Source organism: Natronosalvus rutilus (assembly GCF_024204665.1).
Taxonomy (GTDB): domain Archaea; phylum Halobacteriota; class Halobacteria; order Halobacteriales; family Natrialbaceae; genus Natronosalvus; species Natronosalvus rutilus.
This window is the reverse complement of the sequence record NZ_CP100355.1, coordinates 1,296,922-1,410,457: the sequence shown is the minus strand read 5'-3', so window position 1 is coordinate 1,410,457 and position 113,536 is coordinate 1,296,922. Positions and strand designations below refer to the sequence as shown.

At 60.3% G+C, this 113,536-nt stretch carries 103 protein-coding genes, 2 tRNA genes and 6 pseudogenes (2 of these 111 running past the window's edge); 65 read left to right on the top strand and 46 right to left on the bottom strand.

The annotated features are described in order from the left end of the window. On the bottom strand, window positions 1–221 hold the 5' end (the start) of the coding sequence (locus tag NGM29_RS06795; RefSeq protein ID WP_254159693.1) for a metal ABC transporter ATP-binding protein. The gene continues 565 nt to the left of window position 1, outside the view; the window shows 221 of its 786 coding nt (coding positions 1–221); it begins with the start codon at window positions 219–221; its stop codon lies beyond the left edge, outside the window. A 5-nt stretch (window positions 222–226) separates the two neighbouring features. Beyond that, window positions 227–1,291, bottom strand: a complete 1,065-nt coding sequence (locus NGM29_RS06790) for a metal ABC transporter substrate-binding protein (protein ID WP_254159691.1) — start codon at window positions 1,289–1,291, stop codon at window positions 227–229. Between the two features lie 160 nt (window positions 1,292–1,451). Between NGM29_RS06790 and NGM29_RS06785 the strand changes: the two genes are divergently transcribed. Further along, complete coding sequence (locus NGM29_RS06785) at window positions 1,452–2,273, top strand: lipoate--protein ligase family protein (protein WP_254159689.1); 822 nt, start codon at window positions 1,452–1,454, stop codon at window positions 2,271–2,273. A 206-nt stretch (window positions 2,274–2,479) separates the two neighbouring features. Here the strand turns inward: NGM29_RS06785 and NGM29_RS06780 are convergent, their stop codons facing one another. The 3 genes from NGM29_RS06780 to pcp form a co-directional block, all read right to left on the bottom strand. Beyond that, entirely contained in the window at window positions 2,480–2,773 is a 294-nt protein-coding gene (locus NGM29_RS06780) for a DUF5808 domain-containing protein (protein ID WP_254159688.1), read from the bottom strand. A gap of 136 nt (window positions 2,774–2,909) precedes the next feature. Then, window positions 2,910–4,082, bottom strand: a complete 1,173-nt coding sequence (gene thrC, locus NGM29_RS06775) for a threonine synthase (RefSeq protein ID WP_254159687.1) — start codon at window positions 4,080–4,082, stop codon at window positions 2,910–2,912. Between the two features lie 217 nt (window positions 4,083–4,299). Then, complete coding sequence (pcp, locus tag NGM29_RS06770; RefSeq protein ID WP_254159686.1) at window positions 4,300–4,917, bottom strand: pyroglutamyl-peptidase I; 618 nt, start codon at window positions 4,915–4,917, stop codon at window positions 4,300–4,302. Between pcp and NGM29_RS06765 the strand changes: the two genes are divergently transcribed. The 3 genes from NGM29_RS06765 to NGM29_RS06755 all read left to right on the top strand — a co-directional run bounded on the left by NGM29_RS06765 (window position 4,916) and on the right by NGM29_RS06755 (window position 7,019). Then, window positions 4,916–5,059: a hypothetical protein gene (locus tag NGM29_RS06765; protein WP_254159685.1), complete on the top strand. Its 144-nt coding sequence runs from the start codon at window positions 4,916–4,918 to the stop codon at window positions 5,057–5,059. The genes pcp and NGM29_RS06765 overlap by 2 nt on opposite strands. A 29-nt stretch (window positions 5,060–5,088) precedes the next feature. Continuing rightward, a complete protein-coding gene (locus tag NGM29_RS06760) occupies window positions 5,089–5,616 on the top strand; it encodes a DUF8050 family protein (RefSeq protein ID WP_254159684.1) in 528 nt (175 codons plus the stop codon). Window positions 5,617–5,720: 104 nt separating this feature from the next. Further along, a complete protein-coding gene (locus NGM29_RS06755) occupies window positions 5,721–7,019 on the top strand; it encodes a hypothetical protein (RefSeq protein ID WP_254159683.1) in 1,299 nt (432 codons plus the stop codon). Between the two features lie 70 nt (window positions 7,020–7,089). Here the strand turns inward: NGM29_RS06755 and NGM29_RS06750 are convergent, their stop codons facing one another. Further along, the gene (locus NGM29_RS06750) at window positions 7,090–7,515 is read right to left on the bottom strand and encodes a DUF5789 family protein (protein WP_254159682.1); all 426 of its coding nucleotides are present in this window, start codon (window positions 7,513–7,515) and stop codon (window positions 7,090–7,092) included. Between the two features lie 125 nt (window positions 7,516–7,640). Between NGM29_RS06750 and NGM29_RS06745 the strand changes: the two genes are divergently transcribed. Together NGM29_RS06745 and NGM29_RS06740 are read left to right on the top strand one after the other, a co-directional pair. Beyond that, window positions 7,641–8,306 carry an HAD family hydrolase gene (locus NGM29_RS06745; RefSeq protein WP_254159681.1) on the top strand — a complete coding sequence of 222 codons (666 nt, stop codon included), beginning with the start codon at window positions 7,641–7,643 and terminating at the stop codon, window positions 8,304–8,306. A 162-nt stretch (window positions 8,307–8,468) separates the two neighbouring features. After that, the gene (locus NGM29_RS06740; RefSeq protein ID WP_254159679.1) at window positions 8,469–9,812 is read left to right on the top strand and encodes a PQQ-dependent sugar dehydrogenase; all 1,344 of its coding nucleotides are present in this window, start codon (window positions 8,469–8,471) and stop codon (window positions 9,810–9,812) included. A 155-nt stretch (window positions 9,813–9,967) separates the two neighbouring features. Here the strand turns inward: NGM29_RS06740 and NGM29_RS06735 are convergent. After that, window positions 9,968–10,041 (bottom strand) — tRNA-Tyr (locus NGM29_RS06735). Between the two features lie 124 nt (window positions 10,042–10,165). On the opposite strand from NGM29_RS06735, the gene NGM29_RS06730 reads away from it, so the two are divergent. The 3 genes from NGM29_RS06730 (at window position 10,166) to ftsZ (ending at window position 12,404) form a co-directional block, all read left to right on the top strand. Beyond that, window positions 10,166–10,777: a double zinc ribbon domain-containing protein gene (locus NGM29_RS06730; protein WP_254159678.1), complete on the top strand. Its 612-nt coding sequence runs from the start codon at window positions 10,166–10,168 to the stop codon at window positions 10,775–10,777. Between the two features lie 215 nt (window positions 10,778–10,992). Then, window positions 10,993–11,172: a ribbon-helix-helix domain-containing protein gene (locus tag NGM29_RS06725; RefSeq protein WP_253433115.1), complete on the top strand. Its 180-nt coding sequence runs from the start codon at window positions 10,993–10,995 to the stop codon at window positions 11,170–11,172. Window positions 11,173–11,174: 2 nt separating this feature from the next. Continuing rightward, complete coding sequence (gene ftsZ / locus NGM29_RS06720; RefSeq protein WP_254159676.1) at window positions 11,175–12,404, top strand: cell division protein FtsZ; 1,230 nt, start codon at window positions 11,175–11,177, stop codon at window positions 12,402–12,404. 330 nt (window positions 12,405–12,734) lie between these two features. Here ftsZ and ncsA read toward each other — a convergent pair whose 3' ends face one another. Together ncsA and NGM29_RS06710 are read right to left on the bottom strand one after the other, a co-directional pair. Beyond that, the gene (ncsA, locus tag NGM29_RS06715) at window positions 12,735–13,703 is read right to left on the bottom strand and encodes a tRNA 2-thiolation protein NcsA (RefSeq protein ID WP_254159674.1); all 969 of its coding nucleotides are present in this window, start codon (window positions 13,701–13,703) and stop codon (window positions 12,735–12,737) included. 82 nt (window positions 13,704–13,785) lie between these two features. Further along, window positions 13,786–14,607 carry an alpha/beta fold hydrolase gene (locus NGM29_RS06710; RefSeq protein ID WP_254159673.1) on the bottom strand — a complete coding sequence of 274 codons (822 nt, stop codon included), beginning with the start codon at window positions 14,605–14,607 and terminating at the stop codon, window positions 13,786–13,788. Window positions 14,608–14,738: 131 nt separating this feature from the next. Here NGM29_RS06710 and NGM29_RS06705 point away from each other — a divergent pair, with 131 nt between their 5' ends. Both NGM29_RS06705 and NGM29_RS06700 read left to right on the top strand, forming a co-directional pair. Next, a complete protein-coding gene (locus tag NGM29_RS06705; protein ID WP_254159672.1) occupies window positions 14,739–15,206 on the top strand; it encodes a DUF4442 domain-containing protein in 468 nt (155 codons plus the stop codon). A gap of 89 nt (window positions 15,207–15,295) precedes the next feature. Then, window positions 15,296–15,949: a DUF7095 family protein gene (locus NGM29_RS06700; RefSeq protein ID WP_254159671.1), complete on the top strand. Its 654-nt coding sequence runs from the start codon at window positions 15,296–15,298 to the stop codon at window positions 15,947–15,949. A 76-nt stretch (window positions 15,950–16,025) separates the two neighbouring features. On the opposite strand, the gene NGM29_RS06695 is transcribed toward NGM29_RS06700, so the two are convergent. Next, the gene (locus NGM29_RS06695; protein WP_254159670.1) at window positions 16,026–16,679 is read right to left on the bottom strand and encodes a DUF7979 domain-containing protein; all 654 of its coding nucleotides are present in this window, start codon (window positions 16,677–16,679) and stop codon (window positions 16,026–16,028) included. Window positions 16,680–16,884: 205 nt separating this feature from the next. On the opposite strand from NGM29_RS06695, the gene larE reads away from it, so the two are divergent. After that, window positions 16,885–17,796 carry an ATP-dependent sacrificial sulfur transferase LarE gene (gene larE / locus NGM29_RS06690; RefSeq protein ID WP_254159669.1) on the top strand — a complete coding sequence of 304 codons (912 nt, stop codon included), beginning with the start codon at window positions 16,885–16,887 and terminating at the stop codon, window positions 17,794–17,796. Window positions 17,797–17,946: 150 nt separating this feature from the next. Further along, window positions 17,947–18,390, top strand: coding sequence for a hypothetical protein (locus tag NGM29_RS06685; protein WP_254159668.1), 444 nt, complete (start codon window positions 17,947–17,949; stop codon window positions 18,388–18,390). Window positions 18,391–18,461: 71 nt separating this feature from the next. On the opposite strand, the gene NGM29_RS06680 is transcribed toward NGM29_RS06685, so the two are convergent. Together NGM29_RS06680 and NGM29_RS21435 are read right to left on the bottom strand one after the other, a co-directional pair. After that, window positions 18,462–18,971 (bottom strand): TspO/MBR family protein, encoded by a 510-nt coding sequence (locus tag NGM29_RS06680; RefSeq protein WP_254160488.1) that lies wholly within the window; start codon window positions 18,969–18,971, stop codon window positions 18,462–18,464. Window positions 18,972–19,063: 92 nt separating this feature from the next. Continuing rightward, window positions 19,064–20,378: pseudogene (locus tag NGM29_RS21435) on the bottom strand (RNA-guided endonuclease TnpB family protein). Between the two features lie 19 nt (window positions 20,379–20,397). Between NGM29_RS21435 and tnpA (NGM29_RS06660) the strand changes: the two are divergent. The 6 genes from tnpA (NGM29_RS06660) (at window position 20,398) to NGM29_RS06635 (ending at window position 27,481) form a co-directional block, all read left to right on the top strand. After that, window positions 20,398–20,820 (top strand): IS200/IS605 family transposase, encoded by a 423-nt coding sequence (tnpA, locus tag NGM29_RS06660; protein WP_254159661.1) that lies wholly within the window; start codon window positions 20,398–20,400, stop codon window positions 20,818–20,820. A 234-nt stretch (window positions 20,821–21,054) separates the two neighbouring features. Further along, window positions 21,055–23,586, top strand: a complete 2,532-nt coding sequence (locus NGM29_RS06655) for a DEAD/DEAH box helicase (protein WP_254159660.1) — start codon at window positions 21,055–21,057, stop codon at window positions 23,584–23,586. Window positions 23,587–23,759: 173 nt separating this feature from the next. Then, window positions 23,760–24,719: a DUF368 domain-containing protein gene (locus NGM29_RS06650; RefSeq protein WP_254159659.1), complete on the top strand. Its 960-nt coding sequence runs from the start codon at window positions 23,760–23,762 to the stop codon at window positions 24,717–24,719. An 82-nt stretch (window positions 24,720–24,801) separates the two neighbouring features. After that, on the top strand, window positions 24,802–25,014 hold the full coding sequence (locus tag NGM29_RS06645) for a hypothetical protein (protein ID WP_254159658.1): 213 nt from the start codon (window positions 24,802–24,804) through the stop codon (window positions 25,012–25,014). A 117-nt stretch (window positions 25,015–25,131) separates the two neighbouring features. After that, window positions 25,132–26,034, top strand: a complete 903-nt coding sequence (map, locus tag NGM29_RS06640; RefSeq protein WP_254159657.1) for a type II methionyl aminopeptidase — start codon at window positions 25,132–25,134, stop codon at window positions 26,032–26,034. Between the two features lie 199 nt (window positions 26,035–26,233). Then, window positions 26,234–27,481 carry an RNA-guided endonuclease InsQ/TnpB family protein gene (locus tag NGM29_RS06635; protein WP_254159656.1) on the top strand — a complete coding sequence of 416 codons (1,248 nt, stop codon included), beginning with the start codon at window positions 26,234–26,236 and terminating at the stop codon, window positions 27,479–27,481. Window positions 27,482–27,557: 76 nt separating this feature from the next. On the opposite strand, the gene NGM29_RS06630 is transcribed toward NGM29_RS06635, so the two are convergent. Beyond that, window positions 27,558–27,758, bottom strand: a complete 201-nt coding sequence (locus NGM29_RS06630; protein WP_254159655.1) for a DUF7835 family putative zinc beta-ribbon protein — start codon at window positions 27,756–27,758, stop codon at window positions 27,558–27,560. Window positions 27,759–28,072: 314 nt separating this feature from the next. Here NGM29_RS06630 and NGM29_RS06625 point away from each other — a divergent pair, with 314 nt between their 5' ends. Continuing rightward, window positions 28,073–28,618, top strand: coding sequence for an HIT family protein (locus NGM29_RS06625; RefSeq protein ID WP_254159653.1), 546 nt, complete (start codon window positions 28,073–28,075; stop codon window positions 28,616–28,618). A 28-nt stretch (window positions 28,619–28,646) separates the two neighbouring features. On the opposite strand, the gene NGM29_RS06620 is transcribed toward NGM29_RS06625, so the two are convergent. The 3 genes from NGM29_RS06620 to NGM29_RS06610 all read right to left on the bottom strand — a co-directional run bounded on the left by NGM29_RS06620 (window position 28,647) and on the right by NGM29_RS06610 (window position 32,723). Next, a complete protein-coding gene (locus tag NGM29_RS06620) occupies window positions 28,647–30,251 on the bottom strand; it encodes an acetolactate synthase large subunit (RefSeq protein WP_254159652.1) in 1,605 nt (534 codons plus the stop codon). 5 nt (window positions 30,252–30,256) lie between these two features. Then, window positions 30,257–31,654, bottom strand: coding sequence for an NAD-dependent succinate-semialdehyde dehydrogenase (locus tag NGM29_RS06615; RefSeq protein WP_254159651.1), 1,398 nt, complete (start codon window positions 31,652–31,654; stop codon window positions 30,257–30,259). A gap of 97 nt (window positions 31,655–31,751) precedes the next feature. After that, window positions 31,752–32,723 carry a winged helix-turn-helix domain-containing protein gene (locus NGM29_RS06610; RefSeq protein ID WP_254159650.1) on the bottom strand — a complete coding sequence of 324 codons (972 nt, stop codon included), beginning with the start codon at window positions 32,721–32,723 and terminating at the stop codon, window positions 31,752–31,754. Between the two features lie 234 nt (window positions 32,724–32,957). Between NGM29_RS06610 and NGM29_RS06605 the strand changes: the two genes are divergently transcribed. Next, the gene (locus tag NGM29_RS06605) at window positions 32,958–33,131 is read left to right on the top strand and encodes a DUF1059 domain-containing protein (RefSeq protein ID WP_254159649.1); all 174 of its coding nucleotides are present in this window, start codon (window positions 32,958–32,960) and stop codon (window positions 33,129–33,131) included. 16 nt (window positions 33,132–33,147) lie between these two features. Then, a complete protein-coding gene (locus tag NGM29_RS06600) occupies window positions 33,148–34,230 on the top strand; it encodes a class I SAM-dependent methyltransferase (RefSeq protein ID WP_254159648.1) in 1,083 nt (360 codons plus the stop codon). Window positions 34,231–34,262: 32 nt separating this feature from the next. On the opposite strand, the gene NGM29_RS06595 is transcribed toward NGM29_RS06600, so the two are convergent. Beyond that, window positions 34,263–35,510, bottom strand: a complete 1,248-nt coding sequence (locus NGM29_RS06595) for a tRNA (N(6)-L-threonylcarbamoyladenosine(37)-C(2))-methylthiotransferase (RefSeq protein WP_254159647.1) — start codon at window positions 35,508–35,510, stop codon at window positions 34,263–34,265. 139 nt (window positions 35,511–35,649) lie between these two features. On the opposite strand from NGM29_RS06595, the gene NGM29_RS06590 reads away from it, so the two are divergent. Both NGM29_RS06590 and NGM29_RS06585 read left to right on the top strand, forming a co-directional pair. Then, on the top strand, window positions 35,650–37,587 hold the full coding sequence (locus NGM29_RS06590) for a hypothetical protein (RefSeq protein ID WP_254159646.1): 1,938 nt from the start codon (window positions 35,650–35,652) through the stop codon (window positions 37,585–37,587). Between the two features lie 392 nt (window positions 37,588–37,979). Continuing rightward, complete coding sequence (locus tag NGM29_RS06585) at window positions 37,980–39,272, top strand: outer membrane protein assembly factor BamB family protein (protein ID WP_254159644.1); 1,293 nt, start codon at window positions 37,980–37,982, stop codon at window positions 39,270–39,272. A gap of 270 nt (window positions 39,273–39,542) precedes the next feature. On the opposite strand, the gene NGM29_RS06580 is transcribed toward NGM29_RS06585, so the two are convergent. Beyond that, the gene (locus tag NGM29_RS06580; RefSeq protein WP_254159643.1) at window positions 39,543–40,154 is read right to left on the bottom strand and encodes a translation initiation factor IF-2 subunit beta; all 612 of its coding nucleotides are present in this window, start codon (window positions 40,152–40,154) and stop codon (window positions 39,543–39,545) included. 46 nt (window positions 40,155–40,200) lie between these two features. Continuing rightward, entirely contained in the window at window positions 40,201–40,947 is a 747-nt protein-coding gene (locus tag NGM29_RS06575) for a minichromosome maintenance protein MCM (protein WP_254159642.1), read from the bottom strand. A gap of 295 nt (window positions 40,948–41,242) precedes the next feature. Between NGM29_RS06575 and tnpA (NGM29_RS06570) the strand changes: the two genes are divergently transcribed. The 3 genes from tnpA (NGM29_RS06570) (at window position 41,243) to NGM29_RS06560 (ending at window position 44,256) form a co-directional block, all read left to right on the top strand. Beyond that, window positions 41,243–41,638 carry an IS200/IS605 family transposase gene (gene tnpA, locus NGM29_RS06570; RefSeq protein WP_254159641.1) on the top strand — a complete coding sequence of 132 codons (396 nt, stop codon included), beginning with the start codon at window positions 41,243–41,245 and terminating at the stop codon, window positions 41,636–41,638. Then, window positions 41,635–42,924: an RNA-guided endonuclease InsQ/TnpB family protein gene (locus tag NGM29_RS06565; protein ID WP_254159640.1), complete on the top strand. Its 1,290-nt coding sequence runs from the start codon at window positions 41,635–41,637 to the stop codon at window positions 42,922–42,924. Before tnpA (NGM29_RS06570) ends, NGM29_RS06565 begins: the two co-directional genes overlap by 4 nt. Before the next feature lie 87 nt (window positions 42,925–43,011). Continuing rightward, window positions 43,012–44,256 carry an ornithine cyclodeaminase, nickel-pincer nucleotide-dependent gene (locus tag NGM29_RS06560; RefSeq protein ID WP_254159639.1) on the top strand — a complete coding sequence of 415 codons (1,245 nt, stop codon included), beginning with the start codon at window positions 43,012–43,014 and terminating at the stop codon, window positions 44,254–44,256. A gap of 60 nt (window positions 44,257–44,316) precedes the next feature. Here the strand turns inward: NGM29_RS06560 and NGM29_RS06555 are convergent, their stop codons facing one another. Further along, complete coding sequence (locus NGM29_RS06555; protein WP_254159638.1) at window positions 44,317–45,321, bottom strand: hypothetical protein; 1,005 nt, start codon at window positions 45,319–45,321, stop codon at window positions 44,317–44,319. 136 nt (window positions 45,322–45,457) lie between these two features. On the opposite strand from NGM29_RS06555, the gene NGM29_RS06550 reads away from it, so the two are divergent. Beyond that, entirely contained in the window at window positions 45,458–46,417 is a 960-nt protein-coding gene (locus NGM29_RS06550; RefSeq protein ID WP_254159636.1) for a phytoene/squalene synthase family protein, read from the top strand. Between the two features lie 18 nt (window positions 46,418–46,435). Here the strand turns inward: NGM29_RS06550 and NGM29_RS06545 are convergent, their stop codons facing one another. Beyond that, the gene (locus tag NGM29_RS06545; protein ID WP_254159635.1) at window positions 46,436–46,693 is read right to left on the bottom strand and encodes a hypothetical protein; all 258 of its coding nucleotides are present in this window, start codon (window positions 46,691–46,693) and stop codon (window positions 46,436–46,438) included. A gap of 330 nt (window positions 46,694–47,023) precedes the next feature. Here NGM29_RS06545 and NGM29_RS06540 point away from each other — a divergent pair, with 330 nt between their 5' ends. Continuing rightward, window positions 47,024–47,317: an acylphosphatase gene (locus NGM29_RS06540; protein ID WP_254159634.1), complete on the top strand. Its 294-nt coding sequence runs from the start codon at window positions 47,024–47,026 to the stop codon at window positions 47,315–47,317. 3 nt (window positions 47,318–47,320) lie between these two features. Here NGM29_RS06540 and NGM29_RS06535 read toward each other — a convergent pair whose 3' ends face one another. Then, window positions 47,321–47,827 (bottom strand): hypothetical protein, encoded by a 507-nt coding sequence (locus NGM29_RS06535; RefSeq protein WP_254159633.1) that lies wholly within the window; start codon window positions 47,825–47,827, stop codon window positions 47,321–47,323. Window positions 47,828–48,028: 201 nt separating this feature from the next. Here NGM29_RS06535 and NGM29_RS06530 point away from each other — a divergent pair, with 201 nt between their 5' ends. From NGM29_RS06530 to NGM29_RS06510, 5 genes are all read left to right on the top strand, one after another. Beyond that, on the top strand, window positions 48,029–49,456 hold the full coding sequence (locus NGM29_RS06530; protein ID WP_254159632.1) for an NAD(P)H-hydrate dehydratase: 1,428 nt from the start codon (window positions 48,029–48,031) through the stop codon (window positions 49,454–49,456). Continuing rightward, window positions 49,449–50,066: a cyclic pyranopterin monophosphate synthase MoaC gene (locus tag NGM29_RS06525; protein WP_254159631.1), complete on the top strand. Its 618-nt coding sequence runs from the start codon at window positions 49,449–49,451 to the stop codon at window positions 50,064–50,066. Before NGM29_RS06530 ends, NGM29_RS06525 begins: the two co-directional genes overlap by 8 nt. A 183-nt stretch (window positions 50,067–50,249) precedes the next feature. Beyond that, the gene (locus tag NGM29_RS06520; RefSeq protein ID WP_254159630.1) at window positions 50,250–51,536 is read left to right on the top strand and encodes a polysaccharide deacetylase family protein; all 1,287 of its coding nucleotides are present in this window, start codon (window positions 50,250–50,252) and stop codon (window positions 51,534–51,536) included. A gap of 241 nt (window positions 51,537–51,777) precedes the next feature. Further along, on the top strand, window positions 51,778–53,094 hold the full coding sequence (locus NGM29_RS06515; RefSeq protein ID WP_254159629.1) for an RNA-guided endonuclease InsQ/TnpB family protein: 1,317 nt from the start codon (window positions 51,778–51,780) through the stop codon (window positions 53,092–53,094). 204 nt (window positions 53,095–53,298) lie between these two features. Then, window positions 53,299–54,003, top strand: a complete 705-nt coding sequence (locus NGM29_RS06510) for a DUF7847 domain-containing protein (protein ID WP_254159627.1) — start codon at window positions 53,299–53,301, stop codon at window positions 54,001–54,003. Between the two features lie 147 nt (window positions 54,004–54,150). Here NGM29_RS06510 and NGM29_RS06505 read toward each other — a convergent pair whose 3' ends face one another. From NGM29_RS06505 to NGM29_RS06490, 4 genes are all read right to left on the bottom strand, one after another. Next, window positions 54,151–54,660, bottom strand: a complete 510-nt coding sequence (locus tag NGM29_RS06505) for a PadR family transcriptional regulator (RefSeq protein WP_254159625.1) — start codon at window positions 54,658–54,660, stop codon at window positions 54,151–54,153. A 776-nt stretch (window positions 54,661–55,436) separates the two neighbouring features. Next, a complete protein-coding gene (locus tag NGM29_RS06500) occupies window positions 55,437–57,080 on the bottom strand; it encodes a bifunctional N(6)-L-threonylcarbamoyladenine synthase/serine/threonine protein kinase (protein ID WP_254160486.1) in 1,644 nt (547 codons plus the stop codon). Window positions 57,081–57,246: 166 nt separating this feature from the next. Continuing rightward, window positions 57,247–57,381, bottom strand: a complete 135-nt coding sequence (locus NGM29_RS06495) for a 30S ribosomal protein S27ae (protein ID WP_253433020.1) — start codon at window positions 57,379–57,381, stop codon at window positions 57,247–57,249. A 1-nt stretch (window position 57,382) separates the two neighbouring features. Beyond that, entirely contained in the window at window positions 57,383–57,694 is a 312-nt protein-coding gene (locus NGM29_RS06490) for a 30S ribosomal protein S24e (protein WP_254159623.1), read from the bottom strand. A 382-nt stretch (window positions 57,695–58,076) separates the two neighbouring features. Between NGM29_RS06490 and NGM29_RS06485 the strand changes: the two genes are divergently transcribed. Further along, window positions 58,077–59,465, top strand: coding sequence for an ATP-binding protein (locus NGM29_RS06485; protein WP_254159622.1), 1,389 nt, complete (start codon window positions 58,077–58,079; stop codon window positions 59,463–59,465). Between the two features lie 24 nt (window positions 59,466–59,489). Here NGM29_RS06485 and NGM29_RS21290 read toward each other — a convergent pair whose 3' ends face one another. Beyond that, the gene (locus NGM29_RS21290; protein ID WP_311136846.1) at window positions 59,490–59,663 is read right to left on the bottom strand and encodes a hypothetical protein; all 174 of its coding nucleotides are present in this window, start codon (window positions 59,661–59,663) and stop codon (window positions 59,490–59,492) included. Between the two features lie 480 nt (window positions 59,664–60,143). Further along, window positions 60,144–61,172: a Gfo/Idh/MocA family protein gene (locus NGM29_RS06475; protein ID WP_254159621.1), complete on the bottom strand. Its 1,029-nt coding sequence runs from the start codon at window positions 61,170–61,172 to the stop codon at window positions 60,144–60,146. A gap of 496 nt (window positions 61,173–61,668) precedes the next feature. Between NGM29_RS06475 and NGM29_RS06470 the strand changes: the two genes are divergently transcribed. Beyond that, window positions 61,669–62,025, top strand: a complete 357-nt coding sequence (locus NGM29_RS06470; protein WP_254159620.1) for an SHOCT domain-containing protein — start codon at window positions 61,669–61,671, stop codon at window positions 62,023–62,025. Between the two features lie 42 nt (window positions 62,026–62,067). Here NGM29_RS06470 and NGM29_RS06465 read toward each other — a convergent pair whose 3' ends face one another. Then, window positions 62,068–63,066, bottom strand: a complete 999-nt coding sequence (locus tag NGM29_RS06465; protein WP_254159619.1) for a sialidase family protein — start codon at window positions 63,064–63,066, stop codon at window positions 62,068–62,070. A gap of 53 nt (window positions 63,067–63,119) precedes the next feature. On the opposite strand from NGM29_RS06465, the gene NGM29_RS06460 reads away from it, so the two are divergent. After that, entirely contained in the window at window positions 63,120–63,272 is a 153-nt protein-coding gene (locus tag NGM29_RS06460; protein WP_254159618.1) for a hypothetical protein, read from the top strand. A gap of 20 nt (window positions 63,273–63,292) precedes the next feature. Here NGM29_RS06460 and NGM29_RS06455 read toward each other — a convergent pair. Further along, window positions 63,293–63,433: pseudogene (locus tag NGM29_RS06455) on the bottom strand (IS5/IS1182 family transposase); the annotation flags it as partial. A 106-nt stretch (window positions 63,434–63,539) separates the two neighbouring features. Between NGM29_RS06455 and NGM29_RS06450 the strand changes: the two are divergent. Beyond that, window positions 63,540–64,556 carry an AI-2E family transporter gene (locus NGM29_RS06450; protein ID WP_254159616.1) on the top strand — a complete coding sequence of 339 codons (1,017 nt, stop codon included), beginning with the start codon at window positions 63,540–63,542 and terminating at the stop codon, window positions 64,554–64,556. A 42-nt stretch (window positions 64,557–64,598) separates the two neighbouring features. Here the strand turns inward: NGM29_RS06450 and NGM29_RS06445 are convergent, their stop codons facing one another. From NGM29_RS06445 to NGM29_RS06435, 3 genes and pseudogenes are all read right to left on the bottom strand, one after another. Further along, window positions 64,599–65,855 carry an RNA-guided endonuclease InsQ/TnpB family protein gene (locus NGM29_RS06445; RefSeq protein WP_254159615.1) on the bottom strand — a complete coding sequence of 419 codons (1,257 nt, stop codon included), beginning with the start codon at window positions 65,853–65,855 and terminating at the stop codon, window positions 64,599–64,601. Window positions 65,856–66,052: 197 nt separating this feature from the next. Beyond that, a complete protein-coding gene (locus NGM29_RS06440) occupies window positions 66,053–66,922 on the bottom strand; it encodes a universal stress protein (RefSeq protein WP_254159614.1) in 870 nt (289 codons plus the stop codon). 55 nt (window positions 66,923–66,977) lie between these two features. Beyond that, window positions 66,978–67,124 (bottom strand): annotated as a pseudogene (locus NGM29_RS06435) (RNA-guided endonuclease TnpB family protein); the annotation flags it as partial. A gap of 339 nt (window positions 67,125–67,463) precedes the next feature. Here NGM29_RS06435 and NGM29_RS06430 point away from each other — a divergent pair. The 10 genes and pseudogenes from NGM29_RS06430 (at window position 67,464) to NGM29_RS06395 (ending at window position 77,366) form a co-directional block, all read left to right on the top strand. Further along, on the top strand, window positions 67,464–68,297 hold the full coding sequence (locus NGM29_RS06430) for an SDR family NAD(P)-dependent oxidoreductase (protein WP_254159613.1): 834 nt from the start codon (window positions 67,464–67,466) through the stop codon (window positions 68,295–68,297). 78 nt (window positions 68,298–68,375) lie between these two features. Further along, window positions 68,376–69,230 carry an undecaprenyl-diphosphate phosphatase gene (locus NGM29_RS06425; protein ID WP_254159612.1) on the top strand — a complete coding sequence of 285 codons (855 nt, stop codon included), beginning with the start codon at window positions 68,376–68,378 and terminating at the stop codon, window positions 69,228–69,230. Window positions 69,231–69,318: 88 nt separating this feature from the next. After that, the gene (locus NGM29_RS06420) at window positions 69,319–71,301 is read left to right on the top strand and encodes a hypothetical protein (RefSeq protein ID WP_254159611.1); all 1,983 of its coding nucleotides are present in this window, start codon (window positions 69,319–69,321) and stop codon (window positions 71,299–71,301) included. A gap of 209 nt (window positions 71,302–71,510) precedes the next feature. Next, window positions 71,511–71,813 carry a ribbon-helix-helix domain-containing protein gene (locus tag NGM29_RS06415; protein ID WP_254159610.1) on the top strand — a complete coding sequence of 101 codons (303 nt, stop codon included), beginning with the start codon at window positions 71,511–71,513 and terminating at the stop codon, window positions 71,811–71,813. Window positions 71,814–71,894: 81 nt separating this feature from the next. Next, window positions 71,895–72,221, top strand: coding sequence for a TRAM domain-containing protein (locus NGM29_RS06410; RefSeq protein WP_253432978.1), 327 nt, complete (start codon window positions 71,895–71,897; stop codon window positions 72,219–72,221). Between the two features lie 148 nt (window positions 72,222–72,369). After that, window positions 72,370–73,899 carry a DUF7289 family protein gene (locus NGM29_RS06405; RefSeq protein ID WP_254159609.1) on the top strand — a complete coding sequence of 510 codons (1,530 nt, stop codon included), beginning with the start codon at window positions 72,370–72,372 and terminating at the stop codon, window positions 73,897–73,899. A 45-nt stretch (window positions 73,900–73,944) separates the two neighbouring features. Then, window positions 73,945–74,016, top strand: a pseudogene (locus NGM29_RS21430) (PGF-CTERM sorting domain-containing protein); the annotation flags it as partial. 696 nt (window positions 74,017–74,712) lie between these two features. Then, window positions 74,713–76,176: a sugar transferase gene (locus NGM29_RS06400; RefSeq protein ID WP_254159607.1), complete on the top strand. Its 1,464-nt coding sequence runs from the start codon at window positions 74,713–74,715 to the stop codon at window positions 76,174–76,176. A 169-nt stretch (window positions 76,177–76,345) separates the two neighbouring features. Beyond that, window positions 76,346–76,435 (top strand): annotated as a pseudogene (locus NGM29_RS21425) (IS6 family transposase); the annotation flags it as partial. Between the two features lie 106 nt (window positions 76,436–76,541). Further along, entirely contained in the window at window positions 76,542–77,366 is an 825-nt protein-coding gene (locus NGM29_RS06395; RefSeq protein ID WP_254159604.1) for a glycosyltransferase, read from the top strand. A gap of 371 nt (window positions 77,367–77,737) precedes the next feature. Here NGM29_RS06395 and NGM29_RS06390 read toward each other — a convergent pair whose 3' ends face one another. After that, the gene (locus NGM29_RS06390) at window positions 77,738–79,252 is read right to left on the bottom strand and encodes a flippase (protein WP_254159602.1); all 1,515 of its coding nucleotides are present in this window, start codon (window positions 79,250–79,252) and stop codon (window positions 77,738–77,740) included. Then, a complete protein-coding gene (locus NGM29_RS06385; RefSeq protein WP_254159601.1) occupies window positions 79,252–80,319 on the bottom strand; it encodes a glycosyltransferase family 4 protein in 1,068 nt (355 codons plus the stop codon). Before NGM29_RS06385 ends, NGM29_RS06390 begins: the two co-directional genes overlap by 1 nt. A gap of 205 nt (window positions 80,320–80,524) precedes the next feature. Between NGM29_RS06385 and NGM29_RS06380 the strand changes: the two genes are divergently transcribed. Next, the gene (locus NGM29_RS06380) at window positions 80,525–82,246 is read left to right on the top strand and encodes an O-antigen ligase family protein (protein ID WP_254159600.1); all 1,722 of its coding nucleotides are present in this window, start codon (window positions 80,525–80,527) and stop codon (window positions 82,244–82,246) included. A gap of 74 nt (window positions 82,247–82,320) precedes the next feature. Then, a pseudogene (locus tag NGM29_RS06375) lies at window positions 82,321–82,832 on the top strand (IS6 family transposase); the annotation flags it as partial. Between the two features lie 129 nt (window positions 82,833–82,961). On the opposite strand, the gene NGM29_RS06370 reads toward NGM29_RS06375, so the two are convergent. After that, complete coding sequence (locus NGM29_RS06370; RefSeq protein ID WP_254159599.1) at window positions 82,962–85,379, bottom strand: MFS transporter; 2,418 nt, start codon at window positions 85,377–85,379, stop codon at window positions 82,962–82,964. A gap of 1,162 nt (window positions 85,380–86,541) precedes the next feature. On the opposite strand from NGM29_RS06370, the gene NGM29_RS06365 reads away from it, so the two are divergent. Then, window positions 86,542–86,874 carry a DUF5789 family protein gene (locus NGM29_RS06365; protein WP_254159598.1) on the top strand — a complete coding sequence of 111 codons (333 nt, stop codon included), beginning with the start codon at window positions 86,542–86,544 and terminating at the stop codon, window positions 86,872–86,874. A 304-nt stretch (window positions 86,875–87,178) separates the two neighbouring features. On the opposite strand, the gene NGM29_RS06360 is transcribed toward NGM29_RS06365, so the two are convergent. Then, window positions 87,179–88,480 (bottom strand): hypothetical protein, encoded by a 1,302-nt coding sequence (locus NGM29_RS06360; RefSeq protein ID WP_254159597.1) that lies wholly within the window; start codon window positions 88,478–88,480, stop codon window positions 87,179–87,181. A 394-nt stretch (window positions 88,481–88,874) separates the two neighbouring features. Between NGM29_RS06360 and NGM29_RS06355 the strand changes: the two genes are divergently transcribed. Then, the gene (locus tag NGM29_RS06355; RefSeq protein WP_254159596.1) at window positions 88,875–89,393 is read left to right on the top strand and encodes a DUF21 domain-containing protein; all 519 of its coding nucleotides are present in this window, start codon (window positions 88,875–88,877) and stop codon (window positions 89,391–89,393) included. 105 nt (window positions 89,394–89,498) lie between these two features. On the opposite strand, the gene NGM29_RS06350 is transcribed toward NGM29_RS06355, so the two are convergent. The 4 genes from NGM29_RS06350 to NGM29_RS06335 form a co-directional block, all read right to left on the bottom strand. After that, a complete protein-coding gene (locus tag NGM29_RS06350) occupies window positions 89,499–91,502 on the bottom strand; it encodes an RNA-guided endonuclease TnpB family protein (RefSeq protein ID WP_254159595.1) in 2,004 nt (667 codons plus the stop codon). 116 nt (window positions 91,503–91,618) lie between these two features. Then, complete coding sequence (locus NGM29_RS06345; protein WP_425499252.1) at window positions 91,619–92,287, bottom strand: metal-dependent transcriptional regulator; 669 nt, start codon at window positions 92,285–92,287, stop codon at window positions 91,619–91,621. A gap of 168 nt (window positions 92,288–92,455) precedes the next feature. Beyond that, on the bottom strand, window positions 92,456–95,734 hold the full coding sequence (locus NGM29_RS06340) for an ATP-binding protein (protein ID WP_254159592.1): 3,279 nt from the start codon (window positions 95,732–95,734) through the stop codon (window positions 92,456–92,458). Between the two features lie 920 nt (window positions 95,735–96,654). After that, window positions 96,655–96,819: a hypothetical protein gene (locus NGM29_RS06335; protein ID WP_254159591.1), complete on the bottom strand. Its 165-nt coding sequence runs from the start codon at window positions 96,817–96,819 to the stop codon at window positions 96,655–96,657. 323 nt (window positions 96,820–97,142) lie between these two features. Between NGM29_RS06335 and NGM29_RS06330 the strand changes: the two genes are divergently transcribed. The 4 genes from NGM29_RS06330 (at window position 97,143) to NGM29_RS06315 (ending at window position 99,727) form a co-directional block, all read left to right on the top strand. Next, window positions 97,143–97,508, top strand: a complete 366-nt coding sequence (locus NGM29_RS06330) for an HNH endonuclease signature motif containing protein (RefSeq protein WP_254159590.1) — start codon at window positions 97,143–97,145, stop codon at window positions 97,506–97,508. Between the two features lie 261 nt (window positions 97,509–97,769). Then, the gene (locus NGM29_RS06325) at window positions 97,770–98,051 is read left to right on the top strand and encodes a PadR family transcriptional regulator (RefSeq protein WP_254159589.1); all 282 of its coding nucleotides are present in this window, start codon (window positions 97,770–97,772) and stop codon (window positions 98,049–98,051) included. Between the two features lie 267 nt (window positions 98,052–98,318). Then, a complete protein-coding gene (locus NGM29_RS06320; protein WP_484549578.1) occupies window positions 98,319–98,711 on the top strand; it encodes a DUF8162 family protein in 393 nt (130 codons plus the stop codon). 176 nt (window positions 98,712–98,887) lie between these two features. Then, on the top strand, window positions 98,888–99,727 hold the full coding sequence (locus NGM29_RS06315) for an ABC transporter permease subunit (protein WP_256548188.1): 840 nt from the start codon (window positions 98,888–98,890) through the stop codon (window positions 99,725–99,727). Between the two features lie 105 nt (window positions 99,728–99,832). On the opposite strand, the gene NGM29_RS06310 is transcribed toward NGM29_RS06315, so the two are convergent. Next, window positions 99,833–100,681 carry an ABC transporter permease subunit gene (locus NGM29_RS06310; RefSeq protein WP_254159586.1) on the bottom strand — a complete coding sequence of 283 codons (849 nt, stop codon included), beginning with the start codon at window positions 100,679–100,681 and terminating at the stop codon, window positions 99,833–99,835. Then, entirely contained in the window at window positions 100,678–101,628 is a 951-nt protein-coding gene (locus NGM29_RS06305) for an ABC transporter ATP-binding protein (protein WP_254159585.1), read from the bottom strand. Before NGM29_RS06305 ends, NGM29_RS06310 begins: the two co-directional genes overlap by 4 nt. Window positions 101,629–101,901: 273 nt before the next feature. Here NGM29_RS06305 and NGM29_RS06300 point away from each other — a divergent pair. Next, window positions 101,902–101,991 (top strand) — tRNA-OTHER (locus NGM29_RS06300). Between the two features lie 305 nt (window positions 101,992–102,296). On the opposite strand, the gene NGM29_RS06295 is transcribed toward NGM29_RS06300, so the two are convergent. Then, entirely contained in the window at window positions 102,297–103,331 is a 1,035-nt protein-coding gene (locus NGM29_RS06295) for a GNAT family N-acetyltransferase (protein ID WP_254159584.1), read from the bottom strand. A 399-nt stretch (window positions 103,332–103,730) separates the two neighbouring features. Between NGM29_RS06295 and NGM29_RS06290 the strand changes: the two genes are divergently transcribed. The 5 genes from NGM29_RS06290 (at window position 103,731) to gvpA (ending at window position 108,473) form a co-directional block, all read left to right on the top strand. Beyond that, entirely contained in the window at window positions 103,731–104,561 is an 831-nt protein-coding gene (locus NGM29_RS06290) for an IS5 family transposase (RefSeq protein ID WP_254160484.1), read from the top strand. A 186-nt stretch (window positions 104,562–104,747) separates the two neighbouring features. Beyond that, window positions 104,748–105,473, top strand: coding sequence for a hypothetical protein (locus NGM29_RS06285; RefSeq protein ID WP_254159583.1), 726 nt, complete (start codon window positions 104,748–104,750; stop codon window positions 105,471–105,473). Between the two features lie 123 nt (window positions 105,474–105,596). Continuing rightward, window positions 105,597–106,316 (top strand): DUF2270 domain-containing protein, encoded by a 720-nt coding sequence (locus NGM29_RS06280; protein WP_254159582.1) that lies wholly within the window; start codon window positions 105,597–105,599, stop codon window positions 106,314–106,316. A 115-nt stretch (window positions 106,317–106,431) separates the two neighbouring features. Beyond that, window positions 106,432–107,763, top strand: coding sequence for a hemolysin family protein (locus NGM29_RS06275; RefSeq protein WP_254160482.1), 1,332 nt, complete (start codon window positions 106,432–106,434; stop codon window positions 107,761–107,763). Between the two features lie 431 nt (window positions 107,764–108,194). After that, window positions 108,195–108,473: a gas vesicle protein GvpA gene (gvpA, locus tag NGM29_RS06270; protein WP_254160480.1), complete on the top strand. Its 279-nt coding sequence runs from the start codon at window positions 108,195–108,197 to the stop codon at window positions 108,471–108,473. A gap of 265 nt (window positions 108,474–108,738) precedes the next feature. Here the strand turns inward: gvpA and NGM29_RS06265 are convergent, their stop codons facing one another. Beyond that, entirely contained in the window at window positions 108,739–109,599 is an 861-nt protein-coding gene (locus NGM29_RS06265) for an IS5 family transposase (RefSeq protein WP_425499238.1), read from the bottom strand. 564 nt (window positions 109,600–110,163) lie between these two features. Here NGM29_RS06265 and NGM29_RS06260 point away from each other — a divergent pair. Then, on the top strand, window positions 110,164–110,766 hold the full coding sequence (locus tag NGM29_RS06260; protein ID WP_254159580.1) for a TetR/AcrR family transcriptional regulator: 603 nt from the start codon (window positions 110,164–110,166) through the stop codon (window positions 110,764–110,766). Next, window positions 110,763–112,037, top strand: a complete 1,275-nt coding sequence (locus NGM29_RS06255) for an MFS transporter (RefSeq protein WP_425499237.1) — start codon at window positions 110,763–110,765, stop codon at window positions 112,035–112,037. The genes NGM29_RS06260 and NGM29_RS06255 overlap by 4 nt, the downstream gene beginning before the upstream one ends. A 458-nt stretch (window positions 112,038–112,495) precedes the next feature. Here NGM29_RS06255 and NGM29_RS06250 read toward each other — a convergent pair whose 3' ends face one another. After that, a complete protein-coding gene (locus tag NGM29_RS06250) occupies window positions 112,496–113,017 on the bottom strand; it encodes a GNAT family N-acetyltransferase (RefSeq protein WP_254159578.1) in 522 nt (173 codons plus the stop codon). Window positions 113,018–113,520: 503 nt separating this feature from the next. On the opposite strand from NGM29_RS06250, the gene NGM29_RS06245 reads away from it, so the two are divergent. Next, window positions 113,521–113,536 carry the beginning of a helix-turn-helix transcriptional regulator gene (locus NGM29_RS06245; RefSeq protein WP_254159577.1) on the top strand. The gene runs 794 nt beyond the window's last position, so only the first 16 of its 810 coding nucleotides appear in the window; its start codon is at window positions 113,521–113,523; its stop codon lies off the right edge, out of view.

The following is a 113,536-nucleotide window of genomic DNA, read 5'->3' as shown; positions in this document are numbered from 1 at the left end:
CGGTCCGGTCGGAGCAAGCCGAGTGCGAGTCGCATGAGCGTCGACTTTCCGGAGCCGTTCGGGCCGACGACGGCGACGTACTCGCCGGGGTCGACACGAAGCGAGACGTCCTCGACGACCGGGGTGGACGTGTACCCGAAGTCGACCTCGGACAGTTCGATGACGGGCGTACTTGGGTCGGCGGAGTTCGTCTGCGCCTCCTGATTAGCTGTAGTTCGCATGTGTCTCACTCGAAGTTTCGCCATTCGTCAGCCCAGCCGTCCGGTCCGGCCTCGTCCGGCGATTCGTTGCCGAGGACGACGCTGAACGTGGGCATGTTGATGTTGTACGCGATCTCCTCGTAGCCCCAGCCCGCATCGACCCACTCCTCGTAGACGCCGGCGTACGGCGTCACGGGGAAGTAGGCCTCGACGGGCGTCTCTGCGAGCAACTGTTCGGCCGGCTTGCGCGTCTCGAAGACCGCGGCGCCGATGTACTCGATGTCGTTCTCCTCGATGGTCTCCTTGGCCGCGACGATGTCGCTCGGCGCCACGTTCCCGCTCGCGGCGAGGTTCGTGACCAGCGGGCGCATCTCGACGCCGTAGCGAACGCCGACGTACTGAAAGGCGTTGTGAGCCGCGAGCTGGACCACGTCCTGCGAGGCCGTCTCGAAGATTCGTTCGTAATCCGCGTCGATCCGGTCCAGGACGTCCGCCTTGTACGCCTCGGCGTTCTCGCGAAGAGTCTCTTCGTGGTCGGGCGCGACCTCGATCAGGCCGTTGGCGATGTTGTCGACGGAGCGCTTCGCACGCTGTGGATCGAGCCAGAAGTGTGGATCTTTACCTCGTCCGTCGCCGACGCCCTCCTCTTCCGGGTCCAGGCTGGCCGCCAGCGAGACCAGTTCGACGCCCTCGCGGGCGTTGATCAAGGCCGTGTCGACCCCGTCGTCCTCAAGGGTCTGAATCGCCCGGTCGGCCCAGGGCTGGAAGTTGGCGCCGACGTGGATGAACGCGTCCGCTTCGATGATGTCGCGCGTGATGCTCGCATCGGGCTCCCAGCCGTGACCGTGGAGGCCCGTCGGAACCAGGTTTGTCAGCTGGACAGGCGTGTTCTCGGCTACCTTGCGTCCGAAATCGTAGAAGCTGAAAAACGACGCCGCGACGACCGGCGATCCGTCCTCGCTCCCCGACGGACTTCCTCTGACGCCCGCGAGACAGCCCGCGCTTCCGGCGACGAGGACGCCAGCGCCGCTCGCGAGTGCCTGACGGCGGGATATCGAGCGTCCGTCTGTCGACCGTGATCGCTCGCTCATTGTCGTGACGTAGCACCCACGAACTATAAAGTAGTTACTACTGAACCCTATTTTTAGACGAGTCTAAATCAGATGCTTGTGTGAGGATTCGTCGATGGTCGACCGTCGACGGTGCCCGCACGTCGGAATCCATTTCTCGGTGGCCGACGAGCACACGGGTATGACCGACCTCGCCGACCGCGAGTGGCGCCTGATCAAGGACGACCCCAGGGACGGAGCGACCCAGATGTCCCTCGAGGAAATCGCCGCGCAGACGGCGCTCGAGGACGACCTGCGCACCGTTCGGGTCTACGACTGGGAGCCCAGCACGCTCTCGCTGGGCTACCAGCAAGAACCCGACACCGTCGACTGGGACTTTTGCGAAGAGCACGGGGTTGACGTCACCCGACGCCAGACCGGCGGTGGCGGCATCTACCACGATTCCGTCGCGGACATCTCCTACACCATCGTCGCCCCGGCCGCGGAAGTCCCCGGCGACCTGATGGACTGTTACGCCATGTTCTGTGAACCCATCCTGGAGGCGTTCTCGCGGATGGGCGTCGACGCCGACTTCGCGGGGGCGAAACAGGAGGCCATCTACCGCCCCTCGTGTTACCTCCGGGACATTCACCCTGCTCACGACGTAGTGGCCCCTGCGAGCGAGTCCGAGACGAAGAAGATCAGTGGCAACGCCCAGTACCGCCAGCGCGACGTCGTCATCCAGCATGGCTCGCTGAGCTTCGACCTCGAGCCCGAAACTCACGTCGGCGTCTTTGCCGCGGACATCGAGCCGCAAACGTTTACAGACCGCGTCACGAGCATCCGCGAGCAGGCGGGAATCGACCGCGAGGAGGCCGTCGACTGTCTCGCCAGCGCGCTCGGAGAGTGGTGTGACGCCGAAGAGGGCGAGTGGCGGGACGGGGAACTCGAGGCCGCGGCCGACCTGGCCGAGCGGAAGTTCGGTGCCGAGGGCTGGGTTTGCGACCGCGCGCTCGAGGCCTGAGTCGACGCGCGCCGGGGAAGAGAAAGGAGAGAACAGGCGCACGAGGTCGTCGAATTCGAATTCGAAATCCGGGGAGAGAGACTTAAGGTTCCAAGCGCGCGGTTCGAGGGTTGAGGTCCGAGGGTCGAGGTTCGAGCGTCATGGCTGATGCTCGAACCCGCAACTCAGGCGAACGGAAACGGTCGAAAAGTGCTACTGGAGACCGCTCAGTCGTCGCTCTCGTCGTCGACGATCACTTCGACCGGATCGATCGCCGAGTCCGAATCAGAGTCCGAGTCCGACGACGGCGACTGTTCCTGCCAGAGCAACGCGCCCGTGATGAGGACGACGATCCAGGACCGCCAGTTGGCCAGGTTGAGCGTGTAGCCGACGCCGAAGGGCTTCTCGACGAGCATTCCTTTACCGGGTTGCCAGTACGACGAGAGCATTCGGCCGAAACTCGGTCGCTCGAAGTTGTACGGGACTCCGAAAATTTCACCGGAGGTCGGTTTGTCTGCCATACCCGGGCGTACACCGTCCGGTAATAAGAGTATTATGTACGCTCTCTTACGGCGGCCCTCCGTAGCGCCGTTACCCGCTCGGGACCGTCGTCGACAGGACCTCACTCGAGGTCGAGTACCGATTCGAGACCGAGCGTCACGCGGACTCGAGTGTCGACTCGAGGTCCTCGCGGTCGACGACCGGCGCTGACGGAACGTCGCCCCTACCGCCGTAGCCGCGCCCGGTCAGCACGCAGGCGACCGTCTCGTCAGCGTCGATTTCCTCGCGTTCGGTCAGTTGCCGAAGCCCCGCGAGCGTAGTCGCAGAGGCGGGTTCGACGCGCACGCCAGCGTCGCGAGCCAGGCGATCCTGGGCCTCGAGAATCGCGTCGTCGTCGACCGAGAGGACGGCGCCGCCGGTGTCGCGAACGGCCGCGAGCGCGCGGGTGCCGCTCGGCGGGTCGGCGTTGGCGATGGAGTAGGCGACGGTCTCTCTCACGTCCGCATCGGGGTCGACGCGCTCTCGACTCGACTGGAACGCCGCGGCGATCGGATCGCAGGCCGCCGCCTGAGTCAGGTACAGTCGCGGCAGCGACTCGAGCAATCCGCCGGCGCGCAACTCCAGCAGTCCCTTCCAGACCGCGCTCGCGTTGCCGCCGCTGCTGACCGGAAGGACGATGGCATCGAGGTCCGGGATACGCTCGAGGAGGTCGAACGCGAGCGTCTTCTGGCCCGCGACCCGGAGGGGAACGTCGGAGTTGAGGAACTGGATTCCATGCCTCCGGCCGAGTTCGAGGGCGTCGTAATACAGTCGGCCGTAGTCACCGCGAACGCGGACGATTTTCGGGTCGAACCGGGCGATGGCCCGGACCCGCTCCTCGGCGATGTCCGCAGGGACCAGGACGGTGCAGTCGATCCCAACGGCCGCCGCGTGCGCCGCCACGCTTCTCGCCATGTTGCCGTGAGAAACGGTCCCGACGCGATCGATTTCGGCCTCGAGGGTGGCCGCGACGCCGACGGCGCTTCCCCGATCCTTGAAGCTCCCCGTCGGGTTTCGCCCCTCGTCGGCGAGCCAGACGTGCGTGCCGGCGTAGCCTTCGAGAGAGTGGCTTCTCCAGACTGCAGCGCCGCCAGCCTCTAGGTCACCCGCCGGCTGGCTCGCCGGGAGCACGGCGTCGTATCGCCAGATCGACCGCCCACTCGAGCCAGCACCCGAGGGCCAGCGGTCGAGCGGTTCGATCGGCCGCCACAGCGGTTCGCCGCAGTCACACCGGGCTCGAGAGGGCTCGAACGTTCGTTCGCAGGCGTAGCACGCGCGAATTGTGGGCATTATCGGCCGTTCGGGCCGGAGGACGAAGACTTCCCGGGGCGGCGCCATCGGCAGTCGGTCGAAATCAGCGCCTGTCGTCCTCGTCCGATGTCTTCATTCGTCGCCTAACTCGCCGTCTGAGCGTCCACGAGTGCCTCGAGAGGCGAACCGGCGAGCGGGAGATAGAGCGTTGATATACGCGCAGCCGCTATATCAAATGTCCCGCAACTGGCGCGGTTCACTCCTCGAGCGCGGTTTCGATACCGACCTCGAGCCCGCGTCGCATCGTCTCGAGCGCCATGCTCGGCTGCGTGGTCTCGCGAGTGGCCGCCTGCTCGTGGCTCAGCGGGACGTGGACGAAACCCGACCGAATCTCGAGGTCGTTCGTCTCGACGTACTGGCGTGTCGCGTAGAGGATATCGTTACAGAGGTGGGTGCCCGCCGACGTCGACAACGTCGTCGGAACGCCCGCCTCGAGCATGGTCGTTTGCATCTCGCGAACCGGAAGCGTCGAGAAGTACGCGTCCGGCCCCTCGACGTCGACCGGATCGTCCAGGACCGAGTGGTCGTCGTTGTCCGGCGTCCCCGCGGTGTCGCGGAGGTTGATCCCCACGTGCTCGAGCGAGAGCGCGGGTCGACCGGCGGCCAGGCCGAGCGAGACGACCAGCGTCGGGTCGTGGCGCTCGAGGTGTTCGACGAGCGCGGGACGTGCCCGGTCGAAGGCTACCGGAAGTTCGCGACCGACGACGGTCGCCCCTGCCACTCGCGTGCCGTCGAGCGCTGTGGCCAGTTGGCTTGCCGGATTCGTTTCGAACTCGCCGAACGGTTCGTAGCCCGTCACGATAATCGTCGACATGCGCCACTCGTTCGGGCACGCGATGATGAGTCCACCGGTCGCGGGCGGTCGCCACGCTTTTTTCGCCGCGCCACGGACGCTCGAGCGTGCCTGGACGTACGATCACGAGCGGCGGGAAACGGCGGGCGCACGGCCGTTCTGAATGTGCGGGTGGCCGAGGTGGCCGGTAACGTGGCGTCCGTCGACGAGTCGAACGAGCCTGACGAATCGAACAAATCGGACGACGTGGGCGACAACACGAGTCCGAAATCGCAGACGGATGGTCGAAAACGCCGCGACCGAATTGTCCGCTGGCTCGCCCTGCTGTCCCTCGGCGTCGTTCCCTGGGTCGTCATCCGAACCAGCGGGACGACGTTGCTCTTTCCCTGGGGGACGATCGTCCTCGAGACCGAGCACGTCACGCTCCTGCCGACGTTTCTCGATCAACCGGGGCCGACGCCCTCGTTCCTCCGCTACTGGCCGCTCGGGAGTCTCGCCTACGCGCTCGCACTCTGTTGGGCCGGCGCTCGAGCCGTCGGTCTCCCCGCAGACCGGCGAGTCACGGCCGGTCTGCTCGCGCTCGTCGGCGTCGCCGCTATCGGCCTGTCCGCCGGGTTCGGAGTCGACCCCAATCGAACCGCCTACCCGCTCGCGACAATCCACGCCCCCCTGGTCGCCGGCTGGCTGTGGCTCTCGGGGGCGCCGCGAGCGGATGAGTAGACGACGCGTCCGGAGACGGTGGCCATCGGTTCGACGCGGCGCAGCGGGCGTCGACGGGTAGAAACGACGGCATAACTATCCCGACATCTCGAGACCGCGACAGTATGAGGGCGAACGCGTCCGATCGGGACGCAGCGTCGCCGGCCGAGGGATCGACGGCCGGCACGAGCGACGACGTGCTCGATCGGTTACGGATCCTGCTCGACCCGCTCGACGGCGGGTGGTGGTCGACGACGTCTCGGCTCGAGCGGCCAGCGGGGGCCGCCTTCGAAACGGCGCTCGTCGACGCCGTCGACGCGCTGTTTCGACCGGTCGACGACGGCGGGTTCTGGGACACGGAGAACGAGCGCTTCATCCAGGGTTATCGTGGCGTCGAGCGAGAGCGCAGCGAGGGATTGACCTGGCTTCCCCGGCGCGGCGTCGAGTACCGACACGGTCCGCTCGCGACGATGGCCGCCCTCCAGTGGCGGACCTCGCCGTTCGGGACCGACGCGTACGACGACAGGCTCCGCGGGCAACTCGAGCACTGCCAGCGGCTCGCGACGACGCAGAATCACCGCGGCGAACTCGCGCCGGGCGTCCTCGGAGCCCTCGTGGACGCGTTTACGCGTGCGAGCACCGTCTTGGACCCGGCCTGGATCGAGGTCGCGACGGTGCTCTTCGAGCGCACTCGAGGCCGGACGTTCGATCACGCGGAGGATGGCCTCCTGCTGGCTGGATGGGCCGCCCTGTCCGACGTCACCGACGACCGGGACGTCCGCGCGGCCGTAACCGAGGGAGTCGCCAACTTCGAATCGCGCCAGCAAGCCGATGGGTGGCCCGGATCCGACGACGCGACGCGACAATTCGACTATCGGTCGTACGCAATTTGGGGCCTCGCTCGAGCCGCCGCGAGCATCGATCGACCGGCCGCACTCTCCGTCGTGGAAACTCACCTCGAACGAACGCTCGTCGACCAGGTGCGCGCCGATGGCGGGGTGCTCTCGGCACCCGTTCCGGCTGGCTCGCGCCTCGGTCAGATACTCCGCGGCGTGACCCGAAAACAGCCGGCCTCCTGGCAGGTGGTCCGGCCGCGAAATCAGGCGCTGTTGGCGACCACCGTCGCGGCCTACGTCGCCGCTGGTGGCTCCTGCCGATACGATCGGGCGGCAGAGGCCGCCCTCGGATGGGTCCTGGATAGATCGAGAACCCGTCTCTCGACGCTCGACGACGTCGTCACCGATCTCCCTCTGGCCCCTATGACGATCGACAGGAAGGTCGCACCGCCCGGATACCGGCGGGTAACGGTCGGGGACCTAGGTGCGCTGATTCGGGCGTTCGTTGCCGGCGCGACCGACGTCGAGGGTGAACGACGACGCGTCCTGGTTCGGGAGCCGCGAGGCTCGTCGACTCGGAACGGATGACGGTGGACGGTGGCGCTGCCGCGATATTCGGTGGACGAAACGGTGTAAACGCAGGGAAAAACCTGGTCGATCAGAGACCACTGCCACCGCTCTCGCTCGGCGACCCCTGTTCCGCCTCGTCCAGCGATTCGAGGTCGCGCTCCGGATTCGCCTCGGTTCGCCCGCCCGCCTCGCCGGTCAGCTGGCCGAAGATTGCCTCGCGGGCCTCCTCCGGCGTGTCGTAGGTCTCGCCGGCCAGCCGGTCGAAGACGCTTCCCAGCGTCTCGGTCTCGTTGGGCAGGTCGATCGGTTCACTTCCGTACTCGGCGGCGATTTCTTCGCTCGAGACGGGATACTCGAGGTCGCCGAGGTGCGTTTCGACGGTCTCGAGGATGTCCTCGGTCGACTCCGCCCGGGACGACTGGCGCTCTCGCGCGTTTTCCTGGACACGCTCGGAATCGGGGTCTTGCTGGTTAGAACCCGCACTCGAGTCGGCGTCTGGTGGCTGGTCGCTCATGGTCGTCGCTACCACGAGCGCCGGAAAAAGAGATTGGCTGGCGACTGCGGGGTGGCCGTTTGGCGCCGAATCGCACGTCTCGGGAGACCGAAACGATCACGTGATCACGGCGAACACGTTCGCGAGTGACAGCCTACGACGCGGTTATCTTCGACAGCGACGGCGTGCTCGTGCGCCCGCCGACCGACGACGTCCAGGCAGAGGCGACGGCGACCGCGTTCGAAGCGATGGGCGTCGAGACCGTCGACCGGGCGGTCGTCGACGAACTTTGTGACGGCGTCCCCGCCGAGCGAGTCCGGGAACTCTGTCGCCGGTACGACCTCGAGCCGGAGCCGTTCTGGACGGCCTGGGAGGATCACGACGAACGATCCCAGTTTCTCCGGTTCAGGGACGGAACGCGCGGGCCGTACGACGACCTCGAGGCAGTCGAGACACTCGAGCAACCCTGTGGGATCGTCAGCAACAACCATCACACCACGATCGAGTTCGTCCTCGAGTACTTCGACCTCGAGCACCTGTTCGAGACGTATTACGGTCGGGAGAAGTCCCTCGAGAGCCTGGCGTTGCAGAAGCCGAACGGACACTACCTCAAACGGGCGCTGGCCGACCTCGACGTCGAGGCCGGTCGTGCGCTGTACGTGGGGGATAGCGAGAGCGACGTGCTCGCCGCCCACCGGACGGGAATGGACTCGGCGTTTGTCAGGCGAGACCACTGTCGAGACGTCGAACTTTCCGAGGCCCCGACCTACGAGGTGGCTGGACTGGACGCGATTCCGCAGATCGTGCGGTAGGCGGTCGGGTTCAGGAGTTCGCCGTGCGACCCGGCGCGTCCGCTCGCAGTCACCTCGGGACTCGTCCTCGAGGTCGTGACATCCTCACCCTTACCCTCGTCCTCGTCACCTTCGCCCTCGTTCTCACCGGAGCTATTTATCTCGAGAGCGAACGGTCACGAAATGCCTACCCGGCCAAATCGACTCTCCCGTCGCCGTCTGCTCGCTGCGACTGCGGCCGCTAGCCCCGCGCTCGCCGGTTGTTCGATGCCCGACAACGCCACCGAGTCACAACCGGATGGAGATGGCGGTGGGGAGCGAGAGAGTGATGGCGACGAACCCGCCGAAAACACACCCTCGAACGATTCCGGCGACGAATCACCCGAATCGCCGCTCGAGGCCGACCTCGACCCCACGCCGCTGCTCGTCGGCCTCGAGGTCCCCTGGGAGATCGCGTTTACGCCCACCGACGAGGTCTTCGTCTCCGAACGCGCGGGACGATTGCTGCGCCTGGACGCGGAGGCGCTGCTCGAGGCAGCCGACGATCCGATTCGTGCGACCGACGTCCCGGACGAACGGCGACAGGAGTGGCCGGGCGAGTCGATTCAGGGGATCGCCATCCACCCGTCCTACCCGGATCCCGCGTACGTGTACCTGTATTACAACGTGGGCGGAGCGAACCGCGTCGGTCGATTCGACGCCGAGGCGAGCAATCCGGAGGCGACCCACGAGGTGCTCCTCGAGGGCATCGTCGGGGACCACACGATCGGCGGTGAGATCATGTTCGGTCCCGACGGAGCGCTCTGGGTCACGGCCGGGACCGCCGAGAAGACGCCCGCACAGGACCCCGGGAGCCTCGGCGGGGCGGTTCTCAGGCTGACACCGGACGGCGCCCCCTCGCCGGACAATCCCGACATTGACGGCGCCGACCCCCGTGTGTTCTCCTACGGTCACCGCAACCCGCAGGGAATCGCCTGGCTCGCCGACGACACGCCCATTTGCGTCGACCACGGGCCGGACGGCCGCGACGAGGTGACCGTCCTCCGACCCGGCGCGAACTACGGCTGGCCGGACGTCCAGGGCGGTCCCGACGACCCCGAGTACGAATCCTACGGTGCCCACGAGGACGTCACGCCCCCGCTCGTCAACACCGGGCCGGACGACACGTGGGCTCCCAGCGCGTGCATCCGTTACACCGGCGACGCCATTCCCGCGTGGCGCGACCGCCTCCTGGTCGGGACGCTACAGCGACAGTCCCTCGCGGTCCTCTTGCTCTGGTCGTCCGACGCGGATGCTGGGGATTCGCCCCAAAGCGACGCCGCACAGAGGTTCGACGCGCCCTGGCTGGACAACGCCTACACCGTGACCGCCCACCACCTCCTCGAGGACGAGTTCGGACGAATTCGGACCGTCACGCAGGCTCCAGACGGGAGCGTCCTCCTCGGAACCTCGAACCACGACGGAATGGCCCACGAACCGTTCCCACTCGAGCGCGACGACGCGATTGTGCAGCTTCGCCCCTCCTGATCGCCCGTAAACGTCCATCTAAAAAGCGTAGCATCTGGACACGTGGGAGAGCACTCGAGCAGGCACTTTCGGGATCGACGACTCGCCGTGGATACGACGTAGTATCGAAATCGCTGCTGTCGGTCGAACGTGATTCGCTCGGCGAAGAAAACGAGTCCGCTCTCCCCGATTTGAACGGGGGGCAAGTCGATCTACAGTCGACTGCTCTACCAGGCTGAGCTAAGAGCGGTCACTCATACGTAGCAGACGAAGGCGGTATAAGGGTTATTATTCGCGCCGTGTGAGACACGCGTCGGACGCGTGGGAAGTTTCATATAGGATGAGTTATAATATGGTCGGTAACTGAATCGACCATGGGAAAGATCACGTTCCGCGCAGATGACGACCTCGTCGCCGAACTCGAGGCCTTCGACGCCTCGAAGAGCGAGGTCATGCGCGAGGCACTCCGAGCGTACCTGGACGAGCAGCCGACAGACGGCGTCGACGCCCGTCCGACCGACGACGCTCGTGCTGACGCTCCGGACGACAGCCTCGACGCCTTGCTCGAGGAACGGATCGACTCCCTGCTCGAACGACGGCTGTCCGCTCGTCATTCGTCGAGCGGCCAGGACGTCAACGTCTCCATCGCGCTCGAGGGTGTCGAGGCGACGCGCGCACGCGAGACCGAATCCACTACTCCGGCTGTGGAAACGCACGCGGTCGACCACTCGAGCGCCTCGAACGGCTCGACTCGAGACCAACCGGCGCGTTCGATGGAGGACCGTCCCGCTCGAGGCGCAAGCGCATGTGGCCAGTGTGGGACAGGACTCGAGTCCGAACACGTCTTCTGCCCCAACTGCGGGGAGAAGGCGACCCACCGCGTCTTCTGTGACTGCGGGGACGAGGTGCGATCGGACTGGGCGTTCTGTCCGAGCTGTGGGCGTCGAACGCCCGCCGCGGACGTACTCGAGTCGAATCAGTCGTGACTGTCATACAAACGATTCCGTCGTAAGACACGGACGGTCACCAACGCCGATAGTTTTAATACCTACCAGCCTGTTGGCTACAGTCGCGTAAGACGGTTGTCTTACAGCGGGTGGGAATCACCCGAAAATCGTCCGACTGCGGGCGATTCGACGTGTAAGACACGCCGCGTCTGACAGGGGCGCGCACCGTCTTACCCAATACGGGGAATACAATAATGGAGCGTGTGACACTGCGAATACCGAAACAGCAGATCGAAGAAGTCGAACAGCTGGTCGAGACGGGGGAGTTTCCAAACCGGAGCGAAGCTATCCGTTCGGCCGTGCGAGAAATGATCAACGACCAGTACGAGGGTCGCCACGAACAGCCGGGTAAACGCGGCTGGGCGAAGGTGTAACGATGCAGGACATCGTGCAAGACGCCCTCGAGAATGCCGAAGAAGAGGCCAAGAACATGGACGGCTCCCTCGACGACGACGAGTTCGGGGAGCCCCGAATCGTCATCATCGGATGCGGTGGAGCCGGCAACAACACGATCAACCGGCTGTACAACATCGGTGTCGAAGGCGCGGAGACGATCGCGATCAACACCGACAAGCAGCACCTGAAGATGATCGAGGCCGACACCAAGATCCTTGTGGGCAAGTCGCTCACGAACGGACTGGGCGCCGGCGGCGACCCCTCGATGGGCGAGCGTGCCACCGAGATGGCCCAGGGCACGATCAAGGAGGTCCTCGGGGACGCGGACCTCGTCTTCGTCACGGCCGGCATGGGTGGCGGTACCGGCACCGGTGCCGCTCCCGTCGCCTCGAAGATCGCCAAAGAACAGGGCGCCATCGTCGTCGGGATGGTCTCGACGCCGTTCAACGTCGAACGCGCCCGCACGGTCAAAGCCGAGGAAGGCCTCGAGAAGCTGCGCGAGCAGGCCGACTCGATCATCGTACTGGACAACAACCGGCTGCTCGACTACGTCCCGAATCTGCCGATCGGCAAGGCGTTCTCGGTGATGGACCAGATCATCGCCGAGACCGTCAAAGGCATCTCCGAGACGATCACCCAGCCGAGCCTGATCAACCTGGACTACGCGGACATGTCCACGATCATGAACCAGGGCGGCGTCGCGGTGATGCTCGTGGGGGAGACCCAGGACAAGAACAAGACCGAGGAGGTCGTCCGCGACGCGATGAACCATCCGCTGTTGGACGTCGACTATCGCGGCGCCTCCGGCGGACTGGTCCACATCACTGGCGGCCCCGACCTCACGCTGAAGGAGGCCGAGGGAATCGCCGACAACATCACCGAGCGCCTCGAGGCCTCGGCGAACGTGATCTGGGGCGCCCGGATCCAGGAGAGCTACAAGGGCAAGGTGCGGGTCATGGCGATCATGACCGGCGTCCAGAGTGCGCAGGTGCTCGGCCCGAGTACCCAGAAACAGGCCGACAAGTCCCGCGCCAGCCTGGAGGGCGTGACCGAAGCGGACTTCGATGCGAGCCAGAACGTTCGCTCCCAGCAGACACAGGAGCGAGGATCAGGCGGGCGTCGCTCGAGTTCGAGTTCGAGCTTCGGTGCCCAGAGCGACGGCGGGCGCGACCAGCTCGAGCGCAATAACGGCGTCGACGTCATCCGCTAACGCGGGGCTAACCGTTCAGACGTTCGATCGTTCGAGTCGAAACGACACACCAATCGCGACTGACACACCAACGCAATCGCGATCACCGATCACGACACACCATCGGTCGGCCGCCTGCGGCGGCCCTGACACACCGCCGCCGTAGGACACCACACCAGACACACCACTTTGGCCGACCGACGCTTTCACGCCCTCGAGTGGCGACGCCCGGCGTGCTGCAATCCACACGTGGGTTCCGCGAGCACCGCCGGCCGTTCTCGAGACGTCACGGACGAGAGTGAATCTCCCGGGTACGACGACGTAATACACCGAGAAATTCCTCGAGAAAACTCAAACTGCGTGGATCGACTCGAGCAACGAGCACTTCCGACAGACCGCCCGCGTCGTCGTCGAACCGCACTCGGTACACGCCTGGAGGTCGGCGTCGTCGCCGTCTTCGTCGTAGCGATCGGCGATGATGCCGGCGAGTTCCTCGTAGCCCGAGATGATGGAGTGGCGCGTCCCGGGGTGATTTTCCTCGAGGCCGTAGAGGAGCTGCTGGATCTCGCCGCGGTAGGCCTCGCTCGAGTGGGGGCACTCGGTGATGTGTGCGGGCAGGTCCCGGAGGTGAGCGTAGAGGGCGACCTCCTTCTCGGGGATGTCCCGGAGGGGTTTGGCCCGGGGAACGAAGTTGTCCTGGTCCCGGCGTTCGTCGAGCGGGCCGAGGCTCGCGTCGAAGTGTTTGGCGATCTGGGAGACGTCGCCCTCGAGGAAGTTCATCAGGGCCGTCTGGGCCTCGTCATCGAGGTTGTGGCCGGTGAGCATCAGGTCAGCGCCGAAGCAGTCGGCGTACTTCTCGAGGAGGTCGCGCCGGAAGACGCCGCAGTAGGCGCAAGCGGCCATGTTTTCGGGGTCGTCCTCGACGACGTGGTCCATGCGGACGTCGAACTCGTCCTCGTAACTCACCACCTCGTGACGAATGTCGAGATCCTCGGTCAGCTCGAGACAGGCCGCCAGGCTCTCGTCGCGGTAGCCCTCGATCCCCTCGTGGATCGTGAGACAGACGAGTTCGATCCGGGGGTCCTCGGCAAACGTCTCCGAGAGAATCTGTGTCAGGACGACGCTGTCCTTCCCGCCCGAGAGGCCGATTACCCACGTCTGGGGGTTTTCTGGAGTCGCGTCTCGCGGGACCAGGTCGTCGCGGCGAATCCGACGCCGAACCCGCTTGTCGACGGACTCGAGGAAGTGGTCTTCACAGAGGTGCGCCCCCGAGTAGGCGGCGTGCATCACCGCCTCGCCGTCGCACCGGTTGCAGTTCATCGACTCGAGGTAGCGGGTTCGGGGGGAAACGCGTTTCGCTCCTCGTCGGCTGTAAGCGGTCGTTCCTGGATGGCTGCAACGTCTAGTTGCTCACGTCGACGGCGTCGGCTTCGTCTCCCGCGTCGGTGTCGGCGTCAGCACCAGCGTCGGCATCGACAGCGTCGCCACGGTCCTCTGACGCCTCGAGCGTGTAGATCCCGTGGGCCGCTTCGATCGCGTGGGCCCCACCCTCGAGCGCGGTCAACAGGAGGCCGACGTACTGGTCGCGCACGCTCGAGGAGAACAGTTCGTGACCGCCGTCGTAGAGGACCACGTGCTGGGGCGGCACCCGCTCGCCGATGGACTGGTGGTCGATGATGGGGTCTTTGAGCGAGCAGAAGACGACGGCGTCGTGGTCGATCGCCAGGAGGTCGCCCTGGGCGCGGCGCGTCTCCCGGACGAACGACGGCGAGACCCACTTCGGGCTGGTCGCGAGCTGGTGGTCCGTCGCGAGGTCGCCGATGGCCGACTTGTCGGTCTCGCCCCGCGGGAGAAACGGCGCGCTCGTCGGAATCTGGGAGAGGAGGTCGAGGACTGGGTCGGGAACCCGCTCGTTGTACCCCCACCACGGACTCAGGTAGACGTGGTTGTCCGCGCCGTCGAGCGCCTGGGCGACGAGCGAGCCCGCGCTGTGGGCGAGGAGCTGGTACTCCTCGAGGTCGACGACGTACTCGGCAACGGGCTCGAGCCAGTCGGCTTTGAAGTCATCGATGTTGGTGGGCAGCTCGAACGTGTGGACGCGGTAGCCAGCGTTGGCGAGCGTCCCGACGAGCCAGCTGACGTTCTCGTGAGTCCAGCGATTCCCGAAGCCCATGACGAAGACGAGGTCCTCCTCGCCCTCGTCGTTGAAGGTTCGATGGCGCATCTCGGCTGTCCATTCGTCGGGAAGTGACAAAAGCATACGCTGTCAGTCGCTAGAATCGGGGTGGAAGCCAACAATCCACACGCCAGGATCGAAGCCGCTACGTTTCCCCCTTGAGACGATACACGCACGCAATGCCCGAATCCCTCCGGACGAAACTCGCGCGCCATCGCTTCAATCTCTTTCCGGCCTACCGACTCGCCGGCGGCCGGGTGCGGTACATCGCGAGCGACTGGCAAGAGGTTCGCGTCTCGATCCCGCGTAGCTGGCGGACGAAGAACGTCTTCGGGACGACCTTCGGGGGAAGCATCTACGCCGCAATCGATCCGATTTACGCGATGATGCTCGTCCAGGCACTCGAGAACTCCTACGTCGTCTGGGACAAGGGCGCGACGATCGAGTTCGAGAAGCCGGCCAAAGAGACGCTGTACGCCAGGTTTCGGCTCTCGGACGCGGAACTCGAGGAGATCGAGTCGATCCTCGAGACTGAGTCCTCGACCACCCGGACCTACGCGGTCAACATCGTTGCTGCGGACGGCACCCGTCACGCGAGAGCCGAGAAGGAGGTGTACGTCGGGACCGACGAGTCCAAGCGGGCGTAAACTGGCGTTTGCAGAGGCAATCGAGCGAGTTCGTTGATCGGCACAGGTCGAGGAAAACCGTTTTGCCCGACTCGCCCCAATCTCGGGCCATGAGCGGATTCAGCCGGGACGACGCCGTCGACAGGGTGGAGGCGATCCTCGAGACCGTCGACTCGGAACCACTGCCAGTTCCCGTCCGTGAGGTGTGGATCTACGGCGACCTCGCGCTCGGGCTCGACCCCGTCGACCGTCTGGACGTCTACCTGACGAAGGACATCCTGATGCGCGACGAACCCAAGGCGGAAGCCGAGTTCGAGGAGAGCCACGGCGTCAAGGGTGTCGGTAAGTCAGTTCGGGCCGAGTGGGCCCGCGCCCACCCCGAACACCTCCGAGCCAACGCGAACGGCCACGCCGCCCCCGAGAAGTGCCTCGCCGCGCAGTTGCTCGCCGACGACGAACCGGTCCACCTCGAGGTCTGCAACGCTCGGTTCGAGGACAACGTGACCCAGCGCCTGCGCGGCGCGCGTTTGCGCGAGGACTACACGCAGTTGCTCGACCCACGGGGCGTCTGTCTCTGGTCCGACGGGGTTCGCAGCGACGACGCCCTCGAGAAGGTGCGAAACAGCGAACTGGCATTTCCCACGCTGTCGGGCGCGCTCGAGATGCTCGGGATGGACGACGCGGAGGCCCAGGAGGCCGCGGAGGCGGTCCACGCCTGGCGGGGCGAGCAGGCGGGAGCGACGGTTCGCGGGGACGTCCTGTGACCGTTTTTCACGATGGTCGTCAGAACAACGCGGTTAGATCCCACCTGGATTCTGTGAACCGTGGCCGCTCACGAAACTACCCGGTCCGGTGTTTCCACGCGATTCGTCCCCGAATAACGACGTACGTGCCGATCATCAGCAACACGCTGCTCCCGAGATCGCCGCGAGACAACCCGGCTGGAAGCGTTCCGCCGGTGAGCTCGAACAGAGTGGACCGGACGACGAGGTAGCCGAGGCCGACGAGTATTGCCGTCGGGAAGACGGGACGAGACGTTCCCACTCCGACTGCACCGAGTGAGATGAATATCGTACTGGTCAGGAGAACGAACGGAATGGCGAAGACGAGGCCGTGTCCACCGGTGTCGGTACTCTGTACGCCCAAATTATAATAGGTGTCGCCGTATCGAATGCGATGATCACCGGAGTGCATTTCCTGTGGCGGGTGAAAATCCGGCGCAAACTCCCCCCGATCGCCGGTTTCGACGTGCGTGCCATCGTCCGAATCGAGCGTCTTTCGGAACGTCTCTTTTCCCCCCGGGGAGAGTTCGGAATAGTTGTAAGTCGGGGTCATGCTGTCCGTGTCTGGCCCGTAGTTGGCGACGGAGCCGACTTCCTCGATGGAGTACGTCCGCTCTGCCGATGGCTCCGAAAGGACGGCGTACCCCAAACCGACCAGCAATCCGACCCCGACCACCAGAAGAACGATAGCGGGGATGTGGTATCGATTCATTTGAATTAAATCAGTAGTCCAAGTGGTCAATCCGCGTATAAGTGTTTTCTCCACGCAGGTTACGACGCACATCCTCAAAGACGCCATCCGGTTTCGAGACCCTACTCGAGATCGGCCCAGCACGGTAGACCGATTCGAACGACGACTCGAGCCAAGTCCACACCGGTGACAACGCGTTTTTGCCCCTCGAGGCCAAACGGTGGCTATGACCCTCGACCTCGAGGCAAAACGCGCGGCCGCCGTCGACGACCTCCGCACCCACGACGGCGTCCTGGTCGCCTTCTCAGGCGGCGTCGACTCGAGCACGGTCGCGGCCCTCGCCCACGAAGCCCTCGGTGAGGACGCGGTCGCCTGTACGGCAAAGAGCGAGACCCTCCCCGAATCGGAACTTGAGGACGCGAAACGCGTCGCCAGAGAAATCGGCATCCGCCACGAGGTCGTCGAGTTCTCCGAACTCGACAGCGACGCCTTCGTCGCGAACGACGAGGAGCGGTGTTACCACTGTCGAACGATGCGTCTGGGGAAGATGCTCGAGAAGGCCCGCGAACTCGGCATCGAGACGGTCTGTGACGGGACCAACGCGGACGACCCTGGCGCCGGCCACCGCCCAGGCCTGCGCGCCGTCGAGGAACTCGAGGTTCACTCGCCGTTGCTCGCGCACGACCTCTCGAAGTCGGCGGTCAGGGAACTGGCCGATGACTACGGCCTCTCCGTGGCCGACAAGCCGTCAATGGCCTGTCTCTCCTCGCGAATCCCGACGGGGCTGTCGGTCACCGAGGACCGCCTCTCGCGCATCGAGCGCGCCGAGGCGCTGGTCCGCCAGTGGGGATTCGAGGGCTTTCGCGTCCGTGACCACGACGGCCTCGCCCGCATCGAAATCGATCCAGACGAACTCGAGGACGCCCTCGACTCAGCCTTCGTCGAGGCGATCCGCGACCCGCTGCTCGAGCTCGGGTTCGATCACGTTACCCTCGACCTCCACGGCTACCGGACGGGGAGCGTGAGTCCCGGTGCGGACAGCCCGGCGGAACCCGACGCCGCACCGAACGCCACCGACGGCGAACCGCTGGTGGAGGACGTGTTCGCGGCGGAGTATCCGCGGGCAAACAAACGATAGTTCTACTCGCCGCACTACTCTCGAACAGACGTACACAAATAGCCCCGTTTACGCCATTAGTACCAGACATACGGTGGATAAGGAGGCGTTAGTCCGGGAATATTGCTCGAGTCGATACGAACGTGGCAGTTCCGGTCGTTTCAGTGGACGATGACCGAGGAGGACCTCGAGGACCCGCCAGCCGGCTGGCACGTCGAGATCCACAGACGCTACACGCCAGCGACGAGCGACCGCGAGATGACCTACGTCACGTACCGCCACGAATCGGGAGACCTGCGCGTCCGGGTTGCCCCCGCCTCTATCGACGGCGACGACCGGCCGGGGTACGCGATCACCACGACGACCTATCCCGAACTCGAGTCGTCCGACGGTCCCGCCGGTGATGGCCTCGAGTCCACCTCGCGGACGATTCGCTCCGTCTTTCGCTTTCCGAGGTGCGACGAACTCGCCCGTCGGTTCATGTCGCTCTTCGAGACGGCCTACGACGGCCCGGCAACCTTCGAACGCGCGCTCGCGTACGCCACCGATCGGGTGCGGGCGTCCGACGCCCACGACGCGCCCGTCGACGTGGACGGCAGGGGAACCCGGAACTGACTCGATAGCGAGGAGGCCGGCCAGGTCGGAGGCGATAGATCGCACTCCGGTGACCTCGAGTTCCGACCACCTCAGGGGTTCAACCGCCAGATGCCGTAGTTCAGGACGGAAGCGAACGTCACCCAGGCGAGGTACGGCACCAGCAGCGCCGCCGCACGCCGGTCGACCCGTCGAAACGCCGCGATGGTCGCGACGAGGAGCACCCAGAGGACGACGATGACGACGAGCGCCGCCGCGACCTCCTCGAACTGGAAGAACACCGGCGTCCAGGCGACGTTGAACGCCATCTGAACGACAAACAGCCCGAGAGCCAGCCGTCGGCCGTCCCGCGAGGACCGCCACACCAGCCACAGGGCGAGCCCCATCAGGATAAAGAGGAGCGTCCAGACGACCGGGAACGCGAGTTCGGGCGGGTAGTAGGCGGGTTTCTCGAGGCTCTCGAACCAGACGCTGTCGGGGCCGCCGAGCACCGCGGGGAGCCCGCCGACGACGTTGACGCCGATCACGAACGCCAGAGCCTCGAGGACGTCGCCTCGCGAGAGCGATCGGAGGGAAATTCCGCCGCGACGGGTGCCGTCCATCGTTCTCGTTTCGTCCATAGCTGGTCACACACTCCCCAGATAGGTAAACGACCACGGGTCGGGTGACCCGTGGCTTTTCTAATTCACTCAGCCTACGCCGACAGCACTCCACGCGAAGCGATTTTGCGGGATGAGGATGGGCGGTTTACAGAGCGCCCCGACCCAGACAGGCTCACCTTCCGAACAAACGGTTGGGTTTTGCGAGTCCGGTAATTAACCGATTCAACGTCTACGCCAGCGTGTTTCGCCCACGCTCGCCACGCCACATTCACACTCGCGTTTCGGTCAGCGTGGTCTTGCTGAACCGCACACTCATCGTTAGTGCAGCGGAACCGCCGACCTTGGCGGTAGCCACGGTGTCCACAGCACGAACACGACTTCGAGTTGTACGGCGACTCAACCGTCTCACACGGAACCTGATTCCACGTTGCCTTGTATCGAACCTGTTTCTCGAACTTATGGAACGGGAGTTTATGCAGACGCCGGTTCATGTACGTGCCGTACTTGATGGCGTCTCGAATCCCACTCAAGTCCTCGAACACAATAACAGGGTTCGAGAATTGTTGGGCAAACTCGACCACGACTCGGGACATACGGTGAAGAATCCACACTCAGTGTAGCGTTCTTCTTTCTCCCCGAGTTGGTGGTGGATAGAGTGTTGGCCGTGTTCTTGACAGCGTTTGGTGATGGTGTGGTAGCGTTGGCGCTCGGCTTTCACCGAGCCGTAGTCAAGCACGAGTGTTCCGAGCGTGTCCATCATCTCACGATTAAGAGCGGTGAGAGAGATGTTGCGCTCGTTAATATCGACGCCGACGAGTGTGTCAGCGTCTTCAGGTTCAGGCACTTCGACTTCTGTTTTGACCGTGACGTGTAGGTAGTACACGCCATCTCGGTACAGAAGTTCGGCCTGCCCCAACGACCACTCATCTTCGGTCAAGGCTGACTCGATGAGGTTGATGTCTTCCGGTCGCCCTCGAAGGTGTCCTTTCACCTTCTTGTACGGCTTCGCACTCACACGGAACGCTACGCGGTCGTCCTTGTCGTCGTAGGTGAGTCGGTAGCCTTCGGTGTGCGCCATAACGGGTAGGCTCCTTTCTTGTCCGTGGCTGGTGGCGACGGTTTCCCGACGTTGGTGTCGTCTTGGTCGTACCACCAGTTGAGGAGTTCTTTGTAGGAGTCCCACGCTTGCAGGGCTTTCCCGACGACCGCACACTTGTTGTTCCGAAGGAAGTCATCGCGGTCAACTCCGTTCTGAATCTCAGTGCGGTTGTAGCCTTGTTGTTTGAGTCGGAGTGTGTCGTTGGAGATGTCTCGTGCGGTGAATCGGGCATCTTTGAGCCACGACCGCTCACCAGACTCTATGCAGAGCCGAGTGCGTGCGGTCTTCGTAACTTCTTCGATACCCATACCTTGACTATCGAATCAAATGATAATAAAAGTAGGGATTAGGAGGGGAGACTACAGGAGTCATGCACATTCGATTAGTTCGTGTAAATATCATTTCGTGTGGTATCCGAAGTATCGACATGGGATGTTGGAGTTAGTTCGAGGCGAACTTGCGGAGTTGTTTCAAGGAACTGCTGAACGGTTCGGTCACGAGATTGTGTCGATGGAGATTGCTACTGACCACGTTCACTTGTTCGTGGAGGCTGACCCGAAATGGAGTCCTGCCGAGATCGCCAAGCAATTCAAGGGCTACTCGGGCCGAACGATTCTGAAACGCCATCCAGAAATCAAACAGCGGTATTTCTGGGGAAGTGGGTTGTGGAAGGATGGATACTACGTTGGGACGACTGGTGTTGTTTCCGAGGACGTGGTTCGTCGGTACATCGAGGAGACGGAACACTAGGCGAGTGTACGCGATTCACCCACGGGTCAGGTGACCCGTGGAACTCTCGCTGTTTCCTTTAGAAGGAGAGGGCGCTAAGCCCCTGTTCTCAAGGAACGAACGGCAGTAGCCGTGAGTGAGTAGGCAGGGGTAGTTCACAAGGAGCACGTCGAGAAAGAGAGAGTCAGGAACCGCTTTGTCCACTTTCACCGCGGTACGAGAACCCTTAACCGAACCCGCCTCGAATCGGGGGCAATGGCCGCGACGGACGAGGGAACGCCCTCCATCGACCACCCGCTGCTCGAGCCGGACTTCCTCGAGCGACGACTCTACCAGCTAAAACTCGCCGGCACTGCGGCGAACGACCACACTCTCGTCTGTCTCCCGACTGGGCTGGGGAAGACGACGGTGAGCCTGCTCGTGACCGCCCGACGCCTCGACGAGGTCGGTGGCAAGTCCCTGATGCTCGCGCCGACGAAACCCCTCGTCCAGCAACACGCCGACTTCTACCGCGAGGCCCTTCAGATCCCCGACGAGGAGGTCGTCGTCTTCACTGGCGACGTGAGCCCTGACGACCGCGCAGCGCTGTGGGACGACGCGACCGTGATCATGGCGACGCCGCAGGTGATCGAGAACGACCTCGTGGGCTCTCGCATCTCCCTCGTGGACGTGACTCACTGTACCTTCGACGAGTGCCACCGCGCCACCGGCGACTACGCCTACAACTACATCGCCGAGCGCTACCACGTCGACGCCACGGACCCGCTCGTCACAGGGATGAGCGCCTCTCCCGGCGGCGACGAGGAAGCCATCCTCGAGGTGTGTGCGAACCTCGGGCTCCGGGAGGTCGAGGTGATGACCGAGGACGACGCCGACGTCGCGGAGTTCACCCACGACACCGAGGTCGAGTGGGAACGCATCCAGTTGCCCGATGACGTCATCGAAATCAGGGACGCCCTGAACGAAGTGATCACGGAACGTCTCGAGAAACTGAAAGAACTGGGAGTCGCCAGGTCGACCCAGCCCGATCAGTCCCAGAAGGACCTCAACCGGATGCGTGCGGAACTCCAGCAGTTGATCAACAACGACCAGTCGGAGGGGTTCAAGGGCATGTCAGTCCACGCAGAGGTGATGAAACTCCGCCAGGCCGTCACCCTGGTCGAGACCCAAAGCGTCGAGGCGCTGCGACGGTACTTCGAGCGCCAGCGCAACCAGGCCCGCAGCTCGGGAGCCTCGAAGGCGAGCCAGCGACTTGTGAGCGATCCCCGGGTCCGAGAGGCGATGCGCCGGGCAGAGTCCTTCGACGAACTCCACCCCAAATACCGCAAGACGCGGATGCTCCTGGCCGAGACCCTGGGACTCGAGGGCGGCGAGCGCGTCATCGTCTTCACCGAGTCCAGGGACACGGCCGAGGCGCTGACCGAATTCTTGAACACGAGTTTCGACGCGAAGCGCTTCGTCGGCCAGGGCGACCGCGAGGGCAGCGACGGGATGACCCAGAAACAACAGCAGGAGGTGCTCGACGCCTTCCGGGCCGGCGAGTTCGAGGTGCTCGTCTCGACGTCGGTCGCCGAGGAGGGGCTAGACGTCCCCGAGGTCGACCTCGTGCTCTTTTACGAGCCCGTCCCGACAGCCATCCGGTCGATCCAGCGCAAAGGTCGAACCGGCCGCCAGGCGAAGGGACGCGTCGTCGTCCTGATGGCCGAGGACACCCGCGACGAGGCCTACTTCTGGATCTCGCGGCGTCGCGAGAAGGAGATGGAGAGCGAACTCCGGGAACTCAAGGGGATGGCCAGCGACCTCGAGGCCGAACTCGACGACGCCCAGCAGTCCCTCGAGGCGTTCGAGAGCGGGGCGTCCGCGGCGTCGGGTGGGTCGAAACCCGCATCGGAGAGCGGCACCTCGAGTGGGAGTCAGGGGAAGAGCAGCCAGCCTGGACTGCAGGATTTCGTCGGCGACGTGGGCGACTCGAGCGACGGGAGCAACGGGAACGAAACGGCGGACGAGGGCGAAACGGAGGATGGGGATTTCACCGACGAGCCTGACGCGACCGACGAGGAAACCGCAACGGTCGAAACCCACGAACCCAGCGCCGAGGGCGATACGGTCGAAATCGTCGCCGACCAGCGCGAGATGGACGCCAACATCGCCCGCGAACTCTCGAGGCGTGAGGAGATCGAAATTCGCCTGGAGACGCTCGAGGTCGGCGACTACGTCTGCTCGGACCGCGTGGTAGTCGAGCGCAAGTCGGTCGCGGACTTCGTCGACTCGCTGGTCGGCGGCGACCGTTCGGTGTTCGAGCAGGTGGGCGCGATGGCTCGCCACTACTCCCGCCCGGTCGTCATCGTCGAGGGCGAGGGGCTGTACGAACAACGTGACGTCCACCCGAACGCGATCCGCGGGGCGCTCTCGAGCCTGGCGGTCGACTTCGGCGCGAGCATCCTCCGGAGCGAGAACGAGGACGATACGACGGAGTTGCTCGCAACGATCGCCAAGCGGGAACAACAGCTCTCGAGCCGCGAGGTGTCCGTCCACGGCGAGAAGGGGGCGAAGACCCTGAGCGAGCAACAGGAGTACGTCGTCTCCTCGATCGCTGACGTCGGTCCAGTGACCGCCCGCTCGCTGCTCGAGACCTTCGGGAGCGTCGAGGCGGTGATGATCGCGAGCGAGGACGAGTTGCGGGAGGCCGACGGCGTCGGCGAAGTGACCGCCGAACGCTTGCGCGAGGTCATCGGGAGCGAGTACACGGGGACCGGAAGCGCAGCGAGTTCGAGCGCCAACGAGTGACGACGCGTCGACGCTCGAGTGGTGAACGATCGCAGCCTGCAGGAACCGTAGCGAGTAGAACCGCTTTAGGGGCTCCCCGCGGTACGGACCTGTAATGGACGCCACTCGGCCCCGCGAATCGTCAGCCTCGACGACCGTCCGGCGAGCGCCACGCGCCCTCGAGGTGACGCGGCGTGGGCTATAGCGTCGACGAGCGCCTCGTCGAGCGTCTGTCGATGTTCCGAATCTACGCCTACGGGCTCTGCATGGGAACGGCGGACGCCCTCCCTGGCGTCTCCGGCGGAACGATCGCCCTTCTCCTCGGGTTCTACGGTCGGTTAATCGCGGCGATCACGTCGATCACCCCGACTCGCATCTGGACCGTGCTCAACGGCGTTCGTCCGGGAAACCGCAACTCCGCCAGGGAAGCACTCCTCGAGATAGACGTGGGCTTCTTGCTCCCACTCGGGCTCGGCGCAGTGACCGCCGTCGCGCTCATCGCCAGCGCGGTGGCGTCGCTCGCGGAATCACATCCCGTCGCCCTCTTTGGCTTTTTCACGGGGCTCATCGGGGCGTCCGCGATCGTCCTCTACCGTGAGCTCCGGGTTCGGACGCGGACGGACGTACTCGTGGCCATCGCGGGCGTGTCGCTCGCGTTGCTCATCGCAGCGAACGTCCTCGAGTTGCCGGGAAGCGGCGCGATCACCATCGTCTTCGCCGGCGCCCTCGCCATCAGCGCGATGATCTTACCGGGCGTCTCCGGGTCGCTCATCCTGATCCTGCTCGGCCAGTACGTCTTCCTCTCAGGCGAACTGAGCGCATTTCTCTCGGGAATCGCCGGTCTCGCCGGCGGCGGGTCGCTCGAGGCCGTCCTCGATCCCGGGACCACGGTCGTCCTGTTCGTCGCTGGCGGGCTGGTCGGCCTGTTGAGCGTCGCGCGCATCGTCCGGGCAGCGCTCGATCGGCACCGAAACACGACGCTGATCTTTCTGGTGAGCCTCATCGCCGGCTCGACGCCCGCCCCGCTGCACAACATCGGCGAGACGCACACCTGGACGACCGATACGATCGTCCTGGCCGCCGTCTGGACCGTCGTCGGGGCGATTGCGCTCTTCGCGCTCGATCGACTCGTGGGTGGCTTCGACCCGGAGTGACCGCCCAGCCGACGGCTTGCGACTTGCGACGACTTGCGTATACTGGCACGCGAGGTAACCACCCTCGAGGGCTAGACCGGCTATGGTACTCAAACGGTTGCTGGGCTCGAAAGCGGCTCGATCGCTGACGGTCCTCTCGGTCGCCGCGGAGGCGAAACGGGCGTTCAAGAACGGGCACCGGATCAGGGCAGCAGGGCTGCTCGTCCTCGCGGCGTTCGCCTGGAAGTGGACGATGCTCGGATTGATCGCCCAGGGCGTGCTCAAACTGGTCCGGGGCGGGCGGACCCCGGCCTAGTACGCCGTCGATCGGGACGAAACCGGCGCACGCCGAGAGTGGATCGGGCCCAACGGTGACCGACTCGCGTCGAACTGTGACGCAATCTCTTTTTATCGACCCGCACAAGCACACGGCATGAGCGACAGCGCGGTCGACCTCGAGGCCGAACAGTACGAGAAGCATCGCGAAGCCGGGGCGATCCTCGCCCAGGTCCGCCAGGAAGCCGCCGACCGCGTCGAGGTCGGCGTGAGCCACCTCGAGGTCGCCGAGTACGCCGAAGACCGCATCAGGGAACTCGGCGGGCAGCCAGCGTTCCCCGTCAACATCTCCATCGACGAGGAGGCGGCTCACCGCACGCCGACCATCGACGACGAGTCGACCTTCGGCGAGGAGATGATCAACCTCGACATCGGCGTCCACGTTGACGGCTGGCTCGCCGACACCGCCATCACGGTCGACCTCTCCGGAAACCCCGAACTCGCCGAGGCCTCGGAGCAGGCTCTCGAGGCCGCCCTAGATCTCGTCGAACCCGGCGTGAACACCGGCGACATCGGCGCCGAAATCGAGGACGTCATCGACGGCTACGGCTACAACCCCGTGGTCAACCTCACCGGCCACGGCCTGGGTCACTGGGAACAACACACCAGCCCCAACATCCCCAACCGGGCCGTCTCCCAGGGGACGACGCTTGAGGTAGGCGACGTCGTCGCCATCGAACCGTTCGCGACCGACGGCGGCGGGAAGGTGACCGAGGGCTCGAGCGAGGAGATTTACTCGCTCGAGCGGGAAGCGTCGGTTCGCAACCGACAGGCGCGAGACGCGCTCGCACAGATTACCGAGGAGTTCCGCACCCTGCCGTTCGCGACCCGCTGGCTCGAGACCGACCGCCCCGAGATGGCGCTTCGCCGACTCAAGCGACGAAACGTGGTCCACGGCTACCCGGTGCTCAAGGAAGACGAGGGCTATCTGGTCAGTCAGAAAGAACACACCGTCATCGTCACCGAAGACGGGTGTGAGGTCACGACGGCCGATTGGTAGACCGGTTGGCGCGTGAGAGGGAAACGGAGGAGAGGGACCGACGGTATTCAGCGTAATTCTAGGTGGTGCCTCCGGCCTCAAGGAACGACCGAAGGGAGCGAGTAGGCTGGAAAAGAAACCGACACTGTACGACACAACCGGCAGGCTCCGACCGACTGACCCCCACATATTCAAGTACCGTCGGGTTCTCTCTGAAGTTATGGACGTGCGTCGAACCGCCGTCGTGAAACTCGCCGTTTCCGACGAGCAACGCGACGCACTCCACCGAACCGCCGAGCAGTACCTGTACTGTGCGAACCGAACCGCCGACTACTGTTGGTCGGACACCTCGTTCACCGAGTGCAAGACCAACAAACGGCAGGTTCGAGACGCACTCTACTCCAATTTCCGAGAGGAGACGGGCCTACAGGCACAACTCGTCCAAGCCGCGATACGTCGCGCCGTCGAAGCCGTCAAAGGCGTTGTCGAACGCTGGAAGAAGGGACAGCGCGTCTCTTGTCCGACGTTCACCGCCGAAACGATGGACTACGACACGCGGAGCGCGACTTTCTACCGGAACAGAGCGTCGCTGGCAACGGTTCAGGGCCGAGTTGAACCGGCGTTCGTACTCCCGGCAGACAGCCCGACGCCCTACGAGCGGTACGTACTCTCCGAAGACTACGAGTTCCGCGAGAGTACACTTCGGTACGACGCGGCGACCGACGAGTACCACCTTCATATCTCAACTCGGCGGCTTGGCGACGACGCGGAGGTTCCGGAAGAGACCGGGCACCCCGACCAAACGGTCCTCGGTATCGACCTCGGCGTCAACAGTCTCGCCGTCTCCTCGACTGGTACCTTCTGGCAGGGCGATGAGTACGACCACTGGTGTCGTGAGTTCGAGAAGCGACGTGGCGAGATGCAACAGCGCGGCACCCAGGCCGCACATAACGCCCTGCTTCGCCTCGGGAAACGCGAAGAAGCGTGGCGCAAACAGTACATCCACACCGTCGCCAACGAAATCGTCACGGAAGCCGTCGAACGCGGTTGCGACGTGATCGCGTTCGAGGACTTGACCGACATACGCGAGCAACTTCCACACGCAAAGTGGCACCAAGTCTGGGCGTTCCGACGCCTCTTCGAGTACGTTGAGTACAAAGCGCCTGAACAAGGCGTCTCCGTTGAGCAAGTCGAGCCGAACCATACGTCCCAACGCTGTTCTCGGACGGAATGTGGGTTCACGCACGAAGCTAACCGCCACGGAGAACGCTTCTGTTGCCAGAAGTGCGGGTACGAGGTGAACGCGGACTACAACGGCGCGAAGAACATCGGGCTACGCTACGCCCGGAAGCGGATACACAGACTCCGTTCCTCGCCCACGTCGGGGAGCGGAGACGCAGAAGTAGACCTGCGTGTGAATGGTGGGACGGTGAACGGCAAGAGCCATCGGCCTATTGCTGGTGCCTGATTGCCGGGAGTCCACATCAAAGCCACACCCGCAAGGACCGAGGCGCGTATGCGCCGAGGGAGTAGGGTGAGGTAGTTTACGCGTTGTTCATCCGCTGGCTTGAGCGCGTTCCACAGCGCTGGCACTCGGTGACGCGGTAGGGTTCACGGGAAAACTGCGCGTTCTCTTTCTTCAGACTCTCGGTGCGGATCTGCACGTTCACTTCGTGTAGCGTGTCCAGGTCGCACTCCTTGCAGTATTCGGTCAATCCGTTAAATGAGCTGTCAGTCGTTGCCATTGAGAGATTCTTCCGTTAGAGTAGTATTAAAACCCAGTTTCATTTCGGATCCTGAGTCGAGAAAACCGCAAGCAGGGGATTATACAGACCATAAGCAGGCCCGAGACGGTTTTAGACAGTTCAAACTCATTGCTCAGCGATTATTTCACGATTTCCTGAAAGTCGTGACAGAAATGTTAGTTTGGATTATCGACAAGGGCCGTGAGAACGGCCAACACGCCACAATAGCGGAATCGAGCCCGTCTGTCTTCGCGCTGCTCACCGTTCGCACCACCTCTCGACACCTCTTTCAGTTCGTCTCGAGTGGAACCCGTATGGACCGGATCTTTGCGCCGTGGCGAATCGAGTGGATCAGGCGCGAGGAGCAAAATCCGAACGTCGAGGAGTGCGTCTTCTGTGAACTTCCCGAGTGGGAAGACGAGCGGGAGAACCAACTCGTCGCCCGGAGCGACCACGCCTTCGTGTTGCTGAACAACGCCCCGTACAATCCCGGACACGTCATGGTGATCCCTCACCGCCACACCGGCGACTACACCGAACTCACGGACGAGGAACTGCTCGACCACGCCCGCCTGAAACAGCGCACGTTCGACGCCCTCGAGACTGCCCTCGAACCGGACGGATTCAACGCCGGGCTAAACCTTGGCGAAGGGGCGGGTGGCTCGATCGGCGATCACCTGCACACCCACGTCGTCCCGCGGTGGCAGGGCGACACGAACTTCATGCCCGTCCTGAGCGATACCACGGTCATCGTCGAGGCGCTCGAGGAGACGTACGCCCTCGTTCACGAGGCCTTCGCCGCCCAGGAGGGCGCGCAGGTCCCGGACGATTCGAACGCGGTTCGATTCGCGTTCGAGTAGCCGCCTCGAGCGTTTTCGCAGGCGACGATCACCCGCTTGAGTCCGACCGTAACGCGTCCAGACGCACCTCGATCAGGGTCAGGTCGTCAGAGGAGACCGCTTCCGAGAGCGCCCGATCGATTTCGTCCCACGTCTCGGGGCGACGGGCGTCGATCCCGAAGCTCTCGGCGAAGGCGACGAAGTCGGGGTTGGAGAGCGTCGTTCCGGTCGATTCCCCCCGATGGTCGACCTGTTGTGCGGAGATGAGTCCGTAATCGTCGTCGGTGAACACGACGATGGTGAACGCACAGCCGAGGCGCGTCGCGGTCTCGATCTCTGCCGCGTTCATCAGGAAACCGCCGTCGCCAGTCGCGGCGACCACGTTCGCGTCCACGGCGAGGTCGGCCGCGAGCGCGCCCGGTACGGCAATACCCATGCTCGCCAGGCCGTTGGAGATGACGCAGGTATTGGGCTCGTAGGTCGGGTAATTCTGTGCAATCGCGAGCTTGTGGTTCCCCACGTCCGAGACCAGTACGTCTTCGTCGGCCATCGCCTCGCGAAGCAGGGGGAGTACATTCCTGACGGTGACAGGGTCGTCCGCCTCCGGTGGCGCGGAAACGTGCTCGAGGATCCGGTCGTGTCGGTCGGCACACCACAGCGAGCAGGCGCCCGCAGAAAGATTCTCACCGATCGCCTCGAGGGATGCGCCGACGTCGGCGACGATCTCCACCTCGGGGTTGTAGTGACGGTACACCTCCGCGGGTTCGTGATCGACGTGGACGACCGCCGTCTCGAGGTCGGGGTTCCACGCCGCCGGGTCGTGTTCGGCGATGTCGTAGCCGACGGCGACGACGCAGTCGGCCAGTTCGATGGCACGGGCGGCCTCCTCGTCCGGGCCGGAGTCGAGCGTCAGGAGCGACGCTGGGTCGCGGTCGGAGATCGCTCCCTTCCCCATGTACGTCGCGACGACCGGAATGTCGAGGCGATCGACGAACGCACGCAACCGGTCGGAGGCACGGGTCCGTACCGCACCGTTACCGGCGAGGAGGATCGGCCGTTCGGCTGCCTCGATCGTCCGGGCCGCTCGTGCCGCCGATTCGGTGTCCGGGTCGGGTCGACGCACCTGATCGCGCTGAGGGATCGGACTGGCGTCGATGGTTTCGCCGGCGACGTCCTCCGGGAACTCGAGGTGGGTCGCTCCCGGCTTCTCGTACTCGGCGAGCTTGAACGCCTTTCGGATCGATTCGGGGACGATCTCCGGGGCGGTCAGCTGAGCGTTCCACTTGACGATCGGCTCGAAGATGTCGACCACCTCGAGCGCCTGATGGCTCTCCTTGTGGAGCCGTTCCCGGCCCCCCTGTCCGGTGATCGCGACGACCGGGCTCTTGTCGAGGTGAGCGTCCGCGACCCCGGTGACGAGGTTGGTCGCGCCTGGCCCGAGCGTCGAGAGGCAGACGCCCGCCTCGCCAGTCAATCGGCCGTGTACGTCGGCCATGAACGCCGCGCCCTGTTCGTGGCGAGTCGGGACGAACGTGATCGACGACTCCCGGAGCGAGAACAGGAGGTCCTCGATTTCTTCACCGGGAAGGCCGAAGACGTGCTCGACGCCCTCCGCCTCGAGGCAGGCCACGAGCAGGTCGGATGCAGTGGTCACGGGTCTCACTCCGTGGGAACCGCATCGTCTTCGTCACCAGGTGACTGGACCCACACGGTCTTTCGATTGACGAACTCGTGGATCCCTTCCTTCCCGAGTTCCCGGCCGTATCCCGACGCTTTCACGCCACCGAAGGGCACCCGTGGATCGGACTTGACGAGTTCGTTGACGAACACGCAGCCAGCGTCGATCTCGCGGGCGAGTCCCTCGCCGCGCTCGAGGTCAGCGGTCCATATCGAGGCGCCGAGTCCGTAGTGGGTGTCGTTGGCCATCTCGATCGCGTCGGCCTCGTCCTCGGCGCGGAAGACCGCCGCGACCGGGCCGAACACTTCCTCGGTCGCCGCTGGACTGTCCATCGGCGGTTCCGCGAGCACCGTCGGTGGGTAGTACCAGCCCTCGCGATCCATCGGGCCGCCGCCACACGCGAGGTCGGCGCCGGCGTCGACGCTCGCTTCGACCTGCTCGTGGAGGTCCTCCACGAGGTCCTCGCGGGCCTGCGGGCCGACCTCGGTATCCGAGTCCGTCGGGTCACCTACCTCGAGCGCCTCCATCTCCTGGACGAACTGGTCGAGGAAATCCTCGTAGACGGCGTCGACGACGATGAACCGCTTGGCCGCGATGCAGGACTGGCCGGAGTTGATCGTCCGCGCCGCGACGCCGGTCTCAGCCGCCGCGTCGAGGTCGGCGTCTTCGCACACGACGAACGGGTCGCTCCCGCCGAGTTCGAGGACGTGCTTCTTCAACTCGTTCCCGGCCTGTTCGGCGACGGTCCGACCCGCGCCCTCGCTCCCGGTGAGCGTCAGCGCGTCGAGGCGGTCGTCCCGGATCACGTCCTCCATCTTTTCGGAGTCGACCAGTAGCGTCGAGAAGACGCCCTCCGGGTAGCCAGCCTCCCGGAAGACGTCCTCGATCGCCAGCGCGCAGCCCGGTACGTTCGAGGCGTGTTTCAGCAGGCCAACGTTCCCCGCCGTGAGATGGGGCGCGGCGAACCGGAACACCTGCCAGAACGGGAAGTTCCAGGGCATCACCGCGAGCACCGCGCCGAGCGGTTCGTAGGAGACGAACGTCCGCGCGTTTGGTTCGCTCCCGATAACCCGATCGGCGAGGAACTCGCCCGCCCGTTCGGCGTAGTACTCACAGACCCAGGCACACTTCTCGACTTCCGCCCGGGATTCGGAGATGGGTTTCCCCATCTCGTGGGTGATCAACTCGGCGTACTCGTCCTCGTTATCGCGCAGGACGTCGGCCGCTCGCTCGAGTAACTGCTGTCGATCGGTGATGGGCGTCTCCGCCCAATCGCTCGTAACCGCCGCCGATTCGTCGAGGATGGAATCGACGTCGTCCGCAGTGTGATCGTCGTACGTTTCAATCACCTCGCCTGTCGCCGGATTGATACTATCCATTGTCGTGACCCTCCTACTGCACGGTCGGGCGTTCTAGCAGCGCGAGTACCATAGAGCCCCACCCAGCGAATGTTCCGTCGAGCAGGCAACCGTTGAGTCAATGGATTCGTCCCCGCCGATTTACATCCACCACCTCCATCCGTTCATCGTACGTCACCCGCAGTGCTTCGTCCTTCAATGGAATCGAGATGCCGATACGAAGCGGATCCTCCGAGAGGAGTTCCTCTTCGAAATCGAGGAGGAGTGCGCGCTGTTCGTACGTGGCGAGGTCGAACTCGATGCCGTGCTCGTAATAGAACGCGGTCACTGCCGGCTGTCTCGACGGGTAGAACAACGTCGGCATCCGCCACCGATATTTACACCCCTCACAGACGTGCGAGACGAGCATCCAAAAGAGCGACCTGCAACCCTCGCAGAACTGGTACTCGTTCCAATCGGGGTGATGATCGTCGCAGATATCGACCGCGGTGACAGGCATATCGCTCGCACACTCCGGACAGACGCCGTCTATGACGGACGCTCGTCGATGCGTACCCCAGATCCGGTCGGCTTCGTTGATTTCGTTTGGCGTGCGATTCCGTAACCCCGACGGTGGGAACTCGTTTTTGCTGATGACGCCGGGCGAGAAGGTATCGACGCACCGGGCGTCGCAGTCGGTACATTCCAGGTATCGCCACCCATCCCGGTAGCTCCACTCAGGTTTCCCTCCGCAGTACCAACACGAGATATCCACCGCAACGGGCTCGATCTCCGGATCGTCGATCGCGGTGCCGGAAAGGAGCATTCTGACGATCCGCTTTCCCGAATCCCTAAGTTCGTATCCATCTTCAGTCCGCCGTACGAAGTAACCCGTGAGCTTGTTCAAGTGGTAGTTGAGACGGCCGGGATCCTCGACGCCGATGCGTTGGCGAAGTTCGGCGAACCGCATCGGCGTCTCGTTTGCGGGGTCGTGTGATTCCCAGAGAACCTGTAATACGGCTAGTCTGGTCTCGTCCGAGAGGAGCTGGAACGCCTCGTCTCCGGTGGATTGAGTTGACTCCGCTGTTTCGCTCGGAATTGAGGAGTCCATACAGAAACCACGCGAACGACGGTAAAGACGTTTCCTCACGTTAGCATACAGCACAGTATCGGGTCCTCGAAGGGCCTCGAGAGTCGCCGAGAAGATCGTACCCGTGTTCCATCGAGTTCGGGACAAGACATCATATTAGTTATAGAATCACAGTTCGATCAGCATTCCAATAGAAATATCGTTCTAATTACACTTATTCCGGTCGTGGTTGATGGTGTATCCGGGGGTACAGAAATGGCACAGGCCCACAGGCTGGATTGCGAATCGGCAGTCGGCGATTGCCGGTTCATTATTCAGTCGGAAAACGAGGAAGAAACGATCGAATTAGCGAAAACGCACATGCGCGACGTCCACGGGAAGGACTACGCGGTCGAGGAACTCCGGAGTGAATACCTGAAAATCGTGTAGCGACGGAAATGAGACAATGACAACAGAAACCCGAGCAGAAGCGGATCCGATCAACGAACAGCAACTCAACGAACTCGTGGAGACGTCGCTCGTCGACCTCGGCGCGACGGTCCACGCCGCGCTCGCCGTCATCGGCGACGAACTCAATCTCTATACGACACTGGACGACGCTGGGCCGCTCACGTCCACCGAGGTAGCAGAAAAAACGGATACCGCGGAGCGCTACGTCCGCGAATGGCTGCGCTCGCAGGCCGCCGGCGGGTACGTGACCTACGACCCCGAGACCGACCGCTACGATCTCTCTCCCGAGCAGGCGTACGTGTTAGCCAACAGGGAGAGTCCAGTGTTCATGCCGGGCGCCTTCCAGCTAGTCACGTCGGTAGCCAAGATCGAACCCGACCTTACCGAGGCGTTTCGAACGGGCGAGGGCATCGGCTGGCACGAACACGACGAGGACGTGTTTCACGGCACCGAACGCTTCTTCGGCCCGTCCTACGGGGCCTTTCTGCTCGACTGGATCGAGGCGCTCGACGGGGTAGATCCAGCGTTGAAAGTGGGTGGACGGATCGCCGACATTGGCTGTGGACACGGCGCACCGACGATCCGCATGGCCGAAGCGTACCCCGACTCGAGGGTCGTCGGCATCGACTACCACGAAGCCTCGATAGCGGTAGCGCGCGAGCGGGCGGAAGCGGCGAACGTCGCCGATCGCGTCGATTTCGAGGTGGCGACCGCGCGGGAGTACAACGGAACGGACTACGATCTGGTAACGATGTTCAACTGCTTCCACGACATGGGCGATCCCGTCGGCGTGGCGGCCCACGTCAGGGAGACGCTCACCGACGACGGTGCGTGGATGATCGTCGAACCCTACGCCGAGGACGACGTCGAAGATAACCTCACGCCATTCGGCCGTCTCGCGTACGCGATCTCGACGGTGGCCTGTACGCCGAATTCGCTCAGTCAGGACGTCGGCTACGGTCTCGGCGCCCAGGCGGGTGAAGAGCAGACTCGCGACGTCGTCACCGAGGGCGGGTTTACGCGCTTTCGCCGCGCGGCAGAGACGCCGACCAGTCTGGTCTTCGAAGCGAAGCCCTAGAATTACCGAAAAGTGAGCCTGCCCGTACGGACTCAGACCGGTTCGGCGAACGCGTACACCGTGTTCGCGCTCGTCACCTCGAGGTCGACGAACTGTCCGGGCTCGAGGCCGTACTCGCTAGCGTTGCGGACGATGAGCTGTCGGTACGCCGAATCGCGACACTTCACCGAGTCGCCCGTCCCCTCCTCGACGACCAGGACATCCTCACGAGTGTCGCCGACCATCTCCTCGTAGGCGGCACCGACGATCTCGAGTTTGAGTTTGGACATCGCCTTCGAACGCTCCTTCTTGATCGTGCCGCCGAGGCCCTTCATCTCGGCGGCGTCAGTGCCGGGTCGCTTCGAGAAGCGCGTGACGTTGATCTTCTCGGGCCGGGTCTCCCGCAGGAGGGCCATCGACTGCTCGTGGTCGTGGTCGGTCTCGGTCGGGAAACCGACGATGAAGTCCGTCGAGAGCGTCCAGTAGCCGAGCGCGTCGTCGAAGGTTTCGACGACCTCGAGGTACTCGCTGACCTGGTGCTGGCGGCGCATGTCGCCGAGGACGTCGTCGCTGCCCGACTGCACCGGCGCGTGCAGGAAGTCGTAGAGTTCGTCGTTCGTCGCGAAGACGTCGGCGAGTTCCTCGCGAATGCCGTGGACGCCCTTCGGGTTGGCCATCCCGACGCGCACGCGAAAGTCTCCGTCGATGGCACAGATGCGCTTAAGGAGTTCGTGCAGTTTGCGTTCGCCGGTGTCCCAGCCGTAGACACCGGTGTCCTGGCCGGTGATTCGGAGTTCTTTCGCCCCCGCGTGGACGAGCGCGCGTGCCTTCTCGACGTTCTCCTCGATCGGCGGCGACTCGATCTTGCCCGTTGCGTGCTTCGTGATGCAGTACGAGCAGTCGGACATACAGCCACGCGCGATGGGGAGGATGCCGATAACGCCGTCGAGGATCGGCTCGGCGTCGGGCGTTGTCGTCGGGCACTCGCCGTTGGTGACCGCGGTCGGAACCTCGTCCCAGTGGAGGACCTGTGCGTCGAGGCCGGCGAACTCCTCGCCCTGGGCGAGCGCCATACAGCCGGTGACGAACAGGTCGGCGGTATCCTCGCTCAGTTCCGTGGCTCGCTCGAGCATGTTTCGCTCGGTCTTCTCGACGACGGTGCAGGTGTTGAGGATGGCGACGTCGGCCGTCTCCGGGCCGTCAACGCGATAGTGACCCGCATCACGGAGGCGCCGCTCGATCTCGCGACTCTCGCCGCGATTCGACGTGCAGCCGTAGGTTTCGATGTGATAGCGGGCCACGGGTGTTACTCGCGAATGGGGCGTCAGCGGCCAAAAGCCCGACGGATCGTCGTCGGTCTTCGCTGGCAAATATTGTTGTCTGCTAACAAACGGACACAGAAACTATTATGCGTATGAAGTGTCCACCTTACCAGTAGGTATGATGCGCAAGAAACAAATTGGTGCACTAGTGCTGTCGCTCTTTCTCGTCGCGAGTCTGGGAGCGACGGCGATCGCGGCGACGCAGTCTACAGGCGCGTCGACGCAGGAAGAATTCGATGCGGACCCCGACGAAGCGGACGAAGTCTACGTCTCTGAGAACGGCGACGCCGTCCTCGTCTACGAGGAGGCCTCCAACGACTCCGACGCAGAGGCCGTCTCCGGTACGTTTGGTATCGAGACCCAGACGGGACTCATGCACGCCCTCTACGGCGCCGACTTTACCGAGATGGACGAGAACGTCAGCGAGGAACTCGGCGTGGTCGGGGACGCCTCGTTCCGGATGTCCCCCGAGTCAGTCACGAGTGCGGCCGACCTCACGTTCCGAGACGTCGACGCCTACGACGAGTTCAGCGCCGACGTCGACCTCGAGCAGTCCCGAACGACTTACTCGGCGAACGCCGACCTCGCGATGGTGATCAACGAGAGTAACGTCGTCGAGGAGGAAGAGAGCGTCGAGATCTCCGCACAGACGAAGACTACTGCGACCACGCTCACGTCGTCCGGGACGATGACCGTCGAAGAAGAAACCCTCATTGCGTCGGATGACACCGCCATCGACATGACGCTCACCCAGAGCGACGACCAGTACGATCTCTCGGTGAGCGAGACGCGAGCGCTCAGCGAGTACGAACAGAACAACTGGGCCACCGAGGAGGACGCACGCGCCGCCCTCGACCGCCAGTTCCAGAGCGTCGCAATGAACTTCGGCGGGGAGTACGACCTGACGCTCGAGTCCTACAGCTACGACGACAGCGGCGAGTCGCCGACGGTCGACCTCGAGTACTCGGTTACGTTCACCGGCATCAGCGACCAGGTCTCGGACATGATCGCGATGCAGTTGCAGAACGACCCCGAACTCGACCTCGACGAGACCGAGGCGCGAGCGATCGCCGACCGCCTTGCCGAGCTACAGATCGAGGAACTCCAGTTCTCGGTCGAGACCGACGGATCCGCGGTCGTCATGGACTGGGACGCCGAGATCCACAACTACGACCAGGTCGTGCTGGGCGTCATCGAGATCGCCGAATCCCTCGACGACGTCGACGACGAACTCGCCGACCAGTTTGACGAGGCCCGACAGATGATCGAGGCCCAGAAGGAAGCCGACCTCGTGCAGACGACCGAGTACGACCTCTCGATGACCCAGGCGCCGAACGAGACGAGCGTGCAGTTCAGTTCCTCGGTCGACACCGAGAACTGGGGCGACTACGTCGACGAACTCGAAGAGCGCGACGTCGAGCAGTTCATCGCGGAGACGACGCTTTCCTTCGAGGCCGAGACTGTCGACGGCGACGTTACCGTCGAGTACGACTACGCCGCCGAGGACGACGCGTTGCTCGAGCGAATCCTCGATGAGTACGAGCGAATGGCCGAGGAGGATCCGATGATCGGTGACGAGTTCACCGAAGCCATCGAGAACTTCCGCGCTGCCGAGTTCGAGACGGCCAGAGCGACGATGTCCATCACCGAGGAGGAAGCCGAGTTCGAGACGGCCGCGGCGTTCGGCAACATGACCGAACTCGAGGGCGTTCCCTTCGAGACCGAGGATGGCCTCACGGTCACGGCGGTCCACGGCGAGACCGAGAACGCGACGACGACGATGTACGTCACCGTCGAAGGATTCGTCGGCGAGGACGCCGACGAGGCCGAAGTTCGCGAGCAGCGCCAGGTCGGCGAGGACACGACCGTCCACCAGCCCGGTGAGTGGGACCGCGAGTTCCCCTCGATCAACGAAGACGAGGTCCGCTCGTTCCTCGAGGAGGGTGAGGACGACGACTCGCTGCTCCCGATTTCGACAACCGCTGCCGCCGCAGCAGGCATCGCCGGCGTCGCTGTCATCGGTGGTCTGTTCGTGGCCTACCGACGGTTCTACTAAACAGGGAATCGATTTTCGTTTTAGAGCCAGTTTCGCTAGCATCCTCGACCGATCGGATGAATTCCGGAGGAACACAGCGACGTTCAGGGCGAACTCGAGTCTCGAGTCACGTAATCGAAGCTCGAGACACGCTGAGACGTTTCACTCGACCCATGCCGATCACAGTGAGTGACACGATTCACGCCCGCCCTCTCGGGCTGGATTCTCTCGTTGTTTACCGATAGAGAGATGTATTCAGCATCCGGTTGGATATCTGCGTCGCCACCTCGCAGTTCTGGACTTGTGGTAGCAGGCTCCAACAGGCACCTCACGGTGGATAGGACATCGTTCCCGCTACCGTTCGTGATGGATGACCGAAGACTATATTTTACAACACTGTGATTTTTGTACCAATGCCCTCCACCCGCCGGTCGGTTCTCGCAGCGTGTACTGCCGGGGTCGGTGCACTCGCGGGGTGTATCTCGACCGAGAAACCGACCGCCGACGGCTCGTGGCCCAGACGAACGCTGACTAACGCCCATACCGGGCACTCGACGACGGAGGGTCCAACGACGGACCTCCACACCGTCTGGCACCGGGAGCGACCGAGAAGCGGGGTGGTCAATCCCTCTCCGGTCGTCGACGACGGCGTGCTTTACTTCGCCTATGCACAGGAGTCTCGACGTAACGAACGTGGCGGTGCGTGGGTCGAGGCGTTCGACGCGGCGACCGGCGATTCCCGATGGACGACCGAACTCTTCCGGACCGACGAGTTCCACTACTTCTACCACTCGGACTCGACGGTCGTCGACGGGAACCGGTTGTTCCTCCAGACCAGGCCCGGGTTGACGATGCTCACCACCGACGGGGAGATTCAGTGGACCTTCGAGAATCTTTATCGTGGCCAGCAACGGCCCGATGTCGTCACGCCCGTCGTTACCGATGATGGTGTCGTGACGGGGACGTACGGCACACTCGTCGAAGCCCATCAAGAGGAAGTCGTCTACGGCATCGATCCCGCGACCGGGGACAAACGCTGGAGCGTCCCGTTCCCCGAGTGGGCCATGATGTGGCAACTGGTCGGGACCGACGACGTCGTTTACGTTCCGTTCCTCGGTGACGGCCTCGTCGCACTCGACGTGGCGACGGGTGCGGAACGCTGGCGCTGGGAGGGACCCATCAATGGAACCCCGACCGTCGTCGACGACCTGCTACTCGTGCCGCTCCGGCGTGACGACGAGTACGCGCTCGTTGCGATGGACCGTCGTGACCGCTCGCTTCGCTGGCAGCAGTCAATCGGGTCCCGCTGGCCGGACGCACAATTCACCGTCGCTGACGGGTTGATCTATCACGTCGCGAACTTCGGCTTCGAGGCCCGCCGTCTCGAGACGGGCAAGCGGGTGTGGCGCTTCGGTGGCGACGCTGGCGGCGAAGGGGAGCCCGCGCCGGACGAACCGCAGGTCGAACTCGTCTCCACGCCGTCGTTTCTGGTGACGCAGTCTACGTCCCGGGCTGGTTCCAGCGTGATACGGTGTACGGCCAGCTGTTCGTCGTCGACGCGGCAACGGGCGAGGAACTCGGTCACGTGGAGATGGGGCGCAACGAAGGCGCCGATATGGGGACCCCGGCGGTTACCTCCGACCTCGTCTTTGTCGTCTCGAACTACGGGAACCTCTACGCGTTTGGTGAGTGCTCGTTCGAGGTAGTCGGTCGCTGTCCGTTTGGCTGACGCGCACCGACGTGGCGCAGCAGAATTCCAGCACCGATTCCAGTCGGTGAGACGCTGACAGGTGTCCGTTAGCAGGTCCTAACCGAACTCTCACGGTGCTGTCGAGAGGAGCGTGCTGGATACAGAGAAGAGATGCAGTAGATCAATATCTGGAGGGGTATACATATTGGTAGATTGTCGATGAGACCACCGGCTGGAGTTCCGAAAGAACGGACCGAAAACGGACCGGACGTGGAAGCGAACGAACTCAGTCGATGCGAGCGAACGCCAGGTTGCCCGAGATGTTCTTGATGTAGATGTCGACGACGTCGCCCTCGCTCGCGCCGGGAACGAAGATTGTGTACTCGCCTTTCTCCGCGACTCCGTCGCCTTTGCGACCCGTGCCGGTAATCTCGACGGTGTAGGTCTGGCCTTCCTCGACGGCCTCGCGCTGGGTCTGTTGCTGGGCGCTCGAGGAGCGCTTCGTGACCGGGCGGAACGCCCCGCAGGCGTCACACCGGAGCATCGGGGTGCGGTCCTCACGGACGAGTCGCGTGTCGGGGAGGCCACACTCCGAACAGCGGACGTACTCCTCGACGTAGGCGTCGATTGCGGCGTCGAAGTCCTGGCCGGAGAACGAACCGTTGTACCGGCCGCGACCGTCGGCCAGTTTCCCGTTCGTCCCGAGTTCGCGCTGGACGAATCGGTGTAAGTGGTCGGTCTCTCGCGAGAGGACGTCCGCGATCTCGCCGAGGTTAGTAAACCGGGTGAAGGCACCGTCCTTCTGGGGCTGGGCGTCGGGAATCTGCAGTCGGTCATCGTCCCCGCCGATATCGGGGACGTTCTCCATCGCGCGCTCGAGGCTCGCTTCGTAATCCATAGTCGAGCCAAGTGGCCCGCGACGTAAATCCGTTCTGCTCTTGCGTTCAGGGCGCTGGCACCGGGTTTTCGTTCTCGGGATCGGCACTCACGGCCTCGAGTTCGAGCGTGCCGGTCGTCGTCTCGCCGTCGAGTCGTGCCCTGGGGATGGCGACGAGTTCGATTTCCTCGCCGATCGAGAAGGCGTCAACGAGGTCGTGTTCGAGTTCGACGGCGAGCGTCCGGTCGTCGTCGCTGATGGCGATGGTCTGGGCGTCGACGCAGGTCGCTCGATCCGGCTCGAGCGTGAACGGCCCGTTGGCATTGCAGTGGCGACAGCGACCCGGTCGACGCAAGAATCGTCCCGGCTGGCGGACCGAGACGAGTTCCTCGCAGTGGTCACAGCGGAAGCCGGCGACGGCGACCCGCGGACCGGGTGCGTCCACGTCGGCGACGGTCCCCTCGACGGTCACGAGTCGATTGAGGTGCTCCGTGCCGAGGTCCGACAGCGAGTGGCGGACGCTCGTCGGGGCCCCGGTCACCCGCAGGTAGACCCGGTCATCCGGGTGAATCCGTCCCTCCCTCGCCCCGAGTTCCTCGGCGAACTCGCCGAGGGCCGCCCGTCCGGCCTCGAGAGTCCGGTCGGGTTGCTCGAGTAGCGGCGCCGAAAAGCGGTAGTCGGTCCCGCAGCGGTCGAACGGGACGGTGAGCGACCGGCGGTCGGGGAACCGCTCGAGGAGCGCCCTGACCTCGTCGGCTGCGGGTCGAAACACGTGCGTTCGCCACTTGTCGACCAGTTCGCGGTCCGAGACCATGGGCGACCTTCGCCCTCGCCTGACTTTGGTAGTCGTCGACTACAACCTCCAGGACGGCGGGGAACGGGCGCTCGAGTCGGTGATAGGAGGGTAAAGCCGAATCCGGGTCAGCGTGGACGGCGAGTGAATCACCCGGGTTAGCATGCACAGCAAATGAATGACAGGGTTTTCGAGTGCAAGCCTTGCCCTTCTGGGTGGGGTCAGCCGGACACTCCGGCCACACAGTCCACCAACGATGGCAGGGCTGGGGTTCGACCGGAGCACTTACCGCCCATGCTAACTATGGTATACATGCATGGTGAAGAGCACCCGTCACGCAGTCTATGACCTCTACTACCACGTAGTATTCATCCCGAAGTACCGGGAGCAGCGTCTCACGGGTGCCGCCGCCGACCGGCTTCACTCCATCTTCGAGGAAATCTGCGACGACAAAGACCTCGAACTGGTCGAAGCCGAAATCATGCCTGACCACGTCCACCTCTTCATCGGCAGTCCGCCGAAGAACGCCCCGTCACTCATCGTCAACTGGGTGAAGGGAATTTCCGCCCGGTGGTACAATGAGCGGTCCAACGACCGTATCAAGTGGACGCGCTCGTACTATGTCGGGACTGCCGGCAGCGTCTCGAAAGACGCCGTTAAGCAGTACATCCGCGAGCAGAAGGACAAGCAAGACGGGAGGTGGACTGCATGAGGCGCGTTAACTCCTTTACCGTCGTCCCGCGCTCCGACGCCGACGAAGAACTGCTTCACAGGCTGTTGGACGCCTCTGCCTCGCTGTGGAACCAAATCACCTACCAGCGCCGGCAGAACTTCACCGGCCCCGACATCGACAAGTCGGTGTGGGATACCGAGGACTACCGCAAACAGTACGTCGGTGTCCTCGGAAGTGCCACCGCCCAACAGGTGATTCGCAAGAACACCGAAGCGTGGCGGTCGTTCTTTGCCCTGAAAGAGAAGGGGGAAGCCAACGGCCTGCCGGGGTACTGGGGCAACGAGGAAGAAGGGCGGGAGTTGCGGACGTATATTCGCAACGACCAGTACACGCTCCGGTGGGGCGACCGTTCGACCATCGAAATCCCGGTCGGCAGCGACCTCAAGGATGAGTACGACATGGGCTACCGCGAACGCCTCACACTCGGCGTTCGTGGGAAGCCGAAGTGGTCGGACGACCAAGGCCGGTTGGAACTGTACTACGACGAGTTAAGCGGCCAATTCAGGGCCATTCAACCTGTCACCACGGATGTTTCTCGACAGGACTCACCATTAGCCGACGAGACGGCTGCTCTGGATATTGGCGCAAACAACATCGTCGCCTGTACAACCACGACCGGCCAGCAGTATCTCTACGAGGGGCGCAACCTATTCAAGCGGTTCCGCGAGACGACCCGCCGAATCGCGGACCACCAATCGAAGGTGAAGCGCGAAGAGGGCCGGTACACGTCGAAGCGGATTCGACGGCTGTACCGCCGACGGACGCGACGACGCGACCACGCCATGGACGCACTTGCCCGCGACCTCTTCGATCGATTGCACGGGGAAGGTGTTTCCACCGTGTACGTCGGCGACCTCACCGACGTACTGGAAACGCACTGGTCGGTGCGGGCGAACCAGAAGACGCACAACTTCTGGGCGTTCCGCGCGTTTATCGACCGGCTGGCGTGTACCGCCGAGGAGTACGGCATCGTCGTCGAAGTCCGCCCCGAAGCGTGGACCTCGCAGACGTGTCCCCAGTGCGGCTCAACGGAGGACACAACTCGACACAAAGACACGCTCACCTGTCCGTGTGGCTTCGAGGGCCACGCGGACCTCACGGCGTCGGAGACGTTCCTCCGACGGCACGAAGGAAACGTACCATGGCCGATGGCACGGCCCGTATGCCTCAAGTGGGACGACCACCGATGGTCGGCGTCACCACGCGCTCACCGTCCCAACGAGGAGCATACACACCCGCAAGTTACCGCCGGGGAATCGGCGTAGCCGAACACCCACGGTGGAATTCTTGCGCTTTAGCGCGGGGAGGATGTCAAACACAGATTCACGGTCCTCCGGAACCAAGACCGACCAATGACCGTCAGTCGTACCGTCGAACTCGAGGGGCACATTATCGACTCCGGGACGATGGCCCGGTGTTTCGGGGCCGTGATGGACCTCGGTGGCGAGTTCGACGTCGAGGCGTTCGAGGTGGGCCGACACAAACACGCGGAGTCCTATTGCCGGATGGCCGTCAGCGCCGAAAGCGAGGCGGATCTCCGGGCGATCCTCCACGAACTCAACCAGAACGGCGCGACCGTCGCCGATCCGCGCGACGCGACGCTCGAGGCGGCGCCCGCCGACCAGGTGGTACCGATCGACTTCTACTCGACGACGAACCACCCGACCGAGGTCCGCGTCGACGGCGAGTGGATCCCCGTCGAGAACGTCGAGATGGACTGCGCGCTGGTCGTCTCCCGCGCCGAGGACGAGGCCGACGAGGTGCGCGTCCGGACGCGCGTCCTCAACGCCATCGAGGAGAGCGACCTCGTCGTCACGGGGGAGACCGGCATTCGCGTCGACCCCCCGGAACGCCCGCGCGGGAAAGGCAGCGCCTTCGGGTTCATGCAGGGTGGCGTCTCGAGCGAGCGCCCCTCGAAGTCCCTGATCGAGGAGATCGCCGACGAGATGCGCGACGTGGCCGAGAGCGACGGCAACGTCCTGGTTGTCTGTGGCCCCGCCATCGTCCACGCCGGAGGGCGGGAGGCCCTCGCCGATCTCGTACGCGAAGGTTACATCGACGCGCTGAGTGCGGGCAACGGGTTCGCGGTCCACGACATCGAGCGCGACCTGTACGGGACCTCACTCGGCGTCGACACGGAGACGCTCGAGCACCCGCGGAAGGGGCACAAGCACCACATCTACACGATCAGCGAGATCGGCCGCGCCGGGGGAATCGAGGCGGCCGTCGACGCGGGCATCGTCGACAGCGGCGTCATGTACGAGTGCGTTGCCAACGACGTCCCGTACGTGCTCGCGGGGTCGATCCGAGACGACGGCCCGCTCCCGGACACGATCACGGACTCGATCGAGGCCCAGGACGCGATCCGAGAGCAGGCCCAGCAGGCCGACCTCGTCCTGATGCTCTCGACGCTCCTCCACTCGGTGGCCGTCGGCAACTGCCTGCCGTCGACGACGAAGACCGTCTGCGTCGACATCAACCCCGCGACCGTGACCCAGTTGCTCGACCGCGGGAGCGCCCAGGCGATCGGGATGGTCACCGACATCGGGACGTTCCTGCCGATGCTGGCCGAGGAGTTGCTCGAGGACGAGGTATAGACAAGACGCTCGAGCGTCAGTCGTCAGTGCTGTTAGGTCGGCGCTCTGCTCGAGTTCGAGCTAGCCCTCAGTGGCGGTATCGGGGGACTCGTCGCTCTCTTCGCCGTCCCGTTCTACCGATTCGCTTTCGGCATCACCGGGTTCGAGCCTGTCTTCCCGATCGGGTGCCTCCTCTCGCGCCGTCTCGACCCAATCCGGTTCCTCGAGGTCCGTCTCGTTGATGTCCGTCGTCGTGGCGACTTGCTGGACAGTGATCGTCCGACCTTCTCGTTCTCCCCCGTCGAATCGTTGGGCGAGCGGCGAGTCCTCGAGGCGCATCGTTCCTTCGAGGCTGGCGTAGACGATGACGCCCTCGCTGGTCACGTAGGCTTCGAATTCGAAGGGCTCGTCCTCAAGGTAGTTGTTGTTCCGGGGCGTCTCCGAGGAGAGCCGGTAGTAGCGATCACCGTCGTCCTGGAATCGCTGTACGGAGACGTTCTCGGCGAAGTGGATCATGGATTGCTGGGTGGAGTAGTAACCGACGAACCCGACCATCGTCTGGGCGTAACGCGTCGACCCGTTCTCGTACTCGTACACGCCAACCTGTTCCGACTCGGAGTGGTTGATCCACTGTTCGGCCGCCGTCAGCCCGTCCAGAGGCACGTCGGCGCGGGCTCTCGATGGAGGATGCTGCGTCGGAAATCGGCCCTCGAAGCGTTCCGTGGCGTGGAAGATGCCCACTGCGGGGTTAGCCGCCAGCGAAGCGCGATTGTCGATCAGTGTCGTCCCGTTCTCGAGAGTAACGACGCTTCGGATGTGCTGGCGATAGGTCGTTCCCCGGATCGCTTCGGAGTGAGCCTGTGATAACGGTCCAGTGTCGATCGATCCGGTCTCGTCGCTCGGGATGCCAGGCGGAACGTCCTCGTCGAACTCGGTTTCAATCTCCTCGGGATCCAGCGGCTCGTCGACGCCGTAGGCCTCGCGGTCGGGACTCGAGTCTTCGAACGGGGCGGCGGCGAAGCCGTTACACCCGGCAAGGGTGATCAGGGCGACCACGAAGATGATCTGGAGGGCGCGTCGCGTCACAGTAGCGTCGTTACTGGCCAGCCCCCAAATACTTTCTCGAGCGAATCTTAACCTAGTGAGGGATTCCCTTTTTGTACGCTTCTGCCGGACAGTATAGTATCGGATCGGTGTCGAGTCGTTCGACGAGGGGATTCACATGGATCAAGAACACGTACACGCCGGCAAGGAAATCCAACGACGAACCGGGAAGACGTTCTACCTCGCGACGCGCTTCCTGCCGCGGCGCGTCCGGGAGCCGACGCACGTCCTCTACGGCTTCTTTCGGATCGCCGACGAGGTCGTCGACGACGCCTCGGGCGTCCCACCCGAAAGGCAGGCCGCCCGCCTCGAGACCCTTCGTGCGCAGGCGCTGGGCGATCAGCCCACCGACGATCCGGTCCTCATCGCCTTCAGCGACCTCCGAGAGCGATACGGGATCAGCGACGCCGAGGTCAACGAGTTCGTCGACGCGATGAAATCCGACATCCACACCGATCGGTACGACACCTACGCCGACCTCGAGGCGTACATGCGCGGGTCGGCGGCCGCCGTCGGCGTGATGATGACGGCGATCATGGATCCCGAGGATCCCGAAGCGGCGCTCCCCTACGCGATCAAACTCGGCGAGGCGTTCCAGATGACGAACTTCCTGCGGGACGTCCGCGAGGACGTCCTCGAGCGCGACCGCATCTACCTGCCCCTCGAGACGCTCGAGGCCCACGGGGTCACCGAAGGGGAGGTCGAGCGCCTCGAGTTGACCGACTCGTTCGCGACGGCGATGGCCGAGGAACTTCGTCGGACGGAGTCGCTGTATCGCGAGGGCGTCGCGGGCATCGAGTATCTCCCCGAGGACTGTCAGCTTCCAGTCTTGCTCGCGGCCGTGTTGTACGCCGAACACCACGCGCTCATCCGCGCTCGAGGGTACGACGTGTTGACCGCCGAGCCGTCGCTGTCGACGTCACGAAAACTGTGGTGTGTCCTGAAGACACGCTGGCACTGGCACTGGAACCGTGACCCTGAGGCCGTCTTCCGACGGGTGTCGGCCGTCCCCAGACGCGAGACGGGGAAGGCAGGCGAACCGGACCCACGTCCCGAGGACGGGATTCCGACCCAGTGAGGTTGCGAGAGATAGCGTTCAGCCGTCGTCCTCGCGGTAATCCGACCGCCCGGTGAGCCCCCAGTAGGCCTGCGACAGGATCGTGATGGTGAAGATGACTCCGAAAATCACCGCGACGCCCAGCGCGGCCGTGTCGCCGACGAACGTAGAAACGAACAACCAGGCGATTGCGACGAAGACCACCGACCCGACGACGAGTTCGACGATGTCGCGCACGGTCGCACGGCTGCTCGAGACGTCGAGGTACTCGGTTTCGAACCGGTCGATGATACCCATGGGTCGATTTCGACGGACGCGCAGAAATAGGTTGGTCGAACCGTCCTGGACGGATCGGCGTGCACGCTCACGAGGACGACGACCGTTCGTGGCCGGTCGGCAACTCCAGACAGCGGCCCTCCGCCCTGTGTTCACACGACCCAAAGAATTTTGGAAGAATCCACATGTAGCTGTTCGTCGACCACTGTAGTACGCGGGTCACCCTACCCGGGCGTTGATGTCCGCCCGTCGGGTGTCCCGCGAGTCACCCCCTCGCCTCCCCCCCCCCCTTTCCAACCCCAAGCCCCTTTCGGGAGTGCCTTTTTGCTCGTCGCGAGCCACTGCTCGCGTATGACGAACGAACGCACCGACGACAGTACGCGAGCCCACGTCTTCGTCTCCGGGACGGTGCAGGGCGTCTACTATCGAGCGACGACTAGAGAGACGGCTCGAGAGGCGGGCGTCGACGGCTGGGTCAAAAATCTCGACGATGGCCGCGTCGAGGCGGTCTTCGAGGGTCCTGAGGCGGCCGTCGAGTCGATGGTCGAGTGGTGTCACGAGGGCAGCCCAGCGGCCGACGTCAGGGACGTCGACGTCGAGTACGAGGAGCCCCAGGGCGAGAACGGGTTCGAGATTCGGTACTGACGGTTACGCGTCCCCGTCGTTCGCTTCGAATTCGGCGAGCCAGGGCGGTCGCTCGGTGTGAGCCCAGGTAGCCCAGGGGGCCTTCTCGGCCGCGTAGTACGCCCGGTAGGCGGCGACGGGGTCGTCGCGTCTGTACGTCTCGGGCATCGCCTGTGGTCGCGGGGTCGGCTCTACGCTCGGGAAGTCGATCAGGTCGGGATCGATTTGCTGGACGACGGCCCAGCTGGCGTGGTCCTCGCGCTTTTCGTAGCGCTCGCGAAACTCGGCGTTGAGCGCCCGGGCGTGTTCGCGAAGGCGTAGCCAGTTGGCTTCCGACTCGGTCGCCCATCGCGTGACCGGGTGGTTCGCGTGCGTCGAGGCGTAGAGGAACTCGTCATCGCCGTCGTACCCGTTCTCCCGGGCCGCCGTGCACAGCACCTGCGCGGCCTCGAGCAACAGCTTGTTGACGTGCTTGTCGCAGTGATAGCGAGCTGCCAGGCGCGGGTCCTCGTCGAGCCAGAAGACGTTCACAGGTGACGGTAGGGCTCGAGGGACCAAAGCGTCTCGCAGGTCGCATCACGCCCCCGCAAGCGACCCCGATGACTCGCCCCAAAGTCCGCTCTCTCCAGCGACTCCGGCGGTTCGTCAGCCGAACCCCGCTTCCTCCGGTGACCGACGACTCGTCACCCGAACCCCGCAATCTTCAACGGGCAGGCCGGCGAAGGTCCGAACATGATCACTGGCGAACGGATGGTCGCCGTCGACGAGAACGCCGCCGCGCTGGGCGTCCCACGCCGACAGCTCATGGAATCCAGTGGAAACGCCGTCGCTCGAGCCGTCGAGCGCGTCGCCGACCCCGGCGCACGGGTCGTCGTGGTCGCCGGCCGCGGAAACAACGGCGGGGACGCCCTCGTGGCCGTCCGCTTCCTCGAGGACTACGACGTGACGACGCTGTTGCTTGGTCGACCGGAGGCCATCGGGACCGACATCGCGCGGGCGAACTGGGAGGCGCTCGAGCGAGGCGAGTACGACGTCGAGGCGGTCACCGACTCCCGCTCGCTTTCCCTCCCCGATTGTGACGTCATCGTCGACGCGATGCTCGGTACCGGGATCAGCGGCGACCTCCGCGAACCCGCGGCCTCGGCCGCCCGGGCGATCAACGCGGCCGACGCGACGGTGGTGAGCGTCGACGTCCCCTCCGGGTTCGACGCCGACGCGGGCGAGCACGCCGACAACGGCGTCGCGGCCGACCACGTCGTCACCTTCCACGACGCCAAGCCGGGGCTCGAGGGCCTCGAGTCGACGCTCGAGGTCGCCGACATCGGCATTCCGGCGGCCGCAGAGCGATTCGCCGGGCCCGGCGACGTCGACCTCGCTCGACCCGCCGAACGAACGGGCCGGGCGTTCGTCATCGGTGGTGGCCCCTACACCGGCGCACCGGCGCTCGCCGCCCAGGCCGCGCTCCGGACGGGCATGGAACTCGCGTTTGTCGCCGCGCCCGATACGGTCGCCGGAGAGATCCAAGGGTACGCCGAGGACCTGATCGTCCAGCCCTACGAGGGCGAGGTGCTGACGCCCGACCAGGTCGAAGGACTCGTCGAGACGGCCGAGCGCCACGACGACGTGGTCGTCCTGGGGCCCGGTCTGGGCACCGCCGAGGAGACCATCGAGGCCGCCCGACAATTTCTCGAGTCCTACACTGGCCCGGCCGTCGTCGACGCGGACGCCCTTGAGGTCGTCCCCGGCCTCGAGACCGAGGCGACGTTGGTCTGTACGCCCAACCGACGCGAACTCGCGGGGATGGGCGGGCCCGAGGCCGAGGACCTCCGGGCGGTCACGGACGAGATTGAGACCTTCGCGGCGGACCTGGGCCACGTCGTCCTCGCGAAGGGGGCAGCGGACGTGATCTCCGACGGCGAGACGACCCGCGTCAGCCGCGCGGGGACGCCGGCGATGGCCGTCGGCGGCACTGGCGACCTCCTCTCCGGAATCGTCGCCGGTTTACTCGAACACGCCGACCCCCTCGAGGCCGCGACGGCCGCCGCGTACGTCAACGGACACGCTGGCGAGCGCATCGCACGTCGCCACGACCTCGGCCTGGTCGCGTCAGACCTGCTCGAGGCGATTCCAGCGGCGATCTGGGGTGGGGACGATGAGTGAAGATCGATCGACCGGCGTGGACGCCGACCGGAACGAATCGACGGCGAGCGACCTCACCCACACGACCGACGACGGCGACGTCCAGATGGTCGACGTGGGGGCCAAACCCGACACCCGGCGTCGGGCCGTCGCCGTCGGCGAGATCCGGCTTCAGGAAACGACGCTCGAGGCGATCCGCGCGGACGAGGTGAGCAAGGGCGACGTGCTCGCGACCGCACGCGTCGGGGCGATCCAGGCGGTCAAACACACCTGGGAGACGATCCCGATGTGCCACCAGATCCCGATCACGAACGTCGACACGGCGTTTCGATTCCACGAGGATGGTGCGGACGAACGGGGCGGATCGAGCGGGGAGGATAGCGTAGAGAAGGGGGACGGGTCAGCCGACGGCGAACCCAAATCGGGGGCGCTAGAACTCGAGGTCGCCGTCGAGACGACGGGGAAAACTGGCTGTGAGATGGAGGCCCTCGAGGGCGTGACGACGGGGCTGAACGTCGTCTGGGACATGGTCAAGGCCGTCGAAAAGGACGCAGACGGTCAGTACCCCGCCACACGAATCGAGCACGTCCGCGTACTCGAGAAGGAGAAGCGCTCGGCGGACACTGAGTAGGGAGTCGGCATGCGATCGGCCATCGGTAACGCCCTCCTACCCTCTTTATCGGGCGGTTTCTCCGGATAGAGGCTCGATTCGAGCGGTCGTGTTCGCCGCGAAACCGTTCGGAAGTGGTGACCTACGGTGACGCCAACCGGTTCATAACAATCCCCATCTCCCGTCGTACCCCCTGTCGGCGCAATGAAGCGACGTACCTATCTCGCAACGGCAGGCGCACTGACCCTCGGCGGTTGTATGGGCTTTGGTGAGACCGACGAACCACGAGGAAACGACAGCAACTCGAGCGACCCGGATGGCAACGAAACCGGGAACGGCGATGGCAACGGCAACGGGAATGGCGACGGCAACGGCGACGGCAACGGAGAGGGCAACGGCGACGGCGACGTGCCGACGGAAGCCGAAACCTTCGACGACTTCGAAGATCTCTCCGACTGGCAGGTCGTCTCCGGGTCGGCAACCCCCTACACCGACTACTCGGTCGTCGGCTCCCAGTCCGTCCTCCTCGAGGCGAGCGAGGCCGAGGACCAGGTTCGCATCGCGCGCGAACTCGACGAACCCCTCGACATGTCCGAGATCACGCCCGGACTGGCCGTGGCCTCCCACTCGACGGTCAACGTCGGCATTCAGCTCTACGACGAAAGCCGCGACAAGGTGGTCTACCGCCAGCGGACCCACGGCATGTCCATCCGTCACGTGAACTTCGGCGTCGAGTACATCAACGGCGACCCCGACCTGAGCGCGATCACCGAGATCCACATCTCGATCTGGGTCGGCGACGGCACGGCCGAGGCCTGGATCGACGACCTCCACTTCGTTCCCAAGCCCGACCCGACCGTCCTCCTCCAGTTCGACGGCGGCTACGAGACCCACTACAGCGAGGCCATGCCCCTCCTCGAGGAGTACGGCTACTCCGCGACGGCGTTCGTTCCCCCATCTCGCCTTCGTGCCTCCGAGGACGATGAGGGCGACCGCCTCACCGAAGATCAGGTCGCTGAACTCGCCGACGCCGGCTGGACCATCGGGAGCTACGGCGCCCACGGCAACGACCTGACGGCCCTCGAGGGTGATCGGACGCCCGCGAGCGAAATCGAGGAGGCCGCTGCCTGGCTCGAGGACGAGGGCTACGATGCCGAGTACGTCGCCTACCCGGGCGGTGCGTACAACGACGAGGCAATCGAGGCCGTCGAAGCGAACCACGAACTCGGCTTCACGGGCGGCTACCCCGTCAACGGCTACCTCACGAACGCCGCGCTGTGCCCGCGCCTCGTCCACCCCGACGGCGACGAGGCCCGCGAGGCCCTCGAGACGACGGCCGAACTCGGCGGCATCACCGCCATCTCGTTCGTCCGGTTCGACGGCGGCGTCGGCGAACTCGAGGCCACCCTGGGACACGTCCAGGAACTCGAAGAAGCCGGCGAAATCGAGGTCATCACGCCCCAGGACGTCGCCGGCGAGTACGTGCTCTAGGCGGGATTCGGTTGCGTTTCTTTTGTGGATGATCCCGGGTGTCGAACGAGCGTCAGGTTCAGCCGGTTGGGTCGCGCTCAGTTATACGAAAACAAGGAGAATACCTGACCCTTTAGGGTCAGGATGAATCCGACAATATATTCCACCAATCACCGTCCGATGGCACGGCTGGATATTCCACGCTCAAATCCAAACTTTCACAACAGAACCTCACATAACCTGTTATGTAGGCGTTCCACGGATGCACATCCACCGCACTTGCCGGGCGAAAATCCGCAACCACTCACAAGTGGAGCAGATGCTCGACCTGCACGCGTGGAGTACATCGAAACTATGGAACGTTGCGAACTATCACTCCCGCCAAGTGTGGGATGACACGGGCGAGATCCCCGACGACTCGGACTTGAAAAACGAGCTGAAAGGTCACGACAACTACAAGGGACTGCACAGTCAGTCCAGCCAGCGCGTTCTGGAAGAACTCGCTGAAGCCTTCAACTCGTGGTTCGGAAAACGCAAGAACGATTCTCGTGCGAATCCGCCCGGCTACCGCAAGAAAAACTACTACGACAATGACGGCAACCGCGTCCACGAAGAACACCCTCGTAGCACGGTGACGTGGAAGCAAAAGGGCATCCGTCACGACACCAAGCACAACCGCGTCAGGCTCTCGAAAGGTGCGAATCACAAAGACCACCCGAGAGACTGGGACTACATTCTCGTCGAGTATGAGACTCGTCCTGGGGTTACGGTTGAGAACCTACAACAGGTTCGAGCCGTCTACAGCAAATTGAAGGGGCGATGGGAACTTCACCTCGTGTGTAAACACGAAGTCGAAACACCCGATGCTCCCGGCAACGAGACTGCTGGCATCGACCTCGGTATCTGCAACTTCGCGGCGGTCGCCTACAGTATTGAGCAAGCCGACTTGTACCCCGGAAACCGCTTGAAACAAGACGGATACTACTTCCCGAAGGAAATAGCCAAGTACGACGACTCAGGTGGCTCTGAGGCCACCAGACTTCATCACAAATGGAGCGAGCGCCGCGCTCACTTCTTCCACTCTTTAGCGAAACACGTCGTTGAGAAGTGTATCGAGCGTGGCGTGGGGAGAATCAACATCGGAAAACTCGCTGGTGTTCGAGAGGATGAAAACGGCGACTCGAAGAACTGGGGTCGGCACGGCAACCTTGACTTACACGGGTGGGCGTTCGACCGCTTCACGAAGATTCTCACGTACAAAGCGAAAGTCGAGGGTATCGAAGTTGTAGAAGTTTCAGAACGGAACACAAGTAAGACGTGTTGCGTGTGCGGTACAGAAGATGAGAGTCAGCGTGTTGAACGCGGCTTGTACGTCTGTGAGTCGTGTGATGCGGCATTCAACGCTGACGTAAATGGGGCGGAGAACATCCGTCTCGACTTGAACCAAAGTAACTCCGAGTCTGCAGCCACTTTAGGTGGGGATAGGAGTACCGGCTGGTTGGCACAGCCCGGAGTCTACCTTCACGACTTGTCCCACGGATTCTCACCGAGGGAACAAGTGGTAGACTGCAAACCCTAATATCCCAACGCTCGGGATTCCCGCGTCTTCAGGCGCGGGAGGATGTCAATTTGGTCGAGTCCACTCGAGTGAGAATGCCGTCCGATGTTCCGGGGAAGAGAACCGAATCGGTGAAGACTGTCTGACTTCCAGACACATGTCTGCGTACTAGTATATGCTGCTCGGACGCCTACTAGTAGTATGGGAATTCCTATTATCGACACAATGACTGATGGGTTCGAGCGCACCACGACTCGAAACGGACTGCGGTTCGTCGCCGTCTTCGCCATCCTCTCGATCGCGAGCGTCCTCTTGTCCCCGATGCGACTCGACACTGGCGAGCCTGTAGCGCCGACCGTCGGGATCGCCGGCGCGTTCGCCGGATTGCTCTCGATCGTCGTCGCTATCGCCACCGTCGTCGCCGCGATCGTCGCCCTGCGCACGTTCGCCGCGGGCGAAACGGAGACGATCCCCGACGCGTTCGTGCGTCGGAACGTCGGCTGGGCGACGCTCAATGTAATCCTCGGCGGGATCGCGTTTGCCTTGCTCGTCGCCTTCGGAACCGTCCTGTTCGTCGTTCCAGGACTGTTCTTGCTCGTCAGCCTCTACTACTGGGCCGTTTTCGTCGCCGTCGAGGACCAGAACGCGCTCGAGGGCTTTCGCAGCAGCTGGCAGCTCACCCGCGGCAACCGGCTTCGACTGTTCGGCCTCGGCGTCGCCGTCTTCGTGACCGGTGCCGTCGTCACGGCGGCGTTCGCCCTGCCGGTCGCCCTACTCGGCATCGTCGGGGGCGTGCTGGCCCAGGTCGTCAGCGCGGCCATCACGGTGTACGTGCTCGCGACGACCGTCAGTGCGTACGACCAGCTTCGCGACGGCGGGCCTGGCGAACGCCCCGACACCCAGCCAACCGTTCCGGGAACACCAGCCTGAGCGGTTCGGTCGATGCCCTTCAGAAACACTGGTTTTGTTCGGAAAGTGTCGATGAATTAGCCGCGTAGCGCTGCTCAGTTCTAGTTTCGATATGGGAGCGTCGTCACATCCGTCGCCGACAGATCGCTCTCGCAGCAGTTGTGTGAGTTACAGGGAGTTGAGTCGAGGGAGGAACGCAGAGAGCAGCAAACCAAACGCGAGGTGCTGGACCATCGTCGCCTCGAGGGTCGCCCGTACGTGGTCTTCGTTCGAAATCGAATATTCCTTCGTGCGGACCATCGGGTGCATCTCCAGGAACGCCTCATCCTCGAGGTCGTGAAGCGCTGGATACACGATGCCGGGGCTCAACTGGATGTCGAAGTAGGTGGCTAACGTAGAGAGGAGTTCCTTGCCGTTGGCCTCGCCGTGGAGGGCGACGAGCATCAGGAGCACCTCCTCGAGGTTTTCCTTGAGAAGATCGTCCTCGAACCGAACGTCGTCGGCAGGGAGGACGCTAACGACCTGCGCCATCATCTCCTCGAGGTCATGTTCGACCGCGGACTGATGGTTTTCCTTCCGTTCGACAGAGAGGGTGTTCGGTTCTGCCGCAGTATTCATCGACCCCTCGTTCGCCAATTTGTTGAGAATCGCGCCCGTGTGCTTCGTGTGATTACTCATGGGTGATCGCTCCTCGAGACTCGCGACCGGAAATCAAGCCGTTGTTCGTTAATTGATTCATGAAATACAAGAATATATACACACTGTATGGTGAAAGACAGACTAGCTTGCTTTGAAGGTATGCGAAGCGTACTCAATGGCTAGAATAGCAAAACCGACCTGGTTTGCTGGATGACACCTCGAGGCATATTCGCTGTACTGGACGGAGTTAGGCAGTGGTGTTGGGTCAGACCCTTCCAGCCGGTTGGAAGACTGACTCGTCTCGAGTACGGAGCAAGCCAGTCTCGTGGATCGTAGATTACACAGATTCGAGAAGAAAGCCCACGACTTCAGTCGTGGGATGAATCCGACCAGTTTTGATCAAAACGCAATACTCAGGGTGGCCGGGGTCGGATATCAATATAACTCGCTCGGGAAACCTGGAGTTGGATTGGGGTCTCCACCATCAAAAAGCAACCCTGCCCAAGTGAGGCTCGGGCGCGAGTCCGAGTCGGGCCGATGGCACGGCCCGTAGGGTGTCAGCAGGGTAGTCCACGCGGACTGGCGTCACCACGCGCCCACCGCCCCTGACGCATAACCTGCAAACCGAAACCGCCCATCGAGGGCGGGAAGTTGCCCCTGTCGGCGTCGAGACCGACCCGACCCCGAGCACGGGGAATCCCACGACTTCAGTCGTGCGGAGGATGTCAACAATCCTGTTCGGCCTTGAGCTCGACCTCGACTGGACCTCAACTTTGCGTCCCCGCTGCAGCCAGGGAGTTCCAGAACAACCCGAATCACTCTTTTTCGACGTACCGACCTCGACGCTCGATTTCGCGGAGGCGCTCGAGGACTGCCCCGTCCCCGGCCTCGCGGTAGCCCGCCCGGAGCGCTTCTCGGAGCGGCTCGGGCTCGTTAGCCGTTCCGACCAGGCTCTGGTCGAAGACGTGGAGGTCCATCGCGTAGTCCTCGAGGTGGTCGGAGTGATAGCCCAGCCCGAAGTCGATCAGGTAGGTCCGATCAGTGTCGACGCGAACGTTTCGCGTCGTCGGATCCCCGTGAACGAACCCCGCCTCGTGGATGGTCGCGAGCGACCGTCCAACGGATTCGACGCGTTCGACCGTCAACGCCGCCTGCAAATCCGTCTCACCGACGTACTCGAACTCGAGAGTCGCTTCCTGGAGATCGACGTCGCGAACCACCGGTGTCGGGACGCCCACCCGTCGAGCGTGGCTCGTGAGACGGGCCTCGAGGGTGGTCCGCTCGCGTCGCAGACGCGCATCGAGGTCGGGGTGGCGGTAGCGTTTGGGGAGGCGGCGCTTGCGGACGCGACCGGCGTCCGGCTCGAGGGTGACGACGGCTTCGGCACCGCGAATCGTCTCGCTCTCGTTTTCGCCTCCGTCTTCACGCTCGGCGTCGTCGACTCCCTGGCCCCCGGCGACGGCCCGATATGGTTCGTCGCTCCGCCAGGTGACCGGCACCTGGTCGGGTCGGAAGTCGGGATCGACGCGGGAGTCTGGAATCTCGAGCGTGTCGCCTGCGGCGTACATCTTCGCGCCGAGGACGGCGATCATCCCGGCGTTGTCGCCCAGGAATCGAGGCTCGGGAGCGTAGAACTCGGCACCCCTGTCGGCACACATCGTCTCGAGCATCTCGCGGAGGCGAGCGTTCCGGCCGACGCCGCCCCCGAGGACGAGTTCGTCGCTACCGGTGAGCGAGAGCGCGCGTTCGGCGACCTCGGTGAGCATCGCGAAGATGTGCTCCTGGAGGGAGAAACAGACGTCCTCGACGGCGTGGCCCTCGTCGACGGCGGCCTTCGCCGCGGACATGATCCCCGAAAACGAGAAGTCCATCCCCTTGACGACGTAGGGCAGGTCGACGTACTCGCCGTCTTTGGCAGCTTGTTCGACCTTGGGGCCGCCGGGATGGGACCAGCCAACGTGGCGGGTGAACTTGTCGATGGCGTTGCCGACCCCGGTGTCCATCGTCTCGCCAAGGACGCGATAGCGCCCGTTGCGATAGGCCAGTAGGTGGGCGTTGGCCCCGCTGGCGTTCAGACAGACGGGGTCGTCGAAGTCGGCTGCGTGGCGCCCGATCTCGAGGTGGGCGACCATGTGGTTGACGCCGATGACAGGTACCTCGAGGGTGCCCGCGAGCGCCCGCGCGGCGGTGCCGACGACGCGCAGGCAGGGACCGAGGCCAGGGCCACGAGAGAAGGCGACTGCGTCAATCGGTGGCCGTTCGTCCGTCGTCTCGGCGGCGTGCTCGAGCACCGTTTCGACGACCCGTGGGATCGCGTCGTGCATGTGCTCGGCTGCCTCTCGGGGGTGGATGCCGCCGCTGTCGGGTTCGTAGGCGTCGGTCTCGATCACCACGTCGTCGCCGTCGTGCAAGGCCGCACTCGCCGCCCACGCAGTTCCCTCGATGCCGAGGACCCGCAGTGGTCGGTCGCTGTCGGAGGCAGGAGTAGACCTCGCGTTTGCGCTCGAGCGAGTCTCGGGCTCATCGTCACTGCGGGCGTCCCGGGTCACAGCTGACGCTCCTCACATGTGAAAAAACGTGGTCGAATTCGGTTCAACACGGCGACGAGATGAGACTTGAGCCGGCTTACGCCCACTCGGTGTAGCCGCACTTGCCGCAGTGCTGGCGGTCGCCGTGGTCGGCGAGGAACGAGTCCCCACAGCGTGGGCACTGTTCGCGCTCGACTTCGCCCTCGTCGTTGTAGAGTTCGTAGTGTGCCATCTCAGGCCTCCTCCGCTTCGACGTCGCTCTCGTCGGTGACGATCTTGTTGCGCTCGAGCATGTGCTCCTGTTCGACCTCGGTGGCGTGGGCGGAGGTCTCGTAGACCTTCGCGTGGCCGACGGTCTTGCGCATGCCGAACTTGGTGTCGAGTTTGCGGATGACGACCTCGTCGGCGTCCTTGTTCATTTTCGCGGCGAGGCTGTCACGGACCTGCAGACGCGAGGGCGTCGCCTCGTCGTGGGTCAGTTCGAACGTGACGTTCGTGCGGTGCAACATGGGATTTTCCTCCTCGGAGATGATGTCGACGTCCATGATATCACTCAGTTACTCTACTATGCCCGGGTAGCGCCTAAAAGGATTTCGAACCCGGGGGCGTGTCGGCCGGGCACACACTGGCCAGAACGAGCGGACGCCGACGAACGGTATGTGCCGAGAAATCGTTCTGTCTCACGTGCCTAGATACGTGCTCGAGCAACCACCCCCGGCGAATCCATTCCAATTCCGAAGTATCTTGTCGATCAGTTCGACGGGGGCACCCGCTGCTTTGACGGTAATCGGGCGAGACCCTGACAGTCGTTCCCAGGCATCCGTAAAGATTTGAAAATAGGCTATTCTAAGTTAGGCTATTCTGAGTTAGGCTATCCTGGGTTAGGCTATTCGGAAGTATTATTCACCACTGGGAGTAAGTAGACGTATGGCGGACTTCGTCAATCGGGAAGTCGAACTCTCACGCTTGCGAGAGAGCTACGAGTCCGATGCTGCCGAAATGATCGTCATTATTGGGCGACGACGTCTCGGGAAGACACAGCTCGTCCAGCATTCGCTCGCCGACCGCGACGATGCTGTTATCTTCCAGGCCACGGAGACCACGGCACAGATTCAACTCGATGAATTCGTCGATGTCGCGTCCGAGGCGTTTCCCAGCATTACACAGATTAGACAGAATTGGGAAGCACTGCTCGGATACCTCGGCGATCAGGGTGGGGTTGTCGTCCTCGACGAATTTCCGTATCTAATCGACGCCGACGAGAGTCTCCCCTCAGTCATCCAGCGGTTATGGGACCAGCGGTTCCAGAACACGTCAGGGACGCTCATTCTGATCGGGTCGTCGATCAGTATGATAGAAGAAGCGACACTACTCGGGAACAGTCCCCTGTACGGGCGGTTTACAGAACAGCTTGACCTCCGTCCCCTCGACTTCGCCGCCGCACAGGAGTTCATCCCAGATGAGTACTCGCCTGAAGAGCGGATCTTCGTCTGGGGTACCTTTGGCGGTACTCCGTACTATCTCGATGGCATCGACCTCGACCAGACCCTCGGGACGATTCTCACCGAAGAAGTGTTTTCCCAGAACGGCTACCTTCACAACGAGCCGGAGTACGTGCTTCGGACGGAACTCACCGACCCGAATCGATACTTTGCAATCCTCACTGCGATCGCAGCGGGCAAGACGACGTCGAACGAGATCGCCCAGGCAATCGGAATCGATGGGAAGCAGATCTCGACGTACACACAGAAGCTAGAGCGATTGCGACTCATCGAGCGCGAAGTACCGATTACTGAAGAGAAAGCGAAGTCACGCCGTGGACGCTACCGGATCCGAGACCCCCTGTTCCGGTTCTGGTTCCGCTTCGTCTACGGCAAGGAGGACCGATACGAACGCCTCGGTGAGGAGGCATACGAGGCAGTCATCGAGCCAAAGATAGCTGACTTCGTCAGTCCAGAGTTCGAGAAACTGTGCCAGGACGCCCTACCGAACCTCTACCCAGAGACGACGTTTCTCGACATCGGTCGCTGGTGGTACAAGGAGCACGAGGTCGACGTCGTCGGGCTGGCTACAGATGGGACGATCGTTGCAGGGGAGTGCAAATTCACGAATGCACCGCTCGACTACAGTGCTCTTGCCTCGCTCGAGGACCACGCAGAAGAAATTCGCTGGAGGCCGAACGCAGGTGATTCCGCCATCGAATACGCGCTATTCACACGGAGCGGTGCAACACAGTCCGTTCAGGAGGCCGTCTCCGAGCGCAAAGATCTGCAGTTGTTCGATTTGAGCGACGTCAACCGAGCAATCGGTAACTGACGCCGTGAGAGGTAACAAACGCCGTTACGAGACGACGGACAACCCGCGCGGCGTTTTGGACTCCTCACCGTCCCAATCGGTCTCGAGCACCGACCACGAGTCGCCGAAATCCCGTGAGACGAAACAGCCCAGGTTGTTGACGGCGTACACCGTTTCTCCAGACTCGTCGAAGATCGTCCGGACGACCCCCTCGCCCATCGGGAGGCCCCAGTCATCGAGACGCTCTCAGTCGGTGTCCGGTCCCGGTTTGCGGTAGGCATAGGCTGTCCTCGCGAGGCCGTGTGTGCACTCGAGGCGCCGCTGGCGCTCGAGAGGAGCACCCGGTCAGGATCCTCGGGATGAGGGAGACTGACCAGCAGTAGCGATGCTCGAGACCCAACTGCGGGTGGCTCCAGATCTCGCCGCCGTTGCGGAACGGTAGACGCAACTGGGTTCGGTGCCTGCGTACACGACGTTCGTGCCGTGCGGGCTGACCGTCGCCGTCATGACCGCATTGCTCACGAAATCCCTCTTGAACTGATCGAAGGAGTCGCCCCCCGCCGTCGATCGAGCGAGAGAGGCCGTCTTCGAACGGCCGACTCGAAACGACCGGAGGACCACGCCTTGGGACGGGCCATTCACCGGTCTCGAAGCGCACTTCTGGGAGTGCTGGCACCGCAGTCAACGCTCCTGCATCGACTAACTGTCTTGCGGTTCTGCCAGAATCGTTTGCACATCGACCGAACACCCGTCCTCAGCGGCTTCGTATATCGCCTCCGTCAGCGCCGTTATCTGGAGCCCAACGTCTCCCGGTACAGCAGGCTCCACGTCGCCGTGGATCGATGCGACGAAGTTTTCGAGTTTTTTTCGCGTGAGCGTTTGGGTCTCGGCCCCCTCGGTGATAGTCGCCCTGTACGTTGCGCGGCCCTTTTCGACGATGGTCAGACGATCATCACGGTACGTAAGGCGGCCGTCCGTCCCCCAGATCGCATACGTTTCGAACGGTGAGTTCGCGATGCCGTCACCACTGACGCTGATTCCGGACCGAATCGTCTCTCCGTCGCGGTCGAGTGTCATCGTAAGCGCGCTATTGACGTCTATCCCTGGTTTCACGAACTCGACTTGTGCTGTCACCGTTTTCGGCGTGCTATTCGTCATCCAGAGCAGCGCATCGAAGAGATGGGAGCCGGTATCGTACAGTTGCCCACCACCCGACAGATCGGGGTTGACGCGCCACGTGCCCTCGTGGTTCGTCACCCACTCTTGATCCAACGAACAGCTCACGGTGTGTGGGGTGCCGATACGACCACTCGATACCACGCGTCGAATCTCTTGAAACGCCGGGTGAAAGTGTCGCTGGTAGCCCACCTGCAGTACGAGATCGCGATCGGCCGCCGTTTCCACGAGGTCGATCGCATCCGCCACTGCCGTCACCATTGGCTTCTCGACGAAGACGTGCAAGTCGCGTTCGAGGCATGCGCTGGCGTGTTCGTAGTGGAGCGTATGTGGGGTGACGATAAGTGCGGCGTCGAGTTGGTCCTCGTGGTTCTCGAGCAACGTCTGGTAGTTGGGATAGGTGGGAACCCGATAGGCCGATTCGAACGCGTCGCGCGCCGCCTCAAACGAATCGGCACCGCCGACGAGGTCGACCTCCGGCATCGAATCGAGGTGATCTGATTCGACGTGAGCGAGCCCTCCCAGTCCAATGACCCCGATCCCGATCACCATGTCATGACCCATCACGCCCGTTCACAAAAATATGTGCCACCACAAAATTGTGAAATACCCGAGTACAACCGGGTGAGGCGCCCTTTTTCGGTGCGAGTGGCCCGGTGTTTATGACGAATCCGGTCGTACGACGCGTATGCCAACGTGCCCGGGGTGCAACGCTCACTGTTCCCACGACGAACTGAGAGCCCACCTTCGACGCTGCAAACACCTCCAGAAAGGGGCCCCAGAACGCAGGGAAAGGGAGGAGGCCGTCTCACAACCACGAGCGACAGAAACTGAGACCGAGATTCAGGAACTGTTGGAGACCCACGAACAGCGAATTACGGCTCTCGAGAAGGAGATTGCTGACCTGAAGTCAAAGTGATATCCTCCTCGCTGTGAACGACGGACGTGTGTTCAGAGTTGGTTCGTGACCAGATCGCCTCGAGCGACGTTTCCTGCTCCGTGGGATCCTGGGGAACGAATAACGTACCTGGACGCCGTATCTCGGGGTATGGCAACCGATGATTCACTCACTCGAACGCTCCTGATCGTCATCGCTGCAATCCTGCTCGTGCCGGTCGTCATGATGGTCGCGATGATGCCGATGATGGGTCTGTGGGGGTGGGGAAACATGTGGGGTGGGGGTGCCTGGAACGGCGCTGGAGGGACGTGGATGTGGATCCTCATGTCCATAGTGCCCTTGCTCGTGATCCTCGGGATCGGATACCTGTTGTACAGTGCGATTCGTCAATCCAGTACTCGACAGAGCGACGCGGCAATCGAAGGGTTGCGGTCGGCCTACGCTCGTGGCGACCTCTCGGATGAAGAATTCGAAGAACGCCGTGAGCGCCTCCAGCGAGAGACGTAGGTCTCATTGCTGTCGGTTAGACCGGAAAATGGCTGTGTCGGGTTACGCGACGACCACCAGCCCCCGCGGCGTTTTGGACTCCTCACCCTTCCAGTCCGCCTCGAGCACCGACCACGAGTCCCCGAAGTCCTGTGAGACGAAACAGCCGAGATTGTTGACAGCGTACACCGTTCCTTCAGACTCGTCGAAGATCGTCCGGACGACTCCGTCGCCCATCGGGAGGCCGCGGTTGTCGAGGCGCTCCCAGTCGGCGTCCGGTCCCGGTTTGCGGTAGGCGTAGGCTGTCGCTCGCGAGGCCGTGTGTGCACTCGAGGCGCCGCTGGCGCTCGAGAGGAGAACTCTTTCTGGATCCTCGGGATGGGGGACGACCGACCAGCAGTAGCGGTGCTCGAGGCCCGATTGCGGGTGACTCCAGGTCTCGCCGCCGTCGTCGCTCTGGGCGTAGCCGTCACCCGCCGCAGAGTACACCCGGCCCTCCATATCGGGATGGGTGGCGAGGCTGTGGTTGTCGATCCGCGAGCCCTCGGGGCGCTCCTGCCAGCTGTCCTGGGCTTCGTCGCGGATGACGAACGCCCCCGCCTCGATCCCCACGTAGAGACGGTCGGGGTCGTGGGGGTCGACCTCGAGCCAGCGCACGTGGTGGGTGTGGGGTCGCGGCGGGAAGTACCACTCCTCCTCGGAGGGGAGGTCGACCAGCCCCTCGAGGTGCGTCCAGGAGTCGCCGCCGTCCTCCGAGCGGTAGACGCGGCTGGGTTCGGTGCCGACGTAGACGATGTCGGGGTCATGGGGGCTGATCGTCGCCGCCATGACCGTGTCGCTCACGAACTCCGTCTCGAGTGCGTCGAAGGAGTCGCCGCCGTCGGTCGAGCGAAAAAGGCCATCCTCGAACGTGCCGACGAAGGCCCGGTCGGGGGCGTCGGGCGAGACGGCGACGCACTCGAGGTCGTAGCCCTCGAGGCGGGTCGACTGTGACCACTCGCTGTCGCCGTCGTCTCGAGAGACCAGCAACCGATTCGGAAGCGCCGTGTAGACGGACGTCATAATGTGAGGTACGCCCTCGAGAGACACAAGCGTTCCCGTCGGGCGCACGTTCCGTGCCACTGGAACGACCTGAAAAACGGCACGTGGTCGCACTCGTCCTCCTCAGCGAGTGGATCAGCGTGTCGCCGGAACAAGGAGTTTCAGAATTCTCGAACCCCGTGATGCTCACCGTGCTGGCGACGTTCGTCCTGAACAAAGGCATCTGACGGACCGGCGTTATCTAGACAGTACCTGTTCTTCCAAATTTGAGAGAGAGGCGAACGAGGTGCTGATGGTGCGTGTAGCGTTGTTTCGTGAACTTCGATGAGTATCAAGCCACGGCACGTTGCGCTAACATAAATATCTCCTCGACGAAACGGGCAACCATGGCTTTGAGGGAGTCTGTATTCGGTTACACTACTGGCCAAACTTATAATTCTCAAAGAATTTAAACAGAGCCAACCTTTTTGCCATCAGTCGACAAACTTACAGCTGTGAACCTCAGCAAGGGGTTTGTTCTCGCCCTCGTCGTCACCCTCCTCGTGCTCTCGGCCATGCTGGCCCAGCCGTTTCTCCAGTACGTCCTCGGTGCCGTCCTCCTTGCCTACGTACTCTATCCGCTGCAGATCCGTCTCGAAGCGTACGTACCGCCGATGGTCGCCGCACTCTCGCTCGTGACTCTGGCAGTTGCTGTATTCGTCGCCCCGTTCGTGGTGATCCTCGCGACGGTGGTTGATAGTGCCGACCGAATTCTCCAGAGCCTCGGCACTGACCCAGTGCAGATTGATGTAGTGGAATCTCGAATCGAGGATGTCACCGGACAAGAGGTCGATATCGCCGGCGAACTCGTCAACTCAGGGCGAGAAATCGGGACGATCGTGTTCGAACGGTCGACCCAAGCGCTCGGTACAATCACCTTCCACCTCATTGGGATCGCGTTAGCACTCTTTCTCGTCTATTACCTTCTCAAAGACAGTGACGATCTGTTTGACTGGCTTTACCAAACGGTCCCCCTCCCGGCGGACATCCAGCGCGAGCTCTACGCCGAGATCAACGACGTGATGTGGGGCGTTCTCTTCGGACACGTCTTCGTTGCCATCGTCCAGGGAGTCGTCGCCGGAATCGGACTCATCGCTACTGGTGTTCCCAATGCGCTGTTCTGGACGGCCGTCATGGTCGTTCTCGCGATGGTTCCACTCGTTGGTGCGATCCCCGTCTGGGGTGGAGCGGTGGTCTACCTGTATCTCGCGAATGAACCGCTGCTCGCCGTCGGATTATTCGTCTATAGCGTCGTCGTGGTTGGACTCACCGACGACTATCTTCGTCCATTCGCCGTCGACAGGTACGCCAAACTAAATCCTGCCGTCATCCTCCTCGGTATCCTCGGAGGGGCGTACGCATTCGGGATCATGGGGCTGTTCTTCGGTCCCGTCATCCTCGGCGCACTCAAAGCCGCTCTCCGCGTCGGCCTGGAGAACTGGTCCCAGCTCGACGAGAGGAATATCGTTTGACCGACTGTTCGTGCTCAGGTCAACTACCCCACCCTACTTCGCTCACCCTGACGGGTTCGCTCGTTGAGGGTGGGGCTTGTCCATGAACTCGGCGTCGAACCCATCTGGGTGGGCGGTAAATCCGCCGCTTGGCGTCACCGTTCCGGACTTTAGGGCAAGCTGACTGTTGCCCGTCCGCCGAGACGACTGTTGGCCCCGACGGACATACCGCATTCCGATGTTCTTCGCCGCATTGTAGTCCGCGTTTGCTTCCGACTCACATTTCTGACACCGGAACTCGTTACGAGTCGGGCGATTCTCGTCTGCCGTGAATCCACACTCGGCACACCGCTTTGACGTGTACGCCGACCCGACTTGCTTCACCGAGATACCGACCGATTCGGCTTTATACTCGACGTACTCGTAGAGCGTTCGGAACGCCCACTTGTGGCCCCACGACGCACCTATGCGATCGCGGATGTGGGTTAGGTTCTCGAACGCGATTACGTCACAGTCGTAGAGGAGTGCTTCGCCTACGATGGCGTTCGACGCTCGGTGGAGTACGTCACGGACGTATCGAAGTTCATGGCCACTCGACTGTGCGAGCGTCCGGTGGGCGCTTCGTGTTCCAGTCTGTTGGAGTCCAGCGCGTACCCTCTCGAACGCGCGAAGGTGGTGGGTTAGCTCCCGTCCGCTAAAGAAGGAGGCGGTGCTGGTGACGGCGAGATTTTCGATACCGAGGTCAACCCCGAGGACCGTTCCGTCCTCGGCGGTATTCCGTTCGATATCGTTCTTGGGTCGGCGGAAGCCGACGTGCAAGAAGAACTCGCCGTCTCGGGCGGTGAGCGTACTTTCCGTAACACTCCATTCGTCCGAGTCGAGATATTGTCGCTGATACCCATCGTCAGCATCGGGCAGAGCAAGTTCACATCGGACACGACTTTCCGTTGTGGAGAGCGACACCGTATCGTCATCAAACATCGTCATCGTCCGGGTGTCGTACGTCACCGTCGGCGCGGTGAACGTCGGTTTGCTGACTTTCTTGCCTTTCGACCGGCGTTCGAGACAGCCGGTGATGGCTTGGGCGGCTTGGTGGGTGGCGAGAACCGCGTGCTGACTCCCGAGGTCGGTGTGTTCACGCACAGTATCGTAGGCGAGGGGCTGGACATCACTTTTGGCGTTGCACTTGCCCCATGCCATGTCGGTGGCGATTTGGCACCCGCGCTTCCACTCGGAGACAGTCTCTTCGAGAAGGTCGCGTTGCTCGTCCGTAACTTCGAGACGAGTGATTGCCGTCCGACGCACATAGTCGTCTGCCACTGGTTCAATGTAATTCCGTGGCTACTTATAGGGCGGTGTTTGTTCCCTATGCGAACGCGCTCCTCCCCTCCCTACTCACTCGCTTCGCTCGTTCCTTGAGGAAGGGGACTCCGCGCTACCGCTTCAGTTGAAACCAACGACGCACTTATCGACGTGCTTGTTCGCGTGCTCAGCTGGGGCTTTGGCGGTGCGAAAAATCACGATTCGCCAGCGACCGTAATGACAGGAACCGGTGCAGACCGAGCTGTCTTCTCCGCGACGCTGCCAAGGAGGATTCGATCCGTTCCCCGTCTCCCAATGGTGCCCATCACGACGGCGTCGATGTCATTTGAGTCGATACACGCAAGGATGTTCTCTGCAGGATCTCCGTGTTCGACATGCGTAACGGTGTTCCGGACACCATACCGGTCTCCCTCCGATACGAGGTCATCGACAGCGTCGATTGCGGCCTGTTCACCATCCGATTCAGGGGCTACTGAGCGGACGTCCAAGCCAAGTGAGGTGTCGTCCACGACCGAAAGTGCGTGGACGGTCGCATCAACCGCCGCCGCGAGCGAGAGACCGTGTTCCGCTGCATGTACCGCACCAGCGCTTCCATCCGTTGGAATGAGGATGTTTTCGTAGGGGAACGCGAGGTGTTCGTCGGGTTGCATGCGTGCTGTCAACACCGGGACTGACGAGAGACGGACCACTTTCTCGGTGACGCTGCCGACAAGGTAGCGAGAGACTCCCTCCCGACCGTGGGTTGGCATCACAATCAGGTCGTGTCCGTATCGCTCGGCATATTCGGTTATCGCCGGTGCTGGATTACCCTGGACGACATCCGTATCGTAATCGTTTCCAAGCGACCGAAGCGCCTTTGCTGCTTCCTCGACGATGTCCTCGCCCTGTTGGACGAGTACGTCGATTGGTTGGCCCTCGATGACGGTCACTGAATCACGCGTGGTATCCGCGACGAAAAGAACGTGGACGGTGGCGTCGGCCCAGTGGGCTATTTCGCCAGCGTGGTGCAGGACAGTTGCTGCGCCGTCACTCCCGTCAAACGGGAGGAGAATGTCCTCGTACATGGTTCCGTATCGAAGGGTATGATTGGTTACCGCTAATGGCTTTGCATCCTCATCATTCGAAGCCGTCCTCGTCGTTGTACCGTATGAGACGTTCGTAGTTGACCTCGATCCAGAGAGCGACAGAAGCGTCCAACAGGTCCCGTAGCAGTTGCTCTCTACTGCCGGAGAGCAGTCGCACGGCGAACGTGTTGGTACGCTTCATCCCTCATTTCAACAGACGTACTCGGTTGTTGTGAAGACGACCCATCCGCGGTGAAAGTGGCGACAGGTGTGCGAGACTCGGCCCAGCAGTAACGATGCGGGACGGTAACGGAGTTTACGCGATTCACGCCCGCCGTGAACGGCGGGACTCTCTCGCTGTTGAAAGGTAGATCCGTCGATCGAAATCCAATCGCCGCGGCGTATCACATCCAATTACTCGGGATAGACCTGTCATCACGGGTGTCGACGGGTACGGTGACTACTGTCACTCCTACCCGGAACGAATTGGTCACCAAAATTACTATACACGTCTCGATGGATAGTATCGGGCGAGAGAACCATGAAAGGGTTAGCCGGGAAGACGGCGCTCGTCACCGGAGCGGGATCGGGAATCGGTCGGGCGTCTGCACGGCGGTTCGCCGACGAAGGCGCCAACGTCGTCGTCGCCGACATCGTTGAATCGAGCGCCCGCGAGACCGTCGACCTGATTGAAGCCGCCGGCGGCGACGCGACCTTCGTCGAGGTGGACGTCTCCGACCTTGAGTCGGTTCAGCGGATGGTCGACGTCGCGGTCGAGACCTACGGGAGCCTCGACTTCGCGCACAACAACGCAGGCATCCTCACTGGCTTCACGGGGGCAGCGGAGTTGACCGAGGAGAAGTGGGACAAACTGTTAGACATCAACCTGAAGGGGGTATGGGCGTGCATGCGAGCCGAACTCCCCGTGATGGAAGCGCAGGGCCACGGCGCGATCGTCAACACGACCTCCGAGGCGGGCCTGGTCGGCATGGGCGGTCTCTCCAGCTATTCGGCCAGCAAACACGGCGTCGTCGGCCTCACGAAGTCGGTCGCGCTCGAGTACGCCAGCCGCGGCATCCGGGTCAACGCCATCGCCCCCGGCCCGACGAAGACGAACATCCAGTCGGGGATGCTGGGCATCGCGGCCGGTTCGCGATCATTGGTGGATCGAGTCCGGATGGCGATCGGGATGGTGCGGATGGCCATCCAGACGCTCCGGTTCGAGTTCGATACCTCGGCGATGCGAGACGTCCCGATGGACCGCATCGCCGAACCCGAGGAGATGGCGGGCGCGGTCGCCTTCCTCTGCTCGTCCGATGCGTCGTACATCACTGGACACACGATCCCCATCGACGGTGGGCAGGCGGCCGACTGATTTCGAGTCGCTGTGATTTCGCTGGTCGAACGGAGAATGTAAACGGTCTTGTGCGTCCACCCGAGAATCAGCCACGACATGGGGGCGTTCGTCGTTGCCGTCGCGGAGTCGGACCTCGAGTTGCTCGTCGCGATTCTCGCCGGGATCGTCCAGGGGGTCGTCGAGTGGCTGCCGGTCTCGAGCCAGGGCAACCTCTCGCTGTTTCTGACGTTCGTCGGCACCGACCCCGGCGTGGCGCTCCAGCTGGCGCTGTTCTTGCAGGTCGGGACGACCCTCTCGGCGGCAACGTACTATCGCGAGGAGGTACGGGCCGCGCTGGCGTCCGTTCCCGAGTGGCGCCCGAGTCGAGCCTACGAGGGCGAGAACGCGATTACGTCCTACATCGTCCTTGCGTCGATGATGACCGGTCTGGTGGGCATCCCGCTGTATATCTACGCCGTCGACCTTGCAGGACAGCTCACAGGTGGGGTGTTCATCGGCCTGATCGGCGTCCTCCTGATTCTCACTGGGGTAATTCAGTTGCGCCTCGAGTCCGTCTCGATGGGCACCCGCGAGGAGCCGACGCTGGTGGACTCGATCCTGGTGGGCGCCGTCCAGGGGCTCGCCATCCTGCCTGGGATTTCACGCTCGGGGATGACCACGAGCGCCCTGTTGTTCCGGAGTTACGAGCCGCCCGCCGCGTTTCGCCTGTCGTTTTTGCTATCGATTCCGGCGAGTCTCGGCGCGGCGGCGCTGACGATGGCCGGCGCCGGCGGGCTGCCCGGGATCGCCCCTGTGCCAGCTGTGGTCGCGCTGCTGGTGAGTGGGGTCGTGGGGTACCTGACCATCGACGCCCTCATGCGGGTCGTCGAACGGGTGCCATTCTGGGCGGTGTGTTTCGGCCTCGGTGGGTTAGCGATCGTCGGCGGGACGGTCGTTTCCGTAGTCGTCTGAGAACTACAGCGGAGACGAGGGAGTGGGCCGTTGCCTGCGTGGTTAACTCTCAAGGTCACGGGTGTTGTGGTCGACGTCACTGGTACGCATGCCCGAGGATTCCTCCAAATTGTCGGCCGTCGGTACTCGTCTATCGCGTCGCGGCTCGCTCACCCTAGCCGCTGGTCTCGGCCTCAGCGCAATCGGTGGCCTGGCTCACCGCCGATTCGACTCGCCACCGGTCGCCGACGCGTCCGAATTTCGCCAGGACTTCCTCTGGCTGACGGGCGGGCAATGGGTAGACGAGACCGTTCGGGAGAACCTGTTCGCGTTCGCCCAGCGACACGACCTCGCAGTCGTGCTGGTCGTCTCCCCCTCGAGTGGCCCCGACACCGAGGCGTTCACCGCGGCCCTCGAGTCGGCGAACGAGTATGGTCTGGATGTCTGGCTCAATACGGGACTGTTGAGTGAAATCCCCGCTGAAGAGTTCGTGAACGATAAACAGGCTCGGGAGGCTCATCTCGAGTGGCTGAAGTCGGTCGTCAGTGCCCACGGTGAGTTCTTCGATAGCGGACGGGTAATCCTCTGGCAGGAGGCCCCCGTTATCGGGCAGTGGGTTCCTGGTGGCGAGTGGACCGAAGAAGCCGTCGACAACCTGCTCGAGCTGGGGCCGGAGATCTTCGCCGCCCAGAAAGATGCCGTCGAATCGGTTCACGACGAGCTCGACGTTGGGCTGTTCGTCCACTTTCCGTACATCATCGATTCGAAGCGCCCCGAGGTGTTCGAGGACCTCCTCCAGGGGATGTATGCACGTGACGTCGCCCCGGCGTTCGCGTTCACCGACTTCTACCGGGGCTGGTTCGACAAGGACGTCGAACCGGCCCGGGCCAACGCTGCCCTCCACAGTCTCATCTCGAACGCTCGGAGCGTCCTCGACGATCGGCCCGTGTTCTATCTCGCCCAGAGCCACACCGTCAACCCGAACCATACGCCGAACAGGGAGACGGTTGGGATGACGATTCGAACGGCGCTTTCGGCTGGCGCGAGCGGGCTCGGGTGGTACATCCGGGGCGGCTACGTGCCGACGGAGGCCGGCTTCGATCCCTTCGTGCCGAACGTCCCCGGCGCCGAGCCCGATGGGGACGCCATCAACACCTTCACGATCGCCCGGGATCGCTTCCAGTACGCTTCCGCGGCGACGATCGCGAGCCGCGACGAATTCGCAGCCGACGAGGCGTTCGATCTCTGGGTGGTCGGCGACGGCTTCGGGTACGCCGACCACCGGCTGTCGGCTCGAACACACGATGGGTCGTGGACGTACCTCGGTGATCTCGGTGGCTACGCCGACGGCGACTACCCGGACGCCAGCGCGGTGACCGATCGGGCCACGTGCTTTCACGCGCTGAATCGCGACCACTTCCTCGAGGACGAGGAACTTGAACTTCAAATCGAGACGCCCGCTGACAGCGAAGACGCCGAGATCCGCGCCGCGGTCGCGGTCCCGTTCGATCCTGGGTCCTATATGCCCGCACAGGAGGCAGCCGCACTCGTCGACCGCTCGCTGGGGGAGGCGGCGTTCGACGAGGTCAGTCTCGGTCACAGCGAATCTACCACGTTATCGCCCGGAGAGAGTCGCCAACTCTCGATTCCGATCACCGATGTCGAGTCCGACGCCCCGACGCTCGATACGCTGCGCTACCCGGGCTTCGCCGAGCAACTCCACGAACTGGCCGCGCTCGAGGACGACGGGCTCGATCCAGCCGCCCGCTTCGACCTCTGGCTCCGCGGGGCGGACCTCACGGGCTCGAGTAGCCGTCCGTCGCTCGTCGACCGAGAGGGAACGGAGAACGCCCTGTCCGACGTCGGCGTCGTCACGGCTGCGTCGGACGCCGCCATCTGCTACGGCCTCTCTCGTGAGCGCTTTCTCACCGACGGCCTCACCCTGGCGAACACCGAGGCAGTCAGCGAGGCCTACGCGATGCCGTACGCCGGCCGCGCCGCCTTCCGACCGCCATCGCGAGCGGCGAGCCTTCTCGACGATCAGCCGGCCGAGGCGGAGCGGTTCTGTCTCGAGCGGACGCGCCTCGAGTGACAGATCGTTCGAGCCATGGGGCCGAGGACGATAGAGTCCAGTCGACAGTGCTTCGGGAGTTCAGATCGACGTCATGGGTCCGAGCGACCGACCGAGTGATCCAGATTAGTGAGGTCGCCGACCAAGCGGAACTCGCCGACACGGAAACGTAGTGGCGAGGGAAGCAATTACACAGACGCGAGTACAACGTACGTACAAGAGGTGTTGGTATGGGAACCAGGAGAGTCAACATTAGGCTGCCGAACGAACTGATCAAGAAGGCAGATCTCGTCGCCAAAGTCGCTCACAAGAATCGGACCGAGGTCATCAAGGAAGCACTCCAAGAGTACATCGAGGGGATCGAGAACGAAGCCCAATTCAAGGAAGCAGTCACCGAACTCTACCTCGAGGACCAGATCGAATTCGATACCCTGAAAACCGTTCTCGGTCGGCAGGATGCAGAAGCGATCCGGACATCGAAAACCGTTCTCGAGCAGGGCGACGAACTGGCAGACGAGCTCGCAGACCTGTGAATTATCGTTATCGATACCAGCGCGAAGGGACTCTTCAAGGAATGAACGACCTTTTTGCTCCTGGCTCTCGACAGTGAGAGCGTGGGACGTTATCTACCAGGCGAACACGAGACGTTCATCAAATGCGATACGCCGAGGTGTGGCGCGAACAACGCGCCTGAAGGGACGCCAGCGTACGATACGGAGTGCTGGCGATGCGGCGAACCCCTCGGCGGAAAGCCCGAACCGGGCGACGAACTGACCGTCGACATCGTCGACGAGAAGCCCGACGGGACGCTCGTGTGCAAAACCGACGGCGGATTCGTCCTCTTTCTCGAGGAAGAAGTGATGGGCATCCAGGCGACCGTCCGCGTGACCGAGGTCGAAGGGACCGCCGGGCAGGCCGAACTCGTCGATCCGGACTCGTAGCTCTCGTGACGATTGCGTCGCTCGAGCGTCCTGGACAGTCCATTCGGCCGCCTACCCGTGTTGTTCCTTCGGTTAGGCAACCCATTCGATTTGCAGAATGTTAAACTCGGCATAATGTGTATGTATACCACCGTTGGGCAGACACGCTATGGGGCGTGCACAGGCGGAGGTTCTCGGGGTCGTCCTCCTCTTTGGGATGGTACTGGTGGGAGCCACGGCGATCGCGACGGTGGGAGTCAGCGGTCTCGAGCTAGTGCAAGACGAAGCCGAGACAGAGCGGGATCGCCTCGAGATGCAGACGGTCGCCCACGAGATTACCTCGCTGGGGGAAGGCGATCGCCAGGCGGTTGGTGTCGAAGAGTCGTACGAGCGGGTCGAGGGGGGTCGGCTCGTGATCAGCGTCGACGGCCAGGAAGTGTACAACGAGTCGATGGGGCGGTTGATGACCGACGACCTGGTGTACGAAGGCGGGCTCGTGGTGCACGATGGCCGGGCGATCCGCCAGCCGGCCGTCGAGACGCGGGAGCGGGCGACGCAGATTACAGTGCCGCGACTTGCCGGCGAGACGTTTTCTGGTGACCTCGAACGGACGGGGACGACGGCGATTCGGGTCGAGGATCCGACCGCCAACGTGACCCTTACCGTCCACAGCGCGTACGCGCCGGCCTGGTACGAGGCGTTCGAAGGGAGCGGTGATGCACGACTGGTCGATGCCGAGACCGTCGAGGTGGTCTTCGAAGGGGGAAACGCGCCACGGCCGCCGACCGTTTCGTCGGCGATCGCCTTCGGGGAGACCGAGCCTGGCGTGACGGTCGGCGAGATCGACCGTCTGTGGGTCGATAGCTACGCCTCCTCGGCTGGGGCCTACGGTGGGGTCAATCGCGGGGCTAACGCGACGATTCGCTCGCCGAACGAACTGCACTTCGCGGCCGGTGGTGGGGGTACGGTCGACCTCCAGGTCGAGCGCGTCGTCTCCGGCAAGTCGATCACTCCCGGTCCCTGGCTCAGAGACGACCAGATCGTCGAGTACGCCGACAACGTCTCCGTACCGGTGCCCACGGGCGACGTCATCGCCGCGCAAGAGTCGACCCAGGGCGCCCCGATCGGAGCATCGGATCTGACCGCCCTCGAAGCCGGCGGGTCTTACCACACGAGCGGCGACCTCGAGGTCAGCGATGAGACCCTCCGGCTGGCCGACGACACCTCGCTGTTCGTCGCTGGCAATCTCACGCTCGCAGACGCGACGATCGTCGCCGATGACGATCTGCAGATCTACGTGACGGGCGACCTCGAGCTGGGCGATGACGTCCGGATCGAAACCGCTGGCAACCCCCATCGGGCATCCGCCGTGCGGGTCTTTGTCGCCGGTGATATTCACGCGGGCGAAGAACGACGCGGTGAGAGTGCCGAACCCGACGAAATTACCGTGACGGGGTACGTGCACGCCTCCGAATCGACCCTGTACATGCACGGCGAACTCGAACTGTACGGCGCACTGGCCATCGGCGACATCCAGAATATGGGGTCGGCCCAGACGGGTGATCTAATCGTCCACTACGACGAGGAACTCGTTGATACGCGCGTGTATGTGCAGGAGAAGGCCCCGTCGATGGATGCCGCGTACACCCGCGAGGCGTACTATCTTCGGTTCGTGCTCCCTGAGATCGACACGGCGTGAGCGAAAGCCCCCTTTGCAGGTAGTGGCGGCGATGCGGAGACGGCCCCTGGATTCGGAGGTTCAAGTGCGCTCGTTGCAGTCCTGACGGTTGCGTTGGTGATTGCTCGACGACGCTGACACAGCTCGTCGCTGTCTGTTCTCGCGTTGGTCACACACGGACTCGAGCGACGTGACGCTCCCTTCTGCTCTCGAGGGCCTTCCCGAATCAGATGTTTCGGCCACAGGACGGCACTGTCGCTATCGCGAAGCAGACCTACCGGGGTTCTCAATTCCGCCCTGAGTCTGCACTTAATCCAGAGACCAGTCGATTAAGGAAACTAAGATCAGCCAACAAGTACATCATGTGACATCACAAAGTAGGTGTTGCGCACTACGCGCTACGGTTGGAACGCTCAAAACGAGTGATTATCCGCCGTGTTCACTGCTCTTGCGAGCAGAAAGTCACCTGGGGTAGCTTTTGAAAAGACCATATCGTGCACGCGAATTAACAAGCTATCATTCCAACTCATATGAATGGGTTGCTGATCATGTGCTCGACCCGGGGATGCGAACGAATCGAAGCCGTGACTCGAGGAGGTGGCGACTGTCATCGGCGCAGTCGTCTCCATAATCGTGTGACCATGGACAGCTCTTCACGAGACTTCCTTACTTGCGTGAAAATATACAGGAGCAAGCTAATGAGTACCAACGTGATTCTCGTCTCACGTGAGCGGAGTGAAACAACCGAACGACCACAATCGTTATGTGGATTGGTGTAAGAAATCCATTAATTTCCAAAGACATATATATTCAGAACACGGGTGCCTTACGTAGATGCTGAAGGGATGGCAGTACCGAATCGTGAGCGCAGGCGGGATACTCGCCCTGACGATTACTGCTGTCCTCATCGCGAACCATCCAATTCCACAGCACATCTTTACGACGTACGTGCCGCTGTTCAATCGCCTCGAGCCGACAGTCCTCTACGGGGCGTCGCTGCATTGGGCAGTGGCGCTGAGCGCGATGGCCGTGATCGGGGCGCTGTTGCCGTTGTATAAACCACAGCCCCGGCGAGCGCTCGACACGATCTTCATCGCCGAAAAGCGCGTACTCGTGGCCGGGTTGGCGCTCGCGACGCTCGGGTACTTCCAGTGGTCCCACCGGCTGCCCCGCCAGACGCTGACGATGACCGTCGCGATTCTTACCGTCGTAGTACCAGTGTGGTTCTTCCAGGTGCGCCGACGGCCGGCCGGCGAGACGGGTCGGACGCTGATCGTCGGCGACGACCTCCACCAGATCGAACGGGTCGCACCCGCCATCGATGCACCCGTGATCGGCTACCTGTGCCCGACCCGTCCTACGGTAGCCGGTCAATCTGAGGCGGAAGTCGACGGTATCCTGACCGACGGTGGGACGGTTGAGGAAGGCCGCCTCGCGGATGTCGAAGCGGCTATCGAAGAGTATGGCCGACTGGGTGCGATGACCAGACTTGGCGGATTGTCCCGGCTGGAGGATATCCTGGTCGAGTACGACGTCGACACCGTCGTCCTGGCCTTCTTCCGGGCCGACCGCGCTGAGTTCTTCGGCGCGCTGGATGCCTGTCACGAACACGGCGTCGAGGCGAAAGTCCACCGTGAGTACGCCTCGAGCGTACTCGTGAACAACGACGATGTCGGGGAGCTGGTGGACGTGGATCTCGAGCCCTGGGACCCACTCGATCACGTGTTCAAGCGGCTGTTCGACGTGATGTTTGCCCTCGTGGGTCTGGTTGTATTCGCGCCATTGATGGTAGTGATTGCAGTGGCTGTGAAACTCGACAGCCGGGGACCAGTGCTGTACAAACAGCACCGCACGGCAGGGTTCGGTGAGACGTTCCCCGTCTACAAGTTCCGGTCGATGGTTCCCGAGGGAGACTCCGCCGAGCCCGTCGAAGACGAGTCGAACGAACGGATCACGCGGGTCGGTCGAGTGTTGCGAAGGACACACCTAGACGAACTGCCTCAGCTATGGTCGATCTTCGTCGGGAAGATGAGCGTCGTCGGCCCGCGGGCTGCCTGGACCGAAGAGGAAACTCTGCTTGAGGAAGACACACCTGCCTGGCGCAAACGCTGGTTCGTGAAGCCAGGGTTGACAGGGTTAGCTCAGATCAATGACGTAAAGAGTACTAACCCCGGTATGAAGCTGCGCTACGACCTCGAGTACATTCGTCAGCAGTCGTTTTGGTTCGACGTGAAGATCGTCATCCGGCAAGTGTGGAAGGTCGCAGCGGACATATGGGAGACAGCTCGCGTATCGTGAATTTTCACAGACAACATCGACACTCGCGGAGGTACTGAAGGTGATGGTCAGTATACTCGTGGACTTCCTTAGCGAGGTTGAACAGGGCATTCATTTGGGTTTCAGTCGCCACCATGTCTCAGTACTACGCGGGCGGATCAATTATTCATGTGTATCTGGTAGAGTTACCTTCCACAACTTGCGGGTAGGAAGTGGTGCGAGCGTCGGAGAGTGGCTTGAACAGCCCGTACATTACTATAACACACAACGACCAGATTGATCATTTAGGCGACAGACAGATCAAAGTGCTAAACTAGACAGTGCCCCCCCCCCGCCCCAGAGTTACAGCAGAACCATTTAACTAATAGTACTAATAGATGCACCTCATGAAGTACCCAGATGTTTCAGTTGTGCTTCCCACTTATAGCAGGGATGACCCATCTGCATTATCCGAGTCTATTGCTAGCTTAGCAGATCAAACCATTACCCCGACAGAAGTATTCATTGTTAAAGATGGCCCGGTGACAGATACTATAGAATCGATTATTGAGAATTGGCGTGCGGATTTCCCAACAAAAATTCAAACTCATCAGATAGAGCGTAACAAAGGATTAGGAAACGCACTTCGGGCAGGTGTTACTAACTGTACACACGAATTGATTGCTCGAATGGATGCCGATGACATCTCTATAGAAGCACGAATTGAAAAACAACTAAACTTTTTCATGCAAAATCCAGATGTAGATATCGTGGGTGGGTATATCGAAGAATTTACTTCAAATCCCAATCAACCAGAATCAAAACGAGAGGTTCCGACAACACATGATGCAATCGGAAAAATGGCTAAATTTCGGAGCCCGATGAACCATGGGACAGTTATGTTTCGTCGAGATGCGGTACTAAGTGCAGGAAATTATCGTGCTGTAGATCGAATGGAGGACTACGATCTTTGGGTGAGAATGCTTCTTGATGGATCTACATTCGCTAACATCCCAGAAGTATTGTTATTGGTTAGAGCTGGAGAAGATATGTACGGACGAAGAGGTGGACTAGAGTACGCTCGAGAAGAAATTCGAACACAAACGGAATTCTATAAACGTGGTTTCACTCCCCTCCCAATATATTTATTCAATATGTCATTCCGAACTTTACTTCGACTCCTCCCAAATAAGATTAGGGGTAAAATTTACTCATCAATTGCTAGAAATTGATGTTTTAGTAGATTGGAAAAGTAATTCCGATATGTTTCAATCACTTGTTTGTGAATTGTTCTCCCAATCATGCTCTTTTATACTAGGACGAAAATTCTCAGTTAATTCCCGTCTGAGATCATCATCATCATAGATCATCGGGAGGCCGCGGACGCAAGGCATTGTGACACTGAACGAGTCGGAGGTTATTATCAATGACATCAGTGGTCGTCCGTCCTAGTACTTCGGACAGTCCACAGATATCACCGACAATGCAGGCCTCAAAACCGGAAACCTTCGAAGCCTGGTCCCCGCTGGCACTGGTAACGGATAGTCCTGACGCGAGTTGGCTGAATCGGGACTGAAAAATAAGGCGTTGTGGCAGATCCTAATTATCCTTCAAAGAACCGCAACACTCTCCCTCTGAGCTCGTCTTTTGCACGGAGGGCAAGGTCCGTTTCCTCGTCCTCCATACCTACAACCCCCACCACTATGGAGACATAGCACAGTCCAAATATAACGGTAAGCGTGATGGTGCTTCCAAGCGTTGATTGTATCAATTCTTCAACTTCCGCCCATATTCCGATAAGCGCCAGGGTGAGTCCCACAGCAAGAGTTACCCGCCCCGTCGTCGGCCAGATGGACCGTAGATGATACAACTGAGCCGAGTACAACACGTTGATGAGAACATATGACGCGGTCGTCGCGATTGCGGCTCCAACGAAACCGTAGCGTGGAATGAGCCAGAGATTCAGTGCGATGTTGACCCCTGCAGCTACGAAATTATCGAACAAGATGAGTCGTGTCCGTCCGATCGACGTGAGCGTAGTTCCATTCAGTCCTAAGACGGCGTGAATGTAGAATCCGCCAGTCAAAATGGCAAGTGCGAGGCCCCCAGATGCATATTCCGCCCCAAACAGCATCTGGATGATGGTCTCTGGGTAGACGACGACGACCGCAAAGACGGGAGTCGTCGTGAGAAAGATCCACTTCGTGACGAGGTAGTACTGCCGCCGCATTGAGGCGTAACTCTCTGCTGCATCAAGTTCAGAGATTTTTGGAAGGAACAGGAAGCGGAACGATCGGAGAAACATCAACAGGAGGACGCCAATCGGATAAATGACGTTATACACACCGACGTCGCCCTCCGTGGCGAAGTACCCCAGCATGAGCGTGTCAATGTCCGACAACACCAACGTCAGTGCTGAGGTCAGTAGCAGCGGGGCAGAGAAGGACATCAGTGAGGCCGCATGGAATCGGTCTGGAACCGAGATTGAGAACGCGGTCTTCCGAACGACATACCAGACCCCAATGCAGGCTGACAACGCGTACGCGAGTACGTACGAACCTGCGATCCCCAACGGCCCGAATCCGAAGAGTGCAACGATGGCAACGCCACTGAACCGCACGATTGGGAACGAAAGGTTCCGTGTCAGCACCTTCGGAAGCGTCTGCTGGTATCCCTGACTTACGCCGATAGCGACCCGCATCAACGCCGATACGGGGATCGCAAGTGCGAAGATGGCAAGAACGGGAGCAAGCTCTGGATTATGGAAGAATGTCTCTGCGAGAGTGGGCGCGAACAGGAATATCCCAGATGCGAGTGCGAGGGAGAAACCGCCGACGACGGCAAACGCAGAGAAGATAATTCCATGACGGTCATCTGAATCCTCGAATCGAGGTAGGAATTGCGCGACTCCGGTGTGCATCCCGGCGAGGACAATCGTACTAGAGATCGCGACCATCGTCGCACCGAGAGCAATACCGCCATAGTCTACTTTTCCGAGGTATCGAGCGATGATTATTTTACTAAAGAGTGATAACCCGAGCTCGGCCACAAAGCCAGCGAACAGAATGCCACCGCCAGTGAACAGATTTCGGAAATGGCGCGTGTCTTGCTGGCTCATCAGCAGATTCGAGAGAGATATGACTGGAACTGTTCACCGACCGCTTCCGCCGTATTGATCTCGCGAACACGTTTGTTTCCCGCCTCGGCGAACTCCTCGCGTGTCTCGGAGGATCTCAAAAGGGCGTTCAGGCGATCGACGACCTCTGCCGGTTCATAAAGGTTAATTAAGTAGCCGGTTTCGCCGTCGACAACCTGTTCGCTCATTCCGACGGCGTCGTTTGCGAGGACAGCCGTTTTGGAGGCATAGGCTTCCAGTATGGTCGAGGGGTACCCGTCAAGATATGAGAAGTGGATGAAAACGTCGGCACGCTCGAAGAGTGCTTCGATGTTTGAGACATACCCGAGTGTCCGAATGTCCCCCTCGAGGTTTTCGCATTGCTCGGCAATCTCATCGTAGTATGCGCCGTCTCCTGCGACAAGCATCGTTGTATCACCACGGCTTTCAAGAACTGTCGAGATTGGATCTAGCGCGTCTTGGAGGCCAGCAACCTTCGCAGGATAATTCATGTTCGTTACTGCTAGCACGACATGGTCTTTCACGTCTTTGTCGAGGTCAAGGTGGTTGCCACACCCATTCGAAGTTTCGTCAAGCATGAAGCACGGCGTACGGACGACCTCAGACCTATCGCCGGTTGCATCGTATCGGTTTTTGAGGTGGTTTGAAACGAAGATATAGTTATTTGTGAGCAGGAGCGTGAGTTTTGTTCCGATATATCGGGGAATCTGCTTCAGTGCTCTCGAGAACTCCCCATTTTTTGTGTGGGTCAGTACCCATCCACGGTGTTCTCGAACTGGATCGCCTCGAACCCGGATGACGTAGGGAGTTGAAGATATGAGGCAGGATAATGCAACTGACACACCCCCGAAGCTCAGTGAGTCAACAATCACGACATCCGGTTTGAGGTTTTGGATGGTCTGATGCAAATCAGGGACGTCGGACATTTCCTCTATCTGAAAGTACGATGGCTCGACACCGACAGCAGATAATGGCCGCGTTATTTTCTTTCCTCGGTCAGTGGTCGAAACGACGAGAATATTTTCGCTCGATTGGTCAGCGCTTCCCATAGGCGGTCAGACGCGTGCAAGAACTTATACTTTGAAATCCTCGGCCATTATCTCATGTGAGGCCGTTCAGCATATGTGGCAAATTCCGGAGATGATTTTGCCCAAATGAGGCAGCCACAGTGGATCAGTAATAATATTCACTGCGAACAGACCTGCTCAATTACCATATCAATATATTTTTCTCGCATCAATTTCACTATCCACTATGGTCAGCGCTAGAGAGATATTGCAAAATCTGTTTTCTCAAAGACCTCCTTCATCTCAACAGGTAATTATTTTTGGCACGGTCCTGTCTATCGGGGTAATTCTATTGGCACCTGTTTTAGCGGTATTCTTGGAGCCATTTATTGGAGGCCCATATAACCAGCTGGTTGCAGTAGGCGTTATTGGTCTCTTCTACGGAGTCGTTTGTGCGTACTACAAAGAGATAATCTCTGGGTCCTATGCCGGGATGCTTGTATTCCTGACAATATCTATGAATGTTCCCCTTGGAGATTCGAAATATCATTTGGCAGGGATTGGGCCGAATATTTGGCTCGTCCATATTCCGATCATTATATTAGTCACATATGGATTGGTGTCAGAAGATAGTATTCAAATTGGGAGACCACAGAAACTTTTTGCCCTATTTATTGTTTGGGCAGGATTGGGGGCGATTTTGGCACCTGGTCCACGACCAGATATGACAATACTATTCGTAATCTTTGCTATGACTGCACTCTTAATATCAATTATCGTCATGACTGCGATTGCTAGTGGAAAAGTGTCGATCACTTCGACACTGACTACACTATGTATTGCAGTGATTGCCCATGTTTTTCTGGGAATAATACAATTTCTTAACCGTGGGCCGATTGGCGTCCCTTACTTAGGCGAGGGCGCAGGTGCCCCTGCTGCGGAAGTCTCTTTGGGCCCGATCGGTGCGTTTTATACCGGGCCATTCGTGAACGGACTCACGTTTGGCGGCCCATTAGCTGTCTTATTGACGCTCACAATCCCAATTGTCTTGGTATTTGCATTGCAAAAAGATGGAAAAGAGAGGATCGGCCTTCTCCTTGTCGTATGTTTAATGTTGTTTGTTCATCGCATGAGCGGCTGGGATGCTGCTCGAGGCGGATTATTGGTAGCCCTTTCAGTATTACTTATTAGCGCCGGTGGAATTCAATGGAAGAAGATCAGGGAGCTGAAGACGGTTGGTAAAGGTGCAATCACGACTATTGGTATGTTCTTGATTCTCTTCATACCAAGTTCAGGATTTGGACAAACGGTTCGAGTTCCAAATGTCAGTTCTACTGAATCAGAGACGGAAGCCGATTCGGATACTGGATCACAAACAGAAGGGGGATCGTCTGGTTCAGAGGCCAGTTCGGATACTGGATCGCAAACTGCAGATGGAGCAAATACCCCTGGGATAGAAGGAGAGAAATATCTGGATGTTGCTGACTTCATGGTACACTTAGATGGGTTGAATATTCCATTGTTCGATGCTACAAATCTTGGTATTCGAGTGCATCAGTATGTTCTCGGTCTTGATTTGGCCCTACAATACCCAATTACAGGAATTGGAGCTGCCAATTTTTACTTCGTAAGTGAAGATATTGGTCTTCGAACCTCCTACCACCTACATAATTGGTATATCCAATTGCTCGCAGAGACCGGGGTTATTGGATTCTCACTGTATTCGGGTGCACTATTACTCATCTTCGTAGGCACCATTCAGGCGATCTTGGACGAAACTGATGAGAAACGTGCTTTGATTATAATCGCAACTTTAGCAGGGACCGTTGGCGTTCTTTCACAGCTAATGTTCCAACCACAGATGATGAAAATGCCGTCAATGTTTTCATTTTGGGCAGTTATGGGTGTTCTGGCTGCATATATAGGCATCACTAACGATGACCTGGGCCGTGTCTCTAAAGATCTCTAAAAGATAGAGTATACTGGCACTGTCTAATTGAGCCAGTTTGAGTAACGAGCAGGTCGTTGAGTGAATGGACTAGAATGCTCGCAGACCTGCTCAGCAAGTGTTATGACACGGATTTATAAGAATCATGGGAGAACGAGCGGACGGCGACGCCCGTCAGGGCGTTCGCTGTCCGCCTCCACGAAATCGGTTGTTCGCTCCGTGAGACAACAACAATCTTGGCGGAATTAGGCGTTGAACGTTCACATGGAGCGGTTTGGAATTGGGTGCATCGGCTGGCTGACAGCGGGTGCGACCCGCCTGAGGTGCAGCCGAAGCGGGTCGCGGTTGACGAGACTGCTGTTAAGATCAACGGCGAGTAGTCTTGGTTGCACGCTGCAATAGACACCGAAACGAAGCTGATTCTCGACGTCGTGTTATTTGGTCGGCATGGCACCGATCCGGCAGCTGCGTTTCTGCATCGACTCAACGAGAAATACGATCTCTTCGACACCGTATTTCTCGTGGATCAATTCGGCTATCGGACTGCCTTGCTCGATTAGGATTGAGCGGTCGGGTTAACTACACCGAGCGAGACCTCATCGAAAGGATGTTATTCATATCTTACCAGGCTAGGGACAAATGTCAGTTACCGGCAATTGAAGTCGTGGATCTTCGCCGTAGATTACTGGGAATAGAACACTGGCGAGACCTCTCACATATCTAAGACAGAAGAGTATCACCCCTCGAGGACGACTTCTCTTCCATTAATCACGTCACCCTCGTTCACGGTTACCGTCCGTTCTCCAAGCGTGTATTCCCCTGCGTAGGGAACGGTCACCTCGAGCCTACCGTTATTCCCAACCTTCCCCTCGGTTTCGTAGGTGAACGACTCGCCGAAAACGTTGACCTCAGTCGATACGGCCACCGTCTCGCCAGACTCCCCAGTCGCATTAATCGTCGCTCCTGGAACAACGGCGAAAGCGACTGTCGATCGATCTTCGTCGGCGTACAAGAGCTGATAGTGTGCGAGCGGTTCGCCTTCACCACCGGTACCGAGTCCCCCGAGCAGTTGGCGCTGGGCGGTGTCGGTGGTCACATCACGTTCGAGGTCGGTTAGAATGACGTACCCGACTCGGCCCTCGAACTGGCCATAGTAGCCATCGGGGTCGTCGCTGGACCGGAACTCCCCGAAGTTCGACCGTGCGTAACCGTATCTCTCCGATTCACCACTGACGAAGTAGTTGTACATGCGGTTTTCGCCCCACGCACTCAGGACGAAGTTCTCGGGGTAGGTCCGGTTCCACTCGGTCGCATGGTCGTCGATGGCCTGGGTGGCCGCATGCTCGGATTCACTGTAAGCGATCTGGCCCGACAGACCGGGCACGAAGAGCAGGCCCATTCCGCAGACGAGCACGCCGATTCCGAGGAGGTACACCACCTTCTGACGTTCGGGGAACGACAGTTTCTCACCGCCATCAGCAGCGACACGTCGGTCCTCGGTCGACCGGAACGGGACCGGCCGTCGAGAAAGGTCGATCGCCGACAGCAAGTAGACGAAACCCAGCCCGCCCAATACGGCGATGGGGATCATGAACTGGGCGGCAAAGCGAATCTGGATGCCGGCGAGCACCATCAACACGGCGGCGTACACCGTGAGTAACAACCAGGCCGGCTCGTACCGACGCGTGAGAAGCCAGATCGCCCAGCCCATGACGGCCACGCCGAGGTAGAAACTGATCCCGAGCTGGACCAGCGGGCCAAAGAGCACCATGTACTCCGGTGTGAACAGCGACACCGACTCCGTATATCCCTCGCGGAGCAACAGGTCGTCGGCTCGTGTCTGCGCGTCCGCCCAGTCGGCGGGTCGAAACTGCCGAAACAGGTAGATTCCGAGCCCAGTGAGGGCGGCCTCGAGAACGACCAGTCCGCCCACGTGGAACTCGAGAGTTCGCCATAGTTCTCCAAGCAAGAACACACAGAGGGCGCCACCGAGCACCATTGCCGGGGTGAACGCCACAAACCCCATCTGCCAGTCCCAGGCGACGTACAGCCACGCCGACAGCGTGCTCCCTAACCCCAGTCCAACAAGCAGCGGCAGGTTGGCGAGCGTCGGCGAGACCCCGTCACGGGCATCAAGCGCTGCCTTTAGCCCGATGTACGCCGCCAGCGGCATGAACAGTAGCGATGACCCACCCCAGAGGTGGGCCGAAATCCCCAGCGTGAACCCCAGCATGAGCGCCCAGACCCACGTGATCGGTGAACGGAGATGTCCGCGAATCGCCTCACGTGTCCCTGCCTGCTCACGTCGGCGCGTCAGATCCATCGCGAGCCAGGCTAGCGCCAGCAGCGTCACGCCGAGCCAGAAGTACTGATGGAGGCGGTGCTCGAGAAATCCGACCTGCGTGTACACCGCGTGAACGGGCGCGACTGCCAGCAATACCACCGACGCGATGCCCACACGGGGGTCACGCGTGACGACGACGGCCAGGGCGTATACGACGACGCCCAGCGCCAGCGTCGCAACGACGGGGAGCCAGGCGGCCACGGTATCGGCGGCCGCCTGATCGCCACCGAGCAACGCCGCGAACCACCAGTTGAGGGCGTGAGTGAGTGGACGGTCTCTGATCGCTCCCTGGGGCATCTCGGCAAGTAACCCGAAATCACCCGGGTTCGTCGACTGTGACAGCAATTCGTCCATCCAGTAGCGATAGTAGTACGGATCGTTCCCTGGCGACACCACATCCTCTCCCTGGAATACTGACCCGTACTGCGTCAGCCGCATCGCGAACAGGAAACACAGCGCACCGACGAGTCCCGCGAGCGCTCGGATGTCGCCCCAGACGCCCAGTGTCGGCGACCAGTTCTCGAGATCAGGTAACGCAGGCCCACCTCCAGCCGTCACGTCCTCGCCAGTGAGCGCCGCCTGGACGGCTTCACAGTCGGCAACATGGTACTCGCCATCGGCCTTTTCGACAATCCCGCGCGAAACCAATTCGCCGAAGGTTCCAGAGTCCACCTCGACGTCCTTGAACGTCCAGGTCTCGAGCCGCGAATCCACCTCGAGAACGGTCTCGAGCGCCTGCTCACCGTCGTCGCGATCCTCGAGGAATCCGGTAGTCGCCTCGTGGATAGCGACGCGGTCGTCGTCAACCATTGGACCGAATGTGAGTGTCGCGTGTGATGACCTTTTCGTTCCCGCCAGAAGGCACTCGAGTAAGGTCTGGGTGGGTAGAGCTTCTCAACTAGAAGCCGAGTATAGGATGTCCACGAATTATGGCTCGTTGACGAACGAAGAGGTTCATAGAAGGGACGACCGCTTTGACGATCGCATGGGCCAGAACACTCGGTGGTCATAACCACGACAGCTGTCCGGAAGATGTGTGTAGAGGTGGCCTCTGGACGAACCTAGGAAGAGATACTGGAGTTAGGCGATTATCGCTCGAGATAGCGTCCAGGGCAGTAACAGGCATGACCAAGAGAAAGAGAGTGGTCCGAAAAGCGGAGAAATCACGCTCTCAAAAGTTCATAATCGGTTTCCCTCTTGCGTTTTCCGGGTTAGCGCTTACCCGGAAAAGAAACGTTACGAAGAGCGTCTCAGATCCAATCCACGAAAATGAATTCGCTGGTTTGGAGCCTTCTCTGCAGGGATCTCACTCACCCACTCGAGTCGAACGCGTGGCCGTCCAGTTTCCAATTCAAAAGTTCATAATCGGTTCCCTGCTATCGGTTTTGGGGTGCTAGACAACACTGGAATTACCGATCGGACCGAAACCCCTCTCGAGAAGGTAAACGCACCCGAGAGTGCGTCTCGAACCGATTATGCACGTTTGACGCCTTGAGCCCTGCAGCTACCCAGCGAGTACCGATCACGAAATGGACCTCGCTCGTCCATCAGTCTCGGCATTCACTAAAACATACGCGAATGCTCCCTAACCGCCTCGAGAAGCCCCTTATTCGACGATTAGGACAAAAGTCATACGCTCGAGGGGAGATTCTTATCGTGAAACCGTTCCTAGACTATCTTCATAATCGGCCTTCGAAGAGAGACCAAACCTATTCTTCCGGACGCAGAACCCGATTATGAGTTATTTGAAACGCGATTAGCACGTTTTGTTGTAACCCTCAGTAGATAACAAGAGTTGTCTGCTGAATACAGAGGATATAGTCAGCCCATCGACCTTGTTTAGTTCTCCACACTGGGCAGAACCAACCGACTCACATGGATACGAATGTACCGATCCCAGGAGAGGTCTGTAGAGGCGGTCGCACCGATGAGCGACCACACCGTTATCCGAATCGATCCCCTATTGCACGCGATGGCAGATGACAAACAGGGCCAGGACAAACAAGCAGATGACGAAGAGCGACGCCAGCAAGAGCGAGAAGTTGAGGAAGCACGTACCCGGGCCGATGAGGCCGAACCGATACGCAACGACACTGTTGAGCAGCTTGATGACCTTGATGAAGCACTCGAAACCCATGACTATCCAACCACGACGGATGACTTGATCGAGGCCTATGGCGACTATGAAATCGAAACGCAGGATGGATGGGAATCCCTTGATGAAGTGCTTGGCCCAACCGACAACCAAACGTACGTTTCCGCCGATGACGTTCGAAGCCGGATACTGGGACGCATACGTCGCTGATGAATACGCCCCAATCACCCCGCGCCTCGCCAATCGGGCATTCCTGTCTCTAATACGTACCTCCTCTGTTCTGAGCGATCACCACCTTCGAAACCCGAATTGAATCTCGTACAACATTCTCGCCCTGTACTGAGCGATCCCCGACTTTCGGAGATCGACTTTCATCTCGTGCGACATTCGTGCCCTGTATTCAGCAGCGTCTGAATTACCTACTAAGTTGCCACCAGGACAGGCGTGCTGGATATAGAGTAGACATGCCTGCGATAACGTCCTCCGGGTAATCGTTCCCGAATGTGAGAGGCGATCAAGACGGGCTTTCCTCTTCGTGCCATCGCTGCATGTGCTCGGCGTGGGTATCGAGGTACACACCGGCTTTGAAATGCGCGTCGTAGTAGTTCGTATCAATATGGTGTGCCTGGACGCAACCGGGCAGCACCATCGTCGGCACTGTCCCCGGGAACTTCCCGTGTTTGTCGTAGACGTACTGGGCGATTTCGCCGAGGCACTCGACCGTCTCGTCGTCGTATGGCTCGATAGAGCGCTTCACCGCCTCGCTGTCCTCCCACGGACCAGGCGTCGCCGGGTCGTAGGTGCCGCCCGGGCCGAACTTTCGCTCGACGAGTTCGTCGACCGCCGCGTGCATGTCCGGATAGTAGGGTGGACAGAGGCCCTCGTACCGGTCGTCGAGGCCCACTGGGTTCGGTACAGTCCAGTCCTCATTGTCGACGAACCGGAACCCGAGCCCGTCGAGATCGTCACGCATCGGGGCACCGAACAGGCTCAGTTCGTTGATCCCCGCAAAATACAATCCGCCAAGTCCCATCGCCTGCATCGTAAGCACCATGTTGTGTGCCATGAACGCCAGCTCGGCACAGTTCTGTTCCAGAGTGGCGCGTTCGAGGAAGGACAGCGGGAACGCCTTATCGGCGTCCAACAACCCCAATTCGATGTACGGCCCGAGGTCGCCGGCCGGTTCACCGATCTCGTCATCCATGATCACGTAGCCGTTCTCGACGAAAAGACAGAGGAGCGCCAGCATCTCTTCGCTGGCATCGCCGACGGGCATGAACAGCGTCGACCCCGGCGTGTTGGTCCACCAGTGGTTCGGTTCGAGCATGTGGCCGGACTCGGCGGGGATGTCCACCCGCTCGTCGTCGAGTTTCTCAGTGTGCGCTCTGGCCACTGCCATAATGCGTCCAGCGTCGTCTTCGAGGTCCATTGCCTCGCGGAGTCGGCTCGGTTCGACGCTCCGGGTGTTCGTTAGGTATGTGCCGTCGTCGTCGGTATAGAACAGGACCGGTGTGCCGATCCCGGCCGCCGTCGGTGCCGTTCGACCGGTCAATCGGACCGAGAAATCGGTGTGTTCGTCCGGCCGATGCGGGCCGAACGGAATCCCGTAGTGCCACCCGCTCACCCCGATTCCGGCAGCGACGAGGACCGATTGCTCGAGGTCGGATAATGGAAGCGGGTCAGCGTCCGATTCGAACGCCAGCGGCCCCGAGGGGATCGACAGGCCACGACCGAACCGACGGGACCGTCGCCCGAAAATGGCCTGAAGCAGTGGATACTCGAGCAGTTCGGTAAGGGATTGTGTGGTGTCAGGCATGATGACTCCTCAATGGGTTACCAGACATCGATTGTAGTGAGAGCATTTGCAGGTCTGGCAATGTGCTGTCCGCCATGGGTTAGTTAACCTCAATTCTACTATGAGAACCAGTCACATAACGCCACTCCGTGAAACATCTGCAGGGGTTGAACAAGATGCCTATTTGACTAGGGAAACAGTGTGCTAGGGATCAGTCCGCTGATGAACGATAGATGCCTACTATCCAGCAGTTGCTGACCGTCCTGCTCAGATTCTGTCAGAAGGCGCGTGCTGAATACAGAGGGTACAGCACGATTGCTGTGTTTGTTTCACGTTGAGAAAGTTGGACCACCCGCTCACTACGCTTGCAAACCAACCACCGGTATTCATACACCTACCTTTGTATGAGCCAAACATGAGTACATACTTGTTCTTGGTACCGTCCCTTATCGCAGTCGTGATTCTATTGTCATTGAGTGCATTCTTTTCCAGCAGTGAGTCAGCGATCTTTTCGCTCCCGGATGAATGGGTGGAGACTACTCCCGAAGACAGTACACGAGATAGTCGTACACTCCAACAACTCCGTGCGAACCCGCATCGACTCCTCGTCACACTGCTGGTCGGGAACAACCTCGTTAACATCGCCATCACCAGCATCATCACACTTCTTGTTGCACGGTTCGTTCCCCCTGGGTTCGCCGTCGTAATAGCAACACTCAGCGTCAGCGTTCTAATCCTCGTCTTCGGAGAAATCGTGCCGAAATCGTACGGGCTCGGCCATGCAGAGTCCTGGAGTCTCCGCGTCGCCCGCCCGATTTCGTACGTCGAACGCGCACTGGGTCCACTCGTTGCGTTGTTCGATACCGTCACTCGGTGGCTGACGACGCTTATTGGGGGCGACCCACATGTTGAGAAACCATATCTTGACGACTGAGCGGCCATACTCTCCACAGGTTGTATCGACCAATCTGTATCGCCGCTTCTCACTGAACGAGGAGTGACCGATTCGCGCTCTGTATTCAGCATAACTGCGTGAAGTTTACCCCGCGTGCGGTGACGCGGGGCGTCCTGCGTTTCGCGACGGCAGGCTTCCTGTTTCTACGACGCGACTTGCAGATACCTCACGGGTATCCACAGCGGTTGCAGTCTCCGCAGGCGTTGATTCGGACTCTCCCAGCCCTAACAGGACGTCAAGAGAATAGTCGACCCCCAACTCCTTCAACCCCAACTTCTGCACTTCAAACGCCGCGTTCCTATCGCGGTCGGCCTCGAATCCGCACGCTGGGCACGAGTGTTCACGTACCCACAGTGGCTTCGCGGTCTCCACGCTACACTTTGCACAGCGCTTCGTCGTCCCCTCAGGAGGCACGGTGATAACGTGACAGCCGTTCTTTCGGCCGTGGCGTTTGAACGTTTGAATCGTCTCATACCATGACATCAATGCGATGTTTCGCCAGTTCGATGACAAGCGGAGTAATCCTCGGGTATTCAGGTCTTCGAGAAACACGGCGTCGAACTCGCGGGTGTATGCCCGAGCGAGTTTCTCGCGGAAGTCCTTGAACTTGTTTTGCAAGTCTTCGTATGCTTCGGCGAGTCGCCGCCGCGCTTTCTCCCAGTTGTTCGACCCGTGGTCTTTGCCTGAGAGTTCGCGGTGGCGCTTGTCAATGCGTTTGATGTCCTCGCTGAACTCTGGCGGCGTCACAGCGATTCCGTCCGAGTCGTGCGTGAACGCGAGGATGCCAAGGTCGATGCCCACCGTGTCCTCGACGTCAATGGTCGAGGGCTCGGGTGGCTCTGGATACTCTGGTTCCGTATCGAGGACGATACTGACAAACCATTTTCCCGATTTCTCCTGCTTGAGAATGACCTGTTTGATGTTGGCGTCGTCGGGAAGTGGACGGTGATATTCGATGTCGAAGGTGCCGATTTTCGAGAGTTCCAGCGTCGCATGTCCATCCCGGCCCGTGTTACTATCCACGTCAAAGCCGGATTGGTTGTACGTGACACTACGGAAATCGTGTGGCCGCTTCCACGTCAAGCCACCCACGTTATGCCCTCGCGTTTCGAGTTCGTCGAGTGCGTCTCTCGCCCAGTAGATGCGCCGCACTGCCATTTGCAGGGCTTTCGAATGCGCTTCGACCCACTTGGGGAATTCGCGCTTCCACTCAGGAAGCTTGTTTTGTAGGGTTGTGTACGTTGGTTTGTCGTGTTCGGGAGCCGGGTTGTAGTACTGGGTGAGCGCATGGTTGTAGACTTCCCGGTTGAGATTGATTTGATAGAGTGCTGACTCTTTGTCTTCTTCAGTTTCAGGGTGCGCTCGGTACTTGACCGTCGGCTCCACTTCGACGATGATCGTCCCGTAGAGGCCGCGGTGGATGTGTTCTTTCAGCGGCATTGCGTGGCAGTGATAGAAGTGCATCCCCGTTGGCTGGGCGATCCATTCATAGGTGAACGATTCACCCGGTTCGAGTGCCCCAGGGCCGTTCTGGGGTACACCGTCCATCGTCGGATCGAGATTTCGAAGGTGCGGGTGGATCGTATGGGCGTGGCGACTTCCATTGGCGAACTTCACCCGAATGAGATCGCCTTCAACGACTCGAAGCGTAGGCCCAGGAACCTGCCCGTTGAACGCCCACGCGTCGAACTCGATCCCGGGCGCAATGGTAATCGGAACATCGACAGCCGTGAGTTCGAACTCTCGTACAGTTCGTCCGTCCTCCTCGTAAGCATCTTGTTGAACGTTCTCCTGGCCGTTTTGTCCCGTATTGAACGCCGTGAGGTATTCGTGTGGGTCGAAGTCAGCGTCCTCAAATTCGCCGACGACTCCGTGTCCGCCGTGCCCATCGTGATCATCGTCCCCTCCACTGCTCAGTGCGCTTCGACCGACGCCAAACGCAGCGCTGCCAGCGACCCCAATACCGCCGAGGACGGAGCGTCGCGTGGCGGTTACATCTGACTGGAGTCGCTCAACCAGTCGTCGTTCGAGTGTTCGCGTTACCTCTTCGGCTGTCCCGTAGTCTACAGAGGGCATTCGCCCCTCCATTTCCCCAATCGTGGTTCGGTCATTGCTAGATGATTGCACCCACTCACCCATAGTTTTGACCGTTCTAAACTTAGTCTTCGTCTAATCTAATAAAGAGAGAGAATTCGTCACGCTGTTTATTCATCTACAGGACGGACACGAATTGAGCGGGCTACCTCTTTTGGGACCGAAACGGACTCTGTGTGATTATTCAATTGAAGTGTGATCATACCGAACGGGGCGATCTCGGTGATTGTGGCCTGGATTCCAGGTCTGATCCCTATTTTAGTCAGATACGAAAGCGTCTCTTTGTCTTGGTCGCTCACCCGTGTAACCAGTACTCGATCGCCTACTGCATGTTCTATGAGCCTGCGTGACTGATCGATATCCGGGACCGAAAGCTCCGGCCCAGGTATCGGATCGCCGTGTGGGTCTGTCGTTGGTTCACCGAGAAGTTCGGTGAGTCGCTCGGCAAACTGATCGCTGATGTGGTGTTCGAGTCGATCCGCTTCCTCGTGAACCTCACTCCAATCGTATTCGAGATGGTCAGCAAGATACCGCTCTAAGAGACGATGATGACGAATGACTTCGAGTGCGATTGGCTCACCGGTTTTCGTCAGTTGTACGCCGTGGTACGGTTCGTGTTCGACGAGACCATGGTCAGCCAATTTCTTGATCATGCTTGTCGCAGTTGGCGGTTTTACGCTGAGGTATGTCGCTAAATCAGAAGTAGAGACTGCGCCAGCCGTTTCCGACTGAAGAATATAGATCGCCTTGAGATAGTCCTCCATGCTATCGCTCAAGATCATAATGGGTATTAGACGGGGCTAAATTATAAATTGTTCCCCTCAAAATACGCCATTCTGGACACCTTCTTTCACTAGACCCTGCCGCCAAACGGTCTGTGTGAACTACCCCACCCTACTCGCTCCCTGCGTTGCTCCTTGAGGAAGGATACTTAGCGCCTAATCCAGTTAAAACTGCTCTCGAAGCCAATCTGCAGGGTAGATAGCGGTCATCCCTGGAGTATCGATGCGGAACTGCTGGGGTGGCGTCGTCTTGGCGTAGGTTTTCTCGACGCGAGGCTCACCCACTAAAGGATCGTTGAGCGCAGAAAGCACCTTGTGACCATCGACCTGTTTCATAACGACCCAGATAGCTTCCTCAGGCTCACACGAAGCCATCTTATCGAAGTCTTCGGGAACGGCCCTATGATAATCGTTGTTGATCCGTTCGACTTCGGCAGTGACGACGATCTCACCATCGGCGTCGATACCTGCGAGGTCGAGTCGATGTTGATCGTCGAGGTCGTAGTATGGAATCACCTCCATAACACTCGAGTCAGCACTCTGGGCGTACGCCGCTTCCAGATACTGGCGAGTGACCTCGATGCCGAGGACGTGCTGGCTGGACTCTTCGAGGTCGCCAACGCCGTGGCCATAGTCGACGCCGCGTCGATAGCTCTCACCGATGGCAGCCCGACCGTCCGACGAAACAGTATAGAGCCGGTGTGGATGATCGGTATCGTGACGAAGGACATCCGCCTCGAGTAGTGGTGTGACGTCGTCGTTATCGATGCCGACGTACTCCTGGAGCCTGAGCATCGAATCAGAGAGGATGTCGTACTCGAGGGGATCGTATCGCAGCTGCTGGGCGTTGTAGACCGCCTGTAAGAACAGGAGTTGTCGATCACTCCACTCGGAGGCTTCGCGTTCGGCTGGCGTGAGTTTGAGATTGATTTCACAGACCGGAATATCGTCGGCATCGACGCCCTCGAGGGAGTGACAGCACTCGATCGCTCGCTTCATCCCCTCGATCGTTGGATCGTAGCGATTCTCACAGGCCCCACAACAGAGTGCGTCGATCGCTTCGTCGTAGACCACACAGTCAGGAAATCGCTTCGTATGCGGCAAGAGCGAGTCGACGCGGAGCGACGATTCACTGTGCGCTGGTTCGTCTCCATCAGAATCGTCTGATGAGTCGGTGTGAACAGCCTGTGTCGGTTCTGATTCGTGACCGAGCCCCGAACGTCTCCAGGTCTCGAGAGTGATGGACTCGAAGGCCGCGTCGAAGGCTCGTTTTTGCTCGCCCGTTAGTGGCTCATCGCTCGCTGGATGGCCGCGTGGTGGAGCTAACGAACGGCCAAGAAACGGCCGTGCAGGTGGGGCGCCGAATTCGGCAGCGGGGCGGATGAGCCACTCCCCGTGACGAATCGCAGCGAGCCGTCGCGCTACCTTGCGGGGTGGGACGTCATCAGTCGCCAGCGTCTTCGCGAGGTCGTCTTCGATGCTTACGTTGCCGACGACGAGGGTGCCGATTTCGTTGAGCGCCTCTTCGTACGTCTGGTTCGAGGGATCGGGCGAATCGAGCTGACTCGGAAACTGGACGCCCAGCATGATCGAGAGACCGAAGGACCGACCCTGGGAGAGCAGCGTATCCACCAACTGAGTCGCTGCAACGTCTTTCGCTTCCTCGAGATACAGGTTGACCTGTGGTGGGTTCGGAGGTGTATCCGGGGCTTCAGCGCGGGCTTTCAACGCACTCCACATATTCGAGAGTAAGACGAGCGTGAGCGCTCGCTTGACTCGTTCTTCCATGCCACCGAAATCGAAGATGACGACGCAGTCATCGTCGATAACATCGATGAAATCGAAGTGTGGGTTTCGAGTTTGATCTGATTCACGTTCTGGTTCGATCTGTGTTGCATCGTCAAAACGCAATTCACGACCAGGGTCCTGGACTGAGTCTCCGTGCTCAGCCTCAGACTCGGTGTGAACGTAATCGAACAGCGGCGCCAGTCGATCGTCGGTGGCGATCGTCTCGACTCGAGCAACGGCCCCACCAAGGACCATATTGAAGACGTCGCGATCGCGCTCGAGCAACCCCGCGAAGTACTCCGTGAGACGTTCGTCTGAGGTCGGCGGCGGTGTTCGATCGCTCAGCGTTCGCTGAAGCGCGCTGTACAGATCCTTGTGTGAGATCGCATCCAAACCATGGATGGGGTCGTACAACGCACGCAGGTGATTACGGATGGCTTTTGTCGACTCAGTAGCGCCGTAGTACTGCTCTTCGCCCATGAGCCCCGCGAGAATCTCCTCGTAGTGGCCGGCGATCCGTGATCGGGCTTCCTCTCTAGAGAGACCTGCGTCCAGGAGTGGGCCGATGTCGAACAGCGTGAGCGCAGGGAGCATCTTCGTGAGATCGAAGTACTGGACGGTATCGGCATCGAGGCCACCAGCGGCCGCGTAGTGCGTCTGGAGGTATTCTTCGGCCGTTCCCCCGCCTTTGTAGTCGAACAGGATCTCTGGGCCAGCTGTGGCCGTCGTATTGGACAGCATGGCCCCAGTCGTGAGGACGGATTTCCCAGAGCCAGTATCACCGACGATGAGCAGATGGCGGTCCTGTAGGTCGGGCGGGAGGACGAACCGCTGTGCAGTCGGCTGGCGATCGTCGGTCAACGGACGGCACAGCGCCTGTCCAGTCCCCGTGTACCGAGTGAGTTGGTGTGCTGGCGGGAGCGGTAACCCCGTCCGTTCTGAATGTCGTGTCTCGAGGGCTCGCTGACCGCGTGCAGTAAGCCCGTCTCCGTCGACCAGGCAAAACAGCGGGAGTTCAGAGGCAGACACGACGATTCCAGGACTCTCATACGGCGTCCAGGGGAAGCGATTCCCGAGATCATCGTACGTCGACTCGAGACAGGTTCGATCGATGAGTGTCTTATACAGTTGCGTACCGGGTGGGGTGAGACCCGTGTGGAAGTCGTCGTCGGTGACGACGTGACCTTGAATTTCGTGAAAATCCCCACCGAGATGCCCGAGTGCTCCCGATAGATTGTGGACGGCGGTAGTGGTTTTCGTCGAGTCGCCCCGCGTCAACGCGACTGCTCGGACGGACGTCTGAAAGACGCGTCTGTGATCACGGCGCTCGAGTGCCTCGAGACGGGCTCGATACGCCGGTGTGACCACTCGAGGTTTAGTACGCTCTTCTGGCTCTGGCTGTGGAAACAGAAAATCAGCAATTCGATCACCGATGGTAACGACCTCGCTCTCGAGATCGAACCCATACTCATCTGCAAGCGACTGGAGCGAGCCTGCTGGCTGACACACCACCTGATAGACGATCGGTACGTCGTTCTCACAGAGCGTTTCGACGAGCGGTGCAAGTGGAACACGACGTGATCCAGCATTTTCTGGTTCCCCTCGAGAGTTGTCTATGGAGGTATCGACAAGGTCGTCGACCGTTCGAAACGGCATGAGCCAGTCACGACGTAACTGGGCTCGACCACGATACTCGACGCCTGCAACGAACAGACCCGAGGGTCGAGTATCGGTATCGGGCTCTGTGTCCACCGTAGCGTCGAAATTCTCGATCGAGTCCTCGAGGTCGCGTGGATGCCACTCGACCCGCGTGAGTTCATACGAGTTCGGAAAGACTGTCCGGCAAATCCCCTCGAGATCATCCAGGAATGAATCCTCTGTCGTTCCCACCAGATATCGAATACTCGTATCCGATCGGCCATCAGAGACGAGGAGCCACTCAATGAGAGGCACACTCGAGCGCCCACGAAGAGAATTCCAGATACCTGTAACTGATCGGTCCTGCAGTCGCTTATACAGCGACTCCATCGCCTGTGAAACTGTTTTGGAATGTAATGAGTTCGTCGACGGCCGGATTTCGAGATACGTTCGTGAAGGAGGCGTCTCCGATAGCGGACCATTTGTAGCGATATTCTCGTGTGACCTCTCTGGCGGACGCTCGCTGTGATCAAGAGATGGCTCAGAGCCACGTTGAGTAGGGGTTTCAGAAACAGTATCTGTGTCTTGTTCATGTCCCGCCGATGCGGACTCTGCAGGTGGCGTAGTGTGTTTTTCTGTCGCCATTGTATGCCATCGAAGCTAGCATCGAAACACGGTGTCTTCACTCAGGAGATAGCGATAGAGCGGCCATGTTCGAGTAACTTCAATACCCCGTAACTGGAGTAGGTCGTATTAAATTCGTATTCGAGTTCGTGTGACTGTCACCACAGCCGATAAGCGTGGCTTGGTGACTTGTGTGTGAAATTACGTTCTAACCGATCTACCGCTTTACTCTTTCTCGAGGGGCATCTCCATTCCGTTATCCAACAATACTGACGGGGCGATTGCAGAGGATCCAGTCAGTACCCTCAGCGAGTTCACTCGACCGGTTCGACCGTCTCCTCGCCACAGTGAGGGCAGTGATCATAGTCATCGTCCACTGGCTCCTCACAGGACCGACATACGTACGGCGTTTCCTTACCTTCCATGAACGACTGTTTCGTTTCTTCGAACTTCTCCCCGGCCTTCCTGAATACATCCATTGTTCGTAACAGGCTGGCAACCCGAATAAACGTTGGGACAAATACTCCCGCTTCACCAGCGACGAGCAGTCGAAACGAGGACTATTGACCTCCTCCACGCCCTGAAGGACGTGGAGTCCGACCATCGGATTTCCGCCGAGTGTGGCGTTCGAGGTTTCAACCCGCACTCAAGGGGAACCAGAGACACTCTGGCGAAACTCTCGTTTTCTTCCCTGTATAGGGCTGTGGCCCGGTCAACCAGGTCGTTCGAGAGGCGAAGCCTCTCGTGATCACGAAAATCGAAGATTTTCGAACGACCCCATCGAATCCCATGTCATCGCCGTGTGACGAACAGACCGCGTTCGTCACCGCCCCTTGTCTGTTCGGGGCCGGCATCTCACGGTATTCGTAGCACTTCATGGGACGCAGGGCCACACAAAAACGATTACGGTCGAAATCCGACCCGGCCACCGACAACGGATGTCGCACCAGGCCTACCGCTCGACCTGCGCCTGAAGACGCAGGTATGCGCTCGAAATTCATATCAGGGTCTCCATGTTCATCATATAGTTCCTCGACGTCAGTTTTACCATGAGGAAAAGGGATACGACTATGAACAGGCGAACAACCTAGACAATCTGATTACATTATGTACTGTACACCATGTTGTCTGGGAAAGATGTTCTCCGCTCTGTCCTGATATTCGATAATCTGTTTTAAAGTCGAAATTATGGATAGAGTTGAGACTGGAGGTTTAGTGCCCGATCACCCACTCCCCACCGCCCCACCCACCTCCACGTTCCGGGCTGCTCACGGCCGATGGCCGTTTTCGTTCGAAAGAGCTTCGCTCTTTCGTGATGACGAAAATCTTTGATTTTCGAACCACGCTGCCGGGCTTTCGCTGAATCAGTTCGTGGCAAATATATTCAGCATTCCGAGTATTTAATTGCCCTTTCTACGTAGAATCGGCAATGTACGACCTGACTGGGTTCCAGCGTGACCTCTTGTATGTGGCTGCAGGGCTGGACGAACCGCATGGACTCGCGATCAAAGACGAACTCGAAAAGTACTACGAGAAAGAGATCCACCATGGCCGTCTCTATCCAAATCTTGACACCCTCGTCGACAAAGGACTGATCGAGAAAGGTGAGGCTGATCGCCGGACGAACGTTTACTCTGTGACGCGCCGAGGACAGCGTGAGATCGAAGATCGACGACAGTGGGAAGACCAGTACGTCGAAGATAGTCTATAATCTTGGTGGACTCCAGTCGACAAAGCACGTGCCTTCTGGCAACAGTTCGGTAGTTCGTTGTCCCGCTGACGATACAGGGCGTGAATGCAGCACGAGGCGCAGCTCAATACATCTATCTCTGGATTAATGACCCATATTACCAATTAATGATAACCAGAAAATAGTTACTTTGCTACTCACCTTTTTCGCTATGGTCCTCGAGCGCCTCCTCGGCTGGCTGTTCACCATCCTCCTGTTGCTCATCCCCGGCGCCGTCGCAACGGTCGCCTGACGCCCCTGCTCGCCTCGAGTCGCATACGCTCGCTCTTCGAGCACCTGCCACCCTCCAACTCACTCGTGGTGACCTACCCGCTGTACGGGCTTGCGGGATCGGTGCCCTACGTCATCGGTGTCAACGTGGCGATCGCCCTCGCCGGCGAGAACGGTATCTGGGGCCCGCTAATCCTCGGAGTGACGCTGCTGGTGTCGGTCGCCTACGTGATCGGCCTGCCGATCCTGGGGGCACTCATCTTACCGCGTGTTGGTGTCGACTGGGACCCAAACGGCTACGGCCTCGCGACGTGGGCGCTGTTGGCCATCGGCGGGTTCTGGTACGCGCTGATCTTTGCGATTCCGCTGGCCCTTTTGGGAATCGTGCTCTCACTTCCGAGCGGCTGGTAGAACAGTTGACGAAGTGGAGCGGTGAGCTACCCCGCCCTACTCTCTCCCTTCGGTCGCTCGTTGGGGACCGGGGCTTAGCACCCTCACCGCACTGCTAAAAAAGATGATTTCAACAGAATTGTTTCAAAGTATCTTTGTGCCTACCAGACAGACACCTAACGAGTGAGTGATCCCGCTTGAACGTATTCGTAATATCCAGGAAAGAATTTCTTGACACCGTCCGATCGGGAACGCTGGTACTGGTGGCCGCGTCGTTCGTCCTCTGGGCCACGTTTCTCGCCGGTATCCAGCACATCCCGAACATCCACCAGGATAGCCACTTGCCGAGCAGCACGCTGGTGCTGATGAACAGTATGCAACAATCGGCGGTGTTTTTCGTCCCGTTGATCGGGCTCGGGCTCGGGTACAACGCGATCACCGGTGAGCGCGAGCGCGGAAGCATCAAGTTCGTGCTCAGTCTGCCGAACACCCGACTCGACGTGGTGATCGGCAAATTCGTTGGACGAACGACTGTCCTTTCGGCCTCCGTTCTACTGGCGTATGTCCTCGTCGCCGGTATTTCGCTAGTGACCCTCGATGCGTTCTCACTCGACATTTTCTTGCGCTACACACTCTTGACGCTGGTATACGGGTCAGTGTACGTCGCGGTTGGCATCGGACTCTCGGCGTTCATGAAGTCCAGACAGATCGCGCTCATCGCTGCAGCGTGTCTCTACATGCTGTTCCTGCTGTTCTGGGACGTCTTTCTGGTCTTCCTGCAGTTCCTATTCGTCGGACAGGAACTCCCCGAGAGTGGACTGCCCGAGTGGATCCAGTTCGTCGCCATCCTCAACCCGTCGACGGCGTTCGGATACGCGACGAGGTGGGCTATTCCCGAATTTAACGAATTCGTCCTATTTCCGGAATCCGATGCGTTCTACCTGCAAAATAGGGTCGGCGTCGTCGTGCTCATGGCGTGGATCATCATCCCACTGTGCGTAGGATATGCGCGTTTCAGGCGTACCACTCTCCATTAAGCGTCGACGTCGCCCGCTCACGAGACGTTCTCGAGACGTCACGGGTCGATCCGTGAAACGAGTAGAAAGCAGGTGAGACGATTCGCGGTTTTCGCGACTCGACGATCAACTCAGGATTGCGTTTTTGAAGCGAAGATACCCGAGACTGACCGGGACGGTAATCCAGAGGACCACGATTATCCACGCAAACCAGTTTTCAAGGTAGAACGGGACTTCGCCGGCGACACGGCCGGCAGCGGTGAGATCGAGGTCCCCCGCTCCCGCGAACTCAATGAGGGTCAGCGCGAGGGCACTCAATGCCTGCCCCGGGCTCAGTCGGAGAACGAACAGATACCAGGCGGGCAATCCGTCGAAGCCGGGTAAGTTCCCCTCGACCGCCCAGTACATGGCCATCGGGACGAACTCCCACAGGAAGTCAAAGAGGACGAAAAAGCCCAAAACCCCCGCCAGTGCTTTCGCCCGAGAACTGACGCTGGCTGAGATAGCCACGGCCACCGAAACGTAGACGAGACCCATAATCAGTGAGAAGACCAGGAGGCCGAGATAGTCCGTAACGATGAAACCGTCGTACAGCGCGCCGATCACGACTGCACCGACGAGAAAGCCGATCAGGGTCGGGACGGCGACGACGCCCGCGCGGCCGACGACCTTCCCAAGAACCACATCACGGCGTGTATTTGGGAGACCCAGGAGGAAGCGAATGCTCCCCGATTCTCGTTCGCTCACGATCGCCTGGTAGCCGACGACCAATCCGATGATCGGGACGAGTAAGCCGATCGGTGTAAACAGGAAGTTGAGCGCCTGCTCGAACGTCGGCGTCGTTCCATCAGCAAGCAGATACGGGATTGCTGATACACCGGCGACGAGTAAGACTAATAGGACGGTGAGTGCCCACAACATCATCGACCGACCGGCGTCGGCGAAGTCCTTGCTGGCGATATGCATCCAGCTCATGCGTTGACCTCCGCCGAATTGGTGTTCTCGAGTCGCCCGGAATCCGACGTCGTGAGTGCGGCGAACAGTTCCTCGAGCGACGGCTCCTTCGAGGTGATGTCGGTGATCTTCACACCTCGTTCCTCGACGGCGTTGATGATGGCCGCCTTCTGGTCCGAATCTCGCAGGCTGACGACGATGTCGTGTCCCGAGACCTGTGCGTCCGAGACGCTCGCCATGGATCGGAGAGAGGAGAGGGTTCCGTCCGGCACCGCATCGACGGTGAGGACGAGCCGTGATTCGGCGTCGAACTGATCTTTCAGCGAATCGATCGTGTCCTCGGCGACGAGCTGGCCGTCACGCATGATCCCGACCCGATCACAGATCGCTTCCACCTGTTCCATGATGTGACTCGAGAAGAACACCGTCGCCCCGCGGTCGACCTCCTCGAGGATGATCTGGCGCATCTCGCGGGCGCCGTTCGGGTCGAGTCCCGACGAGGGCTCGTCGAGGATGAGGAGTTCGGGCTCACCGACGAGTGCCATCGCGAGGGCGACGCGCTGTTTCATCCCCGTCGAAAAGCCGCCCGCTTTCCGATCAGCGGCCTCCTGCAGTCCGACTCGCTCGAGCAGTGCATCGGGATCGTTAGTTGCGCCTTTCGTATCGATGGCGAACTGGACGTGCTTTCGCGCGGTCAACCGGTCGTACATGCCGAAATCTTCCGGAAGGACGCCGGTCGCCTGTCTGATGGCGAGCGAGTCGTCGACGATGTCGTGACCGAGAACTGTTGCGGTTCCGGATGTCGGCGGTGTGAATCCGAGGAGCATGTTGATCGTCGTCGACTTCCCCGCGCCGTTCGGGCCGAGGAAGCCGTACACTTCACCTCGCCTGACCTCAAGGTCGAGCCCATCCACGGCCGTAACGTCGCCGAACCGTCGTGTGAGAGAATCTATTTGAATTGCAACCATTTTATCATCAGTATATAAAGAAAGAGCAGAGACAAATAGTTTGGCAACTGGTCGCTGAATCTCGTTTGTAGACGCCGCAGTTATCGTTTCGGTCCGCTATTGCGGAGACTGTACTGTCGATCGAGTCAACACGCAACCATGAAGGGCTGGAATTGCCCCCATCGTAATTGACGTCTGACTCTTCAGGAACCAGAGTAGGCAGGAGATAGTGACTGGCTACTATACCAATAGATAGCCAATTACAAACAAGAATCTCGCCGATGGTCTTCTTGCGGAAGGGTTGCTCAGTGGAAGAGCACCGTGGTGCACACTGTCATCGCGGGGGCCAGTTGGCCTCGTGGCGTTCGAATCCCACCCCTTCCGCTACGTGGTACTTCAGGTCGAACAACCGTCATTCGTTAGGATTGGAGGGCGAATTATCATATCGGCGCCCTATGAGCTGATTTTTTGATATCGTCAAGCGCCCAAGTCCAGGTTTGGGGACTCGACGCTACCACGCGCCTCGGTACCTCCTGTCTCGACGTTGTGCCCTAAGGTGACCGACGGCGACGATCTCGTTCTCAAGGCGAACCATCAAATGCGGCTTGAGGGCGTAGGCGGCCGACAGGATGGAGCTCGAAACACCGGCAGCGGTCGTCTACGGCCCGTGAACCGCTGCCTTTGGGGTACTATGACAGCAACGATTGAATGAGTTTGTGGCCCCGTTTCGGAAGGTGCTGATATCCAAACTTGGTCGCCTGCCAGATCTGCGACTCCCATCGCAATTCGAACATCACTCGGGGCTCAGGGCCGAACTTGGATTTGTAGTCTGCCAGACTGGGAATCATTGCCGTCGTTAGGTCTACTCGATCAAGGCCTTTCGAGGCAGCCTGTTCGATGACGTGCCAGTAGAGGAGTTCATTCACTGGAAGGTCGGTATCCGTTTTCACGCCGCCGATCCAGACGTGCATCGTGTCGCCGAACTCCAATGCCAGTAATCCACTCACCATCTCCTCATCAATACAGAGACAGTAGGGATGCAGTTGCTCATCAGGAAGTCGAGCGTGGAATTCCGCTATCAACTCGGGGGTGAGGCCGTAGCTCATTCCCTGTTCTTCATGGCGATCCTGAAGCTGTCGAACGAGCAGTTGAGTAGTGTCGAGACCACCTTCAATGATCTCGTAGGCTTGCTCATCGGTATTCCGTATTCGTCGCCGAGTCTCCTTGGTCAGTTCGTTGAATAGTGCTTCGACACCGCTGCCAAGTTCGATGATGTAGATGTATCTGGGTGAGACCTCGAAGTCATTCCAAAGGTAGGGTCGGACGTCGGTGTACCGATCGCTGCTCCACAACGAAACAAAATCGGGTTCAATCGCGGTTTCGATCCACTCCCAACAGGCATTAACGAATCGTCGATGGTCTTTCTCGACTTTCCGTTGTTTCACACCATTTGAGTGTAATCGTACCGGACCGAGATGCGCGATTTCTGCTGCGTTGGGTGGAGAGTGTATCTTGCTAAATGGCCCTCGCTTCATCTCGAAGAGCGGAAGCACCTCAACGGGTTCTTCCCCCTTGTAACCGGTCAGTAGATGAAGGTCAGTACCAGTGTGATCAGCAAGCAGGTCAAGAACAGCGTACTGGTGAAAAGGCGTTGCATGAGATGCTTGTTTGACGTATGAATCCCATTCTTCTGGCTTATCCGTCTCGACAACCTCAATGGTCATGTAGCAGTCATTATACCACAATGGGACACATTAACAGGAGGGGTCCGATTTGTGGGCCAGAAAGTCTCTTGGCCCACAGAAAAATTCTGGCCCTATGATTGAGTTGAGGGCTGAACAGAAAATTCGAAGTGGATATTGACGACCAGCGTCCGCGTGCACTCGAACTAGTTCGTGTCCACTTCGACGGCGTGGACGTCACCGTCGCGGGGAACTAACACCCCTCCGGCGAGGTTCGTCCGTTCACGAGAGATACATCCTCTGTATCTTGCATGCTTCTCTTGACAGTGATTCGGTAGTTCGGTCGAGTCTTGCTGAATACAAGGCGCGGGCCGTGTTTAGGCGCTAGTAATATTGCCTCTATGTCGGGATTTCTAGGAAATGAAGCGAGCACGGTCGGATGTGCACTCCAGACTGGCCCGCTTCACCGAACGATGCGTCGAATTATCTCAAAAAGCTGTCGGAAGTGATCAGAAAGAACCCCTCAGCAAAGGAAAAGATGGCTACGCTGATTGGGTGATCGTGGCGATTCACGGCCTTCGTGAATACCTCGATCACTCCTATCGACAGTTGCTCGATGTACTCCGGGAAATGCCCGATATCGTCGCCAAACTCGGCCTTTTACCGGATGAGCTGCCGGACTTCACGACTGTTTGTGCTCGAAAACAAGAGCTCAAGATGCCAGTCTGGCGGATGTTGTTGCAGCTGTCGGCGGAACTATTCGATACCGGAGAGGTCCAGGCGATCGACTCGACTAGCATCGCTCATCGCTCGTCGAGTCATAACTACGCAAAACGCGTCAAAGGGACGTTTGAGTCGGTCAAAACCACTATTCTCGTAGACTGCTCTACGCGAGCTATTCTCGACATACACTGCTCGATGAACCTACCACATGACACGCAAATTGCGTGGCAAGTCCTGAAAAGAAATCTCAGTACCGTGGAAACTGTCGTCGCTGACAAAGGGTTTGATTGGGATAAACTTCGGCAGATGCTGCGAAGTGAGGGTATTAGACCGGTAATCAAGCATCGTGAGTTCTATTCGCTCGACGCCGCACACAATGCTCGGATTGATGATAAAACCTACCATCAACGGTCTATCGCAGAATCGATATTTTTTGCGTTGCGCAAGCGTTTCGGTTCAACACTTAAGGCAAGAACGTGGTTTGGGCAGTTCCGAGAACTCGTCCTAAAGGCTGCCGTCAGAAACATCGAACAATCGCTCACGACCTAACTCGGCTGATTTCACGCGTCTAAACAAGGCCCAAGGCGCGAATGTGGCACGAGATCTGACCCGACTTGCGAAGGTGATGGTTGGTCAGTACAGGCCAGAGAAGATTTGAATGACCGTAGCTCAAATCGCTCCTTGAGGTTGGAGTATCTATTTAAGACACCTTAGCGTACTGACAGTCATTGCAGTATGAATCGACGGGAACTTCTCGCTGCGAGTGCTGTGAGTGTCCTCCTCGGGACGGGTGGTTGCATCGCCAACCTCGACCCACAGGATGAAAATTCCACGGATTTGGACGACGAAAATGCCTCGAATGAGAACGCTGTCTCGGGCTGTACGTCGAAAGCGGAGTGGGCAGATGACAGCACCAACGGGCCGTTTCCCGATCCGGACTCGATCGCCGGTCGTCGTAACTGTGCGAACGCTGACCGTCCGGAACCTACCGGAGATGTATGTGAGACGTTCGAGGTAGAAGGTGAAGACGGCGAAACTACCGAATTTTACAGTGCTGGCATCGAGTCGTACCCGGAGCCACCATCGGACTTTGATGCGAGAACGCTCCAGTCGTATATCTCCGAGTACGAACTGGCCTACACGCAGAACTGGGCCGTATTGGAGCATGGGGGAGAACATGTCGTGGAGTTTTCGTTCACTTCTCACGACACTGCGACCATCGACAGAGACGACGAGATTACTGCCATCTATATTGCGTTCGGCTTTGCGTTTCGGAGAGAGTCCGGGTCTGGTACTGGCGGCTATTACGATGCCTTCGGTGAAGGTGCAATCTATGGGATCGACGAAACCGGAGTTGTACGCGCAGAGGTTGAGTACTACCACAATCTCGAAAACATCCCCGGCGATTCAGAGGAACTTCCCGACCCGGTTGAAGACGGCGATCTGCTCCAGTGTTTTTGAGCAATACACACCTCATTTCTTTTGATCAATTCGACTGCGTATTGTTCGATGTTCTCCAGTACATGACACTCAGATTATGCAGTCACCATAGCTGCTTATGGAACGAGGAGTTGTCTCTCCTCTATGACCGATTCGAATAGCGACGAGTTCGACCCAACAGCACCAGACCAACGGGAGATCGGCCGCGAAATGGTTGACGACAGCACGGGACTCGGTTCGGTGATGGCCCACGCCTACCGCGGAGAGATCGACCGAGTGGGGACGTGGCGCCAGCGCCTCGACGAGACGACGACGTGGGCGGTGACGCTGATGGCAGCCATCTTGACGTGGGCGTTTTCGAGTACCGATAACCCACACTATATCGTGCTGATAGGGATCGTTGTCGTCACCGTCTTTCTGGGCATCGAAGCACGGCGGTACCGGGACTACGACGTCTTTCGCTCTCGCACTCGAATCATCCAGGAAAACCTGTTTGCAAACGCCCTCGATCCGTCCCAAGGCACTGAAAGCCACGACTGGCGAGCGGAACTGAGCAGGGACTATCGCAGGCCGACGCTGAAAGTCTCGTTCTACGAAGCACTCGCAAACCGGCTCCGGCGTGTGTACCTTGCTCTGCTCGGTGTCCTATTGGTCGCGTGGGTCTTCAGGATTACAGCGTTCGCGCCGCGCCAAGACTGGCTGACAACCGCTGGAATCGCCCGTATCCCCGGGATTGCTGTGGTTGCCGTTGTGGGCGTGTTCTACGTCGTACTGCTGGGCGTCACCTTCTGGCCTCACGAGCGACATGCCAAGGGTGAATTCCGTGAAGGGGACCCGGACGACTGGAAAGAGACAGACCGATAAATCCGTTGATATCAGTCGATCACCTGCGAATCACTTAGTGGATTTTAGTAATTGGGGCGAGATGTATAGCTATGGACACACCACAATCGAACGGCAGTACTTTCTGGGAGTATCGATGGTAGACGTTGCGCTCTCGGCGGCACAACTCGTCTTAGCGCTGATTCTCGTGGTCTTAAACGGCTTTTTTGTCGCTGCAGAGTTCGCTTTCGTCCGAATTCGGGGGACATCGGTCGACCAGCTCGTCGAGGAGGGGCGGCCCGGCTCGGGGACGCTCCAGGAGGTGATGACGAATCTCGACAACTACCTCGCCACGACACAACTCGGCATCACCATCGCCTCGCTCGGATTGGGATGGGTCGGCGAACCCGCAGTGGCGGCGCTCATCGAGCCCATCCTGGAATCGATTCTTCCGGCGACTCTCATCCATCTCGTTGCGTTCGCAATCGGCTTTAGTATCATCACGTTTCTCCACGTCGTTTTCGGTGAACTCGCCCCGAAGACGCTCGCAATCGCCCAGACCGAGCGACTCTCGCTGTTCCTCGCCCCGCCAATGAAGGCATTCTATTACCTACTCTATCCGGGCATTGTCGTCTTCAACGGGGCGGCCAACGCGTTCACGCGGTCGCTCGGTGTGCCGCCTGCTTCCGAAACCGATGAGACACTCGGTGAGCGGGAACTCCTTCGGGTACTAACACAATCCGGCGAGGGAGGGGGCATTGACGTGGCAGAAGTGACGATGATCGAGCGCGTCTTCGACCTTGACGATACCGTGGTGCGGGAGGTCATGGTCCCACGACCGGACGTGGTGAGCGTTCCGGCGGATGCCACACTATCCGAACTGCATTCGATCGTCTTAGAGGCCGGACACACGCGCTATCCGGTTCTCGATGCCAACGACGGTGATCAAGTGGTTGGATTCGTCGATGTCAAGGACGTGCTGCGAGCAGAGGTGACCGGTGGGGATGCCGAGAGAGTTGGTGACATCGTCCGCGAGATTCGCATCATCCCGGAGACGATGGCAATTAGCGATCTCCTGATACAATTCAGGGAGGATCGACGGCAGATGGCCGCAGTTATCGACGAGTGGGGAGCGTTCGAGGGGATTGCAACGGTTGAAGACATCGTTGAGGCCCTCGTCGGAGACCTTCGAGACGGGTTTGATCTCGATAAGCGCGAACCGTCGATACGGCGGCGCGACGATGGGGGGTACGAGATTGATGGCGGAGTCCAATTGTCGAAAGTGAATGATATCCTCGCTGGGGACTTCGAAAGCGAGGAGGTCGAAACGATCGGTGGACTGGTGCTCGAACAACTCAACCGCGCACCAGAACCTGGCGACCGCGTCGAGATCGCCGGTCATGTCGTTGAGGTAACGGGCATCGAGGGGGCCCGAATTTCGACGGTATGGGTCCACGAAAGAGATATCGATGATCCAGCGGTTGACTGAATGGGGGTATGGACTTGCTCGTTTAGGTCTGTTCGGCTTCACGCCGCCGTTTTAAAGAAAGCAGCGAGCGTTCCATGGGTCACCCGTGCCGTGGTCGTTTATCCGATTTTTGTCAGATACGACGTGACCGACTCAGAGGATGAGTGCAGCACGGCGACCAACTTTGTTTCATAGGAGTGGTTCTGAACTACCCAAAAGAAAACCTACGAACCTACCGCTGTTACTTCTATCAACTATCTCTGTCATATTCGACAGCCAGTCGTCGTCCCACCCTGTCCCTAATCAAAATCAGGGGGCGAGACGTATTCTATTGGCCTCAAATGGACGTTTCGGTCCGTAAGAGAGTCTTCGCTACCGTTTTCAGATTTTGCTTGCTACCGCAGACAGAACGGTAAACCGAATCCATACTCTACTCTTCGATGGCGATCACAATGGCATCACCACAACGTCGACCAGACTCCTCGAGTCTCGCAGAAGTGCTTGATCGCATTCTTGACAAAGGCGTCGTTATTGATGTTTGGGCACGCATCTCCGTTGTCGGAATCGAGCTCATCACCGTCGAGGCTCGAGTCGTCGTGGCCTCCGTCGATACCTTCCTGCACTACGCGGAGGAAATCGCGAAAATCGAGCGGGCCACCGCCGAGGGCGACCTCGAAGAACTCGAAGTTGAGACACGGCCGGAGTCATCACCCAAGACAGCAGCCGAGTAACACTCGAGAACTGAGGCCGTTCTCGCGAACGCAGAAGGGCCATCCCGGGAAGAGGGAGAGCGTTCAGAGCTGATTTCGGAAGACAGAATATCCCGTTATGATGAATCCACCCCCTCTGTGTTAGCCGATCACCGCCCACGCAAATCGAGCCAGAACTCATGCAACATTCGTGCCCTGTATGCAGCAGTAGTTGAACGTTCTTTCTCGAAATCGTCACGAGAGAGGTGCTGAATACAGAGGATGGGCCTTGTTTAGACGCGTGATTTCACGGGTGTGAGTCCTCGATGGCGCGTTCGATGTTGCGGACGGCGGATTTCATGACAAGTTCACGGAATTGCCCGAACCAGGTTCTCGACCAAAGCGTATCGCCGTATCTGCGTCGGAGCCCGAAAAACACCGATTCAGCGTTCGAGCGCTGGTGATACGCCCGATCCTTGATGAGCAAATTTCTCGCCCACCCCCGCATTCCAGGATCTCGCTGCGGAATCAGCGGTGTGATACTTTCCGCACGCAATCTCGTGCGAAGCTCCTCCCAGTCGTAGCCCTTATCGGCAGCGACAGTCGTCAACTCGTCGAGATTCCGTACTAGAACCTGCCAACCGACCTGTGTGTCGTGCGGTTGTTTCATCGAACAGTGTATATCGAGAATCGCACTGGTTTCACAATCGATGAGCAGCGTCGTCTTCACCGCCTCGAACGTGTAATCTGTCCGTTTGGCGTAGTGCTGACTGACTTGGATGCGATCGACGCCAGTTGCGTCGATTGCCTGGACATCACCGAGTTCGTACAAGTCAACCGAAGAATCAAGAATTGCTCGCCACCGCTTCATCGGGATTTCTTGTTTTCGTGTACAAACCGTCGAGAAGTGTGGCAACGTCTCAGCCGTCAGCTCAAGCATTTTCGCAACTTGTGGCATCTCTTTGAGGACATCTAGCAGCTTCCTGTAGGGATGTCCGAGATACTCTTTTAGCCCCTGAATGGCGAGAATTACCCAATCAGCGTATCCGTCCTTGCCCGGTCGATAGGCCGGTTCGGGATCTCCAGCGACGGCTTTTTGAGCAAGCGACACAACGGTTTTCGTGAAGCGGGCGGTCTTGGTTTGCACACCCAACTCGTCCCGCTTCACTTCCTAGTAATTTGGTATTTCCTTGGAGCTACTAGCACACCGATACTAGATTTAGAGGCGCCACGCTTCCTGAACTCGACCGTCCAAACAAGGCCCAGAGGATGGATGCAGCATGGTGGCTTTGTTTATTTCACACGTTCAGTCCGAAACCAACGGTACATGCGACTGCTTAGTGACCAGCAAGCGTTCTATCAGGTTCAAGTGAGGTTCGTAGTATTGTGCTGAATATAGGGCGCGAATCTCGCACAGTGGCAGGTTACCATTCTGGGCACAGGGATCGTTCAGTACAGGATCTGTATTGGCCATTCCCCCTGGTACGGAGGGATGTAGGTGGCGATAGTTCACTAATCGCAGTGTGACTGCTTGGGGAGGGCGGTCAAGTTGCGTAACGATCTCCTGACCTGGACCTTTGGGTCAGCTTGGTTTCGACGTTATCGTTATTGTTCAGGATACCCTAGCAGTTTCCTTCTCCAAGGTCATGCATCTATTTGGCCGAGATCTTTCGATTTGTTCACTCGGGGGGAAGCAGAACTTTTTTCAAAACTGACTGGCTAGCCAGTAAGGATGGAAAACGACGAACAGTCCGAGACGCATGCAGAGATCATGGAGGCGACGTATCGGGCTCTGTGCGAACATGGGTATGCGTCGTTAACGATGCAGAAGATCTCCGACGAGTTCGAGAAATCAAAGGGGCTGCTTCACTACCATTTTGATTCAAAAGAGGAGTTGTTGACTGCATTTATCGATTACCTCCTCTCCGAGTTTGAGCAAGACATCGCCTCAATCGAAGGACCACCAGATGAGAAACTCGACGAATTCATCAAACGGTTTGTTGTCGTCTCCAACACAGATGATCGGAAAGCACTCCACCTCGCACTGCTTGAGTTGCGTGCACAGTCTCCGTTTAACGACCGGTTCCGTGACCACCTCGCGCGAAGCGATACAATTGTACGGGACGTTGTCGCGGAAATCATTGATGATGGAATCACCCAAGGCGTGTTTCGGGCGGATGCTGAACCGGAAGCAGTCGCTCAATTAGTTCTTGCGTCGATGGATGGCGCTCGGACACGCGGGCTCACGATAGGTGATGAAACGTATCCAGATGCAGTTAGCGACGCTCTCTACGAGTACGTCATCGACGACATTCTCGTCAAAACAAACGAATGATTGGTTCGATACGGAGCAGAGTCCGACAAACGTTGGGAGGTGATGACGACCAATATCTCGTCATCGGTGCTGTCATCCTCAGCACATTTTTCATCGGCTTCGGTGGCGGCGTCATCTTCCCAATTCTGCCGAATCTGGGCGTTATCCTCGGCATCTCACCGGTTTTGGTCGGCGTCATCCTCAGCGCAAACCGGTTTTCACGCCTGCTTGCCAATGCTCCGGCAGGCATTCTCGTTGATCGAATCGGAACTCGGACTCCGTTTGTCATCGGGATGTTCATTCAGGGGGGCGCCTCGTTCGGGTACGTTATTGCTGTCGTGGCACCCGCACCGGAAGCGTGGTTCATGCTTGCCCGCCTGTTGTGGGGCGTAGGAAGCGCCTTGGTCTTTGCGACCGCGTATACCATCGCTTCCGACGTGAGCGACGACGGGTCCCGGGGCACCAGTATGGGCCTCATCCGGGGCGGTGTCCTATTCGGGGCACCGACCGGGATGGTCGTCGGTGGAATCGTCAGCGAAGTCTGGGGGACAGTTGCGGCGTTCCTGCTTGCCACGATTTTTGCATTTATCGCCAGTTTCATCGCGTATGCGACGATTCCGGAGACACACGTCGAGAATGAGGCGCGTGAATCGGTGAAGCCTTGGGACGTAGACTTAAGCGTACCAGCTGTAACTGTCGGATTCATCAATTTCGCAGTACTCTTCGTGTATTTCGGTGTGCTGTTCTCGACACTGGTGTTGTTTCTGGCCGAGAATGAACTCGGTATCCTCGGGTTTGACGCACAAGGCTCCTCCGGGGTGTTCATGGCGATTACCGTAATCGTCGCAGGCGTATTCATGTTCCTTGGCGGTTACGTGAGTGATCTGCGACAATCGCGGGTTCCGACGCTGGTGACCTTCCTTGGGCTGACCTTCGTCGGATTCGTGCTCCTCGCGTATGCAGACTCGATCACCACGCTAACGCTGGCCTGTATTTGTATCGGCGCTGGGCAAGGTGGAACGAGCGGACCCTTAATGGCGTTGCTCGGTGATCTCACTCCAGACGCACAAATGGGTCGCGCAGTCGGAACGAATAACATTCTGGGCGACGTCGGCGGCGGGATCGGTCCTATCGTATCCCTCCCGATGGTGGACATGATTGGCTTTCAGCCGGTTTTCCTCGCTAGCTCACTTCTCCCCCTTATTGCGGCTTTGATTCTCCTTGCTGGAGTATATCGACAGACCGGACAGTTCCTACCTGGCGTCAAGATTCAACGTGGAAGTCGAAGCTGAGTTCACGTGTGGCCATACAATGGAACGCAATCGCTTGATACGAAACGGTTCTGCGTCGGTGTCCGAAATGAGGACGCCAGGAACATGTCTGGGTTATTATACTATACTTAAACACTACCCATAGTGATAGGTTTCGATAAACGTGCAAGATACAAAGTGCACACTGAGCTGTTGGTTCAGGGAGAGCGTTCTGAAATAAATGATGTCGCCGTGCCGACTACATCCTCTGTATCCAGCACGAGACTTTTGGCATGCTTCGGACAAATCAATAGCTGCCTCGGTAACTGCTTGCCCTCTACTGAGCGATCACCAACTTTGCAAACCGAACCAGATATCGTGCGACATTCGCGCCTTGTATTCAGCAAGACTCGACCGAACTACCGAATCACTGTCAAGAGAAGCATGCAAGATACAGAGGATGTATCTCTCGTGAACGGACGAACCTCGCCGGAGGGGTGTTAGTTCCCCGCGACGGTGGCGACCATCGTGTGACGAGACGGCTCGAAGCCGAGTTTTTCGTAGAACGCACGGGCACGCTCATTTTCGACATCAACTTCGAGTGTGAGCTCGGGGCACCCACTCGCACGGGCACGCCTTTTGGCACGTTCGATCAGTTCGCGGGCTAGGGTGGTGCCACGGTACGGCTCTTTGATGTAGATGTCGCAAATGACGAGTCGGTGAGGGCGGTCAAAGACGGTCGGTGACTCGTCGATATCGGTCGTGATGAACCCGACGAAGTCACCGCTTGTCTCGGCGAGGTTATCCTCGGCGTGAGCGCCCTCAACGGCGACCCATACCCGGTAGCCCTCCGTTTCGTGGCGCTTGAGTCGATGTTCAAGTTCCTCATCCACGATGTCGACGTCATTAGCGAGGGAAAAGCCGTCTACGAGCTGCTCGAGTTCACGATTGTACGGTAGCCAGAGGTCTTCGATGTAGTGACGGACAGTTGCCTCGTCGGCAGGAAGGCGACGGATATGCATGTACGCTCGTTAGAGTCCGGTGACTACTGTTTGTTGTTTCGGTCGATAGATTCGAATCTGTGTTACCGATTGGTTCCTCTCAGAGAAGGTGTGATAGATGAACTGCTGTGCTGCATCCAACACAAGTGTTGACGTTTTTCTGCATGCTGCATAGACACTCGATATCTTACACGCCGATTCTGACAACAGATCGATAGTTTGTCGAGTCGCTACAAGATTGATAGCGCCTAGTCAGTAGATCCCGCTACTCGAGGACAGATGGCAGGTAGCCGCCTGTGGACTCCAGTTGTGATACTATCCGAAGACAATTTTCCCCCGGGATGTAGACGAACTCCGGTGTGACTGAGGATGCTGACGAGCGAGTGACGTCGTGGTTCCTTACCTTCACTGCGTTTTTCAAAAGCAAGTAGACACCTCGGCGAACTTGCTATCGAGCATCACGCGGGAGGACACAATCGTTTTTAGGTTCCTTCGCGTACCCCCCACAATTGGTGGATGTTAACATGAAACACGATACTG

What these genes read in the sequence shown, in the direction of transcription:
- NGM29_RS06790 (WP_254159691.1), bottom strand. Translation starts at nt 1,291, where the DNA reads ATGAGCGAGCGATCACGGTCGACAGACGGACGCTCGATATCCCGCCGT.
- NGM29_RS06785 (WP_254159689.1), top strand. Translation starts at nt 1,452, where the DNA reads ATGACCGACCTCGCCGACCGCGAGTGGCGCCTGATCAAGGACGACCCC.
- NGM29_RS06780 (WP_254159688.1), bottom strand. Translation starts at nt 2,773, where the DNA reads ATGGCAGACAAACCGACCTCCGGTGAAATTTTCGGAGTCCCGTACAAC.
- thrC (WP_254159687.1), bottom strand. Translation starts at nt 4,082, where the DNA reads ATGCCCACAATTCGCGCGTGCTACGCCTGCGAACGAACGTTCGAGCCC.
- NGM29_RS06765 (WP_254159685.1), top strand. Translation starts at nt 4,916, where the DNA reads ATGCGCCACTCGTTCGGGCACGCGATGATGAGTCCACCGGTCGCGGGC.
- pcp (WP_254159686.1), bottom strand. Translation starts at nt 4,917, where the DNA reads ATGTCGACGATTATCGTGACGGGCTACGAACCGTTCGGCGAGTTCGAA.
- NGM29_RS06755 (WP_254159683.1), top strand. Translation starts at nt 5,721, where the DNA reads ATGAGGGCGAACGCGTCCGATCGGGACGCAGCGTCGCCGGCCGAGGGA.
- NGM29_RS06750 (WP_254159682.1), bottom strand. Translation starts at nt 7,515, where the DNA reads ATGAGCGACCAGCCACCAGACGCCGACTCGAGTGCGGGTTCTAACCAG.
- NGM29_RS06740 (WP_254159679.1), top strand. Translation starts at nt 8,469, where the DNA reads ATGCCTACCCGGCCAAATCGACTCTCCCGTCGCCGTCTGCTCGCTGCG.
- NGM29_RS06730 (WP_254159678.1), top strand. Translation starts at nt 10,166, where the DNA reads ATGGGAAAGATCACGTTCCGCGCAGATGACGACCTCGTCGCCGAACTC.
- NGM29_RS06725 (WP_253433115.1), top strand. Translation starts at nt 10,993, where the DNA reads ATGGAGCGTGTGACACTGCGAATACCGAAACAGCAGATCGAAGAAGTC.
- ftsZ (WP_254159676.1), top strand. Translation starts at nt 11,175, where the DNA reads ATGCAGGACATCGTGCAAGACGCCCTCGAGAATGCCGAAGAAGAGGCC.
- ncsA (WP_254159674.1), bottom strand. Translation starts at nt 13,703, where the DNA reads ATGAACTGCAACCGGTGCGACGGCGAGGCGGTGATGCACGCCGCCTAC.
- NGM29_RS06710 (WP_254159673.1), bottom strand. Translation starts at nt 14,607, where the DNA reads ATGCGCCATCGAACCTTCAACGACGAGGGCGAGGAGGACCTCGTCTTC.
- NGM29_RS06705 (WP_254159672.1), top strand. Translation starts at nt 14,739, where the DNA reads ATGCCCGAATCCCTCCGGACGAAACTCGCGCGCCATCGCTTCAATCTC.
- NGM29_RS06700 (WP_254159671.1), top strand. Translation starts at nt 15,296, where the DNA reads ATGAGCGGATTCAGCCGGGACGACGCCGTCGACAGGGTGGAGGCGATC.
- NGM29_RS06695 (WP_254159670.1), bottom strand. Translation starts at nt 16,679, where the DNA reads ATGAATCGATACCACATCCCCGCTATCGTTCTTCTGGTGGTCGGGGTC.
- larE (WP_254159669.1), top strand. Translation starts at nt 16,885, where the DNA reads ATGACCCTCGACCTCGAGGCAAAACGCGCGGCCGCCGTCGACGACCTC.
- NGM29_RS06685 (WP_254159668.1), top strand. Translation starts at nt 17,947, where the DNA reads ATGACCGAGGAGGACCTCGAGGACCCGCCAGCCGGCTGGCACGTCGAG.
- NGM29_RS06680 (WP_254160488.1), bottom strand. Translation starts at nt 18,971, where the DNA reads ATGGACGGCACCCGTCGCGGCGGAATTTCCCTCCGATCGCTCTCGCGA.
- tnpA (WP_254159661.1), top strand. Translation starts at nt 20,398, where the DNA reads ATGATAATAAAAGTAGGGATTAGGAGGGGAGACTACAGGAGTCATGCA.
- NGM29_RS06655 (WP_254159660.1), top strand. Translation starts at nt 21,055, where the DNA reads ATGGCCGCGACGGACGAGGGAACGCCCTCCATCGACCACCCGCTGCTC.
- NGM29_RS06645 (WP_254159658.1), top strand. Translation starts at nt 24,802, where the DNA reads ATGGTACTCAAACGGTTGCTGGGCTCGAAAGCGGCTCGATCGCTGACG.
- map (WP_254159657.1), top strand. Translation starts at nt 25,132, where the DNA reads ATGAGCGACAGCGCGGTCGACCTCGAGGCCGAACAGTACGAGAAGCAT.
- NGM29_RS06635 (WP_254159656.1), top strand. Translation starts at nt 26,234, where the DNA reads ATGGACGTGCGTCGAACCGCCGTCGTGAAACTCGCCGTTTCCGACGAG.
- NGM29_RS06630 (WP_254159655.1), bottom strand. Translation starts at nt 27,758, where the DNA reads ATGGCAACGACTGACAGCTCATTTAACGGATTGACCGAATACTGCAAG.
- NGM29_RS06625 (WP_254159653.1), top strand. Translation starts at nt 28,073, where the DNA reads ATGGACCGGATCTTTGCGCCGTGGCGAATCGAGTGGATCAGGCGCGAG.
- NGM29_RS06615 (WP_254159651.1), bottom strand. Translation starts at nt 31,654, where the DNA reads ATGGATAGTATCAATCCGGCGACAGGCGAGGTGATTGAAACGTACGAC.
- NGM29_RS06610 (WP_254159650.1), bottom strand. Translation starts at nt 32,723, where the DNA reads ATGGACTCCTCAATTCCGAGCGAAACAGCGGAGTCAACTCAATCCACC.
- NGM29_RS06605 (WP_254159649.1), top strand. Translation starts at nt 32,958, where the DNA reads ATGGCACAGGCCCACAGGCTGGATTGCGAATCGGCAGTCGGCGATTGC.
- NGM29_RS06600 (WP_254159648.1), top strand. Translation starts at nt 33,148, where the DNA reads ATGACAACAGAAACCCGAGCAGAAGCGGATCCGATCAACGAACAGCAA.
- NGM29_RS06590 (WP_254159646.1), top strand. Translation starts at nt 35,650, where the DNA reads ATGATGCGCAAGAAACAAATTGGTGCACTAGTGCTGTCGCTCTTTCTC.
- NGM29_RS06585 (WP_254159644.1), top strand. Translation starts at nt 37,980, where the DNA reads ATGCCCTCCACCCGCCGGTCGGTTCTCGCAGCGTGTACTGCCGGGGTC.
- NGM29_RS06580 (WP_254159643.1), bottom strand. Translation starts at nt 40,154, where the DNA reads ATGGATTACGAAGCGAGCCTCGAGCGCGCGATGGAGAACGTCCCCGAT.
- NGM29_RS06575 (WP_254159642.1), bottom strand. Translation starts at nt 40,947, where the DNA reads ATGGTCTCGGACCGCGAACTGGTCGACAAGTGGCGAACGCACGTGTTT.
- tnpA (WP_254159641.1), top strand. Translation starts at nt 41,243, where the DNA reads ATGGTGAAGAGCACCCGTCACGCAGTCTATGACCTCTACTACCACGTA.
- NGM29_RS06565 (WP_254159640.1), top strand. Translation starts at nt 41,635, where the DNA reads ATGAGGCGCGTTAACTCCTTTACCGTCGTCCCGCGCTCCGACGCCGAC.
- NGM29_RS06560 (WP_254159639.1), top strand. Translation starts at nt 43,012, where the DNA reads ATGACCGTCAGTCGTACCGTCGAACTCGAGGGGCACATTATCGACTCC.
- NGM29_RS06550 (WP_254159636.1), top strand. Translation starts at nt 45,458, where the DNA reads ATGGATCAAGAACACGTACACGCCGGCAAGGAAATCCAACGACGAACC.
- NGM29_RS06545 (WP_254159635.1), bottom strand. Translation starts at nt 46,693, where the DNA reads ATGGGTATCATCGACCGGTTCGAAACCGAGTACCTCGACGTCTCGAGC.
- NGM29_RS06540 (WP_254159634.1), top strand. Translation starts at nt 47,024, where the DNA reads ATGACGAACGAACGCACCGACGACAGTACGCGAGCCCACGTCTTCGTC.
- NGM29_RS06530 (WP_254159632.1), top strand. Translation starts at nt 48,029, where the DNA reads ATGATCACTGGCGAACGGATGGTCGCCGTCGACGAGAACGCCGCCGCG.
- NGM29_RS06525 (WP_254159631.1), top strand. Translation starts at nt 49,449, where the DNA reads ATGAGTGAAGATCGATCGACCGGCGTGGACGCCGACCGGAACGAATCG.
- NGM29_RS06520 (WP_254159630.1), top strand. Translation starts at nt 50,250, where the DNA reads ATGAAGCGACGTACCTATCTCGCAACGGCAGGCGCACTGACCCTCGGC.
- NGM29_RS06515 (WP_254159629.1), top strand. Translation starts at nt 51,778, where the DNA reads ATGCACATCCACCGCACTTGCCGGGCGAAAATCCGCAACCACTCACAA.
- NGM29_RS06510 (WP_254159627.1), top strand. Translation starts at nt 53,299, where the DNA reads ATGACTGATGGGTTCGAGCGCACCACGACTCGAAACGGACTGCGGTTC.
- NGM29_RS06505 (WP_254159625.1), bottom strand. Translation starts at nt 54,660, where the DNA reads ATGAGTAATCACACGAAGCACACGGGCGCGATTCTCAACAAATTGGCG.
- NGM29_RS06495 (WP_253433020.1), bottom strand. Translation starts at nt 57,381, where the DNA reads ATGGCACACTACGAACTCTACAACGACGAGGGCGAAGTCGAGCGCGAA.
- NGM29_RS06490 (WP_254159623.1), bottom strand. Translation starts at nt 57,694, where the DNA reads ATGGACGTCGACATCATCTCCGAGGAGGAAAATCCCATGTTGCACCGC.
- NGM29_RS06485 (WP_254159622.1), top strand. Translation starts at nt 58,077, where the DNA reads ATGGCGGACTTCGTCAATCGGGAAGTCGAACTCTCACGCTTGCGAGAG.
- NGM29_RS21290 (WP_311136846.1), bottom strand. Translation starts at nt 59,663, where the DNA reads ATGGGCGAGGGGGTCGTCCGGACGATCTTCGACGAGTCTGGAGAAACG.
- NGM29_RS06475 (WP_254159621.1), bottom strand. Translation starts at nt 61,172, where the DNA reads ATGGTGATCGGGATCGGGGTCATTGGACTGGGAGGGCTCGCTCACGTC.
- NGM29_RS06470 (WP_254159620.1), top strand. Translation starts at nt 61,669, where the DNA reads ATGGCAACCGATGATTCACTCACTCGAACGCTCCTGATCGTCATCGCT.
- NGM29_RS06465 (WP_254159619.1), bottom strand. Translation starts at nt 63,066, where the DNA reads ATGACGTCCGTCTACACGGCGCTTCCGAATCGGTTGCTGGTCTCTCGA.
- NGM29_RS06440 (WP_254159614.1), bottom strand. Translation starts at nt 66,922, where the DNA reads ATGTACGAGGACATTCTCCTCCCGTTTGACGGGAGTGACGGCGCAGCA.
- NGM29_RS06430 (WP_254159613.1), top strand. Translation starts at nt 67,464, where the DNA reads ATGAAAGGGTTAGCCGGGAAGACGGCGCTCGTCACCGGAGCGGGATCG.
- NGM29_RS06425 (WP_254159612.1), top strand. Translation starts at nt 68,376, where the DNA reads ATGGGGGCGTTCGTCGTTGCCGTCGCGGAGTCGGACCTCGAGTTGCTC.
- NGM29_RS06420 (WP_254159611.1), top strand. Translation starts at nt 69,319, where the DNA reads ATGCCCGAGGATTCCTCCAAATTGTCGGCCGTCGGTACTCGTCTATCG.
- NGM29_RS06415 (WP_254159610.1), top strand. Translation starts at nt 71,511, where the DNA reads ATGGGAACCAGGAGAGTCAACATTAGGCTGCCGAACGAACTGATCAAG.
- NGM29_RS06405 (WP_254159609.1), top strand. Translation starts at nt 72,370, where the DNA reads ATGGGGCGTGCACAGGCGGAGGTTCTCGGGGTCGTCCTCCTCTTTGGG.
- NGM29_RS06400 (WP_254159607.1), top strand. Translation starts at nt 74,713, where the DNA reads ATGCTGAAGGGATGGCAGTACCGAATCGTGAGCGCAGGCGGGATACTC.
- NGM29_RS06395 (WP_254159604.1), top strand. Translation starts at nt 76,542, where the DNA reads ATGAAGTACCCAGATGTTTCAGTTGTGCTTCCCACTTATAGCAGGGAT.
- NGM29_RS06390 (WP_254159602.1), bottom strand. Translation starts at nt 79,252, where the DNA reads ATGAGCCAGCAAGACACGCGCCATTTCCGAAATCTGTTCACTGGCGGT.
- NGM29_RS06385 (WP_254159601.1), bottom strand. Translation starts at nt 80,319, where the DNA reads ATGGGAAGCGCTGACCAATCGAGCGAAAATATTCTCGTCGTTTCGACC.
- NGM29_RS06380 (WP_254159600.1), top strand. Translation starts at nt 80,525, where the DNA reads ATGGTCAGCGCTAGAGAGATATTGCAAAATCTGTTTTCTCAAAGACCT.
- NGM29_RS06370 (WP_254159599.1), bottom strand. Translation starts at nt 85,379, where the DNA reads ATGGTTGACGACGACCGCGTCGCTATCCACGAGGCGACTACCGGATTC.
- NGM29_RS06365 (WP_254159598.1), top strand. Translation starts at nt 86,542, where the DNA reads ATGGCAGATGACAAACAGGGCCAGGACAAACAAGCAGATGACGAAGAG.
- NGM29_RS06360 (WP_254159597.1), bottom strand. Translation starts at nt 88,480, where the DNA reads ATGCCTGACACCACACAATCCCTTACCGAACTGCTCGAGTATCCACTG.
- NGM29_RS06355 (WP_254159596.1), top strand. Translation starts at nt 88,875, where the DNA reads ATGAGTACATACTTGTTCTTGGTACCGTCCCTTATCGCAGTCGTGATT.
- NGM29_RS06350 (WP_254159595.1), bottom strand. Translation starts at nt 91,502, where the DNA reads ATGGAGGGGCGAATGCCCTCTGTAGACTACGGGACAGCCGAAGAGGTA.
- NGM29_RS06340 (WP_254159592.1), bottom strand. Translation starts at nt 95,734, where the DNA reads ATGCCGTTTCGAACGGTCGACGACCTTGTCGATACCTCCATAGACAAC.
- NGM29_RS06335 (WP_254159591.1), bottom strand. Translation starts at nt 96,819, where the DNA reads ATGGATGTATTCAGGAAGGCCGGGGAGAAGTTCGAAGAAACGAAACAG.
- NGM29_RS06325 (WP_254159589.1), top strand. Translation starts at nt 97,770, where the DNA reads ATGTACGACCTGACTGGGTTCCAGCGTGACCTCTTGTATGTGGCTGCA.
- NGM29_RS06310 (WP_254159586.1), bottom strand. Translation starts at nt 100,681, where the DNA reads ATGAGCTGGATGCATATCGCCAGCAAGGACTTCGCCGACGCCGGTCGG.
- NGM29_RS06305 (WP_254159585.1), bottom strand. Translation starts at nt 101,628, where the DNA reads ATGGTTGCAATTCAAATAGATTCTCTCACACGACGGTTCGGCGACGTT.
- NGM29_RS06295 (WP_254159584.1), bottom strand. Translation starts at nt 103,331, where the DNA reads ATGACCATTGAGGTTGTCGAGACGGATAAGCCAGAAGAATGGGATTCA.
- NGM29_RS06285 (WP_254159583.1), top strand. Translation starts at nt 104,748, where the DNA reads ATGAATCGACGGGAACTTCTCGCTGCGAGTGCTGTGAGTGTCCTCCTC.
- NGM29_RS06280 (WP_254159582.1), top strand. Translation starts at nt 105,597, where the DNA reads ATGACCGATTCGAATAGCGACGAGTTCGACCCAACAGCACCAGACCAA.
- NGM29_RS06275 (WP_254160482.1), top strand. Translation starts at nt 106,432, where the DNA reads ATGGTAGACGTTGCGCTCTCGGCGGCACAACTCGTCTTAGCGCTGATT.
- gvpA (WP_254160480.1), top strand. Translation starts at nt 108,195, where the DNA reads ATGGCATCACCACAACGTCGACCAGACTCCTCGAGTCTCGCAGAAGTG.
- NGM29_RS06260 (WP_254159580.1), top strand. Translation starts at nt 110,164, where the DNA reads ATGGAAAACGACGAACAGTCCGAGACGCATGCAGAGATCATGGAGGCG.
- NGM29_RS06255 (WP_425499237.1), top strand. Translation starts at nt 110,763, where the DNA reads ATGATTGGTTCGATACGGAGCAGAGTCCGACAAACGTTGGGAGGTGAT.
- NGM29_RS06250 (WP_254159578.1), bottom strand. Translation starts at nt 113,017, where the DNA reads ATGCATATCCGTCGCCTTCCTGCCGACGAGGCAACTGTCCGTCACTAC.